The sequence below is a fragment of the Mesorhizobium sp. LNJC405B00 genome (genome assembly GCF_000502615.1).
GTDB lineage: Bacteria > Pseudomonadota > Alphaproteobacteria > Rhizobiales > Rhizobiaceae > Mesorhizobium.
Genome location: NZ_AYWC01000008.1, coordinates 1 through 115343 on the forward strand (window position 1 = coordinate 1; position 115343 = coordinate 115343).

At 63.9% G+C, this 115343-nt stretch carries 109 protein-coding genes, 1 tRNA gene and 2 pseudogenes (1 of these 112 running past the window's edge); 36 read left to right on the top strand and 76 right to left on the bottom strand.

What is annotated here, in order from left to right; all coding sequences use genetic code 11:
• Positions 1-68: 68 nt before the first annotated feature.
• The 5 genes from lpdA (X756_RS149745) to X756_RS149725 all read right to left on the bottom strand — a co-directional run bounded on the left by lpdA (X756_RS149745) (position 69) and on the right by X756_RS149725 (position 7077).
• The gene (lpdA, locus tag X756_RS149745) at positions 69-1457 is read right to left on the bottom strand and encodes a dihydrolipoyl dehydrogenase (protein WP_023692909.1); all 1389 of its coding nucleotides are present in this window, start codon (positions 1455-1457) and stop codon (positions 69-71) included.
• Between the two features lie 235 nt (positions 1458-1692).
• A complete protein-coding gene (locus X756_RS149740) occupies positions 1693-3096 on the bottom strand; it encodes a dihydrolipoamide acetyltransferase family protein (RefSeq protein WP_023730187.1) in 1404 nt (467 codons plus the stop codon).
• A 2-nt stretch (positions 3097-3098) separates the two neighbouring features.
• Positions 3099-4112 carry an alpha-ketoacid dehydrogenase subunit beta gene (locus X756_RS149735; RefSeq protein WP_023687603.1) on the bottom strand — a complete coding sequence of 338 codons (1014 nt, stop codon included), beginning with the start codon at positions 4110-4112 and terminating at the stop codon, positions 3099-3101.
• A 2-nt stretch (positions 4113-4114) separates the two neighbouring features.
• On the bottom strand, positions 4115-5347 hold the full coding sequence (locus X756_RS149730) for a 3-methyl-2-oxobutanoate dehydrogenase (2-methylpropanoyl-transferring) subunit alpha (protein ID WP_023730188.1): 1233 nt from the start codon (positions 5345-5347) through the stop codon (positions 4115-4117).
• 497 nt (positions 5348-5844) lie between these two features.
• Positions 5845-7077, bottom strand: a complete 1233-nt coding sequence (locus X756_RS149725; protein WP_023730189.1) for a sugar ABC transporter substrate-binding protein — start codon at positions 7075-7077, stop codon at positions 5845-5847.
• Positions 7078-7254: 177 nt separating this feature from the next.
• Here X756_RS149725 and X756_RS149720 point away from each other — a divergent pair, with 177 nt between their 5' ends.
• Genes X756_RS149720 through X756_RS149710 form a run of 3 tightly spaced genes read left to right on the top strand, consistent with a single transcriptional unit; the run spans position 7255 to position 10027 of the window.
• Positions 7255-8025, top strand: a complete 771-nt coding sequence (locus X756_RS149720) for an SDR family oxidoreductase (RefSeq protein WP_023704977.1) — start codon at positions 7255-7257, stop codon at positions 8023-8025.
• A 2-nt stretch (positions 8026-8027) separates the two neighbouring features.
• Positions 8028-9095, top strand: coding sequence for a sn-glycerol-3-phosphate ABC transporter ATP-binding protein UgpC (gene ugpC, locus X756_RS149715; RefSeq protein ID WP_023730190.1), 1068 nt, complete (start codon positions 8028-8030; stop codon positions 9093-9095).
• A gap of 50 nt (positions 9096-9145) precedes the next feature.
• Entirely contained in the window at positions 9146-10027 is an 882-nt protein-coding gene (locus X756_RS149710) for a MurR/RpiR family transcriptional regulator (RefSeq protein WP_023730191.1), read from the top strand.
• Positions 10028-10030: 3 nt separating this feature from the next.
• Here X756_RS149710 and X756_RS149705 read toward each other — a convergent pair whose 3' ends face one another.
• Positions 10031-10345: a DUF167 family protein gene (locus X756_RS149705; protein WP_023730192.1), complete on the bottom strand. Its 315-nt coding sequence runs from the start codon at positions 10343-10345 to the stop codon at positions 10031-10033.
• A gap of 13 nt (positions 10346-10358) precedes the next feature.
• Positions 10359-10649 (bottom strand): YggT family protein, encoded by a 291-nt coding sequence (locus X756_RS149700; protein ID WP_023668602.1) that lies wholly within the window; start codon positions 10647-10649, stop codon positions 10359-10361.
• A gap of 148 nt (positions 10650-10797) precedes the next feature.
• Here X756_RS149700 and X756_RS149695 point away from each other — a divergent pair.
• Positions 10798-10873 (top strand) — tRNA-Ala (locus tag X756_RS149695).
• A 101-nt stretch (positions 10874-10974) separates the two neighbouring features.
• Here X756_RS149695 and X756_RS149690 read toward each other — a convergent pair.
• Complete coding sequence (locus X756_RS149690; protein WP_084569919.1) at positions 10975-12936, bottom strand: acyltransferase family protein; 1962 nt, start codon at positions 12934-12936, stop codon at positions 10975-10977.
• 103 nt (positions 12937-13039) lie between these two features.
• Positions 13040-13648, bottom strand: coding sequence for a TetR/AcrR family transcriptional regulator (locus tag X756_RS149685; protein ID WP_023730194.1), 609 nt, complete (start codon positions 13646-13648; stop codon positions 13040-13042).
• Positions 13649-13755: 107 nt separating this feature from the next.
• Here X756_RS149685 and X756_RS149680 point away from each other — a divergent pair, with 107 nt between their 5' ends.
• From X756_RS149680 to X756_RS149670, 3 genes are all read left to right on the top strand, one after another.
• Positions 13756-14442, top strand: coding sequence for a PspA/IM30 family protein (locus X756_RS149680; protein WP_023730195.1), 687 nt, complete (start codon positions 13756-13758; stop codon positions 14440-14442).
• Between the two features lie 111 nt (positions 14443-14553).
• Positions 14554-14841, top strand: coding sequence for a YiaA/YiaB family inner membrane protein (locus tag X756_RS149675; RefSeq protein ID WP_023668598.1), 288 nt, complete (start codon positions 14554-14556; stop codon positions 14839-14841).
• A gap of 91 nt (positions 14842-14932) precedes the next feature.
• Positions 14933-18358 (top strand): acyl-[ACP]--phospholipid O-acyltransferase, encoded by a 3426-nt coding sequence (locus X756_RS149670; protein ID WP_023730196.1) that lies wholly within the window; start codon positions 14933-14935, stop codon positions 18356-18358.
• A 48-nt stretch (positions 18359-18406) separates the two neighbouring features.
• Here the strand turns inward: X756_RS149670 and X756_RS149665 are convergent, their stop codons facing one another.
• The 12 genes from X756_RS149665 to exbB form a co-directional block, all read right to left on the bottom strand.
• Entirely contained in the window at positions 18407-19618 is a 1212-nt protein-coding gene (locus X756_RS149665; RefSeq protein WP_023730197.1) for a hypothetical protein, read from the bottom strand.
• Positions 19619-19667: 49 nt separating this feature from the next.
• Positions 19668-20618 carry a hypothetical protein gene (locus tag X756_RS149660; protein ID WP_031238722.1) on the bottom strand — a complete coding sequence of 317 codons (951 nt, stop codon included), beginning with the start codon at positions 20616-20618 and terminating at the stop codon, positions 19668-19670.
• A 127-nt stretch (positions 20619-20745) separates the two neighbouring features.
• The gene (locus X756_RS149655) at positions 20746-22512 is read right to left on the bottom strand and encodes an ABC transporter ATP-binding protein (protein WP_023730199.1); all 1767 of its coding nucleotides are present in this window, start codon (positions 22510-22512) and stop codon (positions 20746-20748) included.
• A gap of 187 nt (positions 22513-22699) precedes the next feature.
• Positions 22700-23644: an acetamidase/formamidase family protein gene (locus X756_RS149650; RefSeq protein WP_023730200.1), complete on the bottom strand. Its 945-nt coding sequence runs from the start codon at positions 23642-23644 to the stop codon at positions 22700-22702.
• Entirely contained in the window at positions 23634-25277 is a 1644-nt protein-coding gene (locus tag X756_RS149645) for an ABC transporter substrate-binding protein (protein WP_023681456.1), read from the bottom strand. The genes X756_RS149650 and X756_RS149645 overlap by 11 nt, the downstream gene beginning before the upstream one ends.
• A 28-nt stretch (positions 25278-25305) precedes the next feature.
• On the bottom strand, positions 25306-26226 hold the full coding sequence (locus tag X756_RS149640) for an ABC transporter permease (RefSeq protein ID WP_023668591.1): 921 nt from the start codon (positions 26224-26226) through the stop codon (positions 25306-25308).
• 13 nt (positions 26227-26239) lie between these two features.
• Complete coding sequence (locus tag X756_RS149635; protein WP_023668590.1) at positions 26240-27142, bottom strand: ABC transporter permease; 903 nt, start codon at positions 27140-27142, stop codon at positions 26240-26242.
• A complete protein-coding gene (locus X756_RS149630) occupies positions 27120-27734 on the bottom strand; it encodes an ANTAR domain-containing protein (RefSeq protein ID WP_023668589.1) in 615 nt (204 codons plus the stop codon). The genes X756_RS149635 and X756_RS149630 overlap by 23 nt, the downstream gene beginning before the upstream one ends.
• Positions 27731-28825 carry a transporter substrate-binding protein gene (locus tag X756_RS149625; RefSeq protein WP_023668588.1) on the bottom strand — a complete coding sequence of 365 codons (1095 nt, stop codon included), beginning with the start codon at positions 28823-28825 and terminating at the stop codon, positions 27731-27733. Before X756_RS149625 ends, X756_RS149630 begins: the two co-directional genes overlap by 4 nt.
• Positions 28826-28996: 171 nt before the next feature.
• Positions 28997-29956, bottom strand: a complete 960-nt coding sequence (locus tag X756_RS149620) for an energy transducer TonB (protein ID WP_023730201.1) — start codon at positions 29954-29956, stop codon at positions 28997-28999.
• Complete coding sequence (exbD, locus tag X756_RS149615) at positions 29953-30411, bottom strand: TonB system transport protein ExbD (protein WP_023730202.1); 459 nt, start codon at positions 30409-30411, stop codon at positions 29953-29955. The genes X756_RS149620 and exbD overlap by 4 nt, the downstream gene beginning before the upstream one ends.
• Positions 30412-30417: 6 nt before the next feature.
• A complete protein-coding gene (exbB, locus tag X756_RS149610) occupies positions 30418-31395 on the bottom strand; it encodes a tonB-system energizer ExbB (RefSeq protein ID WP_023730203.1) in 978 nt (325 codons plus the stop codon).
• Between the two features lie 344 nt (positions 31396-31739).
• Here exbB and X756_RS149605 point away from each other — a divergent pair, with 344 nt between their 5' ends.
• Complete coding sequence (locus X756_RS149605; RefSeq protein WP_023730204.1) at positions 31740-32414, top strand: isochorismatase family cysteine hydrolase; 675 nt, start codon at positions 31740-31742, stop codon at positions 32412-32414.
• Between the two features lie 245 nt (positions 32415-32659).
• Here the strand turns inward: X756_RS149605 and X756_RS149600 are convergent, their stop codons facing one another.
• Together X756_RS149600 and X756_RS1000000167575 are read right to left on the bottom strand one after the other, a co-directional pair.
• The gene (locus X756_RS149600; protein WP_023726079.1) at positions 32660-33616 is read right to left on the bottom strand and encodes an LLM class flavin-dependent oxidoreductase; all 957 of its coding nucleotides are present in this window, start codon (positions 33614-33616) and stop codon (positions 32660-32662) included.
• Between the two features lie 158 nt (positions 33617-33774).
• Positions 33775-33930 (bottom strand): hypothetical protein, encoded by a 156-nt coding sequence (locus X756_RS1000000167575; protein ID WP_023670454.1) that lies wholly within the window; start codon positions 33928-33930, stop codon positions 33775-33777.
• A gap of 233 nt (positions 33931-34163) precedes the next feature.
• Between X756_RS1000000167575 and X756_RS149595 the strand changes: the two genes are divergently transcribed.
• Positions 34164-34931, top strand: a complete 768-nt coding sequence (locus tag X756_RS149595; protein WP_023730205.1) for an SDR family oxidoreductase — start codon at positions 34164-34166, stop codon at positions 34929-34931.
• A gap of 71 nt (positions 34932-35002) precedes the next feature.
• On the opposite strand, the gene X756_RS149590 is transcribed toward X756_RS149595, so the two are convergent.
• From X756_RS149590 to X756_RS149560, 8 genes and pseudogenes are all read right to left on the bottom strand, one after another.
• Complete coding sequence (locus X756_RS149590; protein ID WP_023694455.1) at positions 35003-35947, bottom strand: ABC transporter permease; 945 nt, start codon at positions 35945-35947, stop codon at positions 35003-35005.
• Complete coding sequence (locus X756_RS149585) at positions 35944-36999, bottom strand: ABC transporter permease (RefSeq protein ID WP_023730206.1); 1056 nt, start codon at positions 36997-36999, stop codon at positions 35944-35946. Before X756_RS149585 ends, X756_RS149590 begins: the two co-directional genes overlap by 4 nt.
• 281 nt (positions 37000-37280) lie before the next feature.
• Entirely contained in the window at positions 37281-38792 is a 1512-nt protein-coding gene (locus X756_RS149580; RefSeq protein WP_023730207.1) for an ABC transporter ATP-binding protein, read from the bottom strand.
• A 175-nt stretch (positions 38793-38967) separates the two neighbouring features.
• Positions 38968-39993: a BMP family protein gene (locus X756_RS149575; RefSeq protein WP_023730208.1), complete on the bottom strand. Its 1026-nt coding sequence runs from the start codon at positions 39991-39993 to the stop codon at positions 38968-38970.
• 126 nt (positions 39994-40119) lie between these two features.
• Positions 40120-41067 (bottom strand): ABC transporter permease, encoded by a 948-nt coding sequence (locus tag X756_RS149570; protein WP_023698400.1) that lies wholly within the window; start codon positions 41065-41067, stop codon positions 40120-40122.
• 4 nt (positions 41068-41071) lie between these two features.
• The gene (locus tag X756_RS149565; protein ID WP_023694460.1) at positions 41072-42043 is read right to left on the bottom strand and encodes an ABC transporter permease; all 972 of its coding nucleotides are present in this window, start codon (positions 42041-42043) and stop codon (positions 41072-41074) included.
• Position 42044: 1 nt separating this feature from the next.
• A pseudogene (locus tag X756_RS01000000165625) lies at positions 42045-43572 on the bottom strand (sugar ABC transporter ATP-binding protein).
• A 48-nt stretch (positions 43573-43620) separates the two neighbouring features.
• A complete protein-coding gene (locus X756_RS149560) occupies positions 43621-44709 on the bottom strand; it encodes a substrate-binding domain-containing protein (RefSeq protein WP_023704995.1) in 1089 nt (362 codons plus the stop codon).
• 213 nt (positions 44710-44922) lie between these two features.
• Between X756_RS149560 and X756_RS149555 the strand changes: the two genes are divergently transcribed.
• From X756_RS149555 to X756_RS149515, 9 genes are all read left to right on the top strand, one after another.
• The gene (locus X756_RS149555; protein ID WP_023730209.1) at positions 44923-47334 is read left to right on the top strand and encodes a glucan 1,4-alpha-glucosidase; all 2412 of its coding nucleotides are present in this window, start codon (positions 44923-44925) and stop codon (positions 47332-47334) included.
• Positions 47335-47376: 42 nt separating this feature from the next.
• The gene (gene gnd / locus X756_RS149550; protein WP_023694463.1) at positions 47377-48390 is read left to right on the top strand and encodes a phosphogluconate dehydrogenase (NAD(+)-dependent, decarboxylating); all 1014 of its coding nucleotides are present in this window, start codon (positions 47377-47379) and stop codon (positions 48388-48390) included.
• Positions 48391-48413: 23 nt separating this feature from the next.
• Positions 48414-49742 (top strand): glucose-6-phosphate dehydrogenase (NADP(+)), encoded by a 1329-nt coding sequence (locus X756_RS149545; RefSeq protein ID WP_023730210.1) that lies wholly within the window; start codon positions 48414-48416, stop codon positions 49740-49742.
• A 116-nt stretch (positions 49743-49858) separates the two neighbouring features.
• On the top strand, positions 49859-50563 hold the full coding sequence (locus X756_RS149540; protein WP_023730211.1) for an ROK family protein: 705 nt from the start codon (positions 49859-49861) through the stop codon (positions 50561-50563).
• A gap of 214 nt (positions 50564-50777) precedes the next feature.
• The gene (locus X756_RS149535; protein WP_023730212.1) at positions 50778-51242 is read left to right on the top strand and encodes a MucR family transcriptional regulator; all 465 of its coding nucleotides are present in this window, start codon (positions 50778-50780) and stop codon (positions 51240-51242) included.
• 124 nt (positions 51243-51366) lie between these two features.
• Positions 51367-52467 carry a pyridoxal phosphate-dependent aminotransferase gene (locus X756_RS149530; protein WP_023730213.1) on the top strand — a complete coding sequence of 367 codons (1101 nt, stop codon included), beginning with the start codon at positions 51367-51369 and terminating at the stop codon, positions 52465-52467.
• Between the two features lie 158 nt (positions 52468-52625).
• Complete coding sequence (locus X756_RS149525) at positions 52626-53867, top strand: MFS transporter (protein WP_023730214.1); 1242 nt, start codon at positions 52626-52628, stop codon at positions 53865-53867.
• A gap of 361 nt (positions 53868-54228) precedes the next feature.
• Positions 54229-55335: an efflux RND transporter periplasmic adaptor subunit gene (locus X756_RS149520; RefSeq protein ID WP_050589276.1), complete on the top strand. Its 1107-nt coding sequence runs from the start codon at positions 54229-54231 to the stop codon at positions 55333-55335.
• Entirely contained in the window at positions 55332-58535 is a 3204-nt protein-coding gene (locus X756_RS149515; RefSeq protein ID WP_023730216.1) for a multidrug efflux RND transporter permease subunit, read from the top strand. The genes X756_RS149520 and X756_RS149515 overlap by 4 nt, the downstream gene beginning before the upstream one ends.
• Positions 58536-58565: 30 nt before the next feature.
• Here X756_RS149515 and X756_RS149510 read toward each other — a convergent pair whose 3' ends face one another.
• The 8 genes from X756_RS149510 to hemC form a co-directional block, all read right to left on the bottom strand.
• A complete protein-coding gene (locus X756_RS149510; RefSeq protein ID WP_023730217.1) occupies positions 58566-59201 on the bottom strand; it encodes an outer membrane lipoprotein carrier protein LolA in 636 nt (211 codons plus the stop codon).
• 56 nt (positions 59202-59257) lie between these two features.
• Complete coding sequence (locus X756_RS149505) at positions 59258-59521, bottom strand: YMGG-like glycine zipper-containing protein (RefSeq protein WP_023670477.1); 264 nt, start codon at positions 59519-59521, stop codon at positions 59258-59260.
• Between the two features lie 188 nt (positions 59522-59709).
• The gene (locus tag X756_RS149500; protein WP_023730218.1) at positions 59710-60423 is read right to left on the bottom strand and encodes a glutamine amidotransferase; all 714 of its coding nucleotides are present in this window, start codon (positions 60421-60423) and stop codon (positions 59710-59712) included.
• Positions 60424-60437: 14 nt separating this feature from the next.
• Entirely contained in the window at positions 60438-60917 is a 480-nt protein-coding gene (locus X756_RS149495) for a TerB family tellurite resistance protein (RefSeq protein ID WP_023730219.1), read from the bottom strand.
• Positions 60918-60993: 76 nt separating this feature from the next.
• Entirely contained in the window at positions 60994-62595 is a 1602-nt protein-coding gene (locus X756_RS149490; RefSeq protein ID WP_023730220.1) for a heme biosynthesis protein HemY, read from the bottom strand.
• Between the two features lie 10 nt (positions 62596-62605).
• Positions 62606-64096 (bottom strand): COG4223 family protein, encoded by a 1491-nt coding sequence (locus tag X756_RS149485; protein ID WP_023730221.1) that lies wholly within the window; start codon positions 64094-64096, stop codon positions 62606-62608.
• A gap of 112 nt (positions 64097-64208) precedes the next feature.
• A complete protein-coding gene (locus tag X756_RS149480) occupies positions 64209-64922 on the bottom strand; it encodes a uroporphyrinogen-III synthase (RefSeq protein WP_023730222.1) in 714 nt (237 codons plus the stop codon).
• Position 64923: 1 nt separating this feature from the next.
• Complete coding sequence (gene hemC / locus X756_RS149475; RefSeq protein ID WP_023730223.1) at positions 64924-65847, bottom strand: hydroxymethylbilane synthase; 924 nt, start codon at positions 65845-65847, stop codon at positions 64924-64926.
• Positions 65848-65967: 120 nt separating this feature from the next.
• Between hemC and tsaD the strand changes: the two genes are divergently transcribed.
• From tsaD to X756_RS149445, 6 genes are all read left to right on the top strand, one after another.
• Positions 65968-67053 carry a tRNA (adenosine(37)-N6)-threonylcarbamoyltransferase complex transferase subunit TsaD gene (gene tsaD / locus X756_RS149470; RefSeq protein WP_198020032.1) on the top strand — a complete coding sequence of 362 codons (1086 nt, stop codon included), beginning with the start codon at positions 65968-65970 and terminating at the stop codon, positions 67051-67053.
• A complete protein-coding gene (locus X756_RS149465; protein WP_023730225.1) occupies positions 67050-68066 on the top strand; it encodes an NAD(P)H-dependent glycerol-3-phosphate dehydrogenase in 1017 nt (338 codons plus the stop codon). Before tsaD ends, X756_RS149465 begins: the two co-directional genes overlap by 4 nt.
• 24 nt (positions 68067-68090) lie before the next feature.
• On the top strand, positions 68091-68387 hold the full coding sequence (locus X756_RS149460; RefSeq protein WP_023687732.1) for a YciI-like protein: 297 nt from the start codon (positions 68091-68093) through the stop codon (positions 68385-68387).
• 87 nt (positions 68388-68474) lie between these two features.
• The gene (locus X756_RS149455) at positions 68475-68900 is read left to right on the top strand and encodes an EVE domain-containing protein (RefSeq protein ID WP_023670487.1); all 426 of its coding nucleotides are present in this window, start codon (positions 68475-68477) and stop codon (positions 68898-68900) included.
• Positions 68855-69553 (top strand): methyltransferase, encoded by a 699-nt coding sequence (locus tag X756_RS149450; RefSeq protein ID WP_031238728.1) that lies wholly within the window; start codon positions 68855-68857, stop codon positions 69551-69553. The genes X756_RS149455 and X756_RS149450 overlap by 46 nt, the downstream gene beginning before the upstream one ends.
• A 104-nt stretch (positions 69554-69657) precedes the next feature.
• Positions 69658-70080, top strand: a complete 423-nt coding sequence (locus X756_RS149445) for a DUF1761 domain-containing protein (RefSeq protein WP_023710206.1) — start codon at positions 69658-69660, stop codon at positions 70078-70080.
• A 15-nt stretch (positions 70081-70095) separates the two neighbouring features.
• Here the strand turns inward: X756_RS149445 and gcvA are convergent, their stop codons facing one another.
• Positions 70096-71016: a transcriptional regulator GcvA gene (gene gcvA / locus X756_RS149440; RefSeq protein WP_023683901.1), complete on the bottom strand. Its 921-nt coding sequence runs from the start codon at positions 71014-71016 to the stop codon at positions 70096-70098.
• 134 nt (positions 71017-71150) lie between these two features.
• Between gcvA and X756_RS149435 the strand changes: the two genes are divergently transcribed.
• Positions 71151-71390: a hypothetical protein gene (locus X756_RS149435; RefSeq protein ID WP_023670491.1), complete on the top strand. Its 240-nt coding sequence runs from the start codon at positions 71151-71153 to the stop codon at positions 71388-71390.
• 155 nt (positions 71391-71545) lie between these two features.
• Here the strand turns inward: X756_RS149435 and X756_RS149430 are convergent, their stop codons facing one another.
• Positions 71546-72082 (bottom strand): L,D-transpeptidase, encoded by a 537-nt coding sequence (locus X756_RS149430; RefSeq protein WP_245264527.1) that lies wholly within the window; start codon positions 72080-72082, stop codon positions 71546-71548.
• Positions 72083-72227: 145 nt separating this feature from the next.
• On the opposite strand from X756_RS149430, the gene X756_RS149425 reads away from it, so the two are divergent.
• The gene (locus X756_RS149425) at positions 72228-72911 is read left to right on the top strand and encodes a response regulator transcription factor (protein WP_023670493.1); all 684 of its coding nucleotides are present in this window, start codon (positions 72228-72230) and stop codon (positions 72909-72911) included.
• 177 nt (positions 72912-73088) lie between these two features.
• Positions 73089-73544, top strand: coding sequence for a cyclic nucleotide-binding domain-containing protein (locus tag X756_RS149420; protein ID WP_023730228.1), 456 nt, complete (start codon positions 73089-73091; stop codon positions 73542-73544).
• Between the two features lie 164 nt (positions 73545-73708).
• Here X756_RS149420 and xth read toward each other — a convergent pair whose 3' ends face one another.
• The 6 genes from xth to tesB all read right to left on the bottom strand — a co-directional run bounded on the left by xth (position 73709) and on the right by tesB (position 81441).
• Complete coding sequence (gene xth / locus X756_RS149415) at positions 73709-74515, bottom strand: exodeoxyribonuclease III (RefSeq protein WP_023730229.1); 807 nt, start codon at positions 74513-74515, stop codon at positions 73709-73711.
• Between the two features lie 196 nt (positions 74516-74711).
• Positions 74712-75392: an outer membrane lipoprotein carrier protein LolA gene (locus tag X756_RS149410; protein ID WP_023670496.1), complete on the bottom strand. Its 681-nt coding sequence runs from the start codon at positions 75390-75392 to the stop codon at positions 74712-74714.
• A gap of 138 nt (positions 75393-75530) precedes the next feature.
• Complete coding sequence (locus X756_RS149405; protein WP_023730230.1) at positions 75531-78200, bottom strand: DNA translocase FtsK; 2670 nt, start codon at positions 78198-78200, stop codon at positions 75531-75533.
• A 346-nt stretch (positions 78201-78546) separates the two neighbouring features.
• The gene (locus X756_RS149400) at positions 78547-79977 is read right to left on the bottom strand and encodes an ammonium transporter (RefSeq protein WP_023730231.1); all 1431 of its coding nucleotides are present in this window, start codon (positions 79975-79977) and stop codon (positions 78547-78549) included.
• A gap of 31 nt (positions 79978-80008) precedes the next feature.
• On the bottom strand, positions 80009-80347 hold the full coding sequence (locus X756_RS149395; RefSeq protein WP_023670499.1) for a P-II family nitrogen regulator: 339 nt from the start codon (positions 80345-80347) through the stop codon (positions 80009-80011).
• Between the two features lie 218 nt (positions 80348-80565).
• The gene (tesB, locus tag X756_RS149390; RefSeq protein ID WP_023687727.1) at positions 80566-81441 is read right to left on the bottom strand and encodes an acyl-CoA thioesterase II; all 876 of its coding nucleotides are present in this window, start codon (positions 81439-81441) and stop codon (positions 80566-80568) included.
• Between the two features lie 112 nt (positions 81442-81553).
• Between tesB and X756_RS149385 the strand changes: the two genes are divergently transcribed.
• On the top strand, positions 81554-82810 hold the full coding sequence (locus X756_RS149385; RefSeq protein WP_023730232.1) for a ubiquinone biosynthesis hydroxylase: 1257 nt from the start codon (positions 81554-81556) through the stop codon (positions 82808-82810).
• 22 nt (positions 82811-82832) lie between these two features.
• On the opposite strand, the gene plsY is transcribed toward X756_RS149385, so the two are convergent.
• Positions 82833-83471 (bottom strand): glycerol-3-phosphate 1-O-acyltransferase PlsY, encoded by a 639-nt coding sequence (plsY, locus tag X756_RS0134585; RefSeq protein ID WP_031195597.1) that lies wholly within the window; start codon positions 83469-83471, stop codon positions 82833-82835.
• Between the two features lie 16 nt (positions 83472-83487).
• Entirely contained in the window at positions 83488-84018 is a 531-nt protein-coding gene (locus tag X756_RS149380; RefSeq protein WP_023670503.1) for a hypothetical protein, read from the bottom strand.
• 230 nt (positions 84019-84248) lie between these two features.
• Between X756_RS149380 and X756_RS149375 the strand changes: the two are divergent.
• Positions 84249-84806 (top strand): annotated as a pseudogene (locus X756_RS149375) (FGGY-family carbohydrate kinase); the annotation flags it as partial.
• Entirely contained in the window at positions 84803-86410 is a 1608-nt protein-coding gene (locus X756_RS149370; protein ID WP_023730234.1) for a GMC family oxidoreductase N-terminal domain-containing protein, read from the top strand. The pseudogene X756_RS149375 and the gene X756_RS149370, both read left to right, overlap by 4 nt.
• Positions 86411-86426: 16 nt before the next feature.
• Here the strand turns inward: X756_RS149370 and X756_RS149365 are convergent, their stop codons facing one another.
• Both X756_RS149365 and X756_RS149360 read right to left on the bottom strand, forming a co-directional pair.
• Complete coding sequence (locus tag X756_RS149365; RefSeq protein WP_023670506.1) at positions 86427-86783, bottom strand: YciI family protein; 357 nt, start codon at positions 86781-86783, stop codon at positions 86427-86429.
• Positions 86780-86995, bottom strand: coding sequence for a hypothetical protein (locus X756_RS149360; RefSeq protein ID WP_023730235.1), 216 nt, complete (start codon positions 86993-86995; stop codon positions 86780-86782). Before X756_RS149360 ends, X756_RS149365 begins: the two co-directional genes overlap by 4 nt.
• Before the next feature lie 219 nt (positions 86996-87214).
• Here X756_RS149360 and X756_RS149355 point away from each other — a divergent pair, with 219 nt between their 5' ends.
• Positions 87215-87640 carry an OsmC family protein gene (locus tag X756_RS149355; RefSeq protein ID WP_023670508.1) on the top strand — a complete coding sequence of 142 codons (426 nt, stop codon included), beginning with the start codon at positions 87215-87217 and terminating at the stop codon, positions 87638-87640.
• 93 nt (positions 87641-87733) lie between these two features.
• Here the strand turns inward: X756_RS149355 and X756_RS149350 are convergent, their stop codons facing one another.
• The 7 genes from X756_RS149350 to X756_RS149320 form a co-directional block, all read right to left on the bottom strand.
• Positions 87734-88363: a YceH family protein gene (locus X756_RS149350; RefSeq protein ID WP_023730236.1), complete on the bottom strand. Its 630-nt coding sequence runs from the start codon at positions 88361-88363 to the stop codon at positions 87734-87736.
• Entirely contained in the window at positions 88360-89106 is a 747-nt protein-coding gene (locus X756_RS149345) for a nucleotidyltransferase domain-containing protein (protein WP_023730237.1), read from the bottom strand. Before X756_RS149345 ends, X756_RS149350 begins: the two co-directional genes overlap by 4 nt.
• Positions 89107-89171: 65 nt before the next feature.
• Positions 89172-89951 (bottom strand): succinate dehydrogenase iron-sulfur subunit, encoded by a 780-nt coding sequence (locus X756_RS149340; protein WP_023670510.1) that lies wholly within the window; start codon positions 89949-89951, stop codon positions 89172-89174.
• Positions 89952-89991: 40 nt separating this feature from the next.
• Entirely contained in the window at positions 89992-91821 is a 1830-nt protein-coding gene (gene sdhA / locus X756_RS149335) for a succinate dehydrogenase flavoprotein subunit (RefSeq protein ID WP_023730238.1), read from the bottom strand.
• Position 91822: 1 nt separating this feature from the next.
• Complete coding sequence (sdhD, locus tag X756_RS149330) at positions 91823-92221, bottom strand: succinate dehydrogenase, hydrophobic membrane anchor protein (RefSeq protein ID WP_023683885.1); 399 nt, start codon at positions 92219-92221, stop codon at positions 91823-91825.
• A complete protein-coding gene (gene sdhC / locus X756_RS149325; protein ID WP_023683884.1) occupies positions 92221-92640 on the bottom strand; it encodes a succinate dehydrogenase, cytochrome b556 subunit in 420 nt (139 codons plus the stop codon). The genes sdhD and sdhC overlap by 1 nt, the downstream gene beginning before the upstream one ends.
• Before the next feature lie 240 nt (positions 92641-92880).
• A complete protein-coding gene (locus tag X756_RS149320) occupies positions 92881-93348 on the bottom strand; it encodes a hypothetical protein (protein WP_023730239.1) in 468 nt (155 codons plus the stop codon).
• A gap of 253 nt (positions 93349-93601) precedes the next feature.
• On the opposite strand from X756_RS149320, the gene X756_RS149315 reads away from it, so the two are divergent.
• A complete protein-coding gene (locus X756_RS149315; RefSeq protein ID WP_023730240.1) occupies positions 93602-93973 on the top strand; it encodes a hypothetical protein in 372 nt (123 codons plus the stop codon).
• Positions 93974-94010: 37 nt separating this feature from the next.
• On the opposite strand, the gene X756_RS149310 is transcribed toward X756_RS149315, so the two are convergent.
• Positions 94011-95207 carry a GGDEF domain-containing protein gene (locus tag X756_RS149310; RefSeq protein WP_023698369.1) on the bottom strand — a complete coding sequence of 399 codons (1197 nt, stop codon included), beginning with the start codon at positions 95205-95207 and terminating at the stop codon, positions 94011-94013.
• Between the two features lie 162 nt (positions 95208-95369).
• Between X756_RS149310 and X756_RS149305 the strand changes: the two genes are divergently transcribed.
• Positions 95370-95681, top strand: a complete 312-nt coding sequence (locus X756_RS149305; protein WP_023670517.1) for a hypothetical protein — start codon at positions 95370-95372, stop codon at positions 95679-95681.
• A gap of 107 nt (positions 95682-95788) precedes the next feature.
• Here the strand turns inward: X756_RS149305 and leuC are convergent, their stop codons facing one another.
• The 8 genes from leuC to rplS all read right to left on the bottom strand — a co-directional run bounded on the left by leuC (position 95789) and on the right by rplS (position 101977).
• The gene (gene leuC, locus X756_RS149300) at positions 95789-97198 is read right to left on the bottom strand and encodes a 3-isopropylmalate dehydratase large subunit (protein ID WP_023670518.1); all 1410 of its coding nucleotides are present in this window, start codon (positions 97196-97198) and stop codon (positions 95789-95791) included.
• A 72-nt stretch (positions 97199-97270) separates the two neighbouring features.
• On the bottom strand, positions 97271-97480 hold the full coding sequence (locus X756_RS1000000169375; protein WP_197031338.1) for a hypothetical protein: 210 nt from the start codon (positions 97478-97480) through the stop codon (positions 97271-97273).
• On the bottom strand, positions 97477-98112 hold the full coding sequence (locus tag X756_RS149295; protein WP_023730242.1) for a class I SAM-dependent methyltransferase: 636 nt from the start codon (positions 98110-98112) through the stop codon (positions 97477-97479). The genes X756_RS1000000169375 and X756_RS149295 overlap by 4 nt, the downstream gene beginning before the upstream one ends.
• 58 nt (positions 98113-98170) lie before the next feature.
• Complete coding sequence (locus tag X756_RS149290) at positions 98171-98977, bottom strand: amino acid ABC transporter permease (protein WP_023730243.1); 807 nt, start codon at positions 98975-98977, stop codon at positions 98171-98173.
• 326 nt (positions 98978-99303) lie between these two features.
• On the bottom strand, positions 99304-100104 hold the full coding sequence (locus tag X756_RS149280; protein WP_023730245.1) for a transporter substrate-binding domain-containing protein: 801 nt from the start codon (positions 100102-100104) through the stop codon (positions 99304-99306).
• A gap of 237 nt (positions 100105-100341) precedes the next feature.
• On the bottom strand, positions 100342-100839 hold the full coding sequence (locus tag X756_RS149275; protein WP_023683877.1) for a MarR family transcriptional regulator: 498 nt from the start codon (positions 100837-100839) through the stop codon (positions 100342-100344).
• Positions 100836-101264: an organic hydroperoxide resistance protein gene (locus X756_RS149270; protein WP_023670524.1), complete on the bottom strand. Its 429-nt coding sequence runs from the start codon at positions 101262-101264 to the stop codon at positions 100836-100838. The genes X756_RS149275 and X756_RS149270 overlap by 4 nt, the downstream gene beginning before the upstream one ends.
• A 152-nt stretch (positions 101265-101416) precedes the next feature.
• A complete protein-coding gene (gene rplS, locus X756_RS149265; RefSeq protein WP_023687704.1) occupies positions 101417-101977 on the bottom strand; it encodes a 50S ribosomal protein L19 in 561 nt (186 codons plus the stop codon).
• A gap of 326 nt (positions 101978-102303) precedes the next feature.
• Between rplS and X756_RS149260 the strand changes: the two genes are divergently transcribed.
• The gene (locus tag X756_RS149260) at positions 102304-103056 is read left to right on the top strand and encodes a sulfite exporter TauE/SafE family protein (protein WP_023730246.1); all 753 of its coding nucleotides are present in this window, start codon (positions 102304-102306) and stop codon (positions 103054-103056) included.
• Here X756_RS149260 and trmD read toward each other — a convergent pair.
• Both trmD and rimM read right to left on the bottom strand, forming a co-directional pair.
• On the bottom strand, positions 103038-103736 hold the full coding sequence (gene trmD / locus X756_RS149255) for a tRNA (guanosine(37)-N1)-methyltransferase TrmD (protein ID WP_023726048.1): 699 nt from the start codon (positions 103734-103736) through the stop codon (positions 103038-103040). The genes X756_RS149260 and trmD overlap by 19 nt on opposite strands.
• Complete coding sequence (gene rimM / locus X756_RS149250) at positions 103733-104332, bottom strand: ribosome maturation factor RimM (protein ID WP_023730247.1); 600 nt, start codon at positions 104330-104332, stop codon at positions 103733-103735. Before rimM ends, trmD begins: the two co-directional genes overlap by 4 nt.
• 96 nt (positions 104333-104428) lie before the next feature.
• On the opposite strand from rimM, the gene X756_RS149245 reads away from it, so the two are divergent.
• Both X756_RS149245 and X756_RS149240 read left to right on the top strand, forming a co-directional pair.
• A complete protein-coding gene (locus X756_RS149245) occupies positions 104429-105367 on the top strand; it encodes a tyrosine recombinase XerC (protein WP_023706731.1) in 939 nt (312 codons plus the stop codon).
• A 74-nt stretch (positions 105368-105441) separates the two neighbouring features.
• On the top strand, positions 105442-106506 hold the full coding sequence (locus X756_RS149240) for a TraB/GumN family protein (RefSeq protein WP_023730248.1): 1065 nt from the start codon (positions 105442-105444) through the stop codon (positions 106504-106506).
• Positions 106507-107349: 843 nt separating this feature from the next.
• On the opposite strand, the gene lpdA (X756_RS149235) is transcribed toward X756_RS149240, so the two are convergent.
• From lpdA (X756_RS149235) to sucD, 7 genes are all read right to left on the bottom strand, one after another.
• Entirely contained in the window at positions 107350-108756 is a 1407-nt protein-coding gene (gene lpdA, locus X756_RS149235) for a dihydrolipoyl dehydrogenase (RefSeq protein ID WP_023730249.1), read from the bottom strand.
• 23 nt (positions 108757-108779) lie between these two features.
• Entirely contained in the window at positions 108780-109535 is a 756-nt protein-coding gene (locus tag X756_RS149230; RefSeq protein ID WP_023670532.1) for an SDR family oxidoreductase, read from the bottom strand.
• Positions 109532-110038 carry a hypothetical protein gene (locus tag X756_RS149225; RefSeq protein ID WP_023730250.1) on the bottom strand — a complete coding sequence of 169 codons (507 nt, stop codon included), beginning with the start codon at positions 110036-110038 and terminating at the stop codon, positions 109532-109534. Before X756_RS149225 ends, X756_RS149230 begins: the two co-directional genes overlap by 4 nt.
• Positions 110035-110772, bottom strand: coding sequence for a DUF4241 domain-containing protein (locus tag X756_RS149220; RefSeq protein ID WP_031195599.1), 738 nt, complete (start codon positions 110770-110772; stop codon positions 110035-110037). The genes X756_RS149225 and X756_RS149220 overlap by 4 nt, the downstream gene beginning before the upstream one ends.
• 16 nt (positions 110773-110788) lie before the next feature.
• Positions 110789-112081 carry a 2-oxoglutarate dehydrogenase complex dihydrolipoyllysine-residue succinyltransferase gene (gene odhB / locus X756_RS149215; protein ID WP_023730251.1) on the bottom strand — a complete coding sequence of 431 codons (1293 nt, stop codon included), beginning with the start codon at positions 112079-112081 and terminating at the stop codon, positions 110789-110791.
• Positions 112082-112128: 47 nt separating this feature from the next.
• A complete protein-coding gene (locus tag X756_RS149210; protein ID WP_023730252.1) occupies positions 112129-115116 on the bottom strand; it encodes a 2-oxoglutarate dehydrogenase E1 component in 2988 nt (995 codons plus the stop codon).
• 207 nt (positions 115117-115323) lie between these two features.
• Positions 115324-115343, bottom strand: partial view of a succinate--CoA ligase subunit alpha gene (gene sucD, locus X756_RS149205; protein WP_023730253.1) — the end only. It continues 883 nt past the right edge of the window; the window shows 20 of its 903 coding nt (coding positions 884-903); its start codon lies beyond the right edge, outside the window; it ends in the stop codon at positions 115324-115326.

Consider the following 115343-nt stretch of genomic DNA (forward strand, 5'->3'; position numbering starts at 1 on the left):
GGCGAGGACCCCCACCCCGCTCCGCTACGCGGATCGACCCTCCCCACAAGGGGGAGGGTAAGCGCACTTCAAATATGCAGCGCGTGGCCCAGCGCCTTCAGCGCCGCTTCCTGGAAGCCTTCGCCTTGCGTCGGATGCGCATGGATGGTCCCGGCGATATCCTCCAGCCGCGCGCCCATTTCCAGCGCCAGGCCGAACGCCGCCGCCAGTTCCGACACGCCTTGCCCGACCGCCTGGATGCCCAGCACCAGATGGTTGTCCGCGCGGGCGGCAACACGAACAAACCCGTCCTCGCCGAGTTTCGTCATCGCCCGGCCGTTGGCGGCGAAGGGGAACTGGCCGATCTTGATTTCGCCTGAAGCCTTCGCCTCCTCCGGCGTTAGCCCTGCCGTCACCAGCTCCGGATCGGTGAAGCAGACGGCCGGGATCGAGCGCTTGTCCCAGCTGCGCTTGTGGCCGGCGACGATCTCGGCCACCATTTCGCCTTGCGCCATCGCCCGGTGCGCCAGCATCGGCTCGCCGGTGACGTCGCCAATGGCATAGATGCCACGCATCGAGGTGCGGCACTGGTCGTCGATCTTGATGAACTTGCCGGCCATGTCGAGATCGATCTGATCGAGGCCCCAGCCCTCCGTCACCGGCTTGCGGCCGACCGTGACCAGGATCTTGTCTGCCGCGATTTTGGTGCTCTTGCCGTCCGCGGTCTCGACCAGCAGCGCGTCGCCCTTGACCCCCTTGGCCTTGGCGCCAAGCATCACCTCGACGCCGAGCTGGGCCAGCCGTTTCACCACCGGCCGGGTCAGTTCCGCATCATACTGCGCCAGCACGCGCGGCAGCGCCTCGACCACGGTCACCGCGGCGCCCATTTTGGCGAACGCCATGCCGAGTTCCAGCCCGATATAGCCGCCGCCGACCACGGCGAGCTTTTTCGGCACCTCGCCGAGAGCCAGCGCTTCTGTGGATGAAATCACCGGGCCGCCGAACGGCAGGAACGGCAGTTCCACCGTCGCCGAGCCGGTGGCGATCACAACCGTTTCGGCGCGGATGATCTGGGTGCCGGTCTCGGTCTCGACCGCGACGGTCTTGCCGTCGCGGAACGTCGCCCAGCCATAGACGGTCTTGACCTTGGCCTTCTTCAGTAGCCCGGCAACGCCCCCGGTCAGCCGGCTAACAATGCCGTCCTTCCACGCAACCGTCTTGCCGAGATCGAGCACGGGCGCTGCTACCGAGATGCCGAGCGGACTGCTGCCGCCGGCCATATGCGCGACCTTCTCGAACTCTTCCGCCGCATGGATCATCGCCTTGGACGGGATGCAGCCGACATTGAGACAGGTGCCGCCCGGTTTGCCGGCTTCAACGATCACCGTATCGATGCCGAGCTGGCCGGCACGGATAGCGCAGACGTAGCCGCCGGGCCCGGCGCCGATGACTAGCAGCTTGCAGGAGATTTCTTTCATGGCGTGACCCTTTGATGCGAGGGAATGTTCCGTCGCGATCCTTCGCGCCCCCCTCTGTCCTGCCGGACATCTCCCCCTCTAGTGGGGAGATTGGACGCCACTTCGGGTTTCGCCAATCTTCCCGGTTGGATGAGCAGGTGAAGCGCCGAAACAGCCAATCTCCCCCCTTGAGGGGGAGATGCCTGGTAAGGCAGAGGGGGGCGCGGTCCCGCCGTCATCTCGGTCGTTCCGCCCCTCAATCCACAAATATCAGCGCTGGCGTCTCAATCAGCGCCTTGATCCGCTGCACAAACACCGCCGCATCCCAGCCGTCGACCACCCGGTGATCGAAGCTCGATGACAGGTTCATCATCTTGCGCGGGATGAACTGGGTGCCGTCCCAGACCGGCCGCACCATCATCTTGTTGACGCCAACGATCGCCACCTCAGGATGATTGATGACCGGCGTCGTCGCCACGCCGCCCATGGCGCCGAGCGAGGTGATGGTGATGGTCGATCCCGACAGCTCGTCGCGGCTGGCCGTGCCGGACTTCGCCGCTTCGGCCAGGCGGTTGAGCTCGGCCGCGCAATCCCAGAGGTCGCGCGCCTCGGCGTGCTTGACCACCGGCACCACCAGGCCCGACGGCGTCTGCGCGGCAATGCCGATATGGACGCCGCCATGCTGATGGATGATGCCGGCCTCGTCGTCGAACAGCGCGTTGATGTTGGGCTGGTCGGCAATCGCCTTGACCATCGCCCGCATCAGGAACGGCAGCAGCGTCAGCTTCGGCCTCTCCACACCCTTGCGCTTTTCCTTGTTGAGCGCCGCGCGCAACTCCTCAAGTGCTGTGACGTCGATCTCCTCGACATAGGTGATGTGCGGGATGCGTGACTTCGCCAGCGACATTTTTTCGGCGATCTTGCGCCGCAGTCCGATGACCTTGATATCCTCGACGCTGTCATTACGCGCCAGACCCGACGCCTTCGCTACCTGCGGTCCGCGTGCCAGGAATGCCTCGATATCTTCGTGGCTGATGCGGCCGGCAGGGCCGGTACCCGACACCTGGCGCAGATCGATCCCCGCCTCCTTCGCCCTGAGCCGGATGGCGGGCGACGCCAGGGGCTTTTCGCCCTCCGGGCGCGGCGCGCCGGAGGGTGCCGCACCTTTAGATGTCGGCGCAGCACCCCCACCCTTAGCCCCTCCCCACAAGGGGGAGGGGGATTCAGTCTCAGCTGCCCGTGCGCTTTTGGCTGCTGGTGCAGGTGGTGGCGACTTGGCGTCGGATTTCGTGGCCGAAACGCCTCCCTCTTGTGGGGGTCCGGAGGACGGGCGAAACCCGTGGCTCGCCCCGGCAGGGGTGGGGGTCGGTGCCGCCGTGACCTCTGACGATTTCGAGCCTTCGGCGACATTGCCCTCCCCCACCACTTTCAGCCGCACGATGGGCGAGCCGATCGCCACCGTGTCGCCGATCTCGGCGCCCAGCCACAGGATCTCGCCATCGACCGGCGAAGGTATTTCCACCGTCGCCTTGTCGGTCATCACGGCGGCGAGCAAAGCGTCCTCGCGCACGAGGTCGCCGACCTTGACGTGCCATTCCACCAGCTCCGCCTCGGCAACGCCTTCGCCGACATCGGGCAGCTTGATGATGTGTTCGCCCATCCCTAGGCTCCCATGGTTTCGAGAAGCGCGCGGCCGACACGGGCCGGCCCCGGGAAATAATCCCATTCCTGCGCATGCGGGTAGGGCGTGTCCCAACCGGTGACGCGCGCCACCGGCGCTTCCAGATGGTAGAAACAATTTTCCTGCACCAGCGCCGACAGCTCGGCGCCGAAGCCGGAGGTCAGTGTCGCCTCGTGCACGACGACGCAGCGTCCGGTCTTCTTCACCGAAGCGACTATCGCGTCGAGATCGAGCGGCAGCAGGGTCCGCAAATCGATGATCTCGGCATCGATGCCGGTTTCTTCCACGGCCGCCTGCGCGACATAGACCATGGTGCCGTAGGCGAGCACGGTGACGGCCGAGCCCGCCCGGCGGATCGCCGCCTTGCCGAGCGGCACCGTGTAATGGCCGTCGGCGACCTCGCCCAGTTCATGCTTCGACCATGGCGTCACCGGTCGGTCGTGATGGCCATCGAACGGTCCGTTATAGAGCCGCTTCGGCTCCAGAAAAATCACCGGATCGGGATCCTCGATCGCCGCGATCAGCAGCCCCTTGGCATCATGAGGATTGGACGGCACCACCGTCTTCAGCCCCGACACATGGGTGAACAGCGCTTCCGGGCTCTGGCTGTGCGTCTGGCCGCCAAAAATGCCGCCGCCGGTCGGCATGCGGACAACGATCGGGCAGGTGAAATCGCCGTTCGAGCGGTAGCGCAGGCGTGCTGCTTCCTGCGTCAGCTGGTCGTAAGCCGGGTACATGTAGTCGGCAAACTGAATTTCCACGCATGGCTTCAGCCCATAGGCGGCCATGCCGATGGCGGAGCCGACAATGCCGGATTCGTTGATCGGCGCATCGAAGCAGCGGCTCTTGCCGTACTTCGCTTGCAGGCCTGCCGTGCAGCGGAAGACACCCCCGAAGAAGCCGACATCCTCGCCATAGACGATGACGCGTTCGTCGCGCGCCATCGACACGTCCATGGCGTCGCGGATCGCCTCGATCATGGTCCGTCTCGGCATGGTCAGACTCCCGCCTGCTGGCGCTGGCGCCTGAGATGCGGCGGCATCTCGGCAAACACGCCCTCGAACATCTCGCGCGTCGACGGCTTGCCGCCGGCATGCAGCGTGCCGTGGCCTTCAGCTTCCTTCTGCGCCGCGATCACCGTCTCGAGGATTTCCGCTTCGGCCTGGGCGTGACGCTCGTCCGACCAGACGCCGCGTTGGATCAGATGGTTCTTCAGCCGCATCACCGGATCGCCGAGCGGCCAGGCGTCGGATTCCGTCTTCGGCCGATAGGCCGACGGATCGTCCGAGCTCGAATGCGCGCCGGCACGGTAGGTGACATATTCGATCAGCGTCGGCCCGAGATTCTGCCGCGCCCGCTCCGCCGCCCATTTGGCCACGGCATGCACGGCGAGATAATCATTGCCGTCGACGCGCAGCGCCGGAATGCCGAAGCCGAGGCCGCGCGCGGCAAAGGTGCCGGAGCCGCCACGCGCAATGCCTTGAAACGTCGAGATCGCCCACTGGTTGTTGACGACGTTGAGGATGACCGGCGCCTTGTACGTCGAGGCGAACACCAGTGCGGAATGGAAATCGGATTCGGCCGTCGAGCCGTCGCCGATCCACGCCGCCGCGATTTTCGAATCGTTGCTGATAGCGGAAGCCATCGCCCAGCCGACCGCCTGGATGTATTGCGTCGCCAGATTGCCGGAGATCGAGAAGAAGCCGTGCTCCTTCGACGAATACATGATCGGCAATTGCCGCCCTTTGAGCGGATCGGCCTCGTTGGAATAGATCTGGTTCATCATCGTGACCATCGGATAGCCGTCGGCTATGAGCAGGCCGGCTTGCCGATAGGTCGGGAAATTCATGTCGCCCGGCATCAGCGCCTTGCGGAAAGCGCAGCTCACCGCCTCTTCGCCCAGATGCTGCATGTAGAACGAAGTCTTGCCCTGGCGCTGCGCCATCTGCATGCGCGCATCGAAGCTGCGCAGCGTCATCATGTGGCGCAACCCCTCGAGCAGCTCCTCGTCGGTGAGCAGCCCGGCCCACGGCCCGACCGCCTCACCGGTGCGGTTGAGCACACGGATGATCGAAAACGCCATGTCGCGGATGGTGCGCGGATCGACATTGATGTCCGGTCGCGGTACCGAGCCGGCCTTGGGGATAGGCACGTTGGAGAAGTCGGGCGTTCCGCCCGGCCGCACTTCCGGCTCCGGCACATGAAACCGCAACATCCCAGCATCGGTCATGACCATGGTCCTCCCATTTGCCTGGCGTCGATATTTGCACATCCGCGCGCCCGGCACAGCGCCAATTCATGGGGCGCCGAAACCGATCCGGCGTCCCGGCCGGCAGGCGACCGCAAGATGCAGATATGTCGGCGAAATTTCTTGTCGATGTTGGGGAGCGGCGCGCAATTAGGCGCAAAGTTTTGCAGGATTTCCGGCAGATAGTCACTTCACAGCCTCCGGGAGAGATGAAGGAACCAAGGTCGGCGAACTTGCGCTTTCCTCTCCCCCGTCGATCGGGGGAGAGCTGTCGAGCGAAGCTCGACGGAGTGGGGGTCGACCCTTGGGCGCTAGGCAACGCTTGAGATAGTGCCCTTCGTTTGTCCGTTCGCGGCGATTGCCAGGTGGTTCCCCCACTCCGTCTCGGCTTCGCCGAGCCACCTCTCCCCCCTCCGGAGGGAGAGGAAAGTGTGGCGCGCCCCGATCTCTGGGGCGCGCCGGGCGCAGGGAGATACGCCCTATTTCTTGATCACGGCGTTGGCCTTGGCAGCCGCTTCCTTCAAGCCTGCCTCGGGGTCGCCGCCGAGATAGATCTTCTGCATGGCATCCGAGGTGATCTGGGCGACTTCTTCCCAGCCGGGGATGACCGGTGCAAAGCGAGCGTCGGGCAGCAGCGCGGTGAACGCTGCCAGATCGGCATTGTTGACGTAATAGTCCATCTTGGCCTCTTCCTTGTTCACCGGCAGGAAGCCTTCGCCTTGCGTGAACTTGGCGCGCTGTTCGGTGGTGAACAGGAAGTCGAGCAGCTTCCAGGCCTCATCCTTGTTCTTGGAATTCTTGAACATGATGATGGAATCGGTGACGCCGTACGTGCCGCGCGCGCCGGTCGGTCCGGCGGGGATAGCGGCCACGCCATATTTCAGGTTCGGCGCCTCGTCCTTGATCTGGTTGGACAGGAAGGGCGCGGTGATCATCATGCCGACCTTGCCCTGCTTGAACAGGTTCTGGACGTCCTCGCGGTTGTTGGAGGTGACGCCGGGTTCCGTCAGGCCTTCGTCGATCATCGACTTGTAGAGCTTGGCGGCTTCGAGCGCGCCCGGCGTGCCGAGGCCCGACGTGCCATCCTTGTTGAGAATCTCGGTGCCTTGCGACCACATCGCATAATAATAATAGACGTCGGTCTCGATCTCCTTGCCCTGCAGGCCGAAGCCGAACGTGCCGGTGCCCAGTGCCTTGATCTTGCGCGCATCCTCCTGCAACTCGGTCCAGGTTGCCGGCGGGTTAGCGATTCCGGCCTTCTCGAACAATTCCTTGTTGTAGTACATGGCGCGCGCCGAGGCCGCGATCGGCAGGCCGTAGGTCTTGCCCTCCATGATCGAGGGCGACAGGAAGGTGTCGATGAAGCGGTCCTTGAACTCCGGCTTGATATAGCCGTCGAGCGGCTCGGCGACATCCTGCTGGACGAAATCGATCAGCCAGCGGGTGCCGATGATCGACAGGTCGGCATTGGTGCCGGCCGTGATGTCGGTGGTCAGCTTCTGCAGCAGCACGTCCCACGGCACAACTTCGAACTTGACGGTGATACCCGGGTTGGCTGCCTCGAATTCCTTTTTCACCGCTTCGAAATACGGGCCGGTCTTTGCGCTGTATTCGGCGACGGTTACGCGCACCTCGCCGGCATCTGCCTGCGCGGCCAGGGCGAGCAGGCTCATTCCGGCCATCAGGCCGACAGTCCATTTTGCAAGCTTCATTCGATCTCTCCCATTTGATTGCGCCTGCGCTCTTGCGGCTTCCAGGCGGCCAAGGCTTTATGTGACTTTCCTACATTATCCGTGATTTCACGCTGTGCAAGCGGATTATCCTGTTGCTTAATTACATTTGTTAAAATAGCGTTTCCGACTATCGTAGATCCCAGGGAGGCGCGCAGGGTGGTTTCAACGGCCGAATTCGCGGGCAAGACCGTGCTGGTGACCGGCGCCGGCGGCGGGCTCGGCTCGGCTATTGTGGCGCTGCTAGCCGAACGAGGCGCGCGGGTCGTCGGCTGCGACCAGTCGCAAGATGCGTTGCGCAGCCCACACCTGGCGTCGCGTCACGCCTTCGACCTCCTCGACCGGGCTTCCATCGAGGCGGCGATACCAGCGATCCTTGAGAAAGATGGCGTTCCCGACATGCTGATCAACAATGCCGGCTGGACGCGCGCAGAGACGCTTGCCGCATTGACACCTGATAAGATTGAGCACGAGCTCGACCTCAATCTGACCGGGGTGATGCTGTTCGCCGATCCACTGATCAAGGCAATGGCCGCGCGCGGTTCGGGCAGCGTCGTCTTCATCTCTTCCGTCAACGCCATCGCCCACTTCGGCAACCCGGCCTATGCCGCAGCCAAAGCCGGCATCAATGCCTATGCCAAAGCGATCGCTGTGGAACTCGGCCGCAACGGGCTGCGCGCCAATGTCGTCTGCCCCGGCTCGATCCGCACCGCCGCATGGGACCATCGGCTGGCCAAGAACCCGGATGTTCTCGGCAAGCTCAAGCGGCTCTATCCGCTCGGCCGCATCGTCGACGCCACGGAAGTGGCCGAAGCGGTGGCCTTCCTTGTTTCGGATCGCGCATCGGGGATAACCGGCGCGGTGGTGCCGGTCGACGCCGGACTGACCGCCGGCTTCCTGCCCTTCATCGACGACATATTGGGAGCCTGACAATGACCGATGTCGAGTTCCGCGACCTGTCGAAATCCTTCGGACGCCATAAGATCCTCGAAAACATCAGCCTCGACATCAAGAGCGGCGAGTTCGTCGTGCTGGTCGGCCCTTCCGGCTGCGGCAAGTCGACCTTGCTGCGCATGCTGGCCGGGCTGGAGCCGATCACCTCAGGCGACCTCTTGATCGGCGGCGTGCGCGCCAACGATTTGCCGCCACAGCAGCGTAACATCGCGATGGTCTTCCAGTCCTATGCGCTGTTTCCGCACCTGAAAGCGGCCGACAATATCGGCTTTGGCCCAAAGATTCGCGGCGAAAGCCGCACGGCAATCGACGCCAAGGTGAAAAAGGCCTCTGGCGTCCTCAACCTGTTCTCCTATCTCGACCGCTATCCCCGGGAGTTGTCGGGCGGCCAGCGCCAGCGCGTCGCAATGGGCCGCGCCATCGTGCGCGAACCCTCGGTGTTCCTGTTCGACGAGCCGCTCAGCAATCTCGACGCGCAATTGCGCGTGCAGATGCGCACCGAGATCAAGGCGCTGCACCAGCGGCTGAAATCGACCATCGTCTATGTCACCCACGACCAGATCGAGGCCATGACCATGGCCGACCGCATCGTGGTGATGGACCGCGGCAAGATCCAGCAGGTCGGCGCACCGCTGGAGCTCTACGACCGTCCCGCCAACAAATTCGTCGCCTCCTTCATCGGCTCGCCGTCGATGAGTTTTGTCTCCGGCGCCCTGAAGACGACGCCCGAGAAAAGCTGGTTCGAATCGGCCGGCGGAGGGCGACTGGCGCTCGGCAGCAAGACGGTGCCGGCTGGCAGCACGGTCGAGGCCGGCATACGGCCCGAACACTTCGTCATCGGCGAGGCTGTCGACGCGATGGCGATCAAGGTCGATGTCGTCGAGCCGACCGGCTCGGAAACCCATGTCTATGGCGCGATCGGCGCCGACACGGTGCGCGCCGTGTTCCGCGATCGGATACAGGTCAAGCCGGGTGAAATGCTGCCGGTCTCGGTCGCGCCTGCAAACATCCATCTGTTCGACACGGCGACAGGCCTGCCGCTATGAGAGCGCCGGCATGAAAACGAAAACACCACGATGAAGACGACAACCCAGAAATGAAAACGCCGGCCGACATCATCACGCGCCTGCAGCTGATGTCGCAGGACGGCACCAAATCGGACCGCCGCCTGGCCGGCCTCGTGCTGACCGATCTCGACTTCGCCTCAAAGGCGGCAATCTCGGAAATCGCCGCGCGCGTCGGCGTCAGCGAGCCGACGGTCACCCGTTTCTGCCGCAATCTCGGCTGCGAGGGTCTGCGCGATTTCAAATTCTACCTGGCGCAGGCGATCGCCATTGGCGGCCAGTATCTGTCGCCCGAACCGCTGAACCGCGACGCGCGCGAGCAGCGCATTGCGTCGGCCATCACCGAAGCGGCAATCGCCGCCCTCCAGCGCGCCAGCGAAAACCTCGACATGAAGACGCTGGTGGGCGTGGCCGCGCGCATCGTCAGTTCGGGCAATGTGCTGTGCATCGGCTCCGGCGGCATTTCCTCGATGATGGCGACCGAGATGCAGAACCGGCTGTTTCGGCTCGGCGTGCCGGTGCTGGCGCAGATCGACGGGCAATTGCAGCGCATGTATGCCGCGGTTGCCACATCGGAGACGACGCTGATCGCGTTCTCGGTGTCCGGCTATGCGCGCTCGGTGATCGACGCCGTTCAGGTGGCCCAGCAATATGGCGCCACCACCATCGCCGTAACCCCGCCGGAATCAGCGCTCGCCAAGGCCGCCGATACCGTCATCCAGTTCCAGTCGCTGGAAGACGGCAACATCTACAAGCCGACCTCGTCGCGCTATGCGCTGCTGTCGATCGTCGACATGATCGTCACCTCCGTGGCCGAAACGCGCGGACCCAGGGTTCTCGAAAACCTGCGCCGCATCAAGCAGAGCGTGAACACGCTGAAGGTCGACGATCCGAAGCTGCCGCTGGGGGATTGAGGATTATCCGGCGGCCAGTGCCTCGATGCTCTTCACCAGCGTCGATGGTTCGCCAACCACACGCACCGTCTTCAGCCGCGCCGTGCCGCCTGCAATGACCGACACGACCGATGCCGGAACGCCCAGCGCCTTGGCCACCAGCCGTTCCAGCGCCGCATTGGCCGCGCCATTCTCCGGCACGGCGCGCACGCGCGCCTTCAAATGGCTGCGCCCGTCGGCCGATTTTTCGGCGCCTCCGAGCCTGTCCACGGAAGACTTCGGCGTCAGCCGGATAAACAGGTCGATGCCGTCGGCGCGCAAGTGGAATGGCGCGTTCATGCCATCGTCGGGTTCACAGGACCAGCGGCGCTATCGTGGTGAGAATGAGCTGCCTGAGGAAGAACAGGAGCAGAAGCAGGATGATCGGCGAGATGTCGACGCCGCCAAGGTCGGGCATGAACCGACGGATCGGCCGCAGCGCCGGCTCGGTCAGCCGGTAGAGCATGTTGCCGATGCTGCCGACGAACTGATTGCGCGAGTTGACGACGTTGAACGCATAGAGCCAGGAAAAGATCGCCGAGGCGATGATGACCCACCAGTACAGGTCCAGCGCCATGACGATTGTTTGAATGAGGGCGAGCATGCCGGTCTCCGATTGTTGCCGACATGTAGCCATTGCGCGCGAAACCGGCAAGGGCCGGTCGCCTACAAGCTCCGGGCACAAGGGATTTCGGCAAAACCCCGCCTTGACAGGAAACCGCAGCCTTCGATAAATGCGCCATCCGCTGGACGGGGCTGTAGCTCAGCTGGGAGAGCGCGTCGTTCGCAATGACGAGGTCAGGAGTTCGATCCTCCTCAGCTCCACCAGCGGAATTTCCATTTCCTTGCTCGTCCCGAAAAATATCTGGACTCTGTGCCTGCTGGAGCAACTTGGGAAAGCGCGTGGCCCTTTCGCTTTGGGAATCGCATCAGAGGCCGAGCCTGGGGGCGAGATAAGGCGCGAGCGCAAGCGAATAGGTGGCCGTCAAATGACCGGTGTCGCGCCAGACGATCATATTGCCGACGACCGCCGGGCATAGTTCCGGTCCGCACAAAGCGTCAGTCATATCGACGACGCGCACGTTTTTCTGACCCTCCGCGGCAAGCGCCAACAGGTTGTTGAGCTCGGCGTCGCTTCTTTTGGTGAAGCATTTTGCGGGCGTGGCGCTCAGGCAATCGCCGGGTTCGAATCGCATCAAGGGCGTGTTGCGGATGACGATGATCTGCGGACCTGCCTCGGTCAGTTCGCTCCAGACATTGCGCAGCCCCTCGATCATCAGGTCATCCGGAACCGATCCGGCGTTGGACTGGCTGGTGATGACGGCGAGCGGCCTGAGCTTTAAAATCTCAGCCAGCACTTTCTCCCTCCACTCGTAGCAAGATGGATACGGCTTGCCGTCCGACTTGGTGGGCGCACGCGCGAATGCGCAGGCGGATTTCGAGAAAGAAACCAGCTTGTATTTGCGGTCCCTGGCGATCTTGTTCAAGGCTGGACCCCATTGGGCAGCGTGGGAATCGCCAACGAGGACGATGGTTTTCGGGCCGGCGGGGTCGCCCAGCACGCATCCCACCGGTTTTGCGCCTTTGAGGTTCTGCTGACATCCCGCCGAGAACAACCTCGACACATCCCGCCTTAGCCTGGCCAGCGGCGGCAGGAGGTCCACATCGTCCGGAACCGCGGCGCCGGTCAGCAAGGCGGCAGGCCCGGGATAGGCCGGCGTGCCGATCAGCGTAATGTCGGTGCGTTGCGTCGTCACGAAATGCAGCAGCCCCTCCGATGCCGCCACGCATGCCAGGACAGCGATGGTGCCGTACCCCAGCGGCTTCCACCAGGCACCCCGGGATTGCCGGCAGGGTTGTTCGACATAGCGATAAGACAGGTCCGACAGGACCACGGTCACCGCAATCAGGCCGGCACCACTGGCAAAGGTCAGCGAAAAGCCCTGTCCTAGGAAGAATGTGATCAACGGCCAATGCCAGAGATAGATCGAATAGGACCTATCGCCGATGAACCGAAGCGGCCACAAATCGAGCCCACGAAACCGACCGGCTTGGACTTCGCCAGCCAGGATGATGAGCACGGTGGCCAGGGTTGGCAGCAACGCACTGAGGCCAGGGAACGGTGTCGCCGCTGAAAACAGAAGAGCGGAGGCAAGGATGCCGGCGGTGCCGGCAAGCGCCATCACCCGGCTTGCACCCGCGCCCAGGCGGAACCGGTGCTCGCCAAGCACCAGCAGGCCGCCCAACGCCAATTCCCACAGGCGTGTATGGCTGACGAAATAGGCCTGTGCCGAATCCGTTTTCGTCAGGATGACCGAGGCGGCCAGCGATGCCAGGAAAACGAGCGACAATGTCGTCGCCAGGCATCGTCGCAAGGAGAGATGCCATCGCCGCGCCAGCCAGATCACGCCGATCATGAGCACCGGCCAGACGATGTAGAACTGCTCTTCTATGGAAAGCGACCAGTAATGCTGCACCGGCGTCGGCAGATTGTCGGCGTCGAGATAGCTGACTGCCTCGTGGGCCAGACGCCAGTTCTCGACATAGAGCGCGCTGGCCAGGATCTGGTTGGCCGTTTCCTCCCAGCGCGCCTTGGAAATGAACAGCAGCGTACCGAGCAGCGTCACCAATAGCACCAGGATCGCTGCTGGCAGGAGCCGGCGGATTCGTCGCGAATAGAATTCGATCAGCGAGACGCGACCGTCGCGCAGCGCCATCTGCGCCAGCAGCCCGGTGATCAGATAGCCAGAGATGACGAAAAAGACGTCGACACCGATATATCCGCCGGGAAGAGCATGGGGCCACAGGTGAAAGACGACCACCAGAGCGACGGCCAGTCCGCGCAACCCTTGTATTTCGGGTCGAAACCGACGGTTCTGATCGATTGTCACCGGGTATCCCCCAACAGTCTCAGCCGGCCTGGATCAACCGGCAGTCCGCGCCACGATCTTCATAAGGGCAGAGTGCCGTGAGGCAAGAGCCGATCGCAGCAGTTCATTCCCTTTCCGTCTCCAGTCCGCTCACCAGCGTGTCGACGAAACCCAGCAGCTCACTTTCGAGGTCGGTGGACGCCAGGCCAATGAAACGGTCTTCGAGCGAGATGGCGACGATCCCATGCACGGCGGAGAACAGCGTGCGCGCGCGGGCCAAAAGCTCCGGCGTTGCCGCCGCCGGGAGCAGCTGGGCCAGCGGCTCAACCAGATGCTGGACCAGCACCGCATGTTCGGCCAGATGCCATTCGGGCACCGCCACGCCTGGCGCCATACTGTGCTCGAACAGCGCCTTCCACGCCATGCGGTTGTCGCGGGCGAAGCCGAGATAGGCCTTGGCCAGCGCCTTCAGCCTTGCCCTAGGCTCGGCGACGCCGGTCGCCTCTTGCTGCAGGGCCGCCCCCAGCCTGGCCAGTGTGATCGAATTGACGTGCAGGATGAGCTCGTCCAGGTCGGCGAAGGCGGTGTAGAGCGCGCCCAGCGCGCAGCCGGCATCGGCCGTGATGTCGCGCGCACGCAGACCGGCGAGCCCCGAGGACTGGATGCGCGCTTGCGCGGCCTCGATCAGCCTGCCTTTGAGGTCCTCGCGTTTGGCGTCCCGTTTTGCGGTCATTAACCTTCTCTTATGCGCAATCATGAACACCGTTCATTTTCTCCTTGAACGCCGTTCACAATGTGCTACTTTGCCTCATGAACAACGTTCATAGAGGAGAAACGGAAATGTTGAAACAGTTTTTTGCTCTCGTTCGCGGCCGAAGCTACGAAGCCGCCGAGGCGGTCGTCGACCGCAACGCGCTGATAATCCTGCGCCAGCAGATCCGCGATTGCGCCGACGCTATCGCGGCCGCCCGCCGGGCGGTTGCAATTGCCATCGCCCAGAACGAACAGGAAGTCGCGCAGTACAAGAAGCTTGTCCTCCGCATCGACGATTTGGAGAAGCGCACGATCGCCGCGATCGAGCAGGGACAGAATGAACTGGCCCGCGAAGCCGCCGAAACCATCGCCATGCTGGAAGCCGAACGCGACGCCTCCGCCGAGGCGCAGAAAAGCTTCGGCACCGAGATTGAGCGTCTCAAGCGGATTATCCGCGTCTCCGAAATGCGCCTGCGCGAATTGCAGCGCGGCCAGCGCATCGTTGCCGCGGTCGACTCGACCCAGCGCCTGCGAGAAAGCGCGCCCGGCTCCAGCCTGTCGGCGCTCAGGGACGCCGAGGAGACGCTGCTGCGCCTGCGCACCAGGCAAAAGCAGATCGACGACACCGCGGCCGCCATGGCCGAGATGGAACAGTCGGGCGATCCTGCCGCGGTCTCAGAGAAGCTTGCGGCCGTCGGCTGCGGCGCGCCGCTGAGAAGCAGCGCCGACGCCGTGCTCGAACGGCTCACGAAGACCATGACCAAGCCGGCCTGATCGTACCCGGCCTGATTGTTATCCAGTCTGATTGTATCCGGCCTGATTGTATCCAGCCTGAAACAGACCCACGCCCAACCAACCTAACCTCGAAACGAAAGGACCATATCGATGACCCCGAACACCTATTCCCCCAAGGACTCAAGCGCCTGGAAGACCTTCACCATGGCCAGTTTCGCCGTTGCCGCCACAATGATGGCCGGCGGCATCTACTTCATGGAGGCGAGCTTCGCCGCCAAGGGGTTTTATGCCATGGCCGCCATCATGCTCGTGCACACCTCGATCACCATCACCAAGACGCTGCGCGACTCGGAAGAGGCAAGCCGCTTCATCAACCGGCTGGAAGACGCCAAGACCGAGAAGTTGCTGATGGAAGTCAGCCGCAGTAACGAAGTGTAACCTGGTTCCCGCTAAACAAGGCTCAACGCGCAAGACCGCTGATCGATCCAGCCAGGATTTTAATCGGTCTTGCCCAATGGAAGTCGCCGCTATGGAAATCGCCCCGATCAACCGACCGACAGCTCATCTGATGACGTCCAGGCGCTTTGCGCCCTTGTTCTGGACGCAGTTCCTGTCCGCCTTCAACGATAATTTCCTCAAGAACACGCTGGTGTTCCTTATTCTGTTCACGCTGGCGGCGGACCAGGCGGCATCACTGGTCACCTTGGCGGGCGCCGTCTTCATGGCCCCCTTCCTGCTCCTGTCGGCGCTCGGCGGCGAGCTCGCCGACCGCTTCGACAAGGCTCTCATAGCCAAGCGTCTGAAATTCGCCGAGATCGCCGCGGCGGGTGTCTCCGTCGTCGGCATCGCCCTGTCGTCCATTCCCGTGCTGATGACGGCGCTGTTGATGTTCGGCATCATCTCGGCGCTGTTCGGACCGATCAAATACGGCATCCTGCCCGATCACCTCGAACGCAAGGAACTGCCCAAGGCCAACGCCTGGATCGAGTCAGCCACGTTTGCCGCGATTCTCGGCGGCACCATAGCCGGCGGCGTCGTTTCCGCCGATGGCATCGGCGTCGCGGTGTTCGGACCGATCATGATGGCGCTCGCCGTCGGTTGCTGGCTCGTCAGCCGCTACATCCCGTCCACCGGTTCGGCGGCGCCCGACCTTGTCATCGACAAGAACATCTTCCGCTCGACCTGGCGCCAGGTCGCCGAATTGCGCACCGACACGCGCATCTGGCGCGCCGGCCTGATGACGTCGTGGTTCTGGCTGATCGGCGCCATCGTGCTCTCGCTCCTGCCGGTGCTGATCAAGGATTCGCTCGGCGGCAACGAAATGGCCGTCACCGTCTACCTCGCCGTGTTCGCCGTCTCGATCGCCATCGGTTCGGCCATCGCCGCCTGGATGTCGCAGGGCCGCATCGTGCTGTTGCCGGCACCGGTCGGCACGGCGCTGCTCGCCCTGTTCGGCCTGCATCTCGCCTGGACCATCTCCGGCATGACGCCGTCGCCCCAGGCGGAAACCCTTGGCGCGTTCTTCGCCGGCCCAAACACGGTCCGCGTCGCCATCGACCTCGCCGGCATGGCCATTGCAGCCGCTTTCCTGGTGGTGCCGACCTTCGCCGCCGTGCAGGCCTGGTCGCCCGAAGCGCGGCGCGCCCGGGTCGTCGCCGCCGTCAGTATCGTCAATGCCGGCTTCATGACTGGCGGCGGCATCATCATGGCCCTGATCCAGACGAAGGTCTCGACCGGCAGCATCCTGTTCGGCCTCGTCGCGGCCAATGCGATTGCCGCCTGTCTGATGCTGAAATATTTGCCGACGAACCCCTTCCGTGACTTCGTCTCCATCCTGTTCCGCGCTTTCCTGCGCCTCGAAGTCAAGGGCATGGAAAACCTCAAGGCGGCCGGCAAGGCGCCGATCCTGGCGCTCAACCATGTCAGCTTCCTCGACGGTCCGCTCGCCTTGACGCTGACCGATGAGGAGCCGGTCTTCGCCATCGACTACACCATTGCCCAGGCTTGGTGGATGAAGCCGTTCATGAAACTTGCCCGCGCTTTGCCGCTCAACCCGGCCAAGCCGATGTCGACCCGCACGCTGATCAAGATCGTGCAGGGCGGCGACCCGCTGGTGATCTTCCCGGAGGGACGCATCACCGTGACCGGCGGCCTGATGAAGGTCTATGACGGCGCCGCCATGGTTGCCGACAAGACCGGCTCGATGGTTGTGCCGGTGCGCATCGACGGGCTGGAGAAGACCTACTTCTCGCGGCTGAGCTCGCAGCATGTGCGCCGCCGCCTGTTCCCGAAGGTCAAGGTGACCATTCTGGAACCGGTCAAGCTCGAGGTGCCGCAGGAGCTGAAGGGCCGCAAGCGCCGCGCCGCGGCGGGTTCCGCGCTCTACCAGGTGATGTCGGATCTCGCTTTCCGCACCCAGGACATAGACAAGACCGTACTGGAAAAGATCATCGAGACGGCGAACGAACGCGGCATGAAACAGCTCGCAGTTCAGGATCCGGTCACCGGTTCTCTCAGCTACAGCAAGCTGCTCACGGCTGCCGCCGTGCTTGGTGAGAAGTTCCAGAACCTTTATGCCGACCAGCAGACGCTGGGCATCATGCTGCCCAACGCCAACGGCTCTTGCGCGACGCTGCTCGGCGTCATGTCCGCCGGCAAGGTTCCGGCGATGATGAACTTCACCGCAGGTGCTGCCAATATTCTGTCCGCCTGCAAGGCCGCCGAAGTCCGCACCGTGCTGACGTCCCGCGCGTTCGTCGAACAGGCAAAGCTCGGCGCTGTAGTCGAGGAACTCGGTCGCTCGGTCGACATCGTGTGGCTCGACGATCTCAGAAAGACCATCAGTCTCAAGGATAAGCTGCTCGGCTTGCTGCGCAAGTCGACGCCGCGCGCGAAACGCAAGCCCGGCGATGCGGCGGTGATCCTGTTCACCTCGGGTTCGGAAGGCTCGCCGAAGGGCGTCGTTCTGACCCACCGCAACATCCTGGCCAACGCCGCCCAGGCGGCGTCGCGTATCGACTTCCATTCGGGCGACAAGGTGTTCAACGTGCTGCCGATCTTCCACTCCTTCGGCATGACCGCGGGCACGGTGCTGCCGTTGATCTCCGGCGTGCCGGTCTATTTCTACCCCTCGCCGCTGCACTACCGCCTCGTGCCGGAACTGATCTACGGCTCGAACGCGACGATCATCTTCGGCACCGACACCTTCCTCTCCGGCTATGCGCGCACCGCGCACCCCTACGACTTCCGCTCGATACGCTATTGTTTTGCCGGCGCGGAACCGGTCAAGACAGCGACGCGCATGACCTATATGGAGAAGTTCGGCCTACGCATCCTCGAGGGCTACGGCGTCACCGAGACGGCGCCGGTGATCTCCATCAACACGCCGATGTACAATCGCTCTGGAACCGTCGGCAAGATCATGCCCGGCATGGAATACCGCCTCGATCCGGTCCCCGGCGTCGACGAAGGCGGCCGGCTGTTCGTGCGCGGCCCCAATGTCATGGCCGGTTATCTCCGGGCCGAGAAGCCCGGCGTGCTCGAACCGCTGGAGGACGGCTGGCATGATACGGGCGACGTCGTCGCTATCGACGAAGGCGGCTTCATCACCATTCGCGGCCGCGCCAAGCGCTTCGCCAAGATCGGCGGCGAGATGATCTCGCTCGCCGCTGTCGAAGCGCTGGCCGGCGAATTGTGGAAGGGCTCGCTGTCGGCGGTCGCCACGGTGCCCGACGCGCGCAAAGGCGAAAAGCTGATCCTCATCACTGAGGCATCCGGCGCCACACGAGCGGAATTCCTCGCCTACGCCAAGGCCAACGGCGCCATGGACCTGATGGTCCCGGCCGAAGTGCGGGTGGTCTCAAAGGTACCGGTCCTTGGCTCCGGCAAGCTCGACTTCGCCGCCGTGACAAAAATGGTGCGCGACGAAGAAGCCTCGAAGACCAAGGCCGCCTGACCCGGCTACGGCAACGGGCCGACGCAAGAGCCGGCCCGTTCAGTATGATCAACCCTTCGCATGCCGCTGCGAGATCAGCATCGCCATGCGCTGGACTGCCCGCAGCTCCATTTCCACGCCCGGCGACGATGCCAGCGCCGGCATGTTGAGCGCCACCACGGTCAACGGCTCGAGCGTCGCCAGCAGCACATGGGTCGCCTCAAATTTCTCGAACAGCCAGGCCAGCTGCTCGCGTATATCCTGGTCGACTGGCGCCCCCGGCTGCGTATCGGCGAGCGAGCGCACGGGCTCCTGCTCTAGTGCACGGGCCAGCACCTTCAGGTCGAAATCACCGAGGTCGGCTGCCGGCAGGATCAGCGCACCGTCGACAAGAATATGGCTCTGCAGGCCGCGCAGGAAGCGCGCCGAATCGGTGAGGTCGCCCTCGGCCATATGCTTCAGCAACGAGTCGCGGCGCTTCTCCGCGGTGAGGCTGACGCTGTCATTGTAGATGACTGCCAGCAGCGTCGCCGAAAGCACGATCACCACGCCCTGCACACTGCCGCGCCAGCCGAGATCGTCGATGCCGCCCAGCGCCAGCCCGGCGAAAACCGAGCTCAGCGTAATCACGGTAAAGGCGCCGATCGTGTCGCGATGGCCGAGGCTCGCGCGTCCAAGGCCGATCGTCAGCCAACACAGGAACAGGATGGCGATGCCGCCAAGCCGAACCGGCACTTCGAACAGGCCGGGCCGGTAGTCGGTGACCATGAACGGAATGATCAACAGCAGCGACAGCGCCATGCGCTCGACCGTGCGGTTTTCGGCCGCCGACAGGCTGTCGCGATCGCGCGTCATCACCAGCCAGCCGATGGCGAGAAAACCTCCGAACTGGAAGGCAAGTAGTACCGCCATCCGCCATGGCTCGGCAAAGCGTTCCGGGATCGGCGCCAGCAGTAGAAACAGCAGGGCGCCGCCGGCGGCAAAGAACTTTAGCGCAAACGGCGCATGCCGGCGCAACAGCCCCTCGGTCAGCAGCAGTGCGGCCAGCGGCAGCAGGCCCGCCGCCGCGATGGTGACGAAGCGGAAGAGTGCGAGGCCGGTAGTCCAGTCGAGGATGCGGCAGGCGAGCAGAACCGTCAGCACCCGCAAACCGAACAGAAAACGCCGCGACAGCGGATCGCCGGTGTCGCGCCCGCCGACGACCGATATCACGATCAGCAGCCCGAACAGCGCCGCCAGCGAGGTGATGGTGTCGGCCACGAGCGTGTCGTCGAGGTTCATCGGTCAGCGCCCATCAGCTCACACCCAGGCATCATCACGGATGAAGCCATCAGCGTGTCCATGGTCTCAGCACATTCCATTGGCGGCTGCTATCCGCCCAGTGTACCACCGGCAAAACCAGCCGCTGCAGCGTGGCCGCCGCACCTGCTACCGCAAGGGCGGCAAGCGAGCCGCGCGGAACCGCGTCGGCGAGATAGGTGCGCGCGGACTGGAAACTCATCTGGCCGATCTGCAGCACATCGTCGCCGCGCCCGTAGTCGAGTTCCTTGCGGCAGAACTCGTTAAAGGTCTCCTCGCGGTGCTTGGCCGCCTCATCGAAGGTTTTCTTCAGATCGTCCGAGCCGCCGGTATAGGCATTGGTGATGACAAAACGCTCTTCATCGAAACCGGCTTCCGGCCCGACACCGAAGACATGGCGATGGCGTGCCATGATCTGCCGCGCCAAAAGCACATGGGTGAGCGAGCGCCGCGCGCCTGCATGCGGCCCCGGAAACACGTTGCTGAAGGCCTCGGCGACCATGCCGACGACGGCGGGTACCTGGGTGACATTGGAAATCCAGATCGGCCGCAGTTGATTGCGCAAAAACATCAGGAAGCAGGTCAGGCCGTAGAGGATCCAGCTCAGCCCGCGGCTGCGCTCATCGGGATCGATCATGACCAGACCGAGGTGCAAGACTTCATAGGGCTTGCCGGCGAGCGATATCTCCATCAGCGCCAGCGAGTTGAAGGCGATCGGCTGCCCGTCGCTGCGCCGGTAGACAATGGTGATGATGGAATGTTCCAGCCGGCTGCGGTCGCCGGAAAACACGCCATAGGTCAGGCTGCCGAACTTCAGTGTCTTGGACGCTACCAGCCGCAGATCGCTGCTCAGCTGCTCCAGTTCGGCAGCCTTCATCCAGCGCCCGGGCCGCTCCACGACGCGCGTCTCGTAGTCGGCGGATACGCGCATGCGCACATCCATGAACCGACCCGGCAGCAGCTGCAGAACCGCCTTGAGCACTGCTTTCCCCCAGGGCAAGAACGCCGACCGTATAGTGGCCGTCATCTACCTAAGGCGTGGTAAACCCGAGATGACAAGTCCTGGTTGTGCTTAACAAGGTAAAGCTGCAATCGCCAGCCAGTGCGGCTCAGCTTTCTGCAGCAACCAGATGGCCGTTGCCGACATCGTTCAGAGCCAGCTTCAGCGGCGCCTCGCCGATCCTGCGGGTGGCGCTCGGTATCTCCTGGTCGAGGCGGGCGAAGCGGCTTCTGCGCTGGGCCGGATCGGGCACCGGCACCGCTTCGATCAGCCGCCTCGTATAGGGATGGCGCGGGTTGGAAAACACCTGGTCGCGCGTGCCCATCTCGACGATCTGGCCGAGATACATGACGGCAACGCGGTCGGAAATGTTCTCGACCACCGCCATGTCGTGCGAGATGAAGAGATAGGCGACGCCGAATTCGCGCTGCAATTCCTTCAGCAAATCGAGCACACGCGCCTGCACCGAGACGTCGAGCGCGGAGACGCTTTCGTCAGCGATGATCAGTTTTGGTCGTAGCGCCAGCGCTCGGGCGATGCAGACGCGCTGGCGCTGGCCACCGGAGAATTCGTGCGGGTAAAGCTCCATCTGTTCGGCCGACAGGCCGACACGCTCGAACAGCGCCGCCACCCGTTCCCGGCGCTCGTCCTTCGAAGCGATGCCATGGATCACCAGCGGCTCGGCAACGAGGTCGCCGACGCGCATGCGCGGATCGAGCGAGGCGAAGGGATCCTGGAAAATCATCTGGACGTCACGGCGCACCGCCTTGCGTTCGTCGCGGCCAAGACCGGAGAGATTGCGCCCGCCAATGACGATGTCGCCGCTATACGGCGCCAGTCCGGCCAGCGCCTTGGCGGTGGTCGACTTGCCGCAGCCGGATTCGCCGACCAGAGCGAGCGTTTCGTTGGGCGCGATCGAGAAGCTGACGCCCTCGACGGCGTGGACGCGGCGGGTGACCTGGCCAAAGATGCCGCCACGCAGATCGAAGCGGACATGCAGGTCGTTGACCTCGGCGACATTGGCCGGCTCCAAGACGTCAATCGCATCCCTGGATTTCTGTCGACCGACACCACTGCCGATGCGCGGCACGGCAGCCAGCAGTTCGCGCGTATAGTCGGCCTGCGGGCGGGCAAAAATATCCGATGTCGTGCCTTCTTCGACCATGCGGCCGTCGCGCATGACGATGACCCGGTCGGCCATTTCGGCAACCACGCCCATATCGTGGGTGATCAGGATGACGCTGGTGCCATGCTGGCGCTGCAGGTCGCGCAACAGCTCCAGCACTTCGCCTTGCACGGTGACGTCGAGCGCCGTCGTCGGCTCATCGGCGATCAGCACGTCGGGCTCGAGCGCCAGCGCCATGGCGATCATCACCCGCTGGCGCATGCCGCCGGAGAGTTCGTGCGGAAACTGCTTTAGCCGGCTTTCCGCCTCCGAAATGCGCACCGCCTTCAACGCCTCGACGGCGCGCTGGCGGGCCTCGGCCCGCGACAGGCTGGTATGCGCCTCGATGGATTCCGTCAGCTGCCGGCCGATCGACAGCACCGGGTTGAGCGAGGTCATCGGCTCCTGGAAAATCATGGCGATGCGGTCACCGCGAATGCGGCGCATCTGGCGCTCGTCGAGACCAGCTAGATCGGTTTCGCCAAGATGGATCGTGCCTGACGATATGCGAGCGGCAGGCTGCGGCAAGAGCTGCATGATCGCCAGCGCGGTCATCGATTTGCCGGAACCGGATTCGCCGGCAATGCAGAGCGTCTCGCCGCGCGCCAGTGTCAGCGACAGGTTGGAGACTACATCGCGCTCGCCGTCCTCGCCGCGCACGCTGACCGAGAGGTTGGCGATGGAGAGGATGGGGTTGTCGGCGAGGGTCATGGTAGGTGGAGCCCTGCGACGGATTGGTTTCGTCGCACCATTCGCACAAACCTTGGCGCTGACCCCCACCCGGACCTCCGGTCCGACCTCCCCACAAGGGGGAGGTAGGGCGGCAGCGCTTTACCCTCCGCCTTGTGGGGAGGGTCGCTGCGAAACAGCGGGGTGGGGGTGCAGCGCCGACCTGACATCATTCAAACACGCAACGCGGAAAATAGAACGACACCACCCAATTCGGCATGTCGACGATCTCGCTGATGCGCAGGTCACCACACACCGAGGCCAGCATATAGGCCTCGACCGGATCGATCTGGTAACGCCCAGCGAGCAGATCGACCATCTGCTCCACCGCCTCCTTCGCGCCCGCCATCAGATCCGGCCCAATCCCCGTCGTCACCTCGTAACCCTTGGCGTCGAGATGGCGCGTCACCGGGCCCGGCGTGGTGAAGCGCGGCGTCTTCAGCCTGGCGTCCTTGACAAGGTCGAGCTTGAGCACGACGTCCATCGGGCTCTCGATCGCCGTGCCGCAGACCTCGCCATCGCCTTGTGCGGCGTGCGTATCGCCGACCGAGAACAGCGCGCCGGCCACCTCAACCGGCAGATAGAGCGTCGTGCCGGCAGCGAGATCGCGGATGTCGAGATTGCCGCCGACCCGCCGTGGCGGCACCACCGAGTGAAGCCCCATCTCAGCCGGCGCATTGCCGATGGTGCCGGCGAACGGCTTCAGTGGCACGCGCGCGTTTTTCCCGAACAGCGCCGGTTCGAGCGCGGCTGCATCGTATTTCCAGATGTTCAGCGCCGGTTCCGTGAAGTCGTCGGCGAGCAGGCCGAAACCCGGAATGTTCGCCGTCCAGCCGAAGCCGGACGGTTTGAACATCTCGATCGTCACCTTGAGCGCGTCACCCGGCTCGGCGCCCTCGACGAAGATCGGCCCGGTCACCGGGTTGACCCCGGCGAAGTCGAGCTTGGCGATTTCGGCAACCGTGCTGTCGGCGTTCAGCTGGCCGCCGGCGGCATCGAGGCACTGGAACTCGATGGTCGCGCCGGGCGCCACCCGCTCGGCCGGGACAAAGGAATTGTCCCAGCCGAAATGGTGGTGGCGCCCATGGATGGTGTAGTCGCAGTTATTGCACATCTTTTACGTACACATTGTCGTAGTTGATCGGGATATGGACCGGGTCGACATAGAGGTTGTCGGCGCCGCCCATGCGCGCGGATTTCATGGTGAAGCGCTGTTCGTTGAAGACCGGCGCCCAGGGCGCGTCTTCCATCACCTTGTCGTAGATGGCGCTCCACATCTTGTCGCGTTCGCCGGCCTTTGCCGGGTCGACCACCGAATCCGCCTCGGCCGCCTTGGCGTCGAGGTCCTTGTTGCAGTACCACGACCAGTTCCAGCCGCCCGGCACCGCGCCGGCGCAGCCGAGGATCGGGCCGTAGAAATTCGACGGATCGGGGAAGTCGGCGATCCAGGCCATGCCGCCCGACCAGATCATCGGCGCGCCGGCCTTGTCACCGCCGGCGGCGATGACATTGGCCTGCGCCAGCGACTGGATGCTGGCCTTGATGCCGATGGCCGCCAGGTCCTGCTGGATCGCCTGGGCAATGCGCGGGTTGGGATCGGTGTTCATGGCGAACAGCTGCGTGTCGAAACCATCGGGATGACCGGCCTCGGCCAGCAGCGCCTTGGCCTTGGCTACGTCATAGGGATAACCTTTGTATTCCTTGTCGTAGCCCGGCATCGACGGCGGCAGCGGCTGGTTGGCCGGCACGGCGCGGCCGTTGATGATCTGGATGATGCGCGCCTTGTTGAGCGCCATGTTGACGGCCTGACGCACCTTCACATTGTCGAACGGCGCCATGGTGGTGTTCATGGTGACGTAGCCGGTGTGCAGCTGACCGCCTTCGACGACGCGCGCCTTCTGCTCGGGATCGGCCATCACCTCCTGGAATTTTGCCGGCGGAATGCCGTCGCCGGGCACATCGATCTCGCCCTTCTGCAAGCGCAGCAGCGCCACGATCGGTTCCTGGCCGATCTCGAAGGTGATCTTGTCGAGATGCGGCAGGCCCTTGTGCCAGTAATCCGCATTGCGCTCGAAGACGATGCGTTGGCCGAGTGTCCACTCGGCGAGCTTGAAGGCGCCGGTGCCCACCGGATGCTTGCCGAAATCGGCGCCATATTTCTCGACCTCTTCCTTCGGCACGACATGGGCGAAATTGATGGCCATGACATGCAGGAAGGTGGCGTCGGGCCGGGTCAGCTCGAACTTCACCGTGTAGGGATCGACGACGGTGACGCCGGAAAGGCCTTCGGCCTTGCCGGCAGCGACATCGTCATAGCCCTTGATCGAGCCGAAGAAGCCGGCGCCGGGGCTCTGCGTCTTCGGATTGGTGACGCGGTCGAGCGAATATTTCACGTCGTCGGCCGTCATCTCGCGGCCATTGTGGAATTTCACGCCATGGCGCAGCTTGAAGGTAAAGGTCTGGCCGTCGGGCGAAATCTCGTAGCTTTCTGCCAGATCGGGTTTCAGGTTGGTGGTGCCTGGCTCGTAATCCATCAGCCCATCGAACAGGCTCTTGATCATCGACCAGTTCTGCCAGTCATAGCCGATCGCCGGATCGAGGGTCGCAACATCGTCCTTGTAGGTGATGGTGATGGCGCCGCCTTGCTTGGCGTTGGGATCGACCGTGTCTTCGGCGCGGACGCTTGTCATGCCGAGCATGAGGGCCAAGGCGGATGCCGCGACTGTGGATGCGAGAAACTTTTTCATTGTTGTGTTCCCTTTCTCTGTTTCATTTTCATCTGAGCTTGATGCGGGGATCGATGAACGGCGCGATGATGTCGGCGAGCAGATTGCCGAGCACGATGGCGAAGGCCGACACCAGCGTGACGCCCATGATGATCGGAATGTCGACGCGCTGGATCGCCTGCCACGCCAGCTGACCGATGCCGGGCCAGCCGAACACGCTTTCGACGACGACGATGCCGCCCATGAAGATGCCGATGTCGATGCCGATCATGGCGATGACCGGCAGGATGGCATTCGGCAGTGCGTGGCGGAATATGATGGCGCTGCGCGCCAGGCCCTTGGCCCGCGCCGTGCGGACATAATCCTGGCGCAGGACGTCTATCATCGACGAGCGCATCATGCGCGCATACCAGCCGGCGCCGAGTACGCCCATGGTCAACGACGGCAGCACCAGATGGCGCCATGTGCCGTAGCCGCCGATCGGAAACCAGCTTAGCCGCACGGCAAAGACGTAGAGCAGCAATAAGCCGACGACGAATTGCGGCGCCGAGACGCCGACGAAGGAGGCCACCATCAGGGTCTGGTCGGTGGCGGAGCCGCGCTTGACGGCGGCGATCAGCCCCATGCTTAGACCGATCAGCAACTCGCACAATATGGCGCCCACCATCAAAAGCAGGCTGGCCGGCAGCCGCGAGACGATGAGCTCGGTAACCTCCGAGCGCTGGATGTAGGAGCGGCCGAGATCGCCGCTGATTAGCTTCGTCAGGTAGTGCCAATACTGGACGACGAAAGGCTGGTCCAGGCCGAGCTGCTGGCGGATGTTTTCCACGGTCTGCGGCGTAGCACTGCGGCCGGCGATCTGCCGCACCGGGTCGGCCGGCAAGAGGTAGAGCAGCGCAAAAGTGATCAGCGAGACGCCAAGCAGGATGAGCAGCGACTGGATCAGCCGGCGGCCGAGATAGGCGATCATGACCGGCCCCCCATTATTCCCGGCCCCTTTGCGTCGGATCGAGGATGTCGCGCAGCGCGTCGCCGATCAGATTGAAGGCCAGCGCCAACGCCAGGATTGCGGCGCCGGGGAAGAACACCAGCCAGGGCGCGGCCTGGAAATAGGTCTGGTTCTCGAAAATGATGTTGCCCCACGACGCCGTCGGCGGCTGCACGCCGATGCCGAGGAAGGAAAGCGTCGCCTCCAGCAGTACCGTGGTGGAGATGCCGAGCGTGCCCCAGACGATGATGGTGGGCAGGAGATGCGGCAGGATGTGGCGAAACAGGATGCGCGGCGCACTCGCCCCGATGCTGCGCTCGGCATCGATGAACTCGCGTTCGGCCAGCGACGATGTCTCGGTGTAGATGACACGCGCCGTCTGCACCCAGTTGACCAGCGCGATGACCATGGCGACGATCCACAGGCTGGGCTGAAACACTGCCGCCAGGCAGATGGCGAGCAGCAGCGCCGGGAACGCCATCATCAGATCGGTGAAGCGCATCAGCGCGCTGCCGATCCAGCCGCGGAAATAGCCTGCGGTGACGCCCACCAAAGTGCCGATCAAAAGCGCCACGCCATTGGCGACGATGCCGATGATCAGCGAGGTGCGGGCGCCGTAGAGGATGCGGGTCAAGAGGTCACGTCCGAGCAGGTCGGTGCCGAGCCAGTACTGGGCGCTGGGCGGCAGCGGCGAGCCCTCGATGGTCAGGCCGTCGAACATCTGCTCGTTGGGGTCATAGCCGGTCAGCCGGGGCGCCAGCACAGCGCCGGCAAGGACAATGGCGACGATGACCAGGCCGAGCAGCGCGAGGCGGCGTTTCACCAGCCGGCGCCAGACACCGGCGCGCGGTTTTGCCGGCATGCGCACCGGTAGATCAGGCGCGATGGGACTGGTCATCGCCGCCTTCTTCCCCCGTCGCTTCCTCGCTTGTCATTGCCACGATCCGACGCGCGGCATCCTCGACGCTGATCTGCCAGCTCATCGCCAGCGAACGCAGCTGCGCATAGGCGCGCTCGTCGTCGCTGCCTTTCGACAAGGCCGTCACCGCGCGCACGATGGTCTGGCGCTCGGCGACGCGCTGGCGCAGCGACGCTATCTCGCCGGCTAAATGTTTTCGGGCCTCGAAACTCTGTCTCGCGATCAACAGAGCGCTGTAGACGCCGGCATTGCCGACCGGCTTCAGCAGCTGCGCATCGGCCTTGTGCGACAGCGCCCATTCGATACGCCCCGGCGCCTCGGAACCGATCAGCGCCACCAGCGGCATCGGCGCCTCGCCCGGCTTCCACGGGAATTGCTCGTCGAAACCGAGATCGGCATCGAAGAAGACGAAATCGGCGGCGAGAGCTTCCGGCGGCAATTCCGGCCAGCAGTCGATCGTAGCCAGGCCGATGGCCGACAATTGCCTGGTGATTGCCTGCACCGTCGGATGCGGGCGATGCAGGATGAAAGCCCGCGCGCCGCCGAGATTGGGGATGCGCGTCCGGGTCATGACACCACTCTCAGACGCGGACGGCCGAACGTGTTGGCGGGGTCGTAGCGCGACAGATATGGATCCGGCGCGACCTCATCCTCCTGGCTGACGACCTCGAAGAAGCCATCGGCGATCCGGCCGATGATCACCGGCAGCGTCGCGTGCTGGGAGTGGGCGTCGATGGCGATCGGCCCGAGCCGGGTGGAGAAGCGCCGCTCGGCGAAGGCTTTGGAAAATTCCGCCGGGCCGGCATCAGTGTCGCGCGACAGCACGTCGGCCATCACCTGCACCGAGGCATAGGCGGAGGCCTCGAAGGACGAAGCGAAGGCAGCCGGCCGGGGCGCGAAATAGGGCCCGACCGACAGATGCCCTTTCCCTGTATCGCCGATCGCCGGCAACTCGCCTTCGGTGAGGTTGCAGGAGATGACGGGGCAGTTTTCCGGCCTGAATGCCGCATCCTCATCGCCCAGCTCGCGGTAAGCCGCCAGGAAGGCGTAGGATGAGGTGCCGATCAGATTGTTGAGGATGAAGCTCGGCCTCGTCGCCCGGATTTCCGCGATCAGCCGCGACACGTCGGTCTCGCCGATGCGCAGATAGCGCTCGCCCAGCACTTTGCCGCCGGCATCCGCGATCAGGTCGCGCGCCACGCGGTTCATCTCCCAGCCCCAAATGTAGTTCGAGCCGAGCAGGAAGCCGTTGGCGCCGAAACGCGGCACGACATGCGCCATCAGCGGAACCAGATGCTGGTTGGGGCAGGCGTGCATGTAGACGACATGCTCGTTGGCCTCGAACCCTTCATAGGGGCAGGCATACCAGAGCATGCCGCCGGCCTTCTCCAGCACCGGGATGGTTTCCTTGCGGCTCCACGAGGTGACGCAACCGACGACATGGCGCGCGCTGCTGGTCCTGAAAATGTCCTCGCACAAAGTCGCGTAGCGATCGGCATTACTTTGCGGATCGCGCTCTACCGGAACCAGTTCGATGCCATAGCTCCGATCGGCATTGATGTCGGCGATGGCGCGCATGGCGCCCATCCGGCACGCATCGGAGACCAGCTGGTAGCTGCCCGAGCGGGAATACAGGATGCCGATCTCGATACGCCGTTTCAAACCGATCCTCAGAAATGACAATGCCCCGCAGCCAGCGCCGGAGGGCGAGGCATACGAGGCATGTTTGCCGCCCGGCGACCAAGGCCGGTATTTTGCGCTAGCGTATTCGGTCCGGCGGGTCAGTCAAGCGGGAAAGTACGTGGTCATGGGATCGGCCTTGTCCGGCTTATTCTAGTTCCGCAGCGTGAACATCAAAGGCGCCACGACAGCCGTACCGGCCTTCTCAGGCGGTGGCGCGGGCACCGTCGCACCCTGCAGAATGCTGAGCGCGGCGCGATCGAGATCGGCGTCCCCCGAAGATCGTGTCAGCCGGACGGAGGTCACCTTGCCCGAAGCGCTGACGACGAAGGTCACATTTGCGGTACCCACGGCGCGCCGCGACCTTGCCGCGCTCGGGTAGCGCTTGTGCCGATTGATCCATCCGATCAGCTGGGAGTTCCATTTGCTTGCACTGACTGATGATCCACTCGATTGCGAAGCCTTCGGCGCCGACGCCTTCGCCGCTGCCTTTTGATCGACACTGGCGGTCACGACCGCTTTCGCCGGCGCGGCCTTTTCCTTCTTCTCTTTCTTTGCTTTCGGCTTGGGTTTTTCGGCAGCCTTCTTCGCCTTCTCGATCGGCTTGGTCTCCGCCGGCTTGGTCTCCACCGGCTTGGTCTGGGGCGGCGGAATGACCACATCCGGCGCTATGGTCGGGACGATGTCGGGCACCACCTCATCCAGCGGCGGCGATTGATCGGGCTGCTCGGCCGCTGCCGTCTCGATCGGAGCGGCGGGTTGAACCGCTTCCGTCTTCTCGGTGACCGGCTCTGGCTGACCGGGCTCGGGCTCCACGACGGGCTTGAGTTCGGCACCCGCCTCCTCGATCTGGTTCGGCGGCTCGGGCGTCACCACGTCGGCCATCGAGTCCTCCTGCACCGCCGGCGCCACCATCATCGGCGACAGCTCGATAGTCACAGCCGGCGGCGGGCCGCCATCGGCCATGTTGGCTAGGCTGAAGCTCTGGACGGCATAGACGATCGCGACATGCGCGCCGACAATGACAATGGCCGCAGCCGCCCACAAGCCAATTTCGCGCACGCCGGCGCGCGGCGGGTCGGCCGCGGGGGCGGCGGCGGCCAGTTGCGTCACGGGGCGGCGCCCGGGTGCGCCGCGGATGCGTCCGCCGGCACCGTCTCCAGCCCCACCAGCGCGATCTTCAGATAACCGGCGCCGCGCAGCAGGTTCATCACCTCCATCAGCTCGCCATAACCGACCGCCTTGTCGGCACGCAGGAAGATGCGGGTCTGCTTGTCGCCCTTGGTTCTGCCGTCGAGCACCGCGGCGAAAGCCTGGCGCGGCACGCTGTCATTGCCGATCGCCAGCGTCAGATCGTCCTTCAGCGTCAGGAACAGCGGCGTTTCCGGCCGGGGTGTTGGCGTCGCCGTCGAACCCGGCAGATCGACATTGACGTCGACTGTTGCCAAGGGGGCAGCGACCATGAAGATGATCAGCAGCACCAGGATGACGTCGATGAACGGGGTGACATTGATCTCGTGGTTTTCTTCGAGATCGCCATCGATAGCCTCGCGAATTCTAGCCGCCATGGCCCATCACTCCGCCGCCAGCGCGGGCGCCTGCGGCACCGTGCGGAAATCGAGATCGCGGCTGACCAGCCGTTCGACCCCGGCCGAGGCATCGGCAAGAATCTGCCGGTAGCCCGCTATCGACCTTGCAAAGAGGTTGTAGATGACCACTGCGGGAATGGCCGCGACCAGGCCCATCGCCGTGGCGAGCAGCGCCTCGGCGATGCCGGGCGCGACGACCGCGAGGTTGGTGGTCTGCGCCTGCGAGATGCCGATGAAGGCGTTCATGATGCCCCAGACGGTGCCGAACAAGCCCACGAAGGGCGCCGTCGAGCCGATCGTCGCCAGCACGCCGGTGCCGCGCGACACGCGCCGCGCCGCCGCCGCCTCGATGCGCGACAGGCGCGACGCCACTCGTTCCTTCAGCCCGTCGCCGGTAACATGGCCGAGCGCACCGGCCGAAAGGGCAGTCTCTTCCTCGGCTGCCCGCACCAAAAGCGCACCGGGGCCGCCACTGTTGCCAAGCGAGCGTCCGGCCTGGCGCAGTGTGGCGGCATTGCCGATGGCGCGCGCAGCGCGCCGGGCGCCGAGCTTGCCGAAGAGAATCTCCAGCGATTTGGCCAGCCACACCGTCCAGGTGACGAGCGAGGCGAAGGCCAACCCGATCATCACCGCCTTGACGATGATGTCGGCGGCCATGAACATGCCCCAGGGCGACAGATCGTGCGGCAGCGTCAGCGATATTGCCGAAGGCTCGGCCTGCGCGGATGCACCGGGCTGGTTTGCCGGCTGGGGCGCGGTCGGCGCCGCCTGCCCGGCAGTTGGCGAAGCCGGCGCGACAGGCGCAGCCGGTGCGGGCTGTTCGACTACGGTTGGCGCCGACTGGGGATCTGCAGCGGGCACAGTCGTCACCCTGGGCTGCGTGTTTGGCTGCTCTTGCGTAGCAGCGCTGCCGGCCGACAGCATGACCGCGGCCAGCGCCGCCAACAAACCATTTCTGGACACGCTTCGTCCTCGCTTCGTCATTGCACGTAACCGATCGGCTGGCCGGTGACGGGATGCGGGAACACCCCCATCTCGACCCCGAAAACTCCAGCCACGGATTCTGGCTTCTCTCAAACGCGGCACCGCCGCTGGAAAACAATTCAGGCGGCCGAGTGCCCCTGCTTGACTATAAAACATGAGCTTTGTAGTCAACAAACAAGATGGCTTTTTGGCCGACGATTGTGGGCGCGATGTCTCAACGGCACATCGTCCTGGCATCGGTCTACCTGGTGTCGTCGCACCGAGGGATGGACGGCCCAGGGTTGCTGGGCCACGATGCCGAGCAGCAATTGAGGCAGGCTGCGATGATCAAGGCGATACCGTTCGATTTCCCCTATGACGGCCGGCTGGTGCCGGCAAACACCGGGCTGCTGGTCATCGACCTGCAGGAGGATTTCCTCTCGCCGACCGGCTATTTCGCCAGGAAGGGTTATGACCCCGCGCCGCTGCGCGCCATCCTGCCTACGGTCAACCGACTGATATCAGCGGCACGCGCGGCCGGCCTTACCATCATTCACACCAGGCAGGGATATCGCGGCGACATGGCCGACATGACGCCGTACGAGAGATGGCGCCGCAAGCGGGCGGGTCTAGAAGGCACCGACGTGCTGCTGCGCTCCGGCCCCGGCTTTCAGATCGTCGCCGAGATCGACGTCGCGCCGCACGACATCATCGTCGACAAGACCTGCAACAGCGCCTTCACCTATACGGATCTGGAGCTTGTGCTGCGCGCACGCGGCATCACCCATCTGATCTTTTCCGGCTGCACGACCGATGTCTGCGTGCACACGACGCTGCGCGAGGCCTGCGACCTCAATTTCCAGTGCCTGACCATCGCCGACGCCTGCGCCAGCGGCGACCAATACGCGCATGACGCGGCGCTGCATATGGTGACGGTGGAGGACGGGGTGTTTGGTGCGCTGACGGAATCTGGCGCGGTGCTGGAGGCGCTGGAGCGGTCGAGTGGGAAAGCTGGTTAGATTACCAAAGCGAAGGCGTTGGGAACCATTTGACGCTGGAGGGGCAGCACCCCCCTCTGGCCTGCCGGCCATCTCCCCCGCAAGGAGGGAGATCAAGTGCTCAACCGCTTTCGCCACTCTCCAACGTCGAAGAGCTGAGCGATACCTCGAAGCTGCCAATCTCCCCCCTTGCGGGGGAGATGCCCGGCAGGGCAGAGGGGGGTGTGAAGGAACGCTACGAAATAGCTTTCATTCCACCCGCAAATTCACCCTGCGTGAATATCCGACCCGCCCCGCGAGGCAAACGCGCCGGGCTGCGGCACCTCCGCCTCCCGGCGTGCCAGCGAGTTGCGCAAGAGCGCGATCGTCTCGCGGCCGACGCTGGCGATCTCGCGCGGCCGGTCGACACCGACGATCATGAACTCGCTGATGCCCAGCGCCGCATAGGGCAGCAGCGACAGGGCGATCTGCGCCGGTGGTCCGGAAAGTTCGACCGCCTTGTGGCCGACGGTAGAGGCGCCACCCTCCGAGCGGACCCGGACCGGAAGCGCAAAACGCAGCTTGCCGGCGCGGCCATGCTCGGCGGCGGCGCTGCGCGCCCGTTCCATCAGCTGGCGGATCTCGTCGAGCGAACCAGCCGTGAGTTCAAACACGTCGGCATGGCGGCCGGCGACCTTGAGCGCGGTGCCGGACTGGCCACCCATGCGGATGATCACGTCGACGCCATGCGGCCCCTTGCGCGGCACATAGCCACCCTTGATGCTGTAGAATGCACCTTCATGGTCGAAGGGCCGGTCGTTCGACCACAGCCGCTTCAGCAGCACCAGATATTCGTCGATACGCTGCCAGACCACGGTGTGGCCGACCGGACGCGTCTCGGCATCGTCGTCATCCAGCGGCTCGCTCAGCATCCTCAGCGCCAGCCGGCCGCCGCTCCTGGCGTCGAGCGCCGCCAGTTGCCGCGCCGCAACGGCTGGCGCGATCACGCCGGCCCAGTGCGTCAGCACCACTTCCAGCGACGAGGTGCGGTCCAGCGCCTGGGCGGCGATGTCCATATTGGTCAACAGCCCGGCCGGGTCGTCGACGACGATGTTCTGGAAGCCGGAATCCTCGATCAGCGACAGCTTGGTCGCCGTCTCGACGAAATCATAGAAGAACGGTACGGCCGAACCGGCATCGGCGGCGTGCGTTTTACCGGGAACATGCGTGAACTCGATCGGCATTGCCATCTCCTCCATCACGTTGGATGTATGTCGCCCCCGGTTTTGAGACGACGACATGCGTAAAAACAAGCATCAGCGCCAAAGCGCGTCCGCGTTCGGTTCATCAACTCCGGTCACTCACTGAAAGCGCTAGGTCGCCACCCTTTCGGCCTGATCGGTCAGGGAATCAAGCCGAGCACGACTGCCCCGGTGAACACGAACGCAAGGGCAAAGACGAGATAGGCGAAAGCGCCGGCATAGGCCGGGCGGAAAGCCTGGCTATTGGCCAGCCTCTGGCTGGTGCGGTCCGTCTCGGCGTTCTGGATATAGGACATATCGACCTCCGTCTTGCGGATTAATCTATAAAATCAGTAGACTTTGTCGAGTGCTATTTTTTGGAGATATGTAGAATGATTTTCTCAGTATTCCTTATTATTTGGTTTGGCATTGCTGGGAGACCCCTGTTGGAGACAAGCGAGCGACAAGCTTGGCCGACGTCTGCATAGGCGATAGCATCGCGATTCCGGCGTAAATGCGGATCATTTCGATCGGGAACGGGGAGCAGAACATGGGTACAAGACTAGCCGGCAAGATTGCAATCATCTCGGGCGGCGCGACCGGAATAGGCGGAGCGGCCTCGGAATTGTTCGCCGCCGAGGGCGCCAAGGTGGCGATCATCGACCGCAATGGCGAGGCGGCGGCAGCCACTGCGGCGGCGATACGCGCGCGGGGACATATCGCCGAACACTGGGTGGCCGACGTCTCGGACGAGGCGCAGGTCGAGGCCGCAGTGAAGGCGGCGGCTGCCAGGCTCGGCCCGGCCACGGTGTTGTTCAACCATGCCGGCACCATCGTGATAAAGCCGTTCCTGGAGACGACAGTGCAGGAATGGGACTGGCTGCATGCGGTCAATGTCCGCTCTATGTTCCTGATGACGCGCGCCGTGCTCCCGGGCATGATCGCTGCCGGTGGCGGTTCGATCGTCTGCACCTCGTCGATCTCGGCTGTGGCGGCCACACCCATGGAGGTGCTCTACGACACCACCAAGGGCGCCTGCCACATGTTCGCGCGCGCCATCGCAGTCGAATTCCGCGACCGCAACATACGCTGCAACGCCGTCTGTCCCGGCTTCATCCGCACGCCGCACGGCCTGCGCGAGGTCGCCGATCTCGGCAAGATCGGCGTCGACGTATCGGACGCCGCATTGGCCGCACAGCAGGGCCGCATCGGTGAGCCGGAGGAAGTGGCCAAGGCAGCGCTGTACCTCGCCAGCGATGAGTCCAGCTTCGTTAACGGCACGCATCTGTTTGTCGATAATGGTTTTACGGCGATGTGAGTATCCCAGGCTTGGCGCCCTTCCTCTCCCCCGTCGATCGGGGGAGAGGAAGGGCGCCAAGTCCTACTCGCTTACCGCTCTTCTCGTCGAAACGGCTTCAGCAGCGCCGACGGCGCAACCGCGTTGCGTGACATCACGGCCATCGCGACGATGGTGAAAATGAACGGCAGCATCAAGAACGTCTCATAGGGAATATGCCCGAGGCCGCTCGCCTGCATGCGCAATTGTAGCGCATCGACGAAGGCGAACAGCAGCGCCGCGCCCGCAGAGCGCCACGGGTCCCAGCGGCCGAACACGACCAGCGCGATCGCCACCCAGCCACGGCCCGACACGACACCAAAGGTGAAGGCGTTGAACTGTGCCATGGTGAGGAAGGCGCCCGCAAGCCCCATCAGCGCACCGCCGAGGATGACCGCCTGGAAGCGCGTGGCGATGACGCTGACCCCAGCGGAATCAGCGGCGCGCGGGTTCTCGCCGACCATCCGCACCGACAGCCCCCAAGGCGTGCGGTAGAGCACGAAAGCAGCGAGCGGGATGGCAATGATTGCCAAGTAGACCAGCGCAAACTGGTTGAAAACCGCTGACCCCAGAACCGGAATATCCGACAGCAGCGGGATCGGCACCGTCTGAAAACCCTTGATGCTGGGCGGCACCGATTGCTGGCCGAAGGTCAGACGGTAGAGGAAATAGGCAAGGCCGGACGAGAACAAAGTAACGCCGATGCCGCAGACATGCTGGCTGAGGCCGAGCGCCACGGTGAACAGCGCATGCAGCGCACTCATCGCCATGCCGGTCAACACCGCGGCCAGCACGCCGAGCCACAGGCTGCCGCTGAGGCTGGCGGCGGTGAAGCCGGTCATCGCGCAGAGCAGCATGATGCCTTCGATACCGAGATTGAGCACGCCGGCCCGCTCGGAGAACATCTCGCCCAGCGTGGCAAATGCCAGCGGCGTGGCGATGCGGATAATGGCGGCGAGGAAGCCGACCTGAAAGATCTGTTCGAACACCGCGCTCATAAGGCGGCACCGACGCGGCGGATGCGATAGGCCGTGAACAGCAGCGCCACCAGCATGGCGAGCAGCGCCGTGCCCTGGATGACATCGCTGAGGAACGCCGGCACGCCGGTGGCGCGCGACATCGCTTCGGCGCCGGTCATCACGGCGGCCAGGAAGATCGCCGCCGGTACGACGCCGAGCGGATTGAGCCTGGCCAGCATGGCAACGACGATGCCGGAATAGCCATAGCCCGGCGAAATGTCGCTCATCACCTGGAAATGCACGCCGCCGACCTCGCCGACGCCGGCAAGCCCGGCCAGCGCGCCCGACAGCAGCGCCGTCGAGATCAGCACCCGCTCGACATGTATGCCGCCATAGCGGGCGGCTTCCGGGCTTTCGCCGGTGACCCTGATCCGGAAGCCGAGCGTGGTGCGCACGATCAGGAACCAGATCAACGGGGCCGCGATCAACGCGGCGATGACACCCAGATGCAGCCTTGTGCCTTCGAGCAGCACCGGGAAATTCGCCGAATCCTCGATCGGCGGCGAGATCGGATAGCCGCTGAACGGGTCCTTCCACGGCCCCTCGATCAGCGCCATCAGCGCATAGTAGATGACCGAGTTGAGCAGCAGCGAGCTGACGACGTCATCCACCTTGAATTTGACCCTGAGCGTCGCGGGCACCAGCGCTACCGCGGCACCGGCAGCAGCGCCCGCCAGCGCCATCGACAGGATCGCCAGCGCGCCCGGCATTGGGATGGCGCCGACGAAGCAGCTGGCCACGGCGCCGGCCAGCAATTGGCCCTCGGCGCCGATGTTCCAGAATTTGGCCCGGAAGGCGACGGCCACAGCCAGCCCGGTGAAGATCATCGGGGCGGCGCGCACCAGCGTTTCGGTGATGGCATAGCTGTCGCCGAACGAGGCCGACAGCATCACGCCATAGGCCTCAAGCACGCCGGCGCCTGCCAGCGCGATGAGGCCGCTGCACAGGACCAGCGCTGCGCCGATGGCCAGCAGCGGCAAAGCGAGATTGAACCAGGCGGGGGTGGAACTGCGGGCTTCGAGGCGGAACATCAGCTATGCCCCTCCGCCGCCCAGACGGTCGCGCCGCCCTTCATCCGCCTGCCGGCACCTTCTCCCCGAATAGACACGGGGAGAAGGGATCCGGGCCCTATGCAACTCCCCTCTTGCAGCTGTGGTGATTGGCGAAACCATGGGTGAGAGCCCCTCTCCCCGTCTCTATACGGGGAGAGGATGCCGGCAGGCAGGTGAGGGGCAGCGCTGACGCTTAAAGTCAGCCAAAAGCGGGCAGTATTATTTGAGGTTTCTGCGAGGAACCGAGTGAGAAAGTCCATCTAGGCTCTGCCCTCCGCCCCGGTCATCAGCAGCCCAAGCCGCGCGATGGTCGCATCGGCGCTGTCCAGCGTGCCGGCGATGCGGCCCTCATACATCACCGCGATGCGGTCGCAGAGCACCAGCAGCTCTTCGAGATCCTCGCCGATGACGATGATCCCGCAGCCCTTGGCACGCATGTCGAGGAATTTTTCGTGGATGAAGCGGGCGGCACCGATGTCGAGGCCGCGCGTCGGCTGCGAGACGATCAGCACCTTCGGGTCGAAAGCCAGTTCGCGCGCCAGCAGCGCCTTCTGCAGATTGCCGCCCGACAGCGCGCCGGCGCGGGTCATCGGCCCGGGGCACCTGATGTCATAGGCCTTGATCTGTTCTTCGGCGAAGGCGCGGATCGCATCTGGCTTGAGCAGGCCCCGGCTGCTGAAAGCCGCAGTACCAATGCGCGGCAACACCATGGAATCGGCGAGCGGCAGATTGGTGACCAGCCCGGTCGTCATACGGTCTTCCGGGATGCGGCCAAGGCCGAGCGCCTGCACCTCGCGCGGGGAGAACCGCGTCACAGGTTTGCCGGCTATCGTCATCACGCCGGCGTCGGGCGCGCGCGTGCCGGAAATCACCTCGGCCAGTGCCCGCTGGCCATTGCCGGAGACCCCGGCAATGCCGAGGATTTCGCCCGCGCGAACGGCAAGCGATACATCGCGCAGCGGCGTCCCCGAATGCCGTGAGGTGGAAATACCGTCGAGCGTCAGCACCGCCGCGCCTGGGGTCGAAGGTCCTCTTGCCGGCGGCACGATCTCATGGCCGCACATCAGCTGCGCCATTTCTGCCGATGTCGTGTTCGCCGGATCGTCGACACGGCCGGCGACGCGGCCGTGCCGCAACACGGTGCAGCGATGGGTGAGCGCCCGCACCTCGTTCAATTTATGCGAGATGAAGATGATGCCGAGCCCCTGCGCCGCCATCGAGCGCAGCGCCGAAAACAGCCCGTCGACCTCGCTCGGCGCCAACACCGCCGTCGGCTCGTCGAGGATCAACAGCCTGGCGCCGCGAAACAGCGCCTTGACGATTTCGAGCCGCTGCTGCTCGCCGACCGACAGCGCGGAGACAGGCAGGTTGGGGTCCAGCGTCAGCCCATACTGACGGCTGATGTCGGACAACCGGGCAAGTCCGCCGGCGCGGTCGATGCGGCCGGATTTGCCGGGAATGCCAATCAGAAGGTTTTCCAGGACCGTCAGCCTTGGCGCCAAATGAAAATGCTGGTGCACCATGCCGATGCCGGCGGCCAGCGCATCGGCCGAACTGGTGATCCGCACGGTCTTGCCCTGGATAAGAATTTCGCCGGCATCCGGCGCATAGGCGCCGAACAGCACATTCATCAGCGTCGTCTTGCCGGCGCCGTTTTCGCCCAGCAGGCCGAGGATCTCACCTGGGGCGACGCTTAGATCGACAGCCTCATTCGCCTTGACGGCGCCGAAGCTCTTGGTGATGGCGCGCATTTCGATGAGAGGGGCGGACAAAGGTGCTCCTGCGGAGGGCTGCGCGAGTCTTCACCCTCCCCCTTGTGGGGAGGGCCGGCTTATGATCGCAGCGAAGCGTAGATCGGAAGACAGGGTGGGGGTGCGGCGCCGAAGACCCCCACCCCGATCCGCTTCGCGGATCGACCCTCCCCACAAGCGGGAGGGTAAAAAGCGCCTAATCCGAAACCGGCGTGTTCTCGTCGACATCCACCCGGAAATTGCCTTCCAGGATCTCGGCCTTCTTCTTCTCGACCAGATCCTTCACATCCGCCGGCAGCGTCTTGTCGAATTTATGGTAGGGCGCCAGGAACGACCCGCCCTTGGCCATGCGCGAGAAATCGCCATAGTCCTGCGCGGTGAAGACACCGGCCTTGACCAGCTTGATCGCCTGCTCGACCGTCCGATACATGTCCCAGACCGGCCCGGTTATGACCGTGTCGGGGCCGAGGCTCGACTGGTCGGACATGTTGGAGATGGCGAGGATCTTCTTGTCCACCGCCGCCTCGATGACGCCGAAGCGCTCCGCATAGATGACATCGACGCCGGCATCGATCTGGGCGACCGCCGCTTCCTTGGCCTTGGGCGGATCGAAGAACGAGCCAATGAAGGCGACCTTCTTCTTGATGTTGGGATTGACCTCCTTGGCGCCGGCAAAGAAGGCGTTGACCAGCCGGTTCACTTCCGGAATGCCCATGGCCGCCACCGCGCCGATCGTGCCCGACTTCGACATCTTGCCGGCGATCATGCCGGAGAGATAGGCCGGCTCGTGGATCCAGTTGTCGAAGACGCCGAAATTGGGCTCGGCCGGGCCGGCGCCCGAGCCGAACAGCCATGCCGTCTTCGGGAACTGCTTTGCCGTGCGGCGCGATTCACGCTCGGCGGCGAAGGCGTCGCCCAGCACCAGCTGATACCCGCCTTGCGCATATTCGCGCATGACGCGGCTGAAATCGGCGGTCTGCACCTTTTCCGACCATGTGTATTCGATGCCGAGTTCCTTCTCGGCCTTCTGCAGGGCGACGTGGATCTGGTTGTCCCACGGCTCCTCGATCGGCGTGGCGAAGATCGCCGCCACCTTCAGCTTCTTGTCCTTGGCGAAGGCTGCACCCGGCAGCATGGCTGCGGCCAGGCCAAGTGCGCCGAGTTCCAGCACGTCGCGCCGCGACAGGCCGGTCGATTGCGATTTGTTTTTCCGGTTTTCCATCTAGTGCCCCTCTGTTTGACAGCCGTGTCGAGCCGGCTGTTCCGAAATCAGACGCGGAACTATGGAACGGGTGCGGACTTTTGTCCACATGGTCAAATTTGGCGGTGTCGCTGGCAGGAGCCGGCGCTAGCGTACCGCCTTCTCGCCACCGGCTACGGTGATGACGCCGACGATGATCAGCCCGGTCAGCAACAGCCGAACGCCGGCGCTGACGCCGAACGTGTTGAGCATGGTCAGAAGCAGCACCAGGAACAGCGCCGCGCCCCAGACACCGGGAACATTGGCCTTGCCGCCGGCGACCGAGGTGCCGCCGATGACGACGACGGCGATCGAGGCCAGCAGGTACTCGTTGCCGATATCGACATTGGCGCCGCGGAAATAGCCGGCGAGCAGCGCCCCGTCCATGCCGCCGAGCGCGCCCGACAGCGTGTAAGTGAGGAAGCGGGTGCGGCCGACATTGACGCCGGCAAGCCACGCGGCGCGGATGTTCTGGCCGATCGCCAGCACCGAGCGGCCATAGATCATGCGCTGCAAGGCGATGGCCGCACCGATGGTGAACAATACGGTAAGGATCGCCAGCACTGGAATGCCCAGGATTTGCCAGTTGGCAAAATCGGCAAAGCCGGGCGGCGGCTTGATCTGCAGGCCACGCCCATAGCTGATGTCGATCGACTGGATGATGAAGCTGGCCGACAGAGTGGCGATGATCGGCGGGATCCTCAGCGCCCAGATCAGGAGATAGTTGACGGCACCGATGGCAGCGCCGCAGGCGAGCGCGGCGAGCAGCCCGACCACGATCATGGAATCGCTGCCGCCCATGACCTTCATGGCGACGGCACTGGCGAGCCCGATATTGGCCGGCAGCGACAGGTCGACATTGCCTGGCCCGAGCGTGATGACGAACATTTGGCCGACGCCGACGATCACGGTGAACACGGCAAGCGAAAGTGCCGCCGTGATCATGCCGCCGCCGCCATAGCCGCCGGTGAAAGCGATGGTCGCCAGCCAGACGAACATCGCGCCGATGAACGACCAGATCCAGGGTTTGGCGACAAGCGATTTAACCAGCGTCATCGCTCTACCTCTCCCTGCGGCTGATCAGGACGCGGGCTGCCAGCACGATGATCAGGATGGCGCCGTTGGCCGCGACCTGCCAGTCCGGCGGAATGTGCATGAAGGTGAGCAGAGGCGATGCCGCCAGCGCCAGTGTCAGCGCGCCGAGCACGGCGCCGATCGGCGACACCCGGCCGCCGACGAACTCGCCGCCGCCGAGAATGACGCCGGCGATCGCCAGCAGCGTGTAGCCATTGCCGATATTGGCGTCGGCCGAGGTGGTGATGCCGATCAGCGCCATGCCGGACAGAACGCCGAATAGGCCGGTCAGCGCAAACAGCACGATCTTGGTTCGAAGCAGCGACCAGCCAGCGCGCCTGAGCGCCGCCGGATTGCCGCCGGATCCCCGCAGGATGACGCCATAGGAGGTGCGCATCAGCCCAAAATGCACCACCGCTGCGATCGCCAGCGCGGCGATGATAGGGAACGGAATGAAGGGCGGCTTGAAGGCCATCAGCGACAAGAGCCAGTCCGGCGCCTTGCCACCGGGCTTGGGCAGCACCAGAATGGCAAGCCCCTGCCAGACGAAGCTCATGCCCAGCGTCACCACGATCGACGGCAGATTGCGCAGATGGATCAGTGCGCCGAGCAGCGCATAAACGCCTATGGAGCCGAGCAGGATGATCACGCCGAGCAGCGGCGCGTCCTTCAGCCAGGTCGCGGTGACGCAGCCGACAAAGCCGACAAAGGTGCCGATCGACAGATCGAGCTCATTGCCGGCGATGACGAACATCTGGGCGATCGTCGCCAGCGCAATCGGAATAGCGAGGTTCAACATCAAGCTGAAGCCGAAATAGCTGATGGCGCGTGGGTTGAGCCAGGCGATGGCGATAACCACCAGCGCCAGCGACAGCGCCGGCAACAGGCTGCGCAGCAGGCGCGCGCGGGCCGCGCTGCTGCGCGGCGAGGAGGTAGGGCCGGGAGCGACTGCCGTCATCTCAGGCCGCGTCGCCGAATGAGGACTGGATGATCTTTTCCTCGGTCAGCTCGTCGCGCGTGAGATTGGCGACGATGCGGCCGTTCTTGAAGACATGGATGTGGTCGCAATTGTCGAGCTCTTCGGTCTCGGTGGTGTACCAGAGGAAGGTCCGGCCCTTGGCCGCCTCCTCGCGCACGAGATCGTAGACCTCAAGCTTGGTGCCGATGTCCACGCCGCGCATCGGATCGTCCATCAGCACGATTTGCGCATCGGAACCCAGTGCGCGGGCAAACAGCGCCTTCTGCTGGTTGCCGCCGGACAGCGAGAAGATGTTGTTGGTCATGTCAGGCGTGCGGATGCCGATCTTCTGCTTCCAAAACTCAGCAAGCTCGGCCTCGCGCTGCGGCGAGATCAGCAACCCTTTGCGCAGCCGCGCCAGCGAGCGGATGCCGATGTTTTCGGCAATAGACCATTGCGGGAAAATGCCGTCCGATTGGCGGTCGCCGGCCACCAGCGCCACCGGGGCGGTCACCTCGATATCAAGCCTTCTACGCGTCGCGGCGGCAAAGATCGCCAGCAACAGGTCGGTCTGGCCATGGCCGGCAAGCCCGGCAAGCCCGATGATCTCGCCAGCGCGAGCGACAAGCTCCTTGCCGTCCTGCTGCCGCTCGGGCCGCGCCCGCACCCTGAGCGGGCCCGCCGCCGGCCTGGCGGCGATCTCCGCCGCGATCTTCTCGCGCGCTTCCGCGCCGCCCATGGTGGCCACCAGCCGGTCGCGGTCGAACGCTTTTGCAACGTCCGTGGCGACCACCTTGCCGTCGCGCATGACCACGATGCGGTCGGCATTCTGCAGCACCTCGCCCAGCACATGCGAGATCAGGATGCAGCTGCCCCCGGTGGCTACGAAACGGCGCACGAAGGCAAGCAGCTGGCCCGCAGTATGCGCGTCCAGCGAAGAGGTCGGCTCGTCGAGAATGACCAAGTCGAGCGGATCGCGCGTCACCGTGAAGGCGCGCGCCACCTCGACCATCTGCCGCCGGCCGATGGAGAGATCGCCGGCAATGTCCTCTGCCGAGATGCCGTGATCCGGAAAGATTTCGTCCAGCTTGGCGGCAATGAGAGCAGCCGCCTTGCGTCGCCAGCCGAAGCCGGTGAGCGCCGGATGGTTGATGCGCGTATTCTCCGCGATACTGAGGTTAGGGCAGAGCGACAGTTCCTGGAACACGCAGCGTATGCCGAGTTTCAGCGCGCGCGCCACCGAGTAGTCGGTTTCGGCANGTTTCGGCATTGCCACGCACCGCGATCTCACCGCCATCGGGCTGCAGCGTACCGGCCACCATATGCATCAGCGTCGATTTGCCGGCTCCGTTGTGGCCGACCAGCCCGACGCATTCGCCTGATACAACATGGAAGTCGACGCCGTTAAGCGCCCGAACGGCGCCGAAATGTTTTTCGGCGCCGTTCAGCCTGATGATGTCCAAATGGGCGGCGCCGAAATGTTTTTCGGCGCCGCCCAGTCTGATGATGTCCGTATTGGCCTCAGGCATGCTCAACGATATCCGGTCGGTCATGCCGCTGGCAATGAATGCAATGCATCACTTGATATTGGCTTTGATCGCCGCGATTGCGTCTTCCTGGCTGTATTCGTGGGTGGCGACGCCGCCCTCCTTGATTTTCGGCAGCTCGGTCTCGAAATTGTCCTGGGTAAAGGCGAGATACGGCACCAAAAGGTCATGCGGANCCTTGATTTTCGGCAGCTCGGTCTCGAAATTGTCCTGGGTAAAGGCGAGATACGGCACCAAAAGGTCATGCGGAATGTCCGTGCGGCCGTCGAGCACCTGCTGCGCCACCCAGAAGGCCAGCGACGACACGCCGGGCGCGATCGAGGCCGACCAGGTCTGGTAGCCGTCCTTGTCCTTCTGCTCCTTCCACCATTTCAGCTCGTCCTGGCGGTTGCCCATGATGATGGTCGGACGCGGCTTGCCTGCGGCGGCAAAGGCTTGTGCCGCGCCATAACCGTCACCGCCCTGGTCGACGATGCCGACGATGTCGGGCAACGAAGGCAGGATCGTCGCGACCGCCTTCTGCGCCGTCGTCTGGTCCCAGTCGCCGGTCACCGAACCGACGATCTTGAACTCGGGATGGGCGGCGACGCCTTCGAGGATGCCGGCATGGATGGCATCGTCGATCGAGGTGCCGGCAAGGCCGCGGATTTCCAGCAAATTGCCGCCCTTGGGCTGGAACTTGGCCATCTGCTCGACTTCCTGCTTGCCCATGTCCTTGAAGTCGACGACGACGCGGTAGGCGCAAGGTTCGGTGACCGTCCCGTCGAAGGAGACGACGACGATGCCGGCATCGCAGGCCTGCTTGATGGCGCCGTTCAGCGCATCCGGCGATGCGGCATTGATGACGATGGCGTCATAACCCTGCAGGATCAGGTTCTGCACCTGGGCAGCCTGGGTCGGCACTTCCTTGTCGGCGGTGGTGAAGATGTCGGCGGCGCCGACGATCTTATCCTCCACCGCCTTCTTGGTGACGATGCCGTAGCTGTCGAGCATCGCCTGGCGCCACGAATTGCCGGCGTAATTGTTGGAGAAGGCGATCTTCTTGCCGCTGGTGTCGGCAAGCGCCGTGCCCGAGGCGAGCATTGCCGCCAGAGCGCTCAGGACGAGCAGTGTCTTCATGTCATAATCCTCCCATAGATTGTCGGCCCCGCCGACTGTTGCAGATGGTTTTGGCGTTGTCTGCCTGTTTTTTATCTATTGTCAGACAAATTCAGATACGCCCGCTTGTCAACTGCGATCGATCACGCTTGGACGATCAACTTCAGGTGCGGCGGTTGAAAAGCCTTCGCGTGCTGGTCTAGGGAAGGGTCCAGGAGACCATGCATGGCAGCGATGCCGCCGACCCTTCCCCCCAGTGCACCCAAAAGAATGGGCGCGCCCGGAATTCCGGCGCGCTGGACGTCAAGCGCCAAGAGCGGCGTAGGTGCCGCGCTTTCAACGGCGAGCCGCGTCTGGTTCACGCTCAGCCATGGCATCGTCAATGAAGTCTACTATCCCGGCCTCGACAGCGCCTGCACGCGCGACATGGGACTGCTGGTCACCGGCCCCGGCGGCTGGTTCTCCGAGGAGAAGCGCGACGCCACGCATATCATCGAGCCGTTCGAGGACGGCGTGCCCGCCTACCGGCTGGTCAACGCGACGGCCTGTTACCGGGTCGAAAAGCGCATCCTGGCGAATCCGGCGCGCCCGGCCTTGCTGCAGGAAACCAGCTTCACGGCACTCGAGGGCGTGGCCACGGACTACCGCGTCTACGCCCTGCTGGCGCCGCATCTGGTCAATGCCGGCATGGGCAACACCGCCTGGATCGGCGAGCACAAGGGCAAGCCGATGCTGTTTGCGTCCGGGCGCGGCACCTGCCTGGCGCTTGCCTCCTCGCTGCCCTGGGGTGATTGCTCGGCCGGCTATGCAGGCTTTTCCGACGGCTGGCAGCAACTCAGCCGCGCCGGCCGGCTCGATCCGACCTGCCAAAGGGCGGAGGACGGCAATGTCGCGCTGACCGGCGAGATCGGCTTTTCCTTACGCAACAGCAAAGCCTTGCTTGCGCTTGGATTAGGGGCAACGCCGGATGAAGCGGCCGAAAACGCCGCCGCTAGCCTGAAACGCGGGTTTGAGCCGGCGGCAAAGGCCTATGTCGCGAAATGGCGGAAATGGCAGGCAGGCCTGACGGCGCTCGACCACCATGATGCATCCGGCCTCAACACCTACCGCGTCAGCACAGCGGTGCTGGCGACACACCTGTCGCTGGCGAGGCCCGGTGCGGCCGTCGCCAGCCTGTCGATCCCCTGGGGATTCAGCAAGGGCGACGACGACCTTGGCGGATATCATCTGGTCTGGCCGCGCGACCTCGTCGAAACTGCGGGCGGCTTCCTCGCCGCCGGCGATCCGGCGCAGGCGCTTGAGATCCTCGCCTATCTCTGTTCCATCCAGCAGCCGGACGGCCACTGGCCACAAAATGTGTGGCTCGACGGCTCGCTCTATTGGCCGGGCATCCAGATGGACGAATGCGCCTTCCCGCTGCTGCTTGCCGACGCGCTGCACCGCGCCGGCCATCTGCCGCGCGCAAAGCTCGCCGCCTTCATGCCGATGGTCGAGAAAGCAGCGTCCTATGTCGTGCGCAACGGCCCCGTCACAGGGCAGGACCGCTGGGAAGAAGACGCGGGCTACAGCCCATTCACGCTCGCCGTCGAAATATCGGCACTGCTTGGCGCCGCCGATCTGTTCGACGTCGACGGCAAACCGGAGCCGGCTAACTATTTGCGCGAGGTCGCGGATTGCTGGAACGACCAGATCGAGCGCTGGACCTATGTCAGCGGCACACCGGAGTGCCACGAGGCTGGCGTCGACGGCTACTACATCCGCATCGCGCCGGCCGACGCTTCAGGCGCCGCATCGCCGAAGGACGGCTTCGTACCGATCAAGAACCGTCCGCCGGGCGATACCGACAAGCCGGCCGAAGCGATCGTCAGCCCGGACGCGCTGGCGCTGGTCCGCTTCGGCCTCAGGGCCGCGGACGATCCGCGCATCGTCGGCACGGTCAAGATCATCGACGCGCAACTGCGCTGCGATCTGCCGCAAGGGCCTCTATGGTACCGCTACACCAGCGACGGTTATGGCGAACACGCCGACGGCGCCCCCTTCGACGGCAACGGCCAGGGCCGACCCTGGCCGTTGCTGGCCGGCGAACGCGCCCACTACGAGCTGGCCGCCGGTAACAAGGACAAGGCGGCAAGCCTGCTCAGGACATTCGAGGCTTCGGCTGGTGTGGGCGGTCTGCTGCCGGAACAGGTCTGGGACGGCGCCGACATACCGGAGCGCGAATTGTGGCTGGGCAGGCCGTCGGGCAGCGCCATGCCGCTGGTCTGGGCGCATTCGGAACACATCAAGCTGTTGCGCTCGCTCCGCGACGGCGCCGTCTTCGACATGCCGCCGCAAGGCGTCAAGCGCTATGTCAGGGACAAGACCGGCTCGCCGCTGAGGATATGGCGCTTCAACAACAGGCTGCGCACCATGGAAGCCGGCAAGACGCTGCGGGTTGAACTGCTGCAGCCGGCACTGATCCGCTGGAGCGGCGACCAGTGGCAGACCAGCCATGAAATCAACACGTCCGTGAATGTCTTTGGCGTCCATATGGCGGATCTGCCGGTGACCGATATTCCGCGAGGTAATACGATCGTCTTCACTTTTTTCTGGCCCGACGGCGACCGTTGGGAGAATGTCGACTTCACCGTCGGCATTGAGAACTAACTCGCCAGCAATTTTCTTTCCTCAAGCGACTAGGACAAGACCATGCAGATCGGAATGATGGGACTGGGCAGGATGGGCGCCAACATGGTGCGCCGCCTGATGCGCGACGGCCATGAATGCGTCGTCTACGACATCAACCCGGCAAGCGTTGCCGGCCTGGTTGCCGATGGCGCCATCGGCGCCGCATCGATGGAGGAGTTCGTCGGCAAGCTTTCCAAGCCGCGCAGCGCCTGGCTGATGCTGCCAGCGGCGATCACCGGCAAGATCGCCGACCAGGTGGCGGCGCTGATGGAACCCGGCGACATCATCATCGACGGCGGCAATTCCTATTATCACGACGCTGTCGACCAGGCGGCCGAGCTTGCGGCCAAGGGCCTGCACTATGTCGATGTCGGCACCAGCGGCGGCGTTTGGGGCTTGGAGCGCGGCTACTGCCTGATGATCGGCGGCCCCGATACGGCGGTCAAACACCTCGATCCGATCTTCGCCACGCTGGCACCCGGCGCCGATGCCGGCGCCACGCCCGACAAGGCGGGCGGGACCGCACCCTTTGGCTACCTGCATTGCGGACCGAGCGGCGCCGGCCATTTCGTCAAGATGATCCACAACGGCATCGAATATGGCGTCATGGCCGCCTACGCCGAAGGCATGAACATCCTGAAATCGGCCAATGCCGGCAAAAGACAGCGCACTGCCGACGCCGAAACCAGCCCTTTGGAAAACCCGCAATACTATCAGTTCGACATCGACCTGCCGCAGGTGGCCGAGGTCTGGCGCCATGGCAGTGTGATCGGCTCCTGGCTGCTCGACCTCACCGCCGGCGCTCTGAAGAGCGACCCGGCATTGGCCCAGTTCGGCGGCCGCGTCTCCGATTCCGGTGAAGGCCGCTGGACGCTGAAGGCGGCGATCGACACCGGCGTGCCGGCGCCGGTTCTGTCCTCGGCTTTGTTCGACCGCTTCTCCTCGCAGGGCGAATCCGAATTCGCCGACAAGCTGCTGTCGGCCATGCGCTATGCCTTTGGCGGCCATGTCGAAAAGCCGAAGGCCGGCAAGTGAAGGCCGCAGGGGAGACGCGCAAGATGAGCCCGGAACGGTCCGACACGCTGGTGCTCTTCGGAGCAACCGGCGACCTTGCCCACAAGAAGATATTTCCGGCCCTCTACCAGATGGTAGCCAAGGGGACGCTGACCGAGCCGGTGATCGGCGTCGCCTTCGATGCCTGGGACATCAACCAATTGCAGGCGCGGGCCCGCGACGGCATCGTCAACGCTGTCGGCAAGATCGACGAAAAGATCTTCGCCAAGTTCGCCAGTCTGCTGCGCTATGTCAGCGGCGACTACCGCGACGGCGCGACCTTCGAGAAGCTGAAGACGGCGCTCGGCTCGGCGCAGCGGCCGCTCCACTATATGGCGGTGCCGCCGACCATGTTCGAGACCGTCGTCCAGGGGCTGGAGCAATCCGGTACCGCGCATGGCGCGCGGCTGATGGTGGAAAAGCCGTTCGGCCACGATCTCCAATCGGCGCGCTGGCTGAACCGCGTGCTGCATCTGGTNCAGACGTGTGCTCTTCCGATCTATTTCCGCTTTGCCAATTCCTTTCTCGAGCCGATCTGGAACCGCAACTTCGTCGAAAGCGTACAGATCACCATGGCCGAGGACTTCGGCGTTGAAGGCCGTGGCAAATTCTATGACGATGTCGGCGCTATCCGCGACGTGATCGAGAACCATCTGCTCAACATCCTTTTGCTGCTCGCCATGGAACCGCCGGTCGGCCGCTCGGCCGACGATCTGATCGACGAGAAGGTGCAGGTGCTGCGCGCCATCCGCACGCTGACCAAGGACGACGTCGTGCGCGGTCAGTTCACAGGCTATCTCGCTGAACCCGGCGTGAAGCCGAACTCGCCGGTCGAAACCTTTGCCGCCGTGCGCTTCATGGTCGACACCTGGCGCTGGCAGGACGTGCCCTTCTTCATCCGCACCGGCAAGAACATGCCGGTGCATGTGACCGAAGTGATCGTGCGGCTGAAGCGGCCGCCGCTGGACGTCTTCGATCCGATCAAGCCCAGCGACGCCAATTACGTGCGCTTCCGCATCGACCCGCAGGTGGCGATCTCGATCGGCGCGCAACGCAAGGCACCCGGCGACGACATGGTCGGCGAGCAGGTCGAGCTCACCGCGCTCGACGATTCGAAGGGCGACATGCCGCCCTATGAGCGGCTGATCGGCGATGCCATGAACGGCAATGGCCAATTGTTCACCCGCCAGGATGCCAGCGAGCTTGCCTGGCGCATTGTCGGCCCGGTGCTCGGCGACACCACGCCGCCGCATATGTATGAGCCGAAGACCTGGGGGCCGGCCGACGCCATGGCCAGCTTCGGGCCGCCCAACGGCTGGATCAATCCGAGTTGAGCAATTCAGGAAGGTGCGAGCGGTTTTTCCGTCCGGAATTGCGTAAAAACAAAGAGTTGGAGCGTTCCCCCGTTCCCTGAAACGGGGGAATGCGCCAAGTGAGCGGAGGAAACGACATGGCCAAGGCAGCCAGGCCCGCGAAGGCCAAGGCCGAACCGATCGTGCTGACGATCGATGTCGGCGGCTCGCATGTGAAAATCCTCACCAGCGCAGGCGGCGAGATGCGCCGAGCCGATTCCGGACCGGACCTGACACCGCAGCAGATGGTCGCCACGGTGAAGACGCTGGCCGAAGGGCTGGCCTATGACGTGATCTCGATGGGCTATCCCGGCCCGGTCAGGCACAACAGGCCTTCGCTCGATCCCGCCAATCTCGGCAAGGGCTGGGACGGCTACGATTTTGCCGCCGCCTTCGGCAAGCCGGTCAAGGTCGTCAACGACGCGCTGCTGCAGGCGATCGGCAGCTACGATGGCGGGCGCATGCTGTTCCTCGGCCTCGGCACCGGCCTGGGCGCGGCGATGATCCTCAACAATGTCGGCCAGCCGATGGAACTGGCGCATCTGCCGTACCGCAAGGGCGGCAGTTTCGAAGATTATGTCGGCGAGCGCGGCCTGGAGAAATACGGCAAGAAGAAATGGCGCAAATACGTTTTCGACGTCGTCGGGCGGCTGCGTGCGGCGCTGCAGCCGGATTATGTCGTCATCGGCGGCGGCAATGTCGACAGACTGGATGAATTGCCCGCCACATCCAGGCGCGGCGACAATACGCGCGCTTTCGAGGGCGGTTTTCGACTATGGCGCGACAAGGCGCTCATCGTCTGATAGTATTAAAATTCAGTATAGTTGTTCAAAATGACGTGTGGCGCGATACGAAGTCATTGCGTTACGCAGATTTGGCGATTAGATCGGTGGCACCGGATGGAATCATCTGGCGCAACCGCCCATATGCGGCAAGACAAATGACTAGAGCGGATTTCCGGCTCCGCTGGGACCACTCTGGGAGTTTCCGCCACCCCCCTAGCGACGGAGAGATAAATTGGCCGACGACAGCAACGACTCTGACAAGGACATCGACCTGCTCGAGCTTACCGCCCATATCGTGTCCGCTTACGTCGAGAAGAACCGCTTGCCCGTTGCCGGCCTGAGCGATCTCATCGCCAGCGTTGCGGCGTCGATCGGCGGGCTCAGCCAGCCGCCGGCCCCAGTGGCGGCGCCGCAGATCCCGGCCGTCAATCCCAAGCGGTCGGTGACGCCGGACTACATCATCTGCCTCGAGGACGGCAAAAAATTCAAATCGCTGAAGCGCCATCTCGGCGTCCATTTCAACCTGACGCCGGAAGCCTATCGTACCAAATGGGGCCTGCCGGCCGACTATCCGATGGTTGCCCCCAACTACGCGGCGTCGCGCTCCGAGCTGGCCAAGTCGATCGGCCTCGGCCGCAAGGCCGCAGTGGCGCCGCCAGCCAAAGCCAAGGGTCGGAAGGCCAAAGTCCCGGCCTGAGTGGGCTCAGCGCCTCGGCGCTGAGCCAATCGTTTGGACGACTGGAACAGAAGCCTGCCAGCGAATGAGCCTTGGCAGGCTTCGTGCTTTTGTACACCACAGAGATTGCTTTGGGGGAGCAGCGATGAACTACGCCAGAATGGTGATCGAGAAAGAGGCGCCGGAGGAATACGGCTACGATCGCATTCGGTTCAATCTCTCCGAAAGCTCGATCGCCGATCAGAAACTCTCCGACGTCGGCCTGTCGCTGCCGGATCTCACGCTGTTCTACGGCGAGCATCGCGGCGACAAGGAGTTGCGGGCGCTGATCGCGGCGCAGGATTCCGGCATTTCGCCTGACGATGTTCTGGTGACCGCCGGTGCGGCGGGCGCGCTCTTCATCATCTCGACCTCGCTTCTGTCGGAGCGCGACCACCTTGTCGTCGTCCGGCCGAACTACGCCACCAACATCGAGACCCCCAAGGCGATCGGCTGCGCCATCTCCTATGTCGATCTCGATTTCGAAGCAGGCTTTGCCATCGATTTCGGCCGGGTCGCCGCCAGCATGCAACCGAACACCAAGCTGATCAGCGTCACCTGCCCGCACAACCCGACTGGCACGATGATGGGCCGGGCCGATCTCGACGCGCTGATTGCGCTGGCCGAAGCGAGCGGCTGCCATCTGCTGGTCGACGAGACCTATCGCGACCTCTCCTATGGACAGCGCCTGCCGGCGGCGGCTTCTCTCAGCCCCAAGGCGATCAGCGTCTCGTCGCTGTCGAAAGCCTTCGGCATTCCCGGTATCCGAATTGGCTGGCTGATCACCAGCGATGCCGAACTGCAGGAGCGCTTCCTCGCCGCCAAGGAGCAGATCGGCATTTGCGGCAGCGTCATCGACGAAAGCATTGCGCGCGGCATGCTGGAGCGCCGCGACGCTTTCTTGGGCGCGCTGCTGCCCGAGATGGCGAAACGCCGCGACATCGTGCAAGACTGGATCGACCGCGAGCCGCTGGTCGACTGGGTGCGGCCACAAGGCGGCGTCGTCGGATTTCCAAGGCTCAATGTCAGTCCAGACTTCGACCTCGACCGTTTCTACGTCAATCTCTTGGAAAACCACGGCACCTATGTCGGTCCCGGCCACTGGTTCGATATGCCCAAGCGCTTCTTCCGCGTCGGTTTCGGCTGGCCGAAAGAGGCGGAATTACAGGGCGGCCTCGACGCCATCACCGCCGCGCTGAGGCAGTAACGTCCGCGTGCAATCGGGCGAGCGGCTGGAAAACCGCTTGATCCAGGCCCGATTTTCACGCATACGCGCCCCGAACTTTGATAAGTTTCATTGGCCGGAACAGCGCCCATTTCCGGGAAGTGCCCCGCCGGCCAATGCAAGCAACGGGGCCTGTATCCATGACATCCCATTCCCATACACCGCCTGACCGGCGTTACGCCGCCTTCCGCCATCGCTCCTTCCTGAGCTATTGGGCGGCGCGTTTCCTGACCACCTTCGCCACCATGATCGTGTCCGTCGCCGTCGGCTGGCAGATCTATGATCTGACGCGCGATCCCTTCGATCTCGGCATTGTCGGCATCGTCCAGTTCCTGCCGTCGCTGCTGCTGGTGCTGGTCACCGGCGTTGTCGCCGACCGTTTCGGCCGCCGCCTGATCATGGCGCTGGCGACGGTAGTCGAGGCAGGTTGTGCGCTTGTCCTGTTGTACTTCACGCTGCGCGGTCTCGTCAGCCCGCTGCCGATCTTCATCGTGCTGGCTATGTTCGGCCTGGCGCGCGCTTTTTATGGGCCGGCCTCGTCGTCGCTGTTCGCCAACCTTGTTCCGCCGGAAGATTTCGGCAATGCGATCGCCTGGAACTCGTCCGCCTGGCAAACGGCGACCATTGTCGGCCCGGTCGCCGGCGGCCTGCTCTATGGCGTCTCGGCCGAAGCCGCTTACGCCGTTGCCTCCGTGCTGATGCTGGTGGCCGGTCTGCTGATCTTCACCATTCCGAAACCGGCCCAGCAGAGCGCCACCGACAAGCCGACGATGGAGACGCTGTTTGCCGGCTTCCGATACATCTGGAGCGAGAAGATCGTCCTGGGCGCCATCTCGCTCGACCTCTTCGCCGTGCTTCTGTCCGGTGCCTCGGCGCTGCTGCCGGTCTATGCCCGCGATATTCTGGAACTCGGCCCGTGGGGCCTCGGCCTGCTGCGCTCGGCGCCCGGCATCGGCGCCATCTGTGTCGCGGTCTGGCTTGCAGGGCATCCGCTGCGCGACAATGCCGGCAAGATCATGCTCGGCTTCGTCGCCGGGTTCGGCGCCTTCACCGTGCTGTTCGGCGTCTCGACCATCACCTGGCTGTCGATCCTGGCCCTTGCCGGCCTCGGCGCCACCGACATGTTCAGCGTCTATATCCGGGAGACGCTGATCCAGCTGTGGACACCCGACGAGGTGCGCGGCCGCGTCAACGCCGTCAACCAGGTCTTCGTCGGCGCCTCCAACGAAGTCGGCGAGTTCCGCGCCGGCACCATGGCGGCGCTGATCGGCACCGTGCCGGCGGTGGTGATCGGCGGCGTCGGTGCGATTGCCGTCGCCGGACTGTGGGCGGTGCTGTTTCCGCAACTGCGAAGGGTGCGGCATCTCAACAGCCGCAACTGATCGAGTAAGCCGCAGGATCCGGCGCTCGGTCCAAATCAGCTTGCGCCGATGACGGCTGAGATGGGCCGGAAGCGGATGGGCCGGTCCTGGGCGAACTAGCCAGAAGGCGGGGCAGCCACAGGGTGGACATTTCAGTCCATATGGAAAATGATTATGTTGCCATGCACAATACTGCAGTGCTCTGGTCTCGACGAGAAACCTTAAATAAAGAAGAGAACCACCCGACCTCCGGGTCCAGCTAGCGGGGACGCAAATGGACACTTCAGGGAATCGGCAATCGCATCGCGACGCAAGCGGGCGACCCAGCCGATCGGTCGGCTGGCTGGCCCGCTCCGCCGTCCCAGTGGCATTCCTGCTCGGCATGGCTTTCAGCAGCAACGCGTTTGCGCAGGACCAGCAACTGCTGGTGGTGACGGCGGCCAAGCCGGTGGTGCGTGAAATCGTCGAAGACGACGAGTTCGTCGGGCGCTTCGAAGCCGTCGACGAGGTCGCCATCCGTTCGCGCGTCAGCGGCTATCTGGACAAGATCAGCTTCCAGGACGGCGCACTGGTCAACAAGGGCGACCTGCTCTTCACCATCGACCAGCGTCCGTACCAGGCGGCCTACGATGCCGCCAAATCGCAAGTGGACGTCGCCAAGTCTCTGCTCGAATTCTCCAAGATGCAGCTGGATCGCGCCGATGAGCTCGCCAAGACCGGCAATATCTCGGCCGCGACGGTCGACGACCGCCGGCGGGAATACCTTTCGGCGCAGGCGCAGATGCAGGGCGCGACGGCGGCGCTGACGACGGCCAACCTGAACCTGGAGTTCACCGAGATCAAGGCGCCCTTGTCCGGCCGCATCGACCGCCGGCTGGTGTCGGTCGGCAACCTCGTGCAGCCGGATTCCACCTTGCTGACGACTATCGTCACGCGCGATCCGATCGACTTCTATTTCGACGTCGATGAGCGCCTGTATTTCAGCTACGCCCGCGACGCGAAGGAGCGCGGCGGCAGCATGCAGGAAGGCGCCGGCGGGCTCGAGGTGGTGGTTCGCGTCGCCGACCGCGCGGAGGCGGTATTCAAGGGCAAGCTCGATTTTGCCGAGAACCGGATCGACAACGCGACCGGCACCATGCGGGTGCGTGCAAGGTTTGCCAACGCCGACGGCGTTCTCCAGCCAGGCATGTTCGGGCGCATCAACGTGCCGGGGTCGCTGCCGCATAGCGGCGTCCTGGTGCCCGACGAGGCGGTCGGCGCCGATCAGGATCGCCGCATCGTGTACCTGGTGGATGAGGCCGGGATGGTGTCGGCGAAGCCCGTGCGCACCGGCCCGCTTCTCGACGGCTACCGGGTGATCCGCGCGGGCCTGACCGGCGACGAGACGATCATCGTCAACGGGCTGATGCACGCCAGGCCCGGCACCAAGGTGAAAGTCGAGATGGTGACGTTGCCGCCCAAGGTCGAGACCGCCGGGTTGCAGCAATGAGGTTCGCCCATTTCTTCGTCGACCGTCCGATCTTCGCATCGGTGGTTTCGATCGTCCTCCTGATCCTCGGCGGGATTGCTTATACCCAGCTGCCGATCGCGCAATATCCCGAGATCGCGCCGCCGACCATCGTCGTTCGCGCCCAGTACCCGGGCGCCGACGCCGAGACAGTGGCAGCGACGGTGGCAACGCCGATCGAGCAGGAGATCAACGGCGTCGAGGGCATGCTTTACATGTCGTCCTATTCGTCCGGCGACGGGGCGATGGCGCTGACCATCACCTTCAAGCTGGGCACCGATCTCGACCAGGCGCAGGTGCTGGTACAGAACCGCGTCTCGGTCGCCGAGCCGCGCCTGCCCGAAGAAGTCCGCCGCCTCGGCATCACCACCATCAAGAGCTCGCCCGACCTGATGATGGTCGTGCACATGCTGTCGCCCGACAATACCTACGACCAGCTCTACGTCTCGAACTACGCCCGCTCGCGGGTGCGCGACATATTGCTCAGGTTGGACGGCGTTGGCGACCTCATCATCTTTGGCGAACGCGAATATTCGCTGCGCATCTGGCTCGATCCGGAAAAACTGTCCGCCCTGGGGATGACCTCGGGCGATGTGGTGCAGGCGCTGCGCGACCAGAACGTCCAGGTGTCGGGCGGCTCCATCGGCGCGCCGCCGACCAATACCGGCACGGCGTTCCAGTACACGGTCACCACGCAAGGCCGCTTCAACGACGCACGGGACTTCCGATACGTGATCGTCAAATCGGCCGAAGACGGCCGCCTGATCCAGCTGCAGGACGTGGCGCGCATCGAGCTCGGCGCCAAGGATTACGTCACCAACTCCTATCTCAACGGCAAACCGGCGGTGGCGCTCGCCATCTTCCAGCGGCCAGGCACCAATGCGCTCGCCGCAGCCGCGGAGATCCAGGACAAGATGAAGGAGCTTTCCCAGGACTTCCCGAAGGGATTGAGCTACGACATCGTCTACAATCCGACCGAGTTCGTCGCCGAGTCGATCCAGGAGGTCTACAAGACGATCCTCGAGGCGATGGTTCTGGTCATCATCGTCATCATCGTCTTCCTGCAATCGTGGCGCATGGCGATCGTGCCGATCGTGGCGATCCCCGTGTCGCTGATCGGCACGCTGGCGGTGCTTTACGCCGCCGGCTTCTCCCTCAACATGCTGACGCTGTTCGGCCTCGTGCTGGCCATCGGCATCGTCGTCGACGATGCGATCGTCGTGGTCGAGAACGTCGAGCGAAATATCGCCAGCGGGCTGGCGCCCAACCCGGCGTCGCATCTGACCATGGACGAAGTCGGAACGGCGGTCATCGCGATCTCGCTGGTGCTGATAGCGGTGTTCGTGCCGACAGCCTTCATTCCCGGCATTTCCGGGCAGTTCTACCTGCAGTTTGCGATCACCATCGCGGTGTCGACGGCGATCTCGGCATTCAATTCGCTGACGCTCTCGCCGGCCTTGGCCGCGCTGCTGTTCAAGCCGCACCACACTGCTGCGGCGCCGCCGCGCTTTTTCCTGGCGCGGTTCGGACGGGCGCTCGCCGACGGCTTCAATGGCGGCTTCGACAAGGTCGCCCATTGGTATTCGAGCATCGTGCGCGTGCTGGTCGGCTCGCGGATAGCGATGGCCGCCACGCTGGCCGTTTTCGCGGCCCTCATCTACGCCACGGTCTATATGGTTCAGACGGTGCCGCGCGGTTTCATTCCGTCGCTCGACCAGGGGTATGCGATCGTCGTCGTCCAGTTGCCGGACGGCGCCTCGCTATCGCGGACCGATGCCGTCATCCAGCAGGCGTCGCAGATCATCCAGAAAACGCCGGGCGTCGACTACGCGGTCGCCTTCGCCGGCTTCTCCGGTGCCACCTTTACCAATGCCAGCAACGCGGGCGTGATCTTCGCCAGGTTCAAGCCGTTTGACGAGCGACTGGAAGCCGGCCAGTCCGCGACCCAGGTCATCGGCAATTTGTTCGGCAGCCTGCAAAGCATCAAGGAAGCCTTCATTATCGCACTGCCGCCGCCGCCGATCCGCGGCGTCGGCAATGCCGGCGGCTTCAAGCTGCAGATCCAGGAGCGCAACAGCGCCGACATGCGGCAGATCCTGGCGCTTGCCTATGAAATTGCCGGCAAGGCCAACAAGACGGCGGGGCTGACCGGCGTGTTCACCACCTTCTCCGCGTCCAGCCCGCAATTCTTCCTGGCGATCGATCGCGACAAGGCGCGCATCCTGAACGTGCCGATCCCCAACATCTTCGAGACGCTGTCGATCAATCTGGGCACCGCCTACGTCAACGACTTCAACGCTTTCGGGCGCGTCTACCAGGTGCGCGCGCAGGCCGACCAGGCGTTCCGCCTCGATCGCGCCGACATCTTGAAACTGAAGGTGCGCTCGGCGACCGGCGCGCTGGTTCCGCTGGGCACGTTGATCGAGATCCGCGACGTCACCGGCCCGGCGCTGGTCCAGCGCTACAACATGTACGTCTCCGTGCCGCTGCAGGGCAACGCCGCGCCCGGTGTTTCCACCGGCGATGCGCTTGCCAAGATGGAAGCGATCACGGCACAGACGTTGCCGGCCGGTACCTCCTACGAATGGACCGAACTCGCCTATCAGGAGCGCAACACCGGCAATGCCGCTGTCTATATCTTCGGACTGTCGGTGCTGTTCGTGTTCCTGGCGCTGGCGGCGCAATATGAAAGCTGGGTGCTGCCGTTCGCCATCGTGCTGGTGGTGCCGCTCGGCGTGCTCGCGGCGTTGCTCGGCGTGTCGTTCCGAGGGCTGGACAACAACATCCTCGTGCAGATCGGCCTCATCGTGCTGATCGGGCTTGCCGCCAAGAACGCGATCCTGATCGTCGAGTTCGCGCGGCAGGCCCAGGAACGCGGCCTGTCGGCGGCCGAGGCTGCCGTCGAAGCCTGCCGGCTCAGGCTGCGGCCGATCCTGATGACCGCCTTCTCGTTCATCCTCGGCGTCGTGCCGCTGATGATCGCGACAGGCCCGGGCGCGGAAATGCGCCAGTCGCTCGGCACCGCGGTGTTCTCCGGCATGCTCGGCGTCACCTTCGTCGGCCTGTTCCTGACGCCGGTGTTCTACGTCACGCTAAGGTCGCTGTTTTCACGGCGCAAGCCGCATGCCGAGGCCGAGCCTTCGGCACCGGCAGAGGTGCCGTCGGAGACGGCCGCCGAGTAGTGTTACACGGGCAGTTCGTGGCGCTGCCGACTATTTCGTTTTGGTGTTGAATTCACGGTTTGCGGCATAGTCGATAGTGAAGGTGCCCGCAGGAGCGCGAACGCCCTGCTTCACGTTGGATATGGTGACTGTCGAGGTAAGGCCCCTCTCGTCAGTCAGGGTCCATCTGCGTAGATCGAGCGATTCCCTGTCAAACACCATAGTGATATTCGAATTGCCGAAGGCCGACTTGTCGGCCAGCCTGATGATCACCTGGGCGCCATCGTCCTTGATACTTTTGAGGCGATTGCCGGAAAAGTTGACCTGATTGTCGAGGAGCAGCTTGAGCGGCGTCTTCGAGAGAGCATAAAGCCGCGATGTCTTGAGCTTCTTGTTATAGACCACCAAGGATTTTCCATCTGCAATTACGCTGACCCCTGATTGGCCTGCATAGTTGAACCGGATCTTGCCCGGCCGCTGGAGGAAAAATTTCCCTTTGGTCCTTTCCGCTTTTGGGCCCGACTGGACAAAGTCCCCGGACATGGACTTTACCGATGAGAAGTGATCGGCAATCGTCTTCGCTTCTACAGGTGCGGCCAAGGCCGCGGTCGAAAGTTCGGCGTTTATCGCGACAGCGCTGACAACGGCGAACCAGAAAGCCCGCAGTCTTTTGCTGTTATATGCCATTCAGTTATCCTACCCCGAAAAGACGCGTGATCGAAAGAGATCACGCGTCTTTGAGATCAGTAGCCGTCCGGGCACTGAGCAACGTAAACTCGACCGTTCCGACCGCGATATCTGCACTGGCCGGCTTCGCTGGCGTGCCCGATGACCGCCCCGGCCAGCGCTCCGACCGCCCCGCCAACAACCGCCCCTTTTACCGGGTCGCCGGCCACTGCTGCGCCTACAGCTGCGCCACCCAAACCACCGACGGCAGCGCCTTGTTCGGTGCGGGAGCATGCCGCGAGCGGAATGAGTAGGCTCAAAATGAGCAGCGTCTTCTTCATTGGTTCTCTCCTGGGGCCGTTATTAGCCGAAGCTTAAATGCGCCACGGAGTTTTTCGATCCATCGGAGTGTTTGGGGCGCAATCCAAATCTGCGGGAACGGGCTAAGGTCCCGGATCCATCGTACACGCCTCCCAGAGGTAAGTCGTCTTTGGGCAAGCTCGGCCGTTCAGAGTAGTTGGATTTTGCTCTATCCCTCAGTAGGCTTGCCGAAGATCAGGCTCAAAAATTCGCTCAGCCAGCGCTTGAGGTGCATATCCCAGATCAGCCGGCCGCCGAGATGGTCGCGGCCGGGCTGCGCGCCGGGCAATTCGAAACGGTGCGCGCCGCGCACCACCCAGCGCTGCATCATCAACCGGGTCAGTTCGCCATGGAACTGGATGCCCCAGGCATTGTCGCCATAGCGAAAAGCCTGGTTGGGGTAGGTTTCCGCCGTCGCCAGCAGCGTCGCATCCCTGGGCAGCGAAAAGCCTTCGCGGTGAAACTGGTAGACCATGTCGGGCCAAGGCAGCAGCTTCTTGCCGGCTTCGGTCGGCTTCAGCGGATACCAGCCGATCNCCAGCCCCTCGCCATGCCCCTCGACCTTGCCGCCGAGATGATTGGCCAGCATCTGCGCGCCAAGGCAGATGCCGAGGAAGGGCCGGTTCTCCTTTAGCGGAACATTGAGCCAGTTGGTCTCGCGGCGGACGAACTCATCTTCGTCATTGGCGCTCATCGGCCCGCCGAACACCACGGCGCCGGCGTGTCCCTCCAGCGTCTCCGGCAGGCTGTCGCCGAGAGGCGGCCGGCGGATGTCGAGGTCGAAACCTTCCTCGAGCAGCATGTGGCCAACCCGGCCGGGGCTCGAAGTCTCCTGATGCAGCACGATCAGGACTTTTGGTTTCGAGCTCGGTCTGGGCGGCATGGAAAGGCGGAATCCTATTCGTCGCTCGACGTTCCCCTGGCGTCGGGCGCGGCGGCCGCCGCCTTGCGGCGCGCCTCGACGCGATCCTGGCGCTCGACGCCGATCAGTTCGGCAACGCGCCAGACGGTGTTGTCCTCCAGTTCATGCAGTTCGCCGTCGGCATAGACGATTTCCCACATCAGGCCGATGAAAGCCTTGCGCGCCTCGGCGTCGAGATGGCGCTTCAAGACGCTGGTGAAGGCATAGAGGTCGATCGCCTCATTGTCGGCGCGCTCGCCGGCGGCAGCCAGTGCATCGAGCTCGTCGCCGCTGATCGAATAGCTCTGCGCCAGCACCTGCTTGAACCGCTCCCACTCGACATCCTGGCGCACGCCGTCGGCATTCATCACATGATAGAGCAAAGCCGACGCCGCAACGCGCGGATCGTCCGCATTGGCGCGAGCCCCAGCCCCGGAGGGCAGGTCTTTCAGAAAGGCCAGGACGCGTTCGAACATGGTGCTCACTTCACATTATTGGAGCATGATCTTTTCCAAAAACCGGTATCCACTTTTTGGGATCATGCTTCAGGGATCAAAACAGGCGGAAGCGGCGCGGTGACTTCTCCGCTTCGTCATCGGGGTCGACGCCGGGGTCGTCGGGCAGCCGCGCCACTTCCTCGGCAGGTTCGACGGGTTCGGCGTCGTTGGGTATTGCGGCGAAAGCGGCGGCGGTGACCGGCGTGACCTGGTCATCGCCCACAGCGGGCTTCGGCTCGATCGGCGCCTCGCTGCTCGTCCTGGCGATGGCCGGATGATCGATCACTTCGGCTTCCTTTGCCGGTTTGGCAGGTGCCGCAAGCACCGGCACATCGGCTTCGTCTTCATGGCTGTCGATGAGCTGGCCCAGCCGCTCCATCGGCGCGCGCCAGGCGAAAGCATCGAGCTTGCCGCTGACCGGCGATACCGGCGCCCAGCGTTCGGAGACGACGCCGTCGGCGACCCAGGCCGGATCGCGCGGCGCCCTGACCGCCTTGGACAGCAATTGCCTGATCTTGCCCTGGTCGCCGGTCTCTGCCTCCTCGATATCGGCCAGCAGCAGGTAAGCGCCTTCCCGGCGATCCATGCGGATCGCCGCTTCCGCCTCGCCGCGGGCGGTGGAAAAATCCTGCGCATCGAGCGCGGCGCGCGCCACCGTCATCGACGATTCGGCATTGTTGCGCTTCAGCTCCTGCAGCTTCTTCGCCCGGTTGAGACGATCGACCACGGCATCTCCCGGCCTTGCATGGGTGTAGAGCTCGGCGATCTCGGGATGCGGCTCAGCCCTCCAGGCTGCCTCAAGGATCTTCGAGCCTTTGCGCACATCGTTCTGTTTGAACAGAAGATTGGCGGCTGCAACCGCGGCCGGCGCGAAATCGGGCGCGAGCTTGTTGGCCTCGAGAGCGGCTGCCTTGGCTGCATTGGGGTCGCTGTCGGTCAGCGCCTGCGCCTTGGCGGTCAACAGCACAGCGCGGCGGCGATTGGCGGCGTCGCGTTCGATCTGCCTGGTCGACTTCTGCGCCTCCACCAGCTTCAGCGCGCCGTCCCAGTCGCCGCGCCCGGTCAGATCCTCCAGCGTCGATTCGGCGGCCCAAGCCAGTTGCGGCGCGACGGAAGCGGCGCGGCCGGCATAGTGACGCGCGGCGTTGCGGTCGCCGAGCCGTTCGGCTTCGAGATAGAGCCCGCGCAGGCCAAGCAGCCGCATTTCGGGGTCGTCGAGCATGGCCTCGAATTTTTCGCGCGCGCCCTCATGGTCGCCTTCGAGCAGCGAGGCTTGCGCTTCGAGCAACTGGATCAGCGGCTCCTGGTCGGAGCGGATCAGCTTGGCGGCTTCCTTGGTCTTCTTGCGGGCTAGCGCGCCGTCGCCGGCGCCGGCTGCGATCATGCCGGTCGACAGCGCCTGGTAGCCGCGGTCGCGGCGGCGCACGCGGAAATAGCGCGAGATCGTGTATGGGCTGTTCCACAGCGACTTGATCAGCCACCAGACGATCATCACCGCTGCGACGACGGCAACGATCGCCACCGCAGCCACCATCAGGCTGACCTGGTATTGGTAACCGTTGAAGGTGACGACCATCTCGCCGGGACGATCGGCCAGCCAGGCAAAGCCAAGACCGAGGGCGAAGACGGCGCCGAGAAAGATGAGAATGCGGATCATCGTGTCGTCCTCATGCCTTCATCGCACCTGCAATCAGCGCGTCGACCTGCGTCTCGACGTCGATGCGCGCCTTCAGTTTGCCGGCAAAGTCGGCGCCGGCGGCCTTGACCGCATCCGGCAGCGTTGCGTATTCGCTGAGCGCCTTGGCGTAGTCGCCCTGATTGACCGCCACTTCGATGCGCGCCACGGTTTCCGGCGCGCCGGCGCCTTCGACGGCGCCGATCGGCCGAACCTTGACCAGCGATTCGGCGCTCGACAAAAGGTTCTGGAAGAAGCCGGCATTTTCATCGACCGGCGTCGCCGCCGCGACCATCGCATTGGCCGCGGCGTCGGCCTCGCCGGCAATCTCGGTGCGGGTCGGGACGCCCTTTTCAGCGTAGGGGCGCAGCGCCGCAATCTGCGGTGCATCGGGCGAGATCGCTGCGAAGGTCTCCAACTCGGCGGCGAACGGCGCGCCGCGGTCAAGCGCCGCCTTCAAGGCCGAAGCGGCGATGGCCATCGCGATCTTTGGCTGCGAGGCCTGCGCATCGACCTTGCCGGCGAGCTGCGTCACCGACTGCTCCAGCGCGGCGATCTTGCCTTCCTGCGTCTTGGCTGCCTCACCGGCCGATTTCACCAGTGCGTCGAGGCCCGCCAGTCTTTCATTGAGCGGCGCGAGATCGACGGGCGCTGCACCACCGGCCTGGCCAAGGGCGGCGACCGCGGTCTCGATCTGCTTGACCTTGTCGCCAAGCGAGGCAAGCCCGGCATTGTCGCCGGCGCCGCCCCTTTCGACCGCCGATTTCAGCGATGCGACATCGGCCTTGACCTGATCCAGCGCCGAAGACAGCCCGTCGACCTTGGCCGTTGCGGCGCCATTGCCGCTGGCTTCCCTGAGGTCGGCGATTTCGCGCTTCAGCGAAGCGATCTCGCCATTGACGCCGTCGAGCGAGACCGTGCCCGCCCCTGAGCCCGGAGCGCCAAGCACGCCGGCAAACTGCAGCCCCCCGGCGGCAGCCAGCGCGATGACACCGCCGATGATGCCGGCGGCAATGCCGTTCGTGCGCTTCGGTTGCGCGGCCATGGGCTGGTTCCCGGCTGTCCTTGGGGTTTCCTTGGGTGCACCCGGCTTGGGCGAGGCATCCTCGAAACTGTAGTCGGAGGTTCTGGCGCGCGGTGGCGCATCCGAAGCGGTGGGGTAAGGCTGCTCCGCCTGGGTGGACGCCTTCGCATCGGCGCTTTCGGGAGCGGCCTGCGCCGCGGCATCGGAGTGCTCCCACGGCTCGAGATCGGCCTGATCGGCATGAACGGGCTCGTCAGGCGTCTCCGGCTGCGCATTGGCCATGGCAGCGGCATCCTCGGCCGCAACCGACCCTGCCGGGGCCCCGGCGTCGTCCGAGTTGGCGACATCCGTCTTGGCGGCATCCGCATCGGCAATGCGCGAGACAGCGCCGGGTTCGAGTTCGATGGTCACCGGCTCGCGGTGGCTTTTCGAATGTCGCATCTTCGGCGTCTTGACCATGCCTGGGCTCCGCAATCCTGCTTCGTCTGGGCGCCCGACGGCGCGTGATGGTTTGAAAAATGGTCTAGCACATCATCATCAGGTGAAAAGGGGCGGCGTGATGACACGGCGCTCAGTCGCCGCGGTGCAACAGCTCAAGCAGCGCCTCCTCCTGCGGTTCCCGCGCAATGCGTATTTTTTTGCCGGCGGCATTGTCAAACGCCGCTGCCACGCGCTCGGAGAGCGCAAAAGCCTGCATGTTTTCAAAGAGATCGCGCAGTCCCGCCCGGCTGGCCAAGGCCTGCAACGCTGCCGCCGCCTTGGCTGAATAGAGCAGCACCGCGTCGACCGCCTGATCGGACAGGCGTGTACGGATTTCAGCATCGGAATAATCGAGCGAAATCGTGTCGTAGGTTTCGACGGTGCGGACCTCGACGCCGGCCTTTCGCAGCCGCGCCTCGAATGCCGGAAACCGCACGCGCCCTGTGAGATAGACGACCGGCTTGCCGGAAAGGCCGGCAGCAATCGCCTCGGCCAGCCGCTCGGCGTCGCCCGCCCCTTCGCTGACCGACAAGAACCCTGTCGAACGTGCCGCTTCAGCCGTCCTGCGTCCGACGGCATGGCAAGGCAAGGCGGCGAGCGCACGAATGAGTTCTTTCGGCGCATGCCGCACCGCATTTGCGCTGGTCACAGCGACGGCCACGGCATTGTCGCTCGCAGCATCGGCGCCAACCCGCAGTGTCACCGTTTCGGTCAGCGGCAGAAGGAGCGGCTCAAATCCCAATTCCTGCAGCCGCCGCATGGTTCGCGACGCCCCAGGTTGCGGCCGCGTCACCAGGACACGCATATCAGACCCAGCCGTCGAAGAAGGTTTCGCCCGCTTTGACCCGCACCATCCTGGCCGCGTCCGTGCCGATGTCAGCGGCATCCAGCGCCAAGCCTTCGGCCTTGACCTCATGCGATTGCGTGCCATCGGGCGAAATGATCAGGCCGGCGAAAACCAGCCTGCCGCCCGATATCATCGCATAGCCGGCGATCGGCGTGCGGCAGGAGCCATCGAGCGCCGCCAGGAAGGCGCGCTCACAGGCCAGCGCCTGGCCTGTCGGCACATCATGGATGGCCACCAGCATCTTTTCGACCTCGCTGTCGCCGATGCGGGTTTCGATGCCGATTGCGCCTTGTCCCGGCGCCGGCGGAAAAGCATCGAGCGGCATCAGATCGGTGACGACATGGCCGAGCCCGAGCCGCTTCAGCCCGGCATAAGCGAGGATCGTGCCTTCGGCGACGCCTTCCTCCAGCTTGCGCAGCCTGGTCTGCACATTGCCGCGGAACATGACCACGTCTAGGTCCGGCCGCATGCGCCGGATCAGCGCCTGGCGCCTGAGCGAAGACGACCCGACCTTGGCGCCTTGCGGCAAATCAACAATGCGCTCCACCGCCTTGCCGATGAAGGCGTCCCGCGCATCCTCGCGCGGCAGGAAGGCGGACAGCTCCAGCCCGACCGGCAGCACTGTCGGCATGTCCTTGGAGGAATGCACGGCGATATCGATCGTGCCGGCCAGCAGCGCCTCTTCGATTTCCTTGGTGAACAGCCCCTTGCCGCCGGCTTCCGACAGCGGCCGGTCCTGGATGCGGTCGCCGCTGGTCGAAATGACGACGACCTCGAAGGCTTCCGCCGGCATGCCATGCGCTTCCATCAGCCGCGCCTGCGTCTCATGCGCCTGGGCGAGCGCCAGCGGGCTGCCGCGTGTTCCTATTTTCAAAGTTTGCATGGCGCGCGGTCCGTGATAACCCCCGGCTGGCTTTGCGTTTCCGGCGCTCTCCCTAGCGAGGCCCGCCTCTACTAACTAGGAAAGTCCGGCGACACAATCTCTGGAGACAGCGACGAATTGATCCGCGTTCTGGGCATTGAGACGAGTTGCGACGAGACCGCCGCCAGCGTGGTGACGCTGGACGGCGATTCCGTGCCGGTGATTGCGTCCAACATCGTGCTCAGCCAGATCGAGGAGCACGCCGCCTTCGGCGGCGTCGTGCCGGAGATCGCCGCGCGCGCCCATGTCGAGGCGCTGGACGGCATTGTCGAGGCCGCTCTTGCGGATTCGGGCGTAGCCCTGGCCGACATCGACGCCATTGCCGCCACTGCGGGCCCCGGCCTGGTCGGCGGGCTGATCGTCGGCCTGATGACGGCCAAGGCGATTGCAGCGGCCGCCGGCAAGCCGCTGATCGCCATCAACCATCTCGAAGGCCACGCACTGACCGCAAGGCTGACCGACGGGCTCGACTTTCCCTATTTGCTGCTGCTGGTTTCCGGCGGCCACACCCAGATCGTCGCCGTGCGCGGCGTCGGCGACTACCAGCGCTGGGCGACGACCATCGACGACGCGCTCGGCGAAGCTTTCGACAAGACGGCCAAAATGCTCGGCCTGCCCTATCCCGGCGGCCCGAACGTCGAAAAGGCGGCAATGTCGGGCGATGCGACGCGCTTTGCCTTTCCGCGGCCGATGAGGGGCTCGGCGCAGCCCGATTTCTCCTTCTCCGGCCTCAAGACCGCCGTGCGCCAGGCGGCGACCGCCATCCAGCCGCTAAGCGAGCAGGATGTCGCCGACATCTGCGCCTCGTTCCAGGCGGCGGTAGCCGACGCACTTGGCGACCGCGTGGCCCGCGCGCTGGCCCGCTTCCGCGACGAATTTCCGGACAAGGCCGAGCCGGCGCTGGTCGTTGCCGGTGGCGTCGCCGCCAACAGAGCGATCAAGGCGACGCTGCAGAAGCAGTGCGCCGGGGCCGGCTTCGCCTTTGTCGCGCCGCCGCTCAAACTGTGCACCGACAACGCGGCGATGATCGCCTGGGCCGGCATCGAGCGGTTGCGGGCAGGCCTGTCGCAAGAGAACGGCTTCGATTTCGTGCCGCGTTCGCGCTGGCCGCTGGACAGCATTTCGGCCCCGATGGTCGGCTCCGGCCGGCGCGGAGCAAAAGCATGAGCGCCGGCAACACAAGCGGCAGGGACAGAACCGGCTGGCGCGTCGCCGTGCTCGGCGGCGGCGCCTGGGGCACGGCGCTAGCGCTGGCGATGCTGCGCGCCGGTCACGATGTCCGGCTCTACGCCCGCGACGAAGAGACGGTTTCCGCGATCCGCCGCGGCGAGAACCCGCGTTATCTCCCCGGCATCGCCATTGAAACAGGCATTGCGGCGACGAGCGATATCGGCACGGCCCTGACCGATGCCGATTGCGCGCTGGCCGTGGCGCCGGCGCAGGCGCTACGCGCCATGCTGACGACGGCAAAGCCCCATATGCCGAAAGGCATCCCGCTGGTTCTCTGCGCCAAAGGCATTGAGCGCGACACCGGCGCGCTGCTGTCGGCGATCGTTGATGAGATTCTGCCCGAAACTCCGGTTTCGGCCCTGTCCGGTCCCAGCTTTGCCGCCGACGTCGCCAGGGGTCTGCCGACCGCTGTCGTGGTTGCTGCACGCGACGACGCCTTGGCGGCCGAGCTTGCCTCGCGCTTTTCGGCGCAGAATCTGCGCTGCTATTCCAGCGACGATTTGATCGGCGTCGAGATCGGCGGTGCTTTGAAGAATGTGTTCGCCATTGCCGCTGGCGCCGTCACCGGCGCTGGGCTCGGCGCCAGCGCGCAGGCCGCCATGGTGACACGCGGCTTCGTCGAACTGCGCCGCATCGGCGCGTCCTTCGGCGCCAAGCCGGAGACGCTGATGGGGCTTTCCGGCCTCGGCGACCTTTTGCTCACCTGCTCTTCGGCCCAGTCGCGCAATTTCGCCTATGGGCTGGCGCTGGGGCAAGGTAAGCCCTTGTCCGGACTGCCGCTCGCCGAAGGCGTGCCGACGGCGGCGATCGCCGCCCGCATCGCCACCGAGCGCCACATCGACGCGCCGATCATCGCTGCGGTGTCGGCGATACTGGACGGCACGATCACCATTCGGCAGGCTGTGTCCGCGCTGATGACGCGACCCCTGAAAACCGAAACCGACCTCTGATCCCCAAACAAACCGGAGTTTAACATGCTGTTTGCGTTGATTTGCAAGGACAAGCCGGGCAGCCTGCAGGTGCGGGTCGATACGCGGCCGGTCCACGTCGCCTTTCTCGAACGCCTGAACGCCGACAACAAACTGGCCTTTGCCGGCCCGTTCCTCGACGCCGAGGGCAAGCCCAATGGCAGCCTCGTCGTCGTGGAAGCGCCCGACCTCGCCGGTGCGCAGGCGCTGTCGGCTGCCGACCCCTATGCCAAGGCCGGGCTGTTCGAAAGTGTCGAAATCCGCCAGTGGAACTGGACCTTCAACAAGCCGGCGGCTAGTTAGTTCCGGCGGCGCCTAGAGTGATCCCAGGAAAAGTGTGTAACGGTTTTCCGTCCGGAATTGCGCAAAAATAGTAGTTGGAGCAAAGACATGAACTACTGGCTGTTCAAATCCGAACCTTCGGTCTTCTCCTTCGAGGCGCTGAAGGCCAAGGGCAAGGCCGGCACGCAGTGGGACGGCGTGCGCAACTATGCAGCGCGCAACAACATGAAGGCGATGCAGATCGGCGATCTCGGCTTCTTCTATCACTCCAATGAGGGGCTGAACGTCGTCGGCATTGCCGAGGTCTGCGCGCTTGCCCATCAGGATACCACCACCGACGATCCGCGCTGGGAATGCGTCGACATCCGCGCCTTCAAGGACGTGCCGAACCCGCCGACGCTGGAGCAGGTCAAGGCCAATCCGAAGCTTGCCGAGATGGCGCTGGTGCGGCTTGGACGGCTTTCCGTACAGCCGGTGACGCCGGCCGAATGGAAGGAAGTCTGCCGCATGGGCGGCCTGACGCCGGCTCCGTGACGGTCCTCACGCCGAACGGCGCGAAAAAGTTCATTCTCGACAACACGGCGCTTATGTCGCCGCCGCATGTGCCGGAGATTGTCCTCAATCTTGCCGACGAAGCGCATGACCTCTGGCAGCGCACGGAGAACGAGCTGATTGAAATCGGCCTGCCGCCGCCGTTCTGGGCCTTTGCCTGGGCCGGCGGTCAGGGCCTTGCCCGTTACGTGCTGGACAATCCGTCGGATGTGCGGGGCAAACGCGTGCTCGACTTCGCCTCCGGCTCCGGCCTTGTCGCCATCGCCGCCGCCAAGGCGGGTGCGGCGCAGGTGATCGCCGCCGACATCGACCCGTTCTGCGAAACGGCGATCCGCCTCAACGCAGAGGCCAATGGCGTTGCCATCGACTTTTGCGGCACGGACTGCATCGGCACCGACGCCGGCTGGGACGTGGTGCTGGCCGGCGACGTCTTCTACGACAAATCCTTCGCCGACACGCTGATGCCGTGGTTTTCGACACTGAAGGCGCGCGGCGCTGACATCCTCGTCGGCGATCCGGGCCGCTCCTACATGCCGAAGGCGGGACTGGAGCCGCTCGCAGTCTACGAAGTGGCGGTGACGCGGGCGCTGGAGGACGCCCTGGTCAAGCGCACCACGGTGTGGCGCTTCGCTTGACGGCATTGCCGAACAGGCGTTCCATCGCGCATTGATTTGAAGAATACGCATGTCGTTATCCCAGAACCGTCAGGCTTTGGGCTGCATGCTTGAGGGAGGACTTTATGGATTTTTCAGTGGTGAACTGGCTGGCGGTGGTTGTCGCGGCCGTCGCGGCGTGGCTGTTTGGCGCCGTCTGGTACACGGCCCTCAGCAAGCCTTGGATGAGGGCGGCCAGGATCGATCCGTCAACGTCAAAGAAATCGATATTGCCCTTCATCATCTCCTTCATCGCCGAGCTGATCATGGCGCTGGTCTTGGCCTTGGTCGTCGGCGCGATGACCGGCGGCGAGCCGGTCCTTGTCGCAGGGCTGGTCTTCGGCTTCGTCCTCTGGCTGGGTTTCGTCGCCACGACGCTGATGGCCAACCATCGCTATGAGAATTTCGGCTGGGACCTGACCCTGATCGACGGCGGCCACTGGCTCGGCGTGCTGTTGATCATCGGCGCGGTGATCGGCTGGTTCGGGGCGCCGGTCGTCGCCAGCTGAGGCCTGCAGAAGTCGTCAGGTCTGCGTCCTGGCGACTTCGTCGAGGATCCATTCGCGGAAAGCGATGATGCGCGGATCGTTGGCAGTGCTCTCGGGATAGACCAGGAAGTAGCCGAACTCCGGCCCCACGCGCAGACCGAGTTCAAAGGGCTGCACCAGCCTTCCCTGGGAAAGGTCGTTTGCCACCATGGCGAACTCGGCGAGCGCCACGGCATTGCCGTCGAGCGCCGCCTGCACGGCATCGGTAGAGGTTCCAAACACGATAGTCCGACTGTCGTCGAAATCGTTGATGCCGGCCGCCGCCATCCACATGCGCCAGTTCGGCCATGTCACGCCTTGGCGCGACCATTCGATATGGGCAAGCGTGTGGTTGAAGAGGTCGCGCGGTTCGCGCAGCGGCGGGCCGGAGGTCAGCAGGCTCGGGCTGCACACCGGAATGAGGATGTTGTCGAACAGGCGATGGGCGCGAAGCCCCGGATACTTGCCGACCCCGAACCGGATGCCGACATCGACGTCGTCGAGTTCGAAATCGCGCACTTCGTAGCCGATGTCGAACCTCAGCTCGATACTGGGCTGAAGTTTGCGAAAATCGTCGACGCGCCGCATCAGCCATTTTGACGCGAACTGCGCGTCGAGCGTCACCTTCAGCAATGCCGTGCCGCGCGTCAGCTTGCGCGCCCGCGACACCGCCCGGTTGAGCAGGTCGAGCGCATCGATCGAGGCCTCGAACAGCACCGTACCTGCCTCGGTCAACCGGATGGTACGACTGGTTCGCGTGAACAGCACCAGCCCGAGCTGATCCTCGATTTCCTTGATCTGGTGGCTGACCGCCGCCGGCGTCAGCCCGAGCTCGTCGGCAGCGCGGGTGAAATTGAGGTGGCGGGCGGCGGCTTCCAGAGTCCTCAGCGCGCGCGTTCCGGGCAACAGACGGGACATCCCCGTATCCTCAAATAAAACTTGACGATCCGAAAAGAACTACTCGTTTCTCGCATGGATTTCAATGCGGCATGATGCATCCATCGAAACACCATCAAGCCGGATTTGATATCCGGCGGAACACGGAGCGCATCATGTCCATCTTCGTTTTGAACTCGCCAGCAGCTCGCTCGAACTGGTTGCATGCCGTAACGGACTGGCTTCGCCAGGCGAAAGTCGCCATCAACCTGCCGCGCCAGGACGTGGAGGACCTTTCGGATCGCCAACTGCGCGATGTCGGCGCGCAGCGCAAGGACGTGACGCGGGCCGTGGACCGGGAACTCGGCCGGCTTGGATTGCTGGACACTGGGTGGCAGAAGCCGAGAAGGCGTTAGGCAATGGTGAGTAGTGAGTAGTGAGTAGTGAGTAGTGAGTAGTGAAGGATTGAAACGACGCCGAGACCATCCTACTCCCTACTCCCTACTCCCTACTCCCTACTCCCTACTCCCTACTCCCTACTCCCTACTCCCTACTCCCTACTCCCTACTCCCTACCTCACCACCCTCACCACCGTCCGGTCCGACACCAGCGGCAACAGCCGCGCCATTGTCCGCGCTGTCACCGCCACGCAGCCTTGCGTCGGTGTGAAGCCTGGGCGCGCCAGATGGAAGAAGATGGCGCTGCCGCGGCCGCGCCGGCGCGGCGCCATGTTCCAGTCGAGCACAAGGCAGGCGTCATAGAGGCGGTCGTCGCGCCGCATTCGCTCATGGCTGGCGCCATAGGGGATTTTCACCGGCCGGTTGTAGTTGCGGTCGTCCGGCACCTCGCACCAGCCGAGATCGGCGCCGATCGGCGCCATCGCCAGCTGGGTTTTGCGGCCGGCCGCGAAATGATCGCCCCGAAAATATCCTGACAAAATCCGCATCTCGCCAAGCGGCGTCGCACCGTCGCCTTCGCGCTTATTGGCCGAGATGCCGCCGCGTCCGAGAGCACAGGCAAACACCTTGCTGCCGGCCTGCAATATCCCCTGGCTGGGGTTGCCCGGCCTCGCCCGAACCACCAGCACACGCAGCCTTTTCGGCAAAATTGCGCCGGCTGCATTGCGATCGCGTTTTTTCTTGTATGATCGTGTCACGGAACAAATCACTGTGATCGGACTGTTGCGCCGGTCAGCTTCCGCATAAATGGGAGGCGGTCAACTGAAAATTCTTTTCAAAACAATGGATTGATCCATGACATCACGTACCATTCTGATCGTTGACGATGATGACGACCTGCGCGGAACCCTCGTCGAGCAACTGGCCCTTTACGAAGAATTCGACGTCTTGCAGGAAGCGACCGCCGCCAAAGGCGTCGCCGCGGCGCGCGGCGGGCTCATCGACCTGCTCATCATGGATGTCGGACTGCCCGACATGGATGGCCGCGAGGCGGTGAAGATCCTGCGCAAGGGCGGCTACAAGGCGCCGATCATCATGCTGACCGGCCACGATACCGATTCCGACACAATTCTGGGCCTCGAGGCCGGCGCCAACGACTATGTCACCAAGCCGTTCCGCTTCGCCGTGCTGCTCGCCCGCATACGCGCACAACTGCGCCAGCACGAGCAGAGCGAGGACGCCACCTTTTCGGTCGGGCCCTACACGTTCAAGCCCAGCCAGAAGCTTCTGATCGACCAGCGCGGCGGCAAGGTGCGGCTGACCGAGAAGGAAGCCTCGATCATCAAATATCTCTATCGAGCCGACCAGAAGGTGGTGACGCGCGACGTCCTGCTCGAGGAAGTGTGGGGCTACAATTCCGGCGTCACCACGCACACGCTGGAAACTCACGTCTACCGGCTGCGCCAGAAGATCGAGCGCGATCCTTCCAATGCTGAAATTCTTGTGACAGAAAGCGGCGGCTACAAGCTGGTTCCTTAAACTTTTCATTGTTCGATAAGCGGTCGGGGCGGGACTGTTTCGGGGAGGATCCGGCTGGGGGAGCCTGGATCGGCCCGTTGCGCAGATTGAAGTGTTAGAGCGTCCTTTGCGCGTTCAATTGGACACGCGGCGCTCTAAGGGAGGGATTGGACTGACCGTTCGGGGACGCAGCTAGAGATGGCGCTGGATGACGACATCCGCATCCTGTCCGCCGTGAAGCTCTTTGAGGGTTTCACGCAGGAACAGCTGCGCCTGCTCGCCTTCGGCGCCGAAGCCACCCATCTGCAGGCCGACCGCAAGCTGTACCGCGAGGATGACGAAGCCGACTCAGCCTATATCGTGGTCAGTGGCCGCATCGTGCTCTACCGGGAGCAGGATGGCGACCGCATCCCGATCGGCACCGCCGGCCCCGGCACGATCCTCAGCGAACTGGCGCTGATCGCCGACTCAAGACGGCTGACCAGCGCCTCGGCCGAGACCGATTCGGAAGTGATAAGGTTGAGCCGCAAGATGTTTCGCCGCATCCTGGAGGAATATCCCGAGGTGGCGGTGAAACTGCACCAGCGCATCCTTGATGATTTCCAAGCCATGATCGCCCGCATCGAGAAGCTGGCGCCAAGGTTTGGCGGGTAGGTCCCCGCGACCGCGCTCACGCTTGGGTGTGTCGAGATTCAGGTCAGACCGAGTCGAAAATGGCTGATACCGAGAACCGGAGCGGAGCGTACTCAAAGTACGCGAGCACCGGAAGCGCAGGTATCGGCCATTTGCAGGCCGGCCTCACCTGAATATCGGCACGCCTAATCCAGGTCGAACCGCGCAATCACCGGCACATGGTCCGAGGGCCGCTCCCAGCCACGCGCCTCTCGCAGGATCTCATAGCCGGCAAAGCTCGGCACCAGGTTCGGTGACGACCAGACATGGTCGAGCCGGCGGCCGCGGTTCGAGGCTTCCCAGTCCCGCGCGCGATAGCTCCACCAGGTGTAGAGCTTCTGCTCTGGGGGCACGTCGAGCCGCATCAGGTCGACCCAGTCGCCGGCGATCCGCATCGCGTCGAAATTTTGCGTCTCGACCGGCGTGTGGCTGACGACGTTGAGCAATTGCTTGTGCGACCAGACATCGTGCTCCTGCGGCGCGATGTTGAGGTCGCCGACCAGGATCGAGGCGGACGCCTCGTCATGCGCGGCGCGGATGGCGTTCATCTCGGCAACGAAATCGAGCTTGTGGCGGAACTTGCGGTTGATCTCCGGATCGGGCTCGTCGCCGCCGGCCGGCACGTAGAAATTGTGGACCAGGATTGCCTTGCCGCCGGCCTGCACCTTGACCGACAGGTGCCGGCTGTCATCGATCTCGCAGAAGCGCCGTTTCTCGACAATCTCGATCGGCCGCCGCGCCACCGTCGCAACGCCGTGATAGCCCTTCTGGCCATGGAATGCGATGTGCTCGTAGCCGGCCTTGCGGAACGCCTTTTCCGGAAACAGCTCGTCGGGAACCTTCGTCTCCTGCAGGCAAAGCACATCGGGCGCCTGCTCCGTCAGCAGCCGCTCGACGATCGGCATGCGCAGGCGCACGGAGTTGATGTTCCAGGTGGCGATGGAGAAGGGCATGCGGCGGTCCGAACAAGGTCGCCGATCTACTGCCAGCCTAGCGCCACAAACACAAGCCAGCCTTTGCGGGCGGCGGCTCTGATTCAGGTCAGGCCGAGTCGAATGGCGGTCTCCGAGAACCGGAGCGGAGCGTACTTAAACCACGTGAGCACCGGAAGCGCAGGAGATCGCCATTGGCAGGCCGGCCTCACCGCATCTAGCGCTGGTTGGTGTTCAGCTCGCGGTTCGCCGCATAGTCGATGGCAAAGGTGTCCGCAGGGAAGCTGACGCCTTCCTTGGTGTTGTAGATCATCACCGTGGTGTCCTTGCCCTGCGCGTCGGTGATGGTCCACTGGCGCAGATCATAGGATTTCGGATCGAACATCATGGTGATCTTCGAATTGCCGAACACCGACTTGTCGGCAAGCTGGATGGTGGTGAGGTCGCTCTCTTCCTTGATCGATTTCACGCGGCCCCCCGAGAGGTCGATCTTGGTGTCGAGCAACAGCTTCAGCGGCGTCTTCGACAACGGATAGAGATCGGACGTTTTCAGCCGCTTGTTGAGGATGACCACCGACTTGCCGTCGGAAATCACCCGGAAATTCGACTTGCCGTCATAGTTGAAGCGAATCTTGCCTGGCCGCTCAAGGAAGAACTTGCCGCCGGTCTGCTGGTTGTTGGGGCCGAACTGGACGAACTCGCCGCTCATCGATTTGACCGAGGAGAAATGGTCGGCGATCTTTTGCGCCGTCGGCGGCACTGCCGCCTGCGCCGAGGCCAGGAGCTGGAACCCCGGCACGACGTTGATGGCCGCGGCGCCGGCAAGCATCAGGCCAAGGCCGAGCAACTGGCGCCGGTTTGGAGCGAAATCGCTGATCGCGGAAAGATCGTTTTTCATGCCGGTCACTCTCGTGTGGTGTGTGTCTCGTTGCAGTCCGTGGACCCCCAGTTAGACTTAAGTTTGGCGGGCCGGACAGCGCTCAGTCGCTGTAACGCGCCAAAAGGTTCAAGGTTGCCGCCGGGCCGTATCGGCTGATCAGAACTTGTCGTCCTCGGTCGGCACCAGGATTTCGCGTTTGCCGGCATGGTTGGCCGGGCCGACAATGCCTTCCTTCTCCATCTTCTCGATGATCGAGGCGGCGCGGTTGTAGCCGATGCCGAGCCGGCGCTGGATATAGCTGGTCGACGCCTTGCCGTCGCGCAGCACGACCGAGACCGCCTGGTCGTAGGGATCGTCGGAATCCTCGAAATTGCTGTTGCCGCCACCGCCAGCGCCGCCCTTGCCCGACGGCTCGTCATCGTCCTCGCCGTCATCCTCGGTGATGGCGTCGAGATATTCGGGCACCCCCTGCAGCTTCAGATGGGCGACGATCTTCTCGACCTCGTCGTCGGCGACGAATGGACCGTGCACGCGCTGGATGCGGCCGCCGCCGGCCATGTACAGCATGTCGCCCATGCCGAGCAGCTGCTCGGCGCCCTGCTCGCCCAGAATGGTGCGGCTGTCGATCTTCGACGTCACCTGAAAGGAGATACGGGTCGGGAAATTGGCCTTGATGGTGCCGGTGATGACGTCGACCGACGGACGCTGCGTCGCCATGATGACATGGATGCCGGCCGCGCGCGCCATCTGTGCCAGGCGCTGCACCGCGCCTTCGATGTCCTTGCCGGCGACCATCATCAAATCGGCCATTTCGTCGATGATGACGACGATGTAGGGCATTGGCTCGAGATCGAGGTTCTCGGTCTCGTAGATCGCCTCGCCGGTCTGGCGGTCGAAGCCGGTCTGCACGGTGCGCGAGATTTTTTCGCCCTTCTTTTCAGCCAACTGCACGCGCGCGTTGAAGCCGTCGATGTTGCGCACGCCGACCTTGGACATCTTGCGGTAGCGGTCCTCCATCTCGCGCACGGTCCATTTCAACGCCACCACCGCCTTCTTCGGGTCGGTGACCACCGGCGTCAGAAGGTGCGGGATGCCATCATAGACCGAAAGTTCCAGCATCTTCGGGTCGATCATGATCAGCCGGCAGTCCTGCGGCGTCAGCTTGTAGAGCAGCGACAGGATCATGGTGTTGATGGCGACGGACTTGCCGGAGCCGGTGGTGCCGGCGACCAGCACATGCGGCATCTTGGCGATGTCGACGATCACCGCCTCGCCATTGATGGTCTTGCCCAGCGCCAGCGCCAGCTTGGACTTGGTCGTCTCGAAATCGCGGCTGGCCAGGATCTCCCGGAGATAGACGGTCTCGCGCTTGGCATTCGGCAATTCGATGCCGATGGCGTTGCGGCCGGGCACCACGGCGACGCGGCAGGCAATGGCGCTCATCGAGCGGGCGATGTCGTCGGACAGGCCGATGACGCGCGACGATTTGATGCCGGGCGCCGGCTCCAACTCATAGAGCGTGACCACCGGGCCGGGCCGTACCGCGATAATCTCGCCCTTGACGCCGAAATCCTCCAGAACGCCTTCGAGCAGGCGCGCATTCTGCTCCAGCGCGTCCTTGGACAGGCTGGCGTCGCGCACCACGTTCTTCGGCTCCGACAGGAAATGCAGCGACGGCATTTCGAATGTTTCCGAGCCGATCAGCGAGGTCTGCGCCTCGCGCTGGACGCGCGCGCCGGGAGCGGGACGCGGCGCAGGTGCGGCGACGCGGGTCGCCGCATCTGACCGGAAGTTTTGCACCTTGGCGTTCGGCGCGGCACGGCGCTGGACCGGCTCGTCGTCGAGTTCGACCTCCTCGTCGCCATTGTCGAAACCGGCATCGAGGACGTCGTCATCGTCCGGATCGACGGAAACGCTGCGGTCATTGACCATGGCGGCGAAGAATTCCGGCTCGACGCGGGCGCGGCCATCCGGGCTCATCCGCGCTTCGGCGAATTCCGCCGATTCGACCCGTTCGGCGGCGCGGCGCCATGCGGTGGAGCGCTGCTCCATCTCCGGCTCGAACTCGTCGCGCTCCTGCTGGCGGCGCACAGCCCGGCGATGCATCCAGGCGCGGAAAGACAGCCACCAGTGGGTAACGGCGCCGAGCGCCAGTATCCCCTCGTCGCCCTCATCCTCGTCTTCGTCGAAGAGCAGGTCGTCCTCTCGGGGATCGGGCTCCGCGGTGCGCTCCATGACGGCAAAGCCGTTCTTGCGCGCAATCAGCGCCGAGCCATAGGCAAACAGCCACAGCGCCGGCGCAATGAGCACCATGGCAATGATGCTGGCAACGATGCCGGTCGGGTAGCCGCCAATGACCAGGCCCGGAATATTGAGCACCATGTCGCCGAACACGCCACCGAGGCCGGTCGGCAACGGCCACGTCTTGGGCGGCACCACGCAGCCGGCCATCGCCGCCGCGAGCAGCGCGAAGCCGAACCAGGCAAGGCCGCGCTTCGGCAGCCTGTCGACGCCGCGCGCCGAAAACAGAAGAAAGCCCCAGATCACCGCCGGCACCAGGGCGGCAACCGCGGCAAGGCCGAAGAACTGCATGGCGAGGTCGGAGAATACCGCGCCCGCATAACCCATGGCGTTGGTGACGATGTTGGCGGTGGCGTGCGAGAAGCTGGGATCGGCGACGTTCCAGGTCGCCAGCGCCGCGACGCCAAAGGCGACCAGCGCAAACAGGCCGGCGCCGACCAGCCGCCCGACCTGGCGCCGCGCGAATGCCTGGATGCCGTGCCCCGTATCGGTCAGCGCGAGCGGTGCTGAAGCCCCTGAACGCATGCTTCGTTCCCCGTCTGTCATGGACTGGCCGGGCGCATGACGCACTCCGGCAGATTCGGATGTCAGACTATCGGGGGGAAGGTTAAGGCCGCATTAACTATACGCACCCAGGGCCACGATCTTGCTCACTCCACTGTAGGCAGTCTCAACAGTTCGGAACCAATCCGGTCGACGTCTCCCCGCCGGCGGCCATCACTAGAACGTGATTGCGCAGGGACCGAGGCCTGCCAGCACGGTTGCCAAAAAGAGAGGCCCGGAATGACCCGGGCCTCAAAGCGTGAACTCCTTTCGGGAGCGTCACGACGGGATGGGAGAATGCGGGGCGGCCGAGGCCGCCCCGCAAGGCTTACGAGTGGTAGGCCGCTTCGCCATGCGAAGTCAGGTCGAGGCCTTCGCGCTCGGCGTCGGCTGTCGGACGCAGACCGATGATCAAGTCGACGACCTTGTAGAGGATTGCGCTGCCGATGCCCGACCACAGCAGGGTTATCAGGACGCCTTTGCCCTGCGCCAGCAGCTGCGTGGCCGTGCCGGCATAGCCGGCGGCGAAGTCGGCCGTCGAATAGTCGACGATGCCGGCGCCGCCGAGGGCGGGATTGACCAGAATGCCAGTGCCTAGCGCACCGATGATGCCACCGACGCAGTGGACGCCGAAGACATCGAGGCTGTCATCATAGTCGAACGTGTTCTTCACCACCGAGACGAAGAAGTAGCAGACGAAGGTGGCAACGATGCCAAGCACGATAGCGCCCATCGGGCCGGCAAAACCTGCAGCCGGCGTAATCGCGACGAGGCCGGTGACCGCGCCCGAAACAGCGCCGAGCATGGAGGCTTTGCCGCGCAGCAGCGATTCAAGCACGATCCAGGCCACTGCCGCCGCCGCCGTGGCGACGAAGGTGTTGATCATCGCCAGCACCGCATAGGCGTTCGCTTCGAGGTTCGAACCGGCGTTGAAGCCGAACCAGCCGACCCACAGCAATGAAGCGCCGACCATGGTCAGCGTCATCGAGTGCGGCGCCATGATGTCCTTCTTGTAGCCGATGCGCTTGCCGATCATCAGCGCGCCGACGAGACCGGCAATGCCCGCATTGATGTGAACGACCGTGCCGCCGGCGAAGTCGATGGCGCCGAAGCTGAAGATCAGGCCGGACGGGTCGGCATAGGCGCTCGGGCCGCCCCAGAACCAGACCATGTGCGCGATCGGGAAGTAGATTAACGTCACCCATAGGATAACGAAAAGGATCAAGGCGGAGAATTTGACGCGTTCGGCGAATGCGCCGACGATCAGGGCGGGCGTGATGCAGGCGAAGGTCATCTGGAAGACGACGAACACCAGTTCAGGAATGGCGACGCCCTTGCTGAAGGTTTCCGAAAGCGTCGATACGTTGACGCCGGAGAGAAACATCTTCGAAAGGCCGCCGACGAAGGCGTTGCCCGGGGTGAAGGCGAGGCTGTAGCCGTAGAAGACCCAGATGATCATGACCACGCTGGTGATGGTGAAGACCTGCATCAGCACAGACAGCATGTTCTTGGTACGAACCAGGCCGCCGTAGAAAAGCGCAAGGCCGGGAATGGTCATCAACAGCACCAGCACGGTGGAAATCATCATCCACGTGGTGTCGCCCTTGTCGACGGTAAAAGCCGGCGCTGCTGGCGCTGCCGCCGCGACGGCGGGAGCCGCCTCCTGCGCGAAGGCAGCAACCGTGCCCAATGCTCCGAGCGCTAAGGAGCCCAGCAGCGCGGAGCGTGCCACTGACTTCAAGGTGGAAGGTATATTCATTGAACTCTCCATTGGAATACGTGTTCGCCGCTCAAAGTGCGTCGGTGTCTGTTTCGCCGGTACGGATGCGCACCGCCTGATCGATGCCGAAGACGAAGATCTTGCCGTCGCCGATCTGGCCGGTCTTGGCCGCCGCCGTGATGGCTTCGACGGCCTTGTCGACCAGGTCTGTGCTGACCGCGACTTCGATCTTGATTTTCGGCAGGAAACTGACCGCGTATTCCGCCCCGCGATAGATTTCCGTGTGTCCCTTCTGACGCCCGTAGCCTTTGACTTCGGTGACGGTCAGGCCCTGGATGCCGACGGCGGTGAGCGCTTCGCGCACCTCGTCGAGCTTGAACGGCTTGATGATTGCCATCACGATTTTCATAAGGTTTCACCCTTTGCTGTTGCGGTCCCCCGCGTTTGCACACCTTCACCGATCCCAAAAAGCCCGGAGAGTGCCCAACAGGATTCAAGCTCCGTGCCAGTTGCCGAAGCAGGGTGTTAACTCATTGTAAATAAACGGATTGCTCGAATCCCGGCGGCACGGTGCGCACTGTCAACGGACAGTCACTGATTAAAAAGTAGGCAATTTTTCGAAAATGCCTATTCGGCAGGCGGCCGTTTCAGCCGGATCAGGCCTTCCTGGGCAACCGAGGCGATCAGCGTGCCGTCGCGGGCAAACAGCGAGCCGCGGGTGAAGCCGCGCGACCCCTGCGTCGAGGGGCTGTCCTGCGTGTATAGGATCCAGTCATCGAGCGGATGGCTGCGATGGAACCACATCGCATGGTCGAGGCTCGCCGCCTGGATGTCGCGGTCGAAAATGGCGCGGCCGTGCGCAAAGGTCGAGGTGTCGAGCAGCGTCATGTCGGAGAGGTAGGCAAGCACCGCCGCCTGGATGCCGCGGTCGGCCGGCACCGGGCCGGTGGTGCGGATCCAGATGTTCTGCTGCGGCTCCAGCTTTTCGCGGCTGGTGTAATGCTTCAGCATCACCGGCTTCATCTCAATCGGCCGGTCACGCTCCCAATAGCGCTTGATGCCGTCCGGCACCGCCTCGCCGAACTTGCCCAGCAATTCGCGCTGCGACAACAGGCTGTCGGGCGGCGGCACGTCGCGCGGCATCGGCAGCTGATGCTCAAGGCCAACCTCATCCTGCTGGAACGAGGCTTCCAGCGAAAAGATCGCCTGGCCGTGCTGGATCGCCACCACGCGCCGCGTGGTGAAGGAGCCGCCATCGCGGATGCGGTCGACCTCGTAGACGATCGGCACCTTGGTGTCGCCGGGCCGCATGAAATAGCCGTGCAGCGAATGCACGTGGCGCTCGGGCTCGACGGTGCGCTGCGCGGCGACCAGCGCCTGGGCAATGGTCTGGCCGCCGAAAACGCGCTGCCAGTCGAGCTTGGGGCTGCGACCACGGTACAGATTGTGTTCCAGCTGCTCGAGGTCGAGAATGCTGAGAAGCTCGTCCATGGCCGCCGTCATGCTTCGTGACCTCGCCGTAAGATGCTATGGCGGTTTCCGACAGGAATGGCGGGCAGTCAAGGCCGGAATGCCCCAGTGGGCGGGGATGGTCGAGACTTCGAAAGGAATTGACATGGCGAACCGCAACCCGGACGCAAAAACCCCGCTCGACGTGCTGGTCGCTGGCGCCGGCTATGTCGGCCTCGCCGCCGCCGTGTCGCTGAAACAGGCGCGGCCGGGCCTCGCCGTGGCGGTCGTTGATGCTGCCCCCGCCGGCGTCTGGCAGAAGGACCGCCGCGCCTCGGCGATCGCCGCCGCCGCCTGCCGCATGCTCGACCAGCTCGGCGTCTGGCAGGAAATCGTCGGGCAATCGCAGGCGATCACCGAGATGATCGTCACCGATTCGCGCACCGCCGATCCGGTGCGTCCGGTGTTTCTCACCTTCGATGGCGAGGTCGCGCCGGGCGAACCGTTCGCCCACATGGTCGCCAACAAGGACCTGAACAGCGCCTTGCGTCGCCGCGCGCAAAAGCTCGGCATCGACATCATCGAAGGTGTCGCGGTCGCATCGTTCGACGGCAATGGCGCCGGCATCACCGTGCATCTGGCCGACGGCGCGGCGATTGAGGCGCGGCTGCTGGTCGCCGCCGACGGCGTCAATTCCAAATTGCGCGACATGGCCGGCATCAAGACGGTGAAATGGGAATATGGCCAGTCCGGCATCGTCTGCACGGTGGCGCATGAGCGCCCGCACAATGGCCGCGCCGAAGAGCATTTTCTGCCGGCCGGCCCGTTTGCAACGCTGCCGCTCAAGCCCACCGAGGACGGCACCAACCGTTCGTCGCTGGTCTGGGTCGAACGTTCCGAGGATGCCGAGAAGCTGGTCTCGGGCGACGACCTCGTCTTCGAGCAGGAGCTTGAAATGCGCTTCGGCCTGAAGCTCGGCGAAATCCGCGTCACCGACAAGCCGCGCGCCTGGCCGCTCGGCCTGACCATCGCGCGCGCCTTCGTCGCCCCGCGCGTAGCACTTGCCGGCGACGCCGCGCACGGCATCCACCCGATCGCCGGCCAGGGCCTCAATCTCGGCTTCAAGGATGTGGCGGCCCTTGCCGAAGTGGTGGTCGAGGCCGATCGCTTGGGACAGGATATCGGCGCGCTCGACGTGCTCGAGCGCTACCAGCAATGGCGCCGCTTCGACACGGTGCAGATGGGCGTCACCACAGATGTGCTGAACCGGCTGTTTTCCAACGACATCGGCCCGCTGCGCCAGCTCCGCGACGTAGGCCTCGGCCTTGTAGAACGGATGCCCAGGCTGAAGGAGTTCTTCATCCGCCAGGCGTCGGGGTTGTCCAACGGCACACCACGGCTGCTCAAGGGTGAGGCGATTTAGGCCGGGAATGAGTGCCGCTTTGTCATAGACGCGGCTCGGCTCCTGACATCAGCCGCGCAATGTTGGCGCGGTGGCGCACGATCACGTAGATGCCGCCGGCGATGACCAGCAACCGGTAGGGCAATGGTTGTCCCATGCCGCCGACGAGGGCGATCGCGGTGAGCGCCGCCAGCATCGAACTCAGGGACACAATTCGGGAAACTGCCAACACCACGGCAAATGCCGTCGCCGCGCCTAGGCCCACAGGCCAGGACATCGCCAACAAAACACCCAACCCCGTCGCAGCCGATTTGCCGCCGGTGAAATTCAGCCAGATCGAACGGCTATGCCCAAGCAAAACAGCGAGTCCGGCCAGGCATACAATCCAAGGAGCCCAAACGGGCATATCAGATATTGCCGACGGCGGCGTTGCGGAGGACCAGAAACAAAACCAACGGGCAAAGATGACCGCTGCCGCCCCTTTCAGCACGTCCACCAGAAGCACCACCAATGCTGGCCATTTCCCGAGTGTGCGCAATACATTTGTCGCACCGGTGGACTTGGAGCCGTGCTCCCGGATATCGATGCCCTTAAGCAGTTTCCCCGCCAGATAGCCGGCAGGCGTAGAGCCGATAAGGTAAGCGGCAGCCGATCCTACCACGCTCGCTATCCAGAATGACATGCGCCCGGGCTGTTTCTCAGTTGACCTCAAACCCCAGCTTCTGCCGCAGTCGCAGCATGCGTTGGTCGGCGACCTTGAAACTCTGCTCGCCGCTCTTGGCAACACGATCCAGCATCTGCAGCAGATCTTCGCGCTCATGCGGATCGAGGCGCTCGCGCAGGAAGGGCGCCAGCTTGTCGATGACGATCGTCGTGTCGTCGATCTGCGCCGCGGCCCATTTGGCGTAGACGACGGCTTCATCGGTCTTCTTCTGGTTGTCCGCAATCTGCGAGATCACCTCGCGGATGACCGTTTCGCGCTTCGGCAGGATCGGGCCGTGCTCCGCTGCCAGTGCGGTGATCAGCGTTGCCGCCGCCACCACCGGATCGTCGATCGCCGTCAGCGGCGACAGCGCCGCCTGCTTGCGCAGCTTCTTGCGCCTTATGTTGCCCTGGACGCGGCCGACGACGTCGGCGACCTCGCGCGCGGCTTCGTTCATGGCCTTCATGCGATACCACCAGAACGCCCCGGCTCCCAGCACGCCGAGAATAGCAATCAGGAAAGGCATGTCGAATTCCCCCGAAAATTGCGGCGACGATAGGAGAACTCCGGCGTTGCTTCAACACGCAAGAATTGTATCTGATGAGAAAACAGAGCTGGCCCCCTAATCATCCAGACGCCGAGATCGGACGTCCTGGGTTCAGGTCGCTCGTCACGGGCACTAATGATGCAACCGCTTGGCGATAACGCCGACTTCGCGTCGAGCGCGGTGCCCATTATGACGATCCGTTCGGCCACTGCAATGCGGCTGTCGGCGCGGTGACGCCGGCCTGGGACGATCCGATGTTCCACCCGTTTCTCTACGGGTCGTGGCAAGGGGCGGAATACCGCGCCGGCTTCTACGGCCTTGCCGGCTGGCACAAGGAAGGCCATATGCTGCGCGCGCTGTTCGAGGGCGTGATGTTCGAGCATAGGCGCCACATCAATGTCCTGAAGGACGCCGGTGTCAGCTTCGACAAGGCGGTCCTGTCCGGCGGCGGCTCGCGCAGCGAGCACTGGCCGCAAATCTTCGCCGACGGGCTTGGGGTGCCGATCACCGTGCCTGAGGCGCGCGAGACCGGCGCGCTTGGCGCGGCAATCGGCGCCGGGGTCGCGGCCGGCCTGTTCGCCGACTATGAGGCCGGCGTCGACGCCATGACCCGGTCAAGCGCCGCCTACCGTCCGAACCCGGCCATGCAGGACCATTACAACAGGCGTTATCGCGCCTATTGCGGCCTTGCCGATACGCTGCGATCGTTCTGGGCCGAACACGCCGCAGAACCGAGTAGAACACCGCCGAGTAAACCACCGCAATGACCCAACGGCTCGATGGCGACTACGACTACATCATTGTCGGCGCAGGCACCGCCGGCTGCGTGCTGGCCAATCGGCTGAGCGAAAACCCGGCGACGCGCGTGCTGCTGCTTGAGGCCGGCGGCAGCGACAATTATCACTGGGTGCATATCCCGGTCGGCTATCTCTATTGCATCGGCAATCCGCGCACCGACTGGATGATGAAGACTGCCCCCGAAGCCGGCCTGAACGGCCGCTCGCTGCTCTATCCCCGGGGCAAGGTGTTGGGCGGCTGCACCTCGGTCAACGGCATGATCTACATGCGGGGACAGGCGGCGGACTATGATGGCTGGCGGCAGATGGGCAATGTCGGCTGGGGCTGGGACGATGTGCTGCCCTATTTCCTCAAATCCGAGGACCATCATGGCGGCAAGACCGAGCTGCACGGTTCCGGCGGCGAATGGAAAGTGGCGCGGCAACGCCTGTCCTGGCCGATCCTGAACACCGTGCAGGAGGCGGCCAAGGAATTCGGCATCATGCCGCGCGAGGATTTTAACGACGGCGACAATGAGGGGTCCGGCTTCTTCGAAGTCAACCAGAGCAAGGGCGTGCGCTGGAACACAGCCAAGGCATTCTTGCGCCCGGCGCTGCGACGGCCGAACCTCAGGCTGGTCGTCAACGCCCATGTCGAGACGGTGTTGTTCGAGGGCAAGCGTGCTATCGGCGTTTGTTATCGCGTCGGCGGCCAAACCATCGAGGCAAAGGCCAGGAGCGAGGTGCTGCTGACCGCCGGTTCGATCAACACGCCGAAACTGCTGGAGCTTTCCGGGGTCGGCGAGCCGGATCGCCTCGCCGCGCTCGGCATCGATGTGGTTCACGCCAGCCCCGATGTCGGCGAGAACCTTCAGGACCATCTGCAGATCCGCACTGTCTACAAAGTGTCGTCGGCGCTGACGCTCAACACGCTAGCCAACAGCCTGAGCGGCAAGGCGAAGATCGCGCTGCAATATGCCTTTGGCCGCTCGGGACCGATGTCGATGGCGCCGAGCCAGTTCGGCATGTTCTCGAAATCCGATCCGTCGATGGCGACGCCGGACCTGGAGTACCACGTCCAGCCCTTGTCTACCGACCGGCTGGGCGACCCGCTGCACCCGTTCCCGGCAATCACCATGTCGGTCTGCAATTTGCGCCCCGACAGCCTCGGCTCCGTGCATGCCACGACGCGCGAGCTGGCAGTGCAGCCCGATATCCGGCTGAACTACCTCTCGACGGTGCGCGACCGCGAGATCGCGCTGCGCTCGGTGCGCCAGGCGCGCAGCATCATGACCGCCAAGGCGCTTGCCGGTTTCCAGCCGGAGGAGATCCTGCCGGGCCTCACCCACCAGTCCGATGATGACCTGCTGCACCAGATCGGCTCGATCGCCACGACCATCTTCCACCCGGTCGGCACCTGCCGGATGGGCATCGATGACCGCGCCGTCGTCAGCCCGGACCTGCGCGTGACCGGTGTCGAGGGCCTGCGCGTCGTCGACGCCTCGATCATGCCGCGCATCGTCTCCGGCAACACCGCCTCGCCAGTGGTGATGATCGCCGAGAAGGCGGCGGATATGATCCGCCGGCCTGCATGACCTCGCCGCTGCTGCCTTACGACCCCGGCACGTCGTAGATCGCCCTGACTTCGACGGTGCCGATTTCGGCCAGCGGAATTTTGCCGGCGATCTCCAGCGCCTGTTCGAGAGTGTCGGCTTCGATCATGACGAAACCAAGCAACTGCTCCTTGGTTTCGGCAAACGGACCGTCAGTGATCAGCCGCTTGCCTTGGCGCCGCCGCACCGTCTTCGACGTCTTCACCGATTGCAGCGCCTGCGCGATGATCAGCTTGCCTTGCTGGTCCAATGACCGGTCATAGGCCATCGAATCGGCGTCGAGCTTGGCCAGACGCTCCGGCGTCATGGCATGGAGGTCCTTTTCCTCGCCGTAGACCAGACAGACATATTTCATTTCCAGCTCCCTTGCTGTGACGACCCATAGGCGATCACGGCGCCGGCGGCATCCTTGCCGGCAGCAGCGTGGTCGAGCACGCAGACCGCAATGCCGATCACGGCGACCGCAGCAAGCAGCCGGCCGAAGCCGGAAGATCGCGAGCACTCGATCTCGCGTAGACGCGCGCTTTTGTCGGCGTCGTTCCAATGGGCAGAAAACAGATTGTTCATCTTGGATCTCCATCCGCCACGAGAATCCGTGGACGCTCGCAGGACGGCCGGCGCCGATGCAAGTCGACATTTTTGCACGCACATTTTTCAGAAAAGATTTGCAGGGCTCGCCGGCGTCGCATCCGGCCGAAACAGCGCGGTGGTCTTCCCCTGCCGCCGCGCTATAGTTGGAGGGAACGCCGCGTGGCCGGCGCTGTCGCTGTAATCAAGGAGAATCTTATGGACCGCACCGCAAACGCCGTCTGGAAAGGCAATCTGAAGGAGGGCACGGGCACGCTCGACAGCCAGAGCGGCACCTTGAAGGGCACGCCCTATTCGTTCAAGGCTCGCTTCGAGGACGAGAGCGGCAAATCCGGCACCAATCCCGAAGAGTTGATCGCAGCGGCACACGCCGGCTGCTACGCCATGCAGCTGTCGCATTTCCTGGCCGAGAACGGCACGCCCGCCACCGAGCTCGACGCCAAGGCGGTGGTGACGCTGGTGCCCGGCACCGGCATCACCGGCAGCGCCATCACCCTGATCGGCAAGGTGCCGGGCATTGATGCGGCGAAGTTCAAGGAGCTGGCCGAGAAGGCCAAGGCGGAGTGCCCGGTTTCAAAGGCACTCGGCGCCATCAAAGTGTCGCTCGACGCGAAGCTGGGCTGAAACGAAGGGATTCGAAGTGAGAAACGCCGGCTTAACGCCGGCGTTTGCATTTTCAGAGGCCAGCGATCCGTCGCGCCAACGCTCCGGTGATAGTTAAGCCCCCAGCGCATCAAGCCGGGCGCGAAGGGCCGCGACTTCCTGCTCCAGAGCCTCCAATCTCGCTTCCAGGTCGGAAGCAGGCAAGGCCGGCGCGCTCCGCTGCACCGATAACGCCGCGACGTCCACCGGTCCTGCGAGCAGATGCACGTAGCGGTCCTCGCGCTGGCCTGGCCCGCGCGGTATTTCCTGGATAAGCGGCGGTCGGCGGCCGATCAGCATGTCGAGTTCAGCGCGCAGGTCTTCGATCGACGAAAACCGCGCCATGCGCTCAGCTCGCGCCAGCAACTCATGCGCCGTCTGCGGCCCGCGCAGCAAAAGCAGGCCGATCACCGCAGTCTGCGGCCTCGTCAGCGAGAAGCGCTGCGCCATCTGATGCTCATAGCGCTCGACGCGCGAGCCGAACATCTGACGCACCAGCCCCTTCTGCTCGAGCAGCTTCAGCGTCCGATGCACCTCTGTCGGCTCGAGCGCCATCACAGGCTCGCGCGCCGTCTTCTGGTTGGCGGCTACAAGTGCTGCATTCAGCGTCAGCGGATAGACATCCGGCGTCAGCTCCTTCTTCTCGATCAGGCAGCCGAGCACACGGGCTTCGACCGGATTGAGAATGGGAAGGTCATCGCTCATTGAAGTTCAGCCTCCCGGCGGTAAAATTCGGTTGCAAGGGCATGTTTGCGCGCTTGGCCGGCTTTGTCCCTGACGGGGCCGACTAGGTTCATTTCGTGGTGACCATAGCGGGCTTCGAGATAGCGCGCGATTGCGGTCGGGATGAGGCCCGAGCCCATCTCCCGCGTCCGGCTTTTGCGCTCGATCAGGCCGCGGATTTCGTCGCTGGCTTGAGCCGGTATCTCGGTCTGATCGAGGCATTCGCCAAGGTTCATCGGCGGCAGGCTGGCAAAGCCGCGCTGTTCCATCCAGTCGAGCGCCACGAGCGGGCGGATCAGATAGAACAGCTTCTTCAGCTTCACCTCGCCGGAGAAACTGCCGATCTTGGCGACGTGCGAACGCGCAAGGCCGAGATAGTGGTGCGATACCTTCGCCGGATCGACGATCTCGGCCAGCAAATCGAGAAGGCGCTGGCGAAACCCCGAAACCTCCTCATAGACGATCGGCGACTTCGCCCATTCGACTATGACGGCATTGCCGCCAAGCGCCAGCAGCAACGCCTTGCGCAGATCCCAGCCGCCGGCATCGATCTCGCCTTCGATCGGAAACTCGATCACATCGCGCGCCTGCTGCAGCACGAGGTGATCGGTTACCGGTCTGATATAGACAAAGCGGCAGTCATAATCGCTGTCGGGAGACGGAAACCCCCAGGCGCGGCTGCCGCTTTCGATGGCAAACAGGATTTTTACAGGCTGGCTTCGCACCAGATCGAGGCGGGCGCGCAGCGCCGCGACGGCGTCCGGCGAAAAGTCGGCGGGTAGCGGCGGCGTCAGACTCTGCGCTCCACCATCATCTTCTTGATCTCGGCAATCGCCTTGGCCGGGTTGAGCCCCTTCGGGCAGGTCTGGGCGCAGTTCATGATGGTGTGGCAGCGGTAGAGCCGGAACGGGTCTTCGAGATCGTCGAGCCGTTCGCCCGTGGCTTCGTCGCGGCTGTCGATCAGCCAGCGATAGGCCTGCAGCAACGTCGCCGGGCCGAGATAGCGGTCGCCGTTCCACCAATAGCTCGGGCACGAGGTCGAGCAGCAGGCGCACAGGATGCACTCGTAGAGCCCGTCGAGCTTTTCGCGATCCTCATGGCTCTGCAGCCATTCCTTGGCCGGCTCTGGCGACACTGTCTTCAGCCATGGCTGGATCGAGGCGTGCTGGGCGTAGAAATTGGTGAGGTCGGGCACCAGATCCTTGACCACCTGCATATGCGGCAGCGGGTAGACCTTGACGGCGCCGGAAATGTCGTCGCAGCCCTTGGTGCAGGCCAGCGTGTTGGAGCCATCGATGTTCATGGCGCAGGAGCCGCAAATGCCTTCGCGGCATGAGCGGCGCAAGGCAAGCGTCGGATCGATCTTGTTCTTGATCCAGAGCAGCGCGTCGAGCACCATCGGCCCGCAATCGTCCATGTCGACGAAATAGGTGTCGATGCGCGGGTTCTCGTCATCGTCGGGCGACCAGCGGTAGATGCGGTATTCCCTGAGGTTGGTGGCGCCCTCCGGCTTCGGCCAGGTCTTGCCCGGCTGCACCTTGGAGTTCTTGGGAAGCGTGAGTTCGACCATTACCTCAGATCCTTTCGGATGGCGGGCTTCGGCACCATGGTCAGTATACCCTGGCCTTCGGCGCGATCTTGGCAAGACTGATGCCGCCGTCCTTTTCCGCCACCAGCGGCTCGGTGTGCACGGGACGATAGCTGAGGCTCACCTGGCCGTCCTCGCTTAGCCGGGCCAGCGTATGCTTGCGCCAGATAATGTCGTCTCGGGCCGAAAAATCTTCGCGCGCATGCGCGCCGCGGCTCTCCTTGCGCGCCTCGGCGCCGTAGACCGTGGTGATGGCGTTGGCCATCAGATTTTCCAGCTCCAGCGTCTCGACCAGGTCGGAATTCCAGATCATCGAGCGGTCGGAGACTTTCAGGTCCTTGAGCTCGGTCCATATCTGCGAAATGCGCTTGCAGCCGTTTTCGAGCGACTCCTGTGTGCGGAACACGGCGGCGTCTTCCTGCATCGCCTTTTGCATTTTCTCACGCAGAACGGCGGTTGGCGTCGAGCCATTGGCGTGGCGCAGCCGGTCGAAGCGGTCCATGATGTTTTCGACCGAGGCTTCGTTGGGCGAAGGGATCGCCGAATTGCGGTCGATGACCTGGCCGGCGCGGATTGCGGCGGCGCGGCCGAACACCACCAGATCGATCAACGAGTTCGAGCCCAGCCGGTTGGCGCCGTGCACGGAGGCACAGCCGGCCTCGCCGACCGCCATCAGCCCGGGTGACACCCGGTCAGGATTCTCGACCGTCGGGTTCAGCACCTCGCCCCAGTAGTTGGTCGGCACGCCGCCCATATTGTAGTGCACCGTCGGCAGCACCGGGATCGGCTCCTTGGTCAGGTCGACGCCGGCGAAAATCCTGGCCGATTCCGAAATGCCCGGCAGCCGCTCATGCAGCACGGCCGGATCGAGATGATCGAGATGCAGGAAAATATAGTCCTTGTTCTTGCCGACCCCGCGGCCTTCGCGGATCTCCAGCGTCATGCAACGCGAGACGACGTCGCGCGAGGCCAGGTCCTTGGCCGACGGCGCGTAGCGTTCCATGAAGCGCTCGCCCTCGGAATTGACGAGATAGCCGCCCTCGCCGCGCGCGCCTTCGGTGATCAGGCAGCCGGCGCCATAGATGCCGGTCGGATGAAACTGCACGAACTCCATATCCTGCAGCGGGAAGCCGGCCCGTGCCGCCATGCCGCCGCCGTCGCCTGTACAGGTGTGGGCCGACGTCGCCGAGAAATAGGCGCGGCCATATCCGCCGGTCGCCAGCACCACCATCTTGGCGGAGAAGCGATGGATGGTGCCGTCGTCGAGGTTCCAGGCGACGACGCCGGTGCAGGTGCCGTCCGGTTCCATGATCAGGTCGAGCGCAAAATACTCGATGAAGAACTGTGCATTGTTCTTCAGCGACTGGCCGTAGAGCGTGTGCAGGATGGCGTGACCGGTGCGGTCGGCGGCAGCACAGGTGCGCTGCACCGGCGGGCCGTCGCCATAATTCATCATGTGTCCGCCGAACGGCCGCTGGTAGATCTTGCCCTCTTCGGTGCGCGAGAACGGCACGCCGTAATGCTCGAGCTCGTAGACCGCCGCCGGTGCCTCGCGCACCAGATATTCCATGGCGTCGACGTCGCCCAGCCAGTCCGAACCCTTGACGGTGTCGTACATGTGCCACTGCCAGGAGTCCGGACCCATGTTGGACAGCGACGCCGCAATGCCGCCTTGTGCCGCCACCGTGTGCGAGCGGGTCGGGAACACTTTGGTGATGCAGGCCGTGCGCAGGCCCTGCTCGGCCATGCCGAGCGTGGCGCGCAGGCCGGCGCCGCCGGCGCCGACGACCACCACGTCGAACTTGTGGTCGACAAAGGTATAGCCGGTGGCCGATTTCGCGTCCTTGGCCAAATCAGCCTCCGAATGCCAGTTTGAGCAGGGCGAAGATCGAGGCGACGCCGACCGCTATGGTGAAAAACGTGCTGAGTGCGATCAGCGCCAGCTTCATGCCTTCGGCATGCACGTAATCCTCGATAATGACCTGCATGCCGACACGCATATGGGTGAGACCGGAAACGAGCACCAGCGCCAACACCAGCGCCACGAACGGACTGGCGAGCGCCGCCCGCACCTCGGCGAAGCCGGCGCCATTGAGCGCGATCAGGAACCCGACGAAGAACAGTATCAGCGGGATGTTGGCAATGGCCGTCAGCCGCTGTCGCCAGAAATGCCCGGTGCCTTCGCGGGCCGAGCCCAGACCGCGGACCTTGGCCAGCGGCGTGCGCATATCGTTGTTGTTCGTGCCGCTCATCACAAGGTTCCCCGCGCCATGTAGCCGGCGACCCAGATCAGCAGCGTGAGCAGGATGGAACCGGCGAGCGTCGCCCAGGCGATCTTCGATGCCGTGTGTTTCTCCAGCCCGGCGCCGGTGTCCCAGACGAGATGGCGCACGCCGCCCAGCATGTGGTGCATCAGCGCCCAGGTGTAGCCGAACAGGATGAGCCGGCCGAGCCAGGTGCCGAAGGCCCAGTTGATCCAATCGAAAGCGCCTTGCGAACTCGCCGCCGCCATCAGCCACGCGGCGACCAACAGCGTGCCGAAATACAGCGCCCCGCCAGTGATGCGATGAATGATCGACATCGTCATGGTGATCGGTGGGCGGTAAATCGTCAGGTGCGGCGAGAGCGGCCGTTCACGTCTGGCGGTTCGGGTGGCTGGTGATTTGCTCATGGCTGCCCCAGTTCGATGTCCGGAGCCGCGGTGGAAAGCGGCACTTACCGCCTCGATATATGACTTCAGACAGCCGGTTTCTAATGCTCTTTTTGCACCGCGTCAAAGCCGGAAAATCGTTTTGAAAACGTCATTTGGTCTGACAAAAGGCTGCTGTTTCGCTTCAATCGATTTGGCCACCGTCGAAAGCCGGCGCACCGTTCGCTGCAGTGCGGCATTTCCTTTGCAATCGACGCCAGGCTATCGTTTGCAGGTCTGTGGTGTCGAGCCCCTCTTCATCACCAGCGCCTCGCGCGCGTCGATCACGATTGCGTCATGCGACGCCGCTTCCTGGTAGCGGCTGGACTGGTTGGCGGGTGATGCGGCAAACTCCTCGGTCGTGCCGTCTGGCCTGACAACGCGCAGCGCCGTGCCGAGGTTCTGGATGGTGATCACACCGCCATTGCCGCATCTGTAAGTCGCCGTGCCGACAGCAGACCGCGGGGCCGTAAGGTCGGTGACGATCTTGGCTGGCGGTGCGGCAGGTGCTGCAGCCGTTGCGGAAGCCGGGGGCGCCACAGGTGGGGCGGACTGCTGAGCCGGCGCGGGCGCGACAGTGGGTGGTACGGTATTCACCGCCGTCGGCGCGCCATTCTGCGGCACGCAGGCTGCGGCAGTCAGCAAGGGGATCGACAACAGCGTCACCCGAAACGTCCGGCGTAACGCCATATGCTGTCCTCCTGCGCGGCTAACTAGCCGCGATGTTCCACCAAGATCAAGCTCACCCGACGTCAGCGTAGTTGTGTGCGTCGCGGCCGATGGTGCGGGCAAGCATGGCCGAATGATGACGCCCGGGTTTTCCATCCCGTCGGATATTAACCATGTTTGGCGAGAGATCGCCGCCGGATGCGCCTGCCCTCTTAACAAAGGTTAAGAAAAGGTTAATTTCCGATTCGATCGGGTCCACAGCAGAGAGGACACCATGCTTTCGAATTCAGGAAAAGCGCGCCTTGCGGCGCTTGTGCTGGCGACAGCCAGTCTCGGCTTCGCCGCCCCGGCAATGGCCTGGTCGCGCCATCATGACCGCGTCTATGCCGATTCCCTGGGCAATCTCGTCATCGACAGCGCCGCCGGCTACAAGCGCATCGTTGTCGGCCAAGGCAGGCTGGCCAAGAAATTGTCCGACTACACCAGCGCCGGGCAGCCGGAAGCGGAACCGGAAGTCCTTTATGAAGACGAGGCGGATCACATCTCCAGGCGTGGCTGCTACCAGCCGCCGGTGTTCGTGAAGGGCCGCTCCTATATGTACGGCCTCTCCGATGGCGAAATGCCCAACCTCAGCCCTTGCCGCTGATGCTCCGGCACGGCCGAGAGGCCGTTTAAGCGAGACGCTAACCGACGCTGCCTGTATCCGGGATGAACACCGTTTCCGCCCGCTCATAGGACAATCGCACGCTGTCGCGGCCGTTCTTCTTGGCCTTGTAGAGCGCTTCGTCGGCGCGCCGCATCAGCGGCTCCAGCCCTTCGTCGCCGGTGCGCGCCGCGACGCCGAAGCTCGCGGTCACCCTGGTGCCCGGCGGCAACCCGTCGACACTGCCGGCCGAATAGTGCGTGCGCACGGCTTCGGCAAACAGCCGCGCCGTGGCAAGATCGCTCAGCGACAGAAGCACAGCGAACTCCTCGCCGCCGATGCGGCCGGCAACCGCACGCGTGCCGGCGGCCGCGCGAAGCTTGGCGGCGAAGTCGGCGATCACCTGGTCGCCCGCGGCATGTCCGTATTTGTCGTTGAGCGCCTTGAAGTGATCGAGATCGGCCAGCACCAGCGCGACCGGCACCTTGGTAACAGCGCAATGCTGCAGCACCAGCAAGGCGCGCTCCTCGAAACCCCTGCGGTTGAGCAGGCCAGACAGCGGATCGGTGTGCGTCTCGGTCTTCAGCGCCTTCATCACGTCGAGCGCAGCTGCCGAGAACAGGCAGAGCGCGATCAGCAACGACAGCAGCGCGTGCGTCAAAAGCGCCGTCGTCCAGTAGGACGAGCCATAAAACCCGTCATAGCTGGTGAACGGCCCGTGCGAGATGACGACGAGCAGCGTGCGGCCGATGAAGTTCAGCCCGGACAGCAGCGACAATACGAACAGGATTTTTTCCGTCGGGCCGTTCTTGCGCACGGCGCGCAGCTCGGCGGCGACCAGCAGGCTGAGGCCGCCAAAGCCGAAATTGATCGACAGGATGCGCCAAGTCAAGTCCGGCTGGACGAACAGGAACCAGCAGAATGCCACCATCCCGCCACCCGCCAGAATGCCGATCGCGATATAGGGCACGCGCCTGCCATAGCGTGAGATGATCGCACCGACGAGGCAACAGGCGGCGAGCGTGAAGCAGAGGTTGGAGACCAGCTTGGTCAGCACCATGCCGCCGGGCAGCGTGAAATACTGCAGCAGGAAGCCGGGCGCGGACACGCAATAGCTCGTGCCGAGCACAGCCAGATAGGGCCGGTGGCGCTGATAGAACCACAGCACGAGGAACGCCGCGCCGAGCGCCAGCGCGATCGTCGGATTGAGCAGCGCTATGAACAGGCCGGTGTCCAAAGGACGGTGACTTCCCGCTTGACGTCAGGGAAGACCTTAGAGCGCAAGCCCCAACAAGCGGTTAAGCCGGGACGAATATGCAAGTCGCCACTCATGAAGCTGGTGCACGGAACCGGGACCTGAGGCCGGCGTTTCCTGACAGCAATCAAGGAGAAGTTGTTCATGGCCGACACGATCACGCTGACCGATCACGAAGCAATTCGCTCATGGGCCGCAGGGCGCGCCGGATTTCCGGCGATCGTCGATGTATCGCCCGAGACCGGAACGCAGCCGTTGCTGAGGCTCGTCTTCGGCCAGCACGCCTATCAGGACCAGGATCAGCCTGAACGCCCGGTCAACGCAGGCGGCTACGAGCTGGTCGAATGGGACGAGTGGTTCAAGATCTTCGACGAGCGCGAACTGGCGCTGGTGGTCGCGGCCGACGAACCCGGCAGCCGGGAGGAATTTCATGAAATCATCCGCCGTGCCGGCTAGGGCATATACCCCAAGGGTCTTAGAGCGGCGCGCTTTAAACAAAACCCCGAACGGTTTTGCCGTTCGGGGTTTTGCATACGCTCAGATCAGGCTTGAACCAGTCTGCGCTATTTCCAGTCGCGGATGTCGACGAAATGGCCGGCGATCGCCGCCGCCGCCGCCATGGCCGGCGATACCAGATGGGTGCGGCCCTTGAAGCCCTGCCGGCCTTCGAAATTGCGGTTCGAGGTCGAGGCGCAGCGCTCATGCGGCTTCAGCCGGTCGTCGTTCATGGCCAGGCACATCGAGCAGCCCGGCTCGCGCCAGTCGAAACCGGCGGCAATGAAGATCTTGTCGAGACCCTCGGCCTCCGCCTGTTCCTTGACCAGACCGGAGCCCGGCACGATCATCGCATCGACATGCGCACTCACCGTCTTGCCTTCGACCACCTTGGCCACCGCACGCAGATCCTCGATGCGGCCATTGGTGCAGGAGCCGATGAAGACGCGGTCGAGCGTGATGTCGGTGATCTTCGTGCCCGGCGTCAGCCCCATATAGTCGAGCGCGCGGATCTTTGACGTCCGCTTGTTCTCGTCCGTGATCTCTTCCGGATTGGGAACGACGCCCTGCACCGAAACGACGTCCTCGGGCGAGGAACCCCAGGAGACGATCGGCGGCAGCTTGGCCGCGTCGAGCACGATCACCTTGTCGAAATGCGCGCCCTCGTCGGACTGCAGCGTCTTCCAGTATTCGAGCGCGGCGTCCCACGACGCGCCCTTCGGCGCGCGCGGCTTGCCCTTGACATAGGCGAAGGTGGTTTCGTCGGCCGCGATCAGGCCGGCGCGCGCGCCGCCCTCGATCGACATGTTGCAGATCGTCATGCGGCCTTCCATCGACAGCGCGCGGATCGCCTCACCGGCATATTCGATGACATAGCCGGTGCCGCCGGCGGTGCCGATCTCGCCGATGATGGCGAGGATAATGTCCTTGGCGGTGACGCCTTCCGGTAACTGGCCATCGACACGCACCAGCATGTTCTTGGCCTTGCGCTGGATCAGCGTCTGCGTCGCCAGCACATGCTCGACCTCGGAGGTGCCGATGCCATGCGCCAGTGCGCCGAAGGCGCCATGCGTCGAGGTGTGGCTGTCGCCGCAGACGATCGTCATGCCAGGCAGCGTGAAGCCCTGCTCCGGCCCGATGATGTGGACGATGCCCTGGCGGATATCGTTCTCGGAATAATATTCGACACCGAAATCCCTAGCGTTCTTGGCCAACGCCTCAACCTGGATGCGGCTTTCCTCGTTCTTGATGCCGAATTTGCGCTCCGGCGAGGTCGAGACATTATGATCGACCACGGCCAGCGTCTTTTCCGGATGCCGGACTTTTCTGCCGGTCATGCGCAGACCTTCGAAGGCCTGCGGGCTGGTCACTTCATGGACGAGATGGCGGTCGATGTAGAGCAGACAGGTGCCATCATCCTGGCGATCGACGACATGGTCGTCGAAAATCTTGTCGTAGAGGGTGCGCGGTGCGCTCATGTGCGTAAATCCGTCGATTTGCAAAAAGGGGAAGGGCAGACGCGCCGAAGCCTTCGGCCCGGCGAAAGCGGCTTAGCTAAGTTGGCTGGTGAGCGCGCCGGAAATGCGCGAAGAGAAACGCGACGGCAGGCGTTTTCTGTCCTGCAGCACGAAACCCTTATAGGCCGGATCGCCAAAAAGCTCTTCCATGGCGTGGCTCATACCAATGTTTTGGCTTTTCGGCAATTGCGGCGTGTTTTCGCTTCTCCCCTTGTGAGAGAAGGCGAAGAGGGCGGCGCTCAAAGCACCTCGAACACAAAAGTCTTTACCAACGCATCCGGCTCGGCGATCGCATAGCAGCGGAACCATGGGCTTTGCTCGGCCGGCCGCCATTTCCCGGCCCGCTCCAGCCCGTCGAACACGGCCTGGAAGCCGCCGCTGTCAAACACCTGGTCGCGCACGGTGAAGATCGCGTGGCCGCCTTTTCTGGTGATGCGGACAAGCTCGTGCAGGCCGGACGCCGGCGCATGGCTGATGGTGAACACGCCAGTCGAGAAGAAGGCGCGGAAATGCCCGTCTGGCCAGGGCAGCGGCCCGCCGAGCATTGCCTGCTTCAGATCGCCATAGGCATTGCGGCTGCCGGCGATCTTCAGCATGTCGTCGGAGAGGTCGAGCCCGGCAATGTCGTGATAACCCAGCGCCTTCAATGACGGGCCCGACAGGCCGGTGCCGCAGCCGGCGTCGAGCAGCGGGCCTTCACCCACCTTCACATGGCGCGCCACCCAGGCGGTGATCAGGAACGGCAGCAGATAGCCGAGCGAAGCGGTCTCGCCGTCATAGGTCGCGGCCCAGTCTGCATAGGCCTTGGCCAGCCCTTCCGGCGTGTCGGCCGAATAGACGGTACCCAGCGCCGCATTGGCCTTGTCGATCGTCATCGCCTGCATCCTCCGGAATCCTGTCCTCCGCGATCGTAGCCGTGCCCGCGTCGGACTTCTATTCCTGCTGCGCCCGCCGCAGTCGTTGCTCCAGCCCCCGCAGCGCCAGCGACAGGCTGACGGTGAGGATGAGATAGATATAGGCGACGATCGTATAGGTCTCGAAGAAGCGGAACGAGCCGGCGGCGTAGATCTTGCCCATCTGCGTGATGTCGGCGACGCCGAGCACCGAGACCAGCGAGGAATCCTTGACCATGGCGACGAAGTCATTGCCGAGCGGCGGCAGGATGGTGCGGATCGCCTGTGGGAAGACGATCAGCCGGAAGCGCTGCGTGCGCGTCAGCCCGAGCGCCTTGGCAGCCTCGATCTGGCCTTTCTCGACCGACTGGATGCCCGCGCGAAAAACCTCGGAGATGAAGGCGGAATAACCGATGGTCAGCGCCATGATTGCACGCCACAACAGCGACACGTCGCGCACCAAAAGCTCGCCGAGATAGCCGGCGTTTTGCAGCGGCGCGGTCAGCGCATTCCACGCAGCCACGAAGGCAGGCGCGCCGGCGAAGGCGATCCAGAACAACAGCACCAGGATCGGCACGCCGCGGATGATCTCGACATAGAAACGAGCGATCTGCCTGAGCCAACGCGACCCCGACAACCCCATCAGCGCAATGCCGAGCCCGGTGGCGGAAGCCAGCGCGAAGGCGACCACGGTGACAAGAATGGTGATGCCGATGCCTTTGGCGACGGTGGCAAAAACCTGGGCGTAGAGATCGCTGGTGGCAATGGAGAGCGCAGCGACGACGGCGAGCGCGATCGCGGCGGCAAGCCACCAGGGAAAATCGGGTTTTGAGGTTGAGGCGAGCATCAATGCCCAACGCTGGTGAACAGCTGCGCTCGCAAGATCTGCCGATCTCCCCCCTTGCGGCGGAGATGTCCGGCAGGACAGAGGGGGGTGCTGTCCCTCCAACCTGTCAAACGGTTACAGTCACAACCTTTGGCCTCTTTGGAAAAGCTCAAAACAAAAGGGAGGCGATCCTTCACACCCCCCTCTGCCCTGCCGGGCATCTCCCCCGCAAGGGGGNGAATGAAAGCTATTTCGTAGCGTTCCTTCACGCCCCCCTCTGCCCTGCCGGGCATCTCCCCCGCAAGGGGGGAGATCGGCACCTTCAGCGGCCGTCGCGCCAAGACGGCCTACTGCCCCATCTTGTAGTCGAGAAACCACTTCTTGTTCAGCGCCTCGATCGTGCCGTCGGCCTTCAGCGCCGCGATCGCCGCGTTGACCGGTTTCACCAGGTCCGAGCCTTTCGGGAAGATGAAGCCAAAATCCTCGGTGCCGAGCGGGCCGCCGATCAGCTTGAGCTTGCCGCCGGAGGCATCGACATAGCCTTTGCCGGCGGTGCCGTCGGTCAGGACGACATCGACGTCGCCGGATTTCAGTGCCTGCACCGAAGCGCCGAAGGTCTCGAACTGCTTGATGCGCGGGTTCTGCTCATTGCCGTCGAGCACGCTGTAGACGGCGGTGTAGAACGGCGTCGTTCCGGCCTGCGCGCCGATCAACCCGTCCTTGAAGGCGGCGAAGGTCTTGGCGTCGGTGAAGCGGCTTTCATCGGCGCGCACCAGCATGAACTGCTCCGAACGCATATAGGGGTCGGAGAAATCGACCTTCTCCTTTCGGTCGTCCTTGATGGTGATGCCGGTCATGCCAATGTTGTACTGGTTGTCGGAAACCGCCTGGATCATCGCGTCCCAGGAGGTGTTCTGGTACTCCACCTTGAAGTTCAGCCGGCTGGCGATTTCGTCCATCGCGTCATACTCCCAGCCGATCTGCTTGCCGGTCTTGGCGTCGATGAACTGCAGCGGCGGATAGGCGTTTTCCGTCACCACCACGACCTTCTTGCCGCCGAGATCGGGCAGCGCATCGGCCGCCCATGCAGCGACGGGCGCGAGGAAACAGGCCGCGAGGGCGGCCAGCAGCAGCTTCGATTTGGTCATGACACGCTCCAGGATGAGAAGCCCGCTTGCAGCCGGGCTCGCATGAAAATCCAGGCGCGACTTTAGCCGTCCGCAGACGGCTTGCAAGCCGGTCCGGTGCTCAGCGTCCGGTGAAAGCGGATTCCAATGCCTTCAACCAACGCGGTTTTAGAACGCCCCGTGGTCGGAATTTATTCCGTGATTGCGCCGCCGGCAAACCAGGCCCCTCCTGGACACGGGAACCCGTCAGATGACGGATCAGGATGGTGACGTAGCCTCACGCAGCTTGGCGACAAATCCGGTCAAGGTCCGGTGCAGCGACTTCAGCTCCTCGACTTCCAGCGGCATGGCGCAGGCAAGGCCTGCGGATACGTCCTTGATGCGGGCGCGCAGCGCCTGGCCCTTGGCAGTCGGTTCGACCAGCACGCGGCGCTCGTCGGCCGGATCGCGACGGCGGGTGACGAGACCAGCCGCTTCCATCCGCTTGAGCAGAGGCGTCAATGTCGCCGAATCCAGCCCCAGCGCCTCGCCGAGTTCGCCGACCGTGCTCGGCGCATGCTGCCACAGCGCCAGCATCGCCAAATATTGCGGATAGGTCAGGCCGAGCGGGTCAAGAAGCGGCCGATAGAGCTTGGTCATCAGCCCGCTCGCCGAATAGAGCGCGAAGCAGAGCTGCTGGTCGAGGCGCGGAACGGCGATCCTCCCGGCGGTGTCCGCCGGGACTTCGCTGGCCCTGGTTTCGGTCTTCGTCGTCATGCTGCCTTTGCCGGAAGCGCCACGGTCGAAAGCGCCACCTCGACATTGCCTTTGATCGCATTGGAATAGGGGCAAATCTGATGCGCGGCCGATACAAGCGCTTCCGCCGCCGCCTGATCAAGGCCTTTGGTCTCGGCGGCCAGTGCGACACCAAGTTTGAAGCCTTCACCATTGGGAAGCAGGCTGACGGTGGCGCTCACCGCCGCATCGTCCAGCGGCAGCTTCTGCTTGCGCGCGACGAAGCGGATGGCGCTTTCGAAGCAGGCGGCATAGCCGACCGCGAACAGCTGCTCGGGATTGGTGGCGCCACCCTGTCCGCCGAGCTCCTTCGGCAAAGCGAGGTCGACCTTCAGCAGGCCGTCGCTGGTCTCGCCGTGGCCGGCGCGGCCGCCGGTGACGCGAGCCTGTGTGGTGTAGAGTGCCATGTCAGTTCTCCATTTTATTTGTACACTATCATTTAGTGTACAAGATAATTCGAGTCAACAGCCATGGCCAAACTCTCGCCGGCAATCGTTCACAGTCTGGTGAAACGAAAAAAGGCGGCCGAAGCCGCCTTTTCAAAATCCTTGGACCAGGTTTATTCGGCCGGGGTCGCTTCCGCCGCCTTTGCAGCCTCGTCGGCGGCCTTGGCGGCTTCGTCGACGGCCTTCTTCTCGGCAGCTTCCTTGGCGGCCGTCTCGGCGGCCAGCGCCTGGGCAGCGGCAACCTTCTCGGCTTCGATGCGGGCCTTCTCGGCGTTCAGCGCGTCGCGTTCCTCATCGTTGAGCTTGCGGGCGCGCACGCCGGTGTTTTCCGAAATACGGGCCGACTTGCCGCGACGGTCGCGCAAATAATAGAGCTTGGCGCGGCGCACCTTGCCGCGGCGCACGATCTCGACGCCTTCGACCATCGGCGAGTAGACCGGGAAAACGCGCTCGACGCCTTCGCCGTAGGAGATCTTGCGGACGGTGAAATTTTCCTGGAAGCCGGCGCCGGCGCGGGCGATGACGACGCCCTCATAGGCCTGGACGCGGGTGCGGGTGCCTTCGGTCACGCGGACCTGGACGCGCACGGTGTCGCCGGGCTGAAACTCGGGAAGCTTGCGCTTGGCTTCGATCTTGGCGGCCTGTTCGGCCTCGAGCTGACGGATGATATCCATCTCAATAGTCCACTTCTTGTTCTTCCGACAGTCAGAGCGTCCGACACTCGCCTTGCAGTTCCATTGACCGCTCGGCTATGCCCTTTGTCCCCGAGACATCTTGTCTTCGAAACATTGGGCAGGGGCGACTACACCGTCATTGTTGACGGGTCCGGGAGATTTTTCTCGCCAGTACGGGCGGGCACATACAGCTATTTCACTGACTTGTCACGCCTTGGCCCTGTCTTTTTTGGTCGCATGCCACCACGCAATCGTCCAGTGCAGGGTTGCGCCGGCCCTTCAAGCTTCCTAATCCGGGAGCAGCGCACTTGTCCGGCGGCCTCACAATGTCTGTTTTCGACGCAGTCCTGCTCTTCCTCGCGGGTTTTCTGTCAGGCGCCGTCAACGCGGTTGCCGGCGGCGGCACCTTCATAACCTTCGGCGCCATGACGCTGGCCGGCCTGCCGCCGATCGTCGCCAACGCCACGTCCTCGGTAACGCAGTTTCCCGGTTACATCACCTCGACGCTGGCTTACTGGACCGACATCAAGCATTTCTGGCGCGGCGCGCTGCTGCTTTGCCTGATCTCGGCTTTGGGCGCGCTGGCTGGTGCGCTCATCCTGCTGGCGCTCTCAAATCCGTCGTTCCGCGCCCTCGTGCCGTGGCTGCTGCTGGCCGCAACCGCCTTGTTCGCCGCCGGGCCGTGGCTGAAACCAACGCCGAAGCCTGGGCATGAAGCCACGGTCGGCTCTCTGGCCGGTTCGCTGGCGCAGTTCGCTACCGCCATCTATGGCGGCTTCTTCGGCGCCGGCATGGGCGTCATGATGCTGGCGACGCTCGGCCTGACGCAATCCGGCGACTATCACCGGCTGAACGCGCTGAAGAACATGCTGGCCGTGGTCATCGCCGCCGTTGCCATACTGGTCTTCGTTTCCGGCGGCGTTGTTGCCTGGCCTCAGGCAATCGTCATGATCCCCGGCGGCGCGCTCGGCGGCTATGCCGGCGTCTGGATCGCCAAGCGCGTGCCGCAAAACGCAATACGCGGCTTCGTCATCGCCGTCGGCCTGTTTCTCGCCGTCTACTATTTTGCCAAGGGCTGAGCGGCGAGCAAATCCGGCCGGCGCTCCCTGGTCAGCTTCTCGGACTCGGCGCGCCGCCACGCGGCGATCTTCTTGTGATTACCGGAGACCAGCACGTCGGGGATGGGGCGGCCTTCGAACTCCTGTGGCCGCGTGTAATGCGGGTGTTCGAGCAGGCCGTTCTCGAAACTTTCTTCCTCGCCCGACACCGCATTGCCCATGACGCCGGGCAACAGCCGCACAACGGCGTCGAGCAGTACGAGCGCCGCCGGCTCGCCGCCCGACAGGATGAAATCGCCGATGGAGACCTCTTCCAGTCCACGCGCCTCGATCAGCCGCTGGTCGACGCCCTCGAACCGGCCGCAAACGATGACGGCGCCTGGCCCGCCAGCCAGTTCGCGCACGTGCGCCTGCGTCAGCGGCTTTCCACGCGGGCTCATCAGCAAACGCGGCCGCGGATCGCCCGCCGGCGACGTGTGGTCGATCGCCTTGGCCAGCACATCGGCGCGCATCACCATGCCGGCGCCACCGCCGGCCGGCGTGTCGTCGACGGTGTGATGGCGATCGCTGGCGAAGTCGCGGATCTGGATAGCTTCCAGCGACCATGTCCCGACTTCGAGCGCCCGTCCGGCCAGCGACAGGCCTAGCCCGCCCGGAAACATCTCGGGATAGAGCGTCAGCACCGACGCCTTGAACGTCACCGGTTGCCTCCGGCTTCGCGCGGCCCGCGCGGTCGGCCCTTCGCGTCGAAATCTTCTTCGCGCGGCGCGTCGCCATCCTCATCCTCGACAAGGCCGGCGGCTGCCGGGTCGACGCGGAGAAAACCTTCGGCGATCGAAACCTGAGGCACGGCGGCCTGGGTGAACGGGATCAGCACGCCTTTGCGCCCGCCGAGGGTAACGTCGAGAATGTCGCCGCCGCCGAAATTATGCACCGCCACCACCTTGCCGATGACCGCGCCCTTATCGTCGCGGACTTCAAGTCCGACGAGATCGGCGTGGTAGAATTCGTCCTCCTCGCCATCGTCGGGCAGCATCGAGCGGTCGACGAACAGCTCGGTTCCGGCCAGCGCCTCGGCGGCATTGCGATCGGCAATGCCCTTGAAGCGCACCACCACGACGGTGTTGGCGGGCCTTATGTCGGTGATCTGGAAAACGCGGCCGTCCTTGGCATAGAGCGGCCCATAATCGGCCAGCGCCATCGGCTCGCCAGTGAAAGTCTTCACCCGCAATTCGCCCTTGATGCCGTGGGCGGCGCCGATCACGGCCATTTGCACGGGGTTCTGGGGCTTCGACATGGCTTATATCCTTTGCCCTGCTCTAACGCCCTACCGGCGTCATTTCAATGACAGGTTCTTCACCGCTTCCTAACCCGGCTGCCTGACAATGGCGGCATGCAGGAATTTCTCATCCCGGCAAAACCCGACCTCCAGGCAGCGCGCGAAAGCTGGCTGAAGATGCTGGCGCGCGAGCGCCGGCTGTCGCCGGCGACCGTCGAAGCCTATGAGCGCGACACGCGCCAGTTCCTGCATTTCCTCACAGGGCATTGCGGCGGCTCGCCTGGTCTTTCCGACATCGCCACTCTCCGCCCGGCCGATCTGCGCGGCTTTCTTGCCGCGCGGCGCAACGCCGGCGCCGGCGCCCGCACGCTCGGACGCGGCCTCGCCGGCATCCGCTCGCTGCTGCGCTTCCTCGAACGGCGGGGTCTCGCCAATGCCGCCGGTGCCGCGGCGTTGCGCGCGCCGCGCCAGCCGAAATCGCTGCCCAAGCCGCTGACCGCCAGCGATGCCAAACATGTCGTGTCGGTGGAAGGCCAGCTGGCTGAAGAGCCTTGGATCGCCGCCCGCAACGCCGCCGTGCTGACGCTGCTTTATGGATCGGGCCTGCGCATTTCCGAAGCGCTGGGCCTCAGCGCCGCCGACCTGGCATCGGAAGCCGACACCGTGCTGCGCGTCACCGGCAAGGGTGGCAAGACACGGCTGGTGCCAGTGCTGCCGGTGGCGCTGCGGGCCATCGCCGAATACCGAAAACTTTGCCCCTATCATCTCGACCCCAAGGGCCTGCTGTTTCGCGGCGCCCGCGGCGGGCCGCTCAACCCGGCCATCGTCCAGCGCGACATGGCCAGGCTGCGCTCGGCGCTGAACCTGCCCGACACCGCGACGCCGCACGCGTTGCGCCATTCCTTCGCCACCCATCTGCTCGGGCGCGGCGGCGACCTGCGCACCATCCAGGAACTGCTCGGCCACGCCAGCCTGTCGACGACGCAGGTCTATACCGGCGTCGACACCGCAAGGCTGCTCGAGATTTACGAATCCGCGCATCCCCGCGCGTGACCACTGTATAAGTCCAGGACAATTTCCCCACGCCGGTTAACCGTTTCGCCGCTTTTCAGTCCTAGAACCGCACCATGAAACGCGCCCTTGCCATTGCCGATCGCGCGGCCCTTGTGTCGCTGAAGCTGCTCGTCGCGCTCAACGCCGTGTTTTGCCTGTCTTTTCTCGTCGCACTGCTGCTTGCCATGGGCAGGGCGCACGCCGAAGCCCCGGCCTGCGCCGGCGCCGATCTGCTGTCGGCCCTGCAGAAGGAAGACCCCGCCGCCTATGCCAGGATCGAGACGGAAGCAGCAGCGACGCTGAACGGCAAGGGCCTGTTGTGGAAGCTGGAGAAATCAGGCGAAAAGCCATCCTTCCTGTTCGGCACCATGCACATGACCGACCCGCGCGTGACCACTCTGCCGCCGGCAGCCAGGAAAGCCTATGACGCCGCCGGCACCATCATCATCGAGACCACCGACGTGCTCGACAAGCAGAAGATGATGGAGGCCATGCTCAAGGAACCCGAGCTGATGATGTTCACCGACAACACGACGTTGTCGTCGCTGTTGTCGCCGGAGGATGCGGCAGTGGTGAACAAAGGGCTCGATGCGCGCGGCATTCCGCCGGCGAGCGTCTCCAAGATGAAGCCGTGGCTGCTGTCGGCCATGGTCGCGCTGCCGGTCTGTGAGGTCGCCCGTCAGGCAGGCGGCGCACCGGTTCTGGACGTCAAGCTGGCGCAGGACGCCAAGGCCTTGGGGAAGCCGGTGGAAGGGTTGGAGACCGCTGCCAGCCAGCTGCGCGCCATAGCCTCGCTGCCGATTGCGTTCCACATCAAAGGGCTGGTCGAGACCCTGAAGCTCGGCGACAAGATAAACGACATCAACGAAACCATGATCGTGCTTTACCAGCGCGGCGACACCGGCACCTTCTGGCCGCTGTTGCGTTCGATCTCGCCCGACGAAGACGACGACGCAGGTTACGCCGAATTCGACCGGACGATGATCACCGGCCGCAACAAGGTCATGGCCGACCATGCCGCACCGATCCTGGCCAAGGGCAATGCCTTCATGGCCGTCGGCTCCATGCATCTTCCCGGCCCCGAAGGCCTGGTCGAGGATTTTCGCAAGGCCGGCTATACCGTCACCGCCGTCGACTGAGCAGCGCCCGTCTTGAATACCGAATCACGTAAGCCCGGCTCTGTGCGGTGCGCAACTGATTCGCAAAGCGGAGGCGGTTGGCCCTATTTTTGGCGGAAAAGGCCAGCTAAGCTCGTTCTACCTCGTTCGTGATTGATTTTGCGGGGGGAAATACAGGCCAACAAGCGGTTGCGAATCAGAATTTTCCTGCGTTCGTCAATTTGAAGGCCTAGTATGAACCCGTTCAACGGTTGCGCGTTGAGGGGTGTTGATTGATGCTTTTCATCCACGGAGGACACTTTTATGGCGAACCCTAACGATCCAGCGCCCAGGTCGGGTGGTGGCAGCGGCTGGCTGATTGCGCTGGTCGTCGTCATCCTTGCGATTGTCGCGTACTATGTTTTCGGCAGAAGCGGCGAACATCCTGCGCCCGCAGAGCCGCCGGCAGCCAGCACACCGGCGCCCGCACCTGCACCGGCTGAGCCGATGAAGCCCGCCGAACCGGCTCCCGCACCAGCCCCTGCGCCCGCACCGGCTCCTGCGCCAGCCCCGGCGCCTGCTCCGGCGCCGAGCCCGTAATCTGGCCAACTGATCTGGCATCTTGCTTCCAACCCAAGAACGGCCCGCTGAAAAGCGGGCCGTTTTGTTTGGGGCACCTATCGGCGAGCGTCGCGATTCTTCACCGCCCCTCTGTGCTGCCGGACATCTCTCCTCAAGGGGGAGATCGGCTGTCTCACGAACAGCGCCGGGTTAGAAACGTGAGAAACTTGAAAGCTCGCGACGCGGCGGTGAAGTCCAATCTCCCCCCTTGAGGGGGAGATGGCCGGCAGGCCACAGGGGGGTGCTGTCCCCTCCAGCGTTTCCTTAAATATGGATCGGCTTGAAGAACGTCGCCAGCGCCGCTTCCTTGACCGCTTCCGACATTGTCGGATGCGCGTGGCAGGTGCGGGCGAGGTCTTCCGAGGAGCCGCCGAACTCCATCAGCACCGCCGCCTCATGGATCATCTCGCCGGCGCCGAAGCCGACAATGTGGACGCCGAGCACGCGGTCGCTGGCTTTGTCGGCGAGGATCTTCACGAAGCCGTCCGTGTGCAGCATGGCGCGCGCGCGGCCGTTGGCGGTGAACGGGAATTTGCCCATCTTGTAGTCGATGCCGGCCTTCCTCAGCTCTTCCTCTGTCTTGCCGACCGAAGCGATTTCCGGGCTGGTGTAGACGACGCTCGGAATGACGTCGTAATTCACATGGCCGGCCTGGCCGGCAATGGTCTCGGCCACCGCCACGCCTTCATCCTCGGCCTTGTGCGCCAGCATCGGCCCGGCGATGACGTCGCCAATGGCGTAGATGCCGGCCACGTTGGTCCTGAGATGCCCGTCGGTCTTGACCCGGCCGCGCTCGTCGACCTCGACGCCGGCTTCTTTCAACCCGAGGCTGTCGGAATAGGCCCGGCGTCCGGTCGAGATCAGCACCGCGTCGGCCTCGATGGTCTCGGCCGCACCACCCTTGACCGGCTCGAAGGTAACGGCGGCGCCCTTTTTGGCCTTGGTCACCCCTGTCACCTTGGTGCCGAGCTTGAACTCGAAACCCTGCTTGGAAAGCAGGCGCTGGAACTGCTTGGAGACCTCGCCGTCCATGCCGCCCAGGATGGTGTCGAGGAATTCGACCACGGTGACCTTGGCGCCGAGCCGTGCCCAGACCGAGCCGAGCTCCAGACCGATGACCCCACCGCCGACCACCACCAGATGTCCCGGCACTTTCTCCAGCGACAGCGCGCCGGTCGACGATACGATCACCTTCTCGTCGATGTCGACCTTGACGCCGGGAATGCCGGCGACATCGGAGCCCGTGGCAATAACGATATTTTTCGTCTCGATCTCCTCGACCTTGCCGTCCTCAGCCGTCACCGACACCTTGCCGGCCGCAACCACCTTCCCGGTGCCACGGAAACTATCGATCTTGTTTTTCTTGAACAGGAAGGCGACGCCATTGACGTTGGCCGAAACGGTCGCGTCCTTGTGCGCCATCATCTTCTTCAGATTGAGTTTCGGCGCCGGTATCTCGACACCCAGCGCATCGAAGGAATGGCCGGCCTCGGCGAACATCTCCGAGGCATAAAGCAGCGCCTTGGATGGGATGCAGCCGATGTTCAGGCAGGTGCCGCCGAAAGTGGCGTTCTTCTCGACCACCGCGACCTTGAGCCCGAGTTGTGCCGCCTTGATGGCACAGACATAGCCGCCCGGTCCCGACCCGATGATAACGACATCATAAGCCATGTTCGTTTCCCTTAGCTTGGGGCTCAGCGGCCGCCGCTTACATTCAGGATTGCGCCCGTCGTGTAGGACGCTTCATCCGACAAAAGATAGAGAACGGCATGCGCGACTTCATCCGCCGTGCCGGCTCGTTTCATCGGCAGCATGTCGCGGAACCGCTCGACCCGGTCCGGCTGGCCGCCCGAAGCGTGGATCTCGGTGTCGATGATGCCCGGCCGTATCGCATTGACCCGCACGCCTTCGGTCGCGACTTCGCGCGCCAGTCCGAGCGTGAAGGTGTCGATCGCCGCCTTGGACGCGGCATAGTCGACATATTCGCCTGGCGAGCCGTGTAGCGACGCAGCCGACGAGATGTTGACGATGGCGCCGCCCTGGCCGCCATGCTTGCTCGACATGCGCCGCACCGCTTCGCGGGCGCACAGAAACGAGCCGATGACATTGATGCGCATCATGCGCTCCAGCCGCGCCAGGCTCATCTCATCGACGCGCGCCTTGACGTCGACGATTCCGGCATTGTTGACCAGGGCGTCGAGCCGGCCATAGGCGCTATCGACGGCTTCGAACACGGCGACGATGTCAGCCTCGACGCCGACATCGCCCTTGACCGCTATCGCTTCACCGCCACCGGCCTCGATCTCGGCGACCAGCGCCTGGGCCGCGGCCTCGTTTGCGGCATAGTTGACCGCGACGCGGTAGCCGGCCTTCGCCGCAAGCCGGCAAGTGGCCGCACCAATGCCGCGGCTGCCGCCGGTGACCAGAAGAACTTTCTTCGCCGCGCTCATTCCTGGCAACCTTTCAGCAAAAACACATCCCACGGCAGTTTCGAAAAACCGTTGGAGCCAAAGGCAGACGACATCTGCAACGATGGACCAAGATCGGGGAAGATCAGGCTCTGCGGCGCGTCCGTGCCTTCGGCCGCCAGCAGCGCAATGTTGCCCTTGTGGTCGGCGCTGTAGACCACGCCCTGCCAGACCGTGCAGGCGGCAAGCTCGTCACCGGTGACGTCGCCGGTCGGGCATTTGTACATCAGCGAGCCATGCGGTCGCGAAACACCGGAGGTCCACATCACAATGCCGTCGAGCACGATCCCCTTGTCGAGCACCATCTTGAAGGTATTGGTGACGGTGGCCGCACCCATCGTCGGCCGAAAATCGATTCCGGCATCGCTCTCGGCATCGCCATAGACAGCAAGCGCCAGCGGGCAGGCGGCATGCGCCTCGTAACCCGCTGCGAGAACAGCCAGCCCGGCCATAAATCCGATCATTGGCGAAGCGATGTTTGTCATGAATTGCTCTGGCTGCTCTCGCGGCCGTCGGCGTTTTCGAGCACCTCGAAATCGGTCATCAAGACCAGCGGCTCGCCGGCCGCATCCAGTCCCCAGAAGGAATAATAGTTCCCATCACCGAAGCCAGTGTCGAACATGGCTATATTAAGCGGATTTCCATCAACCGGATTATCCATGCGGAACTTGTCGAACGAGCATGCAACGTCAGCAAGATAGCTGTCGAGTTCCTCCTGGTCGGACATCAGCGTCAGAACCGACTTGTCCATGAACGAAGCAACATTATCATCGACAATAAATCCAGACTTCCAGGACGATGTGCCGACGTCGCGGACGAAGGCAGCCAACTCCCACCGCACCGGCAAGCCAGTGCCAAACCGCAATACCGCTGCAGCAACACGGCCTTGCGCCTCAAGCAACGTGACTGGATAGCATCCCGGCCTGACCTTACGGCTAAACACAGGCCGTTCCAGCCCGGTAATCAGTGGATCGCAAGCGATGATTTCGCCGGTCGGTAGCTCAAGCTCACCGATCGCGGTGACGATGATCTTCCGCTCCGCCATTTCGGCTTCGCTGAGAGCGAAGACACCGAGATTGCTGCTCGCCGGCGCCGAATCCCATTCAGTCGATGTCGCCGGCGGAGAGATGGCGGCGGAAGCCGCCGGCCGGGAACGCCTCAATACGCTACCCGCTACTCGACCCAGCTTGAACCCAAACCGCGCCAGCCAGCCGCTCATGACGGATCAGCTCCGATCACAAATCAAGCACCAGCCGTTCCGGATCTTCCAGGCTGTCCTTGACGCGGACCAGGAAGGTCACCGCTTCCTTGCCGTCGACAATGCGGTGATCGTAGCTGAGCGCCAGGTACATCATCGGCCGAATCACGATCTGGCCGCCGACCACGACGGGCCGGTCCTGGATCTTGTGCATGCCAAGAATGCCCGACTGCGGCGCATTGAGGATCGGCGTCGACATCAGCGAACCGTAGACGCCACCGTTGGAAATCGTGAACGTGCCGCCTTGCATGTCGGCGACCGACAGCTTGCCGTCGCGTGCGGCGATGCCCAGCCGGCCGATATCCTTCTCTATTTCGGCAATCGACATCTGATCGGCGTCGCGCACCACCGGCACGACGAGGCCCTTTTCGGTGCCGACGGCGACGCCGATATGGGCATAGTTCTTGAAGATGATGTCGGTGCCGTCGATCTCGGCATTGACCGAGGGGATCTCCTTCAAGGCGTGGGTGACGGCCTTGGTGAAGAAGCCCATGAAGCCGAGCTTCACGCCGTGCTTCTTCTCGAAGATGTCCTTGTACTTGGTCCTGAGCGCCATCACCGCCGACATGTCGACCTCGTTGAAGGTGGTCAGCATGGCGGCGGTCGACTGCGCTTCCTTCAGCCGGCGCGCAATGGTCTGGCGCAGCTTGGTCATGCGCACGCGCTCCTCGCGCGACGCATCGTCGCCCGAGGACGGCGCACGCACGGCGACCGGAGCCGGTGCGGCCTTCGGAATTTCGGCCGACTGCGACGGCGCGCCCTTGGAAATCGCGTCGAGCACATCGCCCTTCAGCACCTGGCCGCGCTTGCCCGAGCCAGAAACCTGGTCGACCGACAGATTGTTCTCGGCGATCAGCTTTGCGGCAGCTGGCGCCGGCGGCATTGTGCGCGGCTCGACCGGCCCGGCATCGCCGGCGATCTTGGCGGTCTCGGCCGCGGCCTGCTTGGTCGTATGTGCCGCGTCGGGGCTCGACGCCTGCGACACAGCTTGCGGCTTGGTCTCCTGCTTGGACGCCGGGGCGGCGGCAGCGCCTCCAGCCGAGATCGAACCGAGCAGCGCACCGACGCCGACGGTCTCGCCTTCCTTGGCGGTGATCTCGCCCAGCGTGCCGGCGGCGGCGGCAGGCACTTCCACCGTCACCTTGTCTGTTTCGAGCTCGACCAGCGGCTCGTCGACGGCAATGGCATCGCCGACCTTCTTGAACCACTTGCCGATGGTCGCCTCGGTGACGGATTCGCCGAGAGTGGGAACGCGGATTTCGGTAGCCATTGTGCTGTCCGTTTCTTCTCTGTCTGTTCTATTCGCCGGGTTTTGTTCTATTCGCCGAGCGCGTCTTCGAGCAGGGCGGCGAGCTGCGCCAAATGCTTCGACATCAGACCGGTCGCCGGCGATGCCGCCGCCGGCCTGCCGGTGTAGCGCACCCGCTGATGCTTGGCGTCGATATGCGCCAGCACCCATTCCAGATACGGATCGATGAACGACCAGGCGCCCATGTTCTTGGGCTCTTCCTGGCACCACACCATCTCCGCATTGCGGAAACGCGACAGTTCGGTGATCAGCGCCTTGGCCGGGAACGGGTAGAGCTGTTCGACGCGCAGGAGATAGATATCGTTGATGCCGCGCTTCTCGCGCTCCTCGTACAGGTCGTAATAGACCTTGCCCGAGCACAGCACGACGCGGCGGATCTTGGAATCCTTGGTGAGCTTGATCGCCTGGTTCTGCAACAGCTGGGCGTCGTCCCACAACAGCCGGTGGAACGAGCTTTCGCCCGAAATCTCCGGCAGCGTCGACACTGCCCGCTTATGGCGCAGCAGCGACTTCGGCGTCATCAGGATCAGCGGCTTGCGGAAGTCGCGCTTCAGCTGCCGGCGCAGTATGTGGAAGTAGTTGGCCGGCGTCGTGCAGTTGGCGACTTGCATATTGTCTTCGGCGCAGAGCTGCAGGAAGCGCTCGAGCCGGGCCGAGGAATGTTCCGGACCCTGGCCCTCGTAGCCATGCGGCAAGAGACACACGAGGCCCGACATGCGCAGCCACTTACGTTCGCCGCTGGAGATGAACTGGTCGAACACCACCTGGGCGCCGTTGGCGAAATCGCCGAACTGCGCTTCCCAGAGCGTCAGCGCCTTCGGCTCGGCCAGGCTGTAGCCATATTCGAAGCCAAGCACCGCCTCTTCCGACAGCATCGAGTTGATGACTTCGTAGCCGGCCTGCGCCGCCGACAGATTGTTGAGCGGGATGTAGCGGGTCTCGTCCCGCTGGTCGTAGAGCACGGAATGGCGCTGCGAGAAGGTGCCGCGTTCGGAATCCTGGCCGGAGAGCCGGATCGGATTGCCGTCGAGCAGGATGGCGCCGAAGGCCAGCGCCTCGGCCGTCGACCAGTCGATGCCTTCGCCGGAGTCGATCGCCTGGCGGCGGTTTTCGAGGAAGCGGATGATGGTCTTGTGCGCCTCGAAACCCTTCGGCACCTCGGTCAGTTTCTTGCCGATGTCCTTCAGCACCTTGACCGGCACCGCGGTTTTCCCGCGGCGCTGTTCGTCCTGGTTGTCGGCGGTGCGCAGGCCGGACCAGGCACCGTCCAGCCAGTCGGCCTTGTTGGGCTTGTAGTGCTGGCCGACTTCCCATTCGGATTCCAGATGGGCGCGCCAGTCGGCCTTCATCTTGTCGAGTTCGGCCTGGCTGATGTGGCCCTCGGCGATCAGCCGCTCGCCATAGATCTGCACCGTCGTCTTGTGGTTGCGGATGTTGGCGTACATGATCGGCTGGGTGAAGGCTGGCTCGTCGCCCTCATTGTGGCCGAAGCGGCGATAGCAGAACATGTCCACCACCACCGGCTTGTGGAACTTCATGCGAAATTCGATCGCCACCTTGGTGGCATGCACCACCGCTTCCGGGTCGTCGCCATTGACGTGGAAGATCGGCGCCTCGATCATCTTGGCGACGTCGGACGGATAGGGCGACGAGCGCGAGAAGCGCGGATTGGTGGTGAAGCCGATCTGGTTGTTGATGATGAAATGCAGCGTGCCGGCGACGCGGTGGCCGCGCAACCCCGACAGGCCGAGGATTTCGGCAATCACACCTTGGCCGGCAAAGGCGGCATCGCCATGCAGAAGCAGCGGCAGCACCTTGGCGCGCTCTTCCAGCGGCACGATCTCCTCGCGGCTGCGGCCGAACAGATAGTCCTGCTTGGCGCGCGCCTTGCCCATCACAACCGGATCGACGATTTCCAGATGCGAGGGATTGGCGGTCAGCGACAGATGCACCTTGTTGCCGTCGAATTCGCGGTCCGACGAGGCGCCGAGATGGTACTTGACGTCGCCCGAGCCCTCGACCTCGTCAGGAGCGGCCGAGCCGCCCTTGAACTCGTGGAAGATGGCGCGGTGCGGCTTGGCCATCACCTGGGACAGCACGTTCAGCCGGCCGCGATGCGCCATGCCGAGCACGATCTCCTTCATGCCGAGCTGGCCGCCGCGCTTGATGATCTGCTCCAGCGCCGGGATCAGGCCTTCGCTACCATCGAGGCCGAAGCGCTTGGTACCCTTGTACTTGACATCGATGAACTGCTCGAAGCCTTCGGCCTCGACCAGCTTCTGCAGGATCGCTTTTTTTCCCGTAGCGGTGAAGGAAATCTCCTTGTCGGCACCCTCGATGCGCGCCTGGATCCAGGCCTTCTCCTCGGGATCGGAAATGTGCATGAACTCGACACCTAGCGTCGAGCAATAGGTGCGGGTCAGGATCTCCAGCATCTGCCGGATGGTGCCGAATTCGAGGCCGAGCACATTGTCGAGGAAGATCGGCCGGTCGTAGTCGGCTGCGGTAAAACCGTAATTTTCCGGCGACAGCTCGTTATAGTCCTCAAGCGGCTTGGCGATGCCGAGCGGGTCGAGATTGGCGTGCAGATGGCCGCGCATGCGGAAGGCGCGGATCATCATGATGGCGCGCACCGAATCGCGCGTCGCCTGATGCACGTCGGCATCCGATAGCACGACGCCATTGGTGACCGCCTTGTCCTTGACCTTCTTTTCCAGATGCTTCTCGACGATGCCCCAATTGCCGTCCAGCGCCGACACCAGTTCGCCATTGGCCTGCAGCGGCCAGGACGGCTTTGCCCAGGAAGCGCCCTTGGCGTTCTTGCGCACATCGCCGGCGTCGTCGTTCAGCCCGGCGAAGAAATCCTGCCATTCGGGGTTTACTGACTCTGGATCATCCTCATAGGAGGCATACAACGCGTCGATATAGTCGGCATTGCCGCCATACAGGAAAGAGGTGAGCGAAAATTGGTCGTTGGCCTGATCTTGTCTTGCCATTTTTGTCTGCNCATTGCCGCCATACAGGAAAGAGGTGAGCGAAAATTGGTCGTTGGCCTGATCTTGTCTTGCCATTTTTGTCTGCGGAGCCTGGCTCCGTCTCCTTTTCAAAAGCGAATAGTGAGTAGCGAATAGCGAGTAGGGATTTTTTCCGGGTCGCGCCGTTACTCTCTTTTCCCTATTCGCTATTCACTACTCGCTACTCACTTAGCCTTTGATCGCCTCGA

Bases quoted from the DNA above. Each gene is read 5' to 3' on its own strand.
- lpdA (WP_023692909.1), bottom strand. From the start codon at position 1,457: ATGAAAGAAATCTCCTGCAAGCTGCTAGTCATCGGCGCCGGGCCCGGC.
- X756_RS149740 (WP_023730187.1), bottom strand. From the start codon at position 3,096: ATGGGCGAACACATCATCAAGCTGCCCGATGTCGGCGAAGGCGTTGCC.
- X756_RS149735 (WP_023687603.1), bottom strand. From the start codon at position 4,112: ATGCCGAGACGGACCATGATCGAGGCGATCCGCGACGCCATGGACGTG.
- X756_RS149730 (WP_023730188.1), bottom strand. From the start codon at position 5,347: ATGACCGATGCTGGGATGTTGCGGTTTCATGTGCCGGAGCCGGAAGTG.
- X756_RS149725 (WP_023730189.1), bottom strand. From the start codon at position 7,077: ATGAAGCTTGCAAAATGGACTGTCGGCCTGATGGCCGGAATGAGCCTG.
- ugpC (WP_023730190.1), top strand. From the start codon at position 8,028: ATGACCGATGTCGAGTTCCGCGACCTGTCGAAATCCTTCGGACGCCAT.
- X756_RS149710 (WP_023730191.1), top strand. From the start codon at position 9,146: ATGAAAACGCCGGCCGACATCATCACGCGCCTGCAGCTGATGTCGCAG.
- X756_RS149705 (WP_023730192.1), bottom strand. From the start codon at position 10,345: ATGAACGCGCCATTCCACTTGCGCGCCGACGGCATCGACCTGTTTATC.
- X756_RS149700 (WP_023668602.1), bottom strand. From the start codon at position 10,649: ATGCTCGCCCTCATTCAAACAATCGTCATGGCGCTGGACCTGTACTGG.
- X756_RS149685 (WP_023730194.1), bottom strand. From the start codon at position 13,648: ATGACCGCAAAACGGGACGCCAAACGCGAGGACCTCAAAGGCAGGCTG.
- X756_RS149680 (WP_023730195.1), top strand. From the start codon at position 13,756: ATGTTGAAACAGTTTTTTGCTCTCGTTCGCGGCCGAAGCTACGAAGCC.
- X756_RS149675 (WP_023668598.1), top strand. From the start codon at position 14,554: ATGACCCCGAACACCTATTCCCCCAAGGACTCAAGCGCCTGGAAGACC.
- X756_RS149670 (WP_023730196.1), top strand. From the start codon at position 14,933: ATGGAAATCGCCCCGATCAACCGACCGACAGCTCATCTGATGACGTCC.
- X756_RS149665 (WP_023730197.1), bottom strand. From the start codon at position 19,618: ATGAACCTCGACGACACGCTCGTGGCCGACACCATCACCTCGCTGGCG.
- X756_RS149655 (WP_023730199.1), bottom strand. From the start codon at position 22,512: ATGACCCTCGCCGACAACCCCATCCTCTCCATCGCCAACCTCTCGGTC.
- X756_RS149650 (WP_023730200.1), bottom strand. From the start codon at position 23,644: ATGTGCAATAACTGCGACTACACCATCCATGGGCGCCACCACCATTTC.
- X756_RS149645 (WP_023681456.1), bottom strand. From the start codon at position 25,277: ATGAAAAAGTTTCTCGCATCCACAGTCGCGGCATCCGCCTTGGCCCTC.
- X756_RS149640 (WP_023668591.1), bottom strand. From the start codon at position 26,226: ATGATCGCCTATCTCGGCCGCCGGCTGATCCAGTCGCTGCTCATCCTG.
- X756_RS149635 (WP_023668590.1), bottom strand. From the start codon at position 27,142: ATGACCAGTCCCATCGCGCCTGATCTACCGGTGCGCATGCCGGCAAAA.
- X756_RS149630 (WP_023668589.1), bottom strand. From the start codon at position 27,734: ATGACCCGGACGCGCATCCCCAATCTCGGCGGCGCGCGGGCTTTCATC.
- exbD (WP_023730202.1), bottom strand. From the start codon at position 30,411: ATGGCGGCTAGAATTCGCGAGGCTATCGATGGCGATCTCGAAGAAAAC.
- X756_RS149605 (WP_023730204.1), top strand. From the start codon at position 31,740: ATGATCAAGGCGATACCGTTCGATTTCCCCTATGACGGCCGGCTGGTG.
- X756_RS149600 (WP_023726079.1), bottom strand. From the start codon at position 33,616: ATGCCGATCGAGTTCACGCATGTTCCCGGTAAAACGCACGCCGCCGAT.
- X756_RS1000000167575 (WP_023670454.1), bottom strand. From the start codon at position 33,930: ATGTCCTATATCCAGAACGCCGAGACGGACCGCACCAGCCAGAGGCTG.
- X756_RS149595 (WP_023730205.1), top strand. From the start codon at position 34,164: ATGGGTACAAGACTAGCCGGCAAGATTGCAATCATCTCGGGCGGCGCG.
- X756_RS149590 (WP_023694455.1), bottom strand. From the start codon at position 35,947: ATGAGCGCGGTGTTCGAACAGATCTTTCAGGTCGGCTTCCTCGCCGCC.
- X756_RS149585 (WP_023730206.1), bottom strand. From the start codon at position 36,999: ATGTTCCGCCTCGAAGCCCGCAGTTCCACCCCCGCCTGGTTCAATCTC.
- X756_RS149575 (WP_023730208.1), bottom strand. From the start codon at position 39,993: ATGGAAAACCGGAAAAACAAATCGCAATCGACCGGCCTGTCGCGGCGC.
- X756_RS149570 (WP_023698400.1), bottom strand. From the start codon at position 41,067: ATGACGCTGGTTAAATCGCTTGTCGCCAAACCCTGGATCTGGTCGTTC.
- X756_RS149565 (WP_023694460.1), bottom strand. From the start codon at position 42,043: ATGACGGCAGTCGCTCCCGGCCCTACCTCCTCGCCGCGCAGCAGCGCG.
- X756_RS149555 (WP_023730209.1), top strand. From the start codon at position 44,923: ATGCCGCCGACCCTTCCCCCCAGTGCACCCAAAAGAATGGGCGCGCCC.
- gnd (WP_023694463.1), top strand. From the start codon at position 47,377: ATGCAGATCGGAATGATGGGACTGGGCAGGATGGGCGCCAACATGGTG.
- X756_RS149540 (WP_023730211.1), top strand. From the start codon at position 49,859: ATGGCCAAGGCAGCCAGGCCCGCGAAGGCCAAGGCCGAACCGATCGTG.
- X756_RS149530 (WP_023730213.1), top strand. From the start codon at position 51,367: ATGAACTACGCCAGAATGGTGATCGAGAAAGAGGCGCCGGAGGAATAC.
- X756_RS149525 (WP_023730214.1), top strand. From the start codon at position 52,626: ATGACATCCCATTCCCATACACCGCCTGACCGGCGTTACGCCGCCTTC.
- X756_RS149520 (WP_050589276.1), top strand. From the start codon at position 54,229: ATGGCTTTCAGCAGCAACGCGTTTGCGCAGGACCAGCAACTGCTGGTG.
- X756_RS149515 (WP_023730216.1), top strand. From the start codon at position 55,332: ATGAGGTTCGCCCATTTCTTCGTCGACCGTCCGATCTTCGCATCGGTG.
- X756_RS149510 (WP_023730217.1), bottom strand. From the start codon at position 59,201: ATGGCATATAACAGCAAAAGACTGCGGGCTTTCTGGTTCGCCGTTGTC.
- X756_RS149505 (WP_023670477.1), bottom strand. From the start codon at position 59,521: ATGAAGAAGACGCTGCTCATTTTGAGCCTACTCATTCCGCTCGCGGCA.
- X756_RS149495 (WP_023730219.1), bottom strand. From the start codon at position 60,917: ATGTTCGAACGCGTCCTGGCCTTTCTGAAAGACCTGCCCTCCGGGGCT.
- X756_RS149490 (WP_023730220.1), bottom strand. From the start codon at position 62,595: ATGATCCGCATTCTCATCTTTCTCGGCGCCGTCTTCGCCCTCGGTCTT.
- X756_RS149485 (WP_023730221.1), bottom strand. From the start codon at position 64,096: ATGGTCAAGACGCCGAAGATGCGACATTCGAAAAGCCACCGCGAGCCG.
- X756_RS149480 (WP_023730222.1), bottom strand. From the start codon at position 64,922: ATGCGTGTCCTGGTGACGCGGCCGCAACCTGGGGCGTCGCGAACCATG.
- hemC (WP_023730223.1), bottom strand. From the start codon at position 65,847: ATGCAAACTTTGAAAATAGGAACACGCGGCAGCCCGCTGGCGCTCGCC.
- X756_RS149465 (WP_023730225.1), top strand. From the start codon at position 67,050: ATGAGCGCCGGCAACACAAGCGGCAGGGACAGAACCGGCTGGCGCGTC.
- X756_RS149460 (WP_023687732.1), top strand. From the start codon at position 68,091: ATGCTGTTTGCGTTGATTTGCAAGGACAAGCCGGGCAGCCTGCAGGTG.
- X756_RS149455 (WP_023670487.1), top strand. From the start codon at position 68,475: ATGAACTACTGGCTGTTCAAATCCGAACCTTCGGTCTTCTCCTTCGAG.
- X756_RS149450 (WP_031238728.1), top strand. From the start codon at position 68,855: ATGGAAGGAAGTCTGCCGCATGGGCGGCCTGACGCCGGCTCCGTGACG.
- X756_RS149445 (WP_023710206.1), top strand. From the start codon at position 69,658: ATGGATTTTTCAGTGGTGAACTGGCTGGCGGTGGTTGTCGCGGCCGTC.
- gcvA (WP_023683901.1), bottom strand. From the start codon at position 71,016: ATGTCCCGTCTGTTGCCCGGAACGCGCGCGCTGAGGACTCTGGAAGCC.
- X756_RS149435 (WP_023670491.1), top strand. From the start codon at position 71,151: ATGTCCATCTTCGTTTTGAACTCGCCAGCAGCTCGCTCGAACTGGTTG.
- X756_RS149425 (WP_023670493.1), top strand. From the start codon at position 72,228: ATGACATCACGTACCATTCTGATCGTTGACGATGATGACGACCTGCGC.
- X756_RS149420 (WP_023730228.1), top strand. From the start codon at position 73,089: ATGGCGCTGGATGACGACATCCGCATCCTGTCCGCCGTGAAGCTCTTT.
- xth (WP_023730229.1), bottom strand. From the start codon at position 74,515: ATGCCCTTCTCCATCGCCACCTGGAACATCAACTCCGTGCGCCTGCGC.
- X756_RS149410 (WP_023670496.1), bottom strand. From the start codon at position 75,392: ATGAAAAACGATCTTTCCGCGATCAGCGATTTCGCTCCAAACCGGCGC.
- X756_RS149405 (WP_023730230.1), bottom strand. From the start codon at position 78,200: ATGCGTTCAGGGGCTTCAGCACCGCTCGCGCTGACCGATACGGGGCAC.
- X756_RS149400 (WP_023730231.1), bottom strand. From the start codon at position 79,977: ATGAATATACCTTCCACCTTGAAGTCAGTGGCACGCTCCGCGCTGCTG.
- X756_RS149395 (WP_023670499.1), bottom strand. From the start codon at position 80,347: ATGAAAATCGTGATGGCAATCATCAAGCCGTTCAAGCTCGACGAGGTG.
- tesB (WP_023687727.1), bottom strand. From the start codon at position 81,441: ATGACGGCGGCCATGGACGAGCTTCTCAGCATTCTCGACCTCGAGCAG.
- X756_RS149385 (WP_023730232.1), top strand. From the start codon at position 81,554: ATGGCGAACCGCAACCCGGACGCAAAAACCCCGCTCGACGTGCTGGTC.
- plsY (WP_031195597.1), bottom strand. From the start codon at position 83,471: ATGTCATTCTGGATAGCGAGCGTGGTAGGATCGGCTGCCGCTTACCTT.
- X756_RS149380 (WP_023670503.1), bottom strand. From the start codon at position 84,018: ATGCCTTTCCTGATTGCTATTCTCGGCGTGCTGGGAGCCGGGGCGTTC.
- X756_RS149370 (WP_023730234.1), top strand. From the start codon at position 84,803: ATGACCCAACGGCTCGATGGCGACTACGACTACATCATTGTCGGCGCA.
- X756_RS149365 (WP_023670506.1), bottom strand. From the start codon at position 86,783: ATGAAATATGTCTGTCTGGTCTACGGCGAGGAAAAGGACCTCCATGCC.
- X756_RS149360 (WP_023730235.1), bottom strand. From the start codon at position 86,995: ATGAACAATCTGTTTTCTGCCCATTGGAACGACGCCGACAAAAGCGCG.
- X756_RS149355 (WP_023670508.1), top strand. From the start codon at position 87,215: ATGGACCGCACCGCAAACGCCGTCTGGAAAGGCAATCTGAAGGAGGGC.
- X756_RS149350 (WP_023730236.1), bottom strand. From the start codon at position 88,363: ATGAGCGATGACCTTCCCATTCTCAATCCGGTCGAAGCCCGTGTGCTC.
- X756_RS149340 (WP_023670510.1), bottom strand. From the start codon at position 89,951: ATGGTCGAACTCACGCTTCCCAAGAACTCCAAGGTGCAGCCGGGCAAG.
- sdhD (WP_023683885.1), bottom strand. From the start codon at position 92,221: ATGAGCGGCACGAACAACAACGATATGCGCACGCCGCTGGCCAAGGTC.
- sdhC (WP_023683884.1), bottom strand. From the start codon at position 92,640: ATGAGCAAATCACCAGCCACCCGAACCGCCAGACGTGAACGGCCGCTC.
- X756_RS149320 (WP_023730239.1), bottom strand. From the start codon at position 93,348: ATGGCGTTACGCCGGACGTTTCGGGTGACGCTGTTGTCGATCCCCTTG.
- X756_RS149315 (WP_023730240.1), top strand. From the start codon at position 93,602: ATGCTTTCGAATTCAGGAAAAGCGCGCCTTGCGGCGCTTGTGCTGGCG.
- X756_RS149305 (WP_023670517.1), top strand. From the start codon at position 95,370: ATGGCCGACACGATCACGCTGACCGATCACGAAGCAATTCGCTCATGG.
- leuC (WP_023670518.1), bottom strand. From the start codon at position 97,198: ATGAGCGCACCGCGCACCCTCTACGACAAGATTTTCGACGACCATGTC.
- X756_RS149295 (WP_023730242.1), bottom strand. From the start codon at position 98,112: ATGACGATCGACAAGGCCAATGCGGCGCTGGGTACCGTCTATTCGGCC.
- X756_RS149290 (WP_023730243.1), bottom strand. From the start codon at position 98,977: ATGCTCGCCTCAACCTCAAAACCCGATTTTCCCTGGTGGCTTGCCGCC.
- X756_RS149280 (WP_023730245.1), bottom strand. From the start codon at position 100,104: ATGACCAAATCGAAGCTGCTGCTGGCCGCCCTCGCGGCCTGTTTCCTC.
- X756_RS149275 (WP_023683877.1), bottom strand. From the start codon at position 100,839: ATGACGACGAAGACCGAAACCAGGGCCAGCGAAGTCCCGGCGGACACC.
- X756_RS149270 (WP_023670524.1), bottom strand. From the start codon at position 101,264: ATGGCACTCTACACCACACAGGCTCGCGTCACCGGCGGCCGCGCCGGC.
- rplS (WP_023687704.1), bottom strand. From the start codon at position 101,977: ATGGATATCATCCGTCAGCTCGAGGCCGAACAGGCCGCCAAGATCGAA.
- X756_RS149260 (WP_023730246.1), top strand. From the start codon at position 102,304: ATGTCTGTTTTCGACGCAGTCCTGCTCTTCCTCGCGGGTTTTCTGTCA.
- rimM (WP_023730247.1), bottom strand. From the start codon at position 104,332: ATGTCGAAGCCCCAGAACCCCGTGCAAATGGCCGTGATCGGCGCCGCC.
- X756_RS149245 (WP_023706731.1), top strand. From the start codon at position 104,429: ATGCAGGAATTTCTCATCCCGGCAAAACCCGACCTCCAGGCAGCGCGC.
- X756_RS149240 (WP_023730248.1), top strand. From the start codon at position 105,442: ATGAAACGCGCCCTTGCCATTGCCGATCGCGCGGCCCTTGTGTCGCTG.
- lpdA (WP_023730249.1), bottom strand. From the start codon at position 108,756: ATGGCTTATGATGTCGTTATCATCGGGTCGGGACCGGGCGGCTATGTC.
- X756_RS149230 (WP_023670532.1), bottom strand. From the start codon at position 109,535: ATGAGCGCGGCGAAGAAAGTTCTTCTGGTCACCGGCGGCAGCCGCGGC.
- X756_RS149225 (WP_023730250.1), bottom strand. From the start codon at position 110,038: ATGACAAACATCGCTTCGCCAATGATCGGATTTATGGCCGGGCTGGCT.
- X756_RS149220 (WP_031195599.1), bottom strand. From the start codon at position 110,772: ATGAGCGGCTGGCTGGCGCGGTTTGGGTTCAAGCTGGGTCGAGTAGCG.
- odhB (WP_023730251.1), bottom strand. From the start codon at position 112,081: ATGGCTACCGAAATCCGCGTTCCCACTCTCGGCGAATCCGTCACCGAG.
- X756_RS149210 (WP_023730252.1), bottom strand. From the start codon at position 115,116: ATGGCAAGACAAGATCAGGCCAACGACCAATTTTCGCTCACCTCTTTC.